The 87,790-nt window shown below is 67.9% G+C and carries 106 protein-coding genes and 1 tRNA gene (1 of these 107 running past the window's edge); 24 read left to right on the forward strand and 83 right to left on the reverse strand.

Annotated features, from left to right (window positions below):
- Positions 1-426, forward strand: partial view of a 3-dehydroquinate synthase gene (aroB, locus tag ACFWPK_RS03925; RefSeq protein ID WP_378913031.1) — the 3' end only. 693 nt of this gene lie to the left of the window's left edge; 426 of the gene's 1,119 nt are visible here — the last part of the coding sequence; its start codon lies off the left edge, out of view; the stop codon is at positions 424-426.
- A gap of 66 nt (positions 427-492) precedes the next feature.
- On the opposite strand, the gene ACFWPK_RS03930 is transcribed toward aroB, so the two are convergent.
- The 6 genes from ACFWPK_RS03930 to ACFWPK_RS03955 all read right to left on the reverse strand — a co-directional run bounded on the left by ACFWPK_RS03930 (position 493) and on the right by ACFWPK_RS03955 (position 8,015).
- Positions 493-936, reverse strand: coding sequence for a B-4DMT family transporter (locus ACFWPK_RS03930; RefSeq protein ID WP_378913032.1), 444 nt, complete (start codon positions 934-936; stop codon positions 493-495).
- A gap of 76 nt (positions 937-1,012) precedes the next feature.
- On the reverse strand, positions 1,013-1,825 hold the full coding sequence (locus ACFWPK_RS03935; RefSeq protein ID WP_378913033.1) for a shikimate dehydrogenase: 813 nt from the start codon (positions 1,823-1,825) through the stop codon (positions 1,013-1,015).
- Positions 1,818-3,353 (reverse strand): endolytic transglycosylase MltG, encoded by a 1,536-nt coding sequence (mltG, locus tag ACFWPK_RS03940; RefSeq protein ID WP_378913034.1) that lies wholly within the window; start codon positions 3,351-3,353, stop codon positions 1,818-1,820. The genes ACFWPK_RS03935 and mltG overlap by 8 nt, the downstream gene beginning before the upstream one ends.
- On the reverse strand, positions 3,350-3,901 hold the full coding sequence (ruvX, locus tag ACFWPK_RS03945) for a Holliday junction resolvase RuvX (protein WP_378913035.1): 552 nt from the start codon (positions 3,899-3,901) through the stop codon (positions 3,350-3,352). Before ruvX ends, mltG begins: the two co-directional genes overlap by 4 nt.
- On the reverse strand, positions 3,901-6,564 hold the full coding sequence (alaS, locus tag ACFWPK_RS03950) for an alanine--tRNA ligase (protein ID WP_378913036.1): 2,664 nt from the start codon (positions 6,562-6,564) through the stop codon (positions 3,901-3,903). Before alaS ends, ruvX begins: the two co-directional genes overlap by 1 nt.
- A gap of 74 nt (positions 6,565-6,638) precedes the next feature.
- The gene (locus tag ACFWPK_RS03955; RefSeq protein ID WP_378913037.1) at positions 6,639-8,015 is read right to left on the reverse strand and encodes a replication-associated recombination protein A; all 1,377 of its coding nucleotides are present in this window, start codon (positions 8,013-8,015) and stop codon (positions 6,639-6,641) included.
- A gap of 134 nt (positions 8,016-8,149) precedes the next feature.
- Between ACFWPK_RS03955 and ACFWPK_RS03960 the strand changes: the two genes are divergently transcribed.
- The 3 genes from ACFWPK_RS03960 (at position 8,150) to ACFWPK_RS03970 (ending at position 11,547) form a co-directional block, all read left to right on the forward strand.
- Positions 8,150-9,814: an alkaline phosphatase D family protein gene (locus ACFWPK_RS03960; RefSeq protein WP_378913038.1), complete on the forward strand. Its 1,665-nt coding sequence runs from the start codon at positions 8,150-8,152 to the stop codon at positions 9,812-9,814.
- A gap of 135 nt (positions 9,815-9,949) precedes the next feature.
- Positions 9,950-10,303, forward strand: coding sequence for a YciI family protein (locus tag ACFWPK_RS03965; RefSeq protein ID WP_378913039.1), 354 nt, complete (start codon positions 9,950-9,952; stop codon positions 10,301-10,303).
- Positions 10,300-11,547 (forward strand): RNA polymerase sigma factor, encoded by a 1,248-nt coding sequence (locus ACFWPK_RS03970; RefSeq protein ID WP_378913040.1) that lies wholly within the window; start codon positions 10,300-10,302, stop codon positions 11,545-11,547. Before ACFWPK_RS03965 ends, ACFWPK_RS03970 begins: the two co-directional genes overlap by 4 nt.
- Positions 11,548-11,573: 26 nt before the next feature.
- Here the strand turns inward: ACFWPK_RS03970 and ACFWPK_RS03975 are convergent, their stop codons facing one another.
- On the reverse strand, positions 11,574-12,395 hold the full coding sequence (locus ACFWPK_RS03975; RefSeq protein WP_378913041.1) for a siderophore-interacting protein: 822 nt from the start codon (positions 12,393-12,395) through the stop codon (positions 11,574-11,576).
- A 75-nt stretch (positions 12,396-12,470) separates the two neighbouring features.
- On the reverse strand, positions 12,471-13,640 hold the full coding sequence (locus ACFWPK_RS03980; protein ID WP_378913042.1) for a phosphotransferase family protein: 1,170 nt from the start codon (positions 13,638-13,640) through the stop codon (positions 12,471-12,473).
- A 193-nt stretch (positions 13,641-13,833) separates the two neighbouring features.
- On the opposite strand from ACFWPK_RS03980, the gene ACFWPK_RS03985 reads away from it, so the two are divergent.
- A complete protein-coding gene (locus tag ACFWPK_RS03985) occupies positions 13,834-14,853 on the forward strand; it encodes a hypothetical protein (RefSeq protein ID WP_378913043.1) in 1,020 nt (339 codons plus the stop codon).
- Between the two features lie 2 nt (positions 14,854-14,855).
- Here the strand turns inward: ACFWPK_RS03985 and ACFWPK_RS03990 are convergent, their stop codons facing one another.
- Both ACFWPK_RS03990 and aspS read right to left on the reverse strand, forming a co-directional pair.
- The gene (locus ACFWPK_RS03990; RefSeq protein WP_378913044.1) at positions 14,856-15,824 is read right to left on the reverse strand and encodes a DUF389 domain-containing protein; all 969 of its coding nucleotides are present in this window, start codon (positions 15,822-15,824) and stop codon (positions 14,856-14,858) included.
- Between the two features lie 76 nt (positions 15,825-15,900).
- Entirely contained in the window at positions 15,901-17,718 is a 1,818-nt protein-coding gene (aspS, locus tag ACFWPK_RS03995; RefSeq protein WP_378913046.1) for an aspartate--tRNA ligase, read from the reverse strand.
- Between the two features lie 209 nt (positions 17,719-17,927).
- Between aspS and ACFWPK_RS04000 the strand changes: the two genes are divergently transcribed.
- Positions 17,928-18,851 (forward strand): neutral zinc metallopeptidase, encoded by a 924-nt coding sequence (locus tag ACFWPK_RS04000; RefSeq protein ID WP_378913047.1) that lies wholly within the window; start codon positions 17,928-17,930, stop codon positions 18,849-18,851.
- A gap of 47 nt (positions 18,852-18,898) precedes the next feature.
- Positions 18,899-19,393 (forward strand): hypothetical protein, encoded by a 495-nt coding sequence (locus ACFWPK_RS04005; protein WP_378913048.1) that lies wholly within the window; start codon positions 18,899-18,901, stop codon positions 19,391-19,393.
- Positions 19,394-19,451: 58 nt separating this feature from the next.
- On the opposite strand, the gene ACFWPK_RS04010 is transcribed toward ACFWPK_RS04005, so the two are convergent.
- Entirely contained in the window at positions 19,452-21,077 is a 1,626-nt protein-coding gene (locus ACFWPK_RS04010; protein ID WP_378913049.1) for a hypothetical protein, read from the reverse strand.
- Positions 21,074-21,391 (reverse strand): type VII secretion target, encoded by a 318-nt coding sequence (locus tag ACFWPK_RS04015; protein ID WP_378913050.1) that lies wholly within the window; start codon positions 21,389-21,391, stop codon positions 21,074-21,076. Before ACFWPK_RS04015 ends, ACFWPK_RS04010 begins: the two co-directional genes overlap by 4 nt.
- Before the next feature lie 193 nt (positions 21,392-21,584).
- On the opposite strand from ACFWPK_RS04015, the gene ACFWPK_RS04020 reads away from it, so the two are divergent.
- Entirely contained in the window at positions 21,585-22,559 is a 975-nt protein-coding gene (locus ACFWPK_RS04020) for an NAD-dependent epimerase/dehydratase family protein (RefSeq protein ID WP_378913051.1), read from the forward strand.
- 12 nt (positions 22,560-22,571) lie between these two features.
- On the opposite strand, the gene ACFWPK_RS04025 is transcribed toward ACFWPK_RS04020, so the two are convergent.
- Positions 22,572-23,420, reverse strand: a complete 849-nt coding sequence (locus tag ACFWPK_RS04025; RefSeq protein ID WP_378913052.1) for an SGNH/GDSL hydrolase family protein — start codon at positions 23,418-23,420, stop codon at positions 22,572-22,574.
- Positions 23,421-23,583: 163 nt separating this feature from the next.
- Here ACFWPK_RS04025 and ACFWPK_RS04030 point away from each other — a divergent pair, with 163 nt between their 5' ends.
- Positions 23,584-24,597, forward strand: coding sequence for an Rv2578c family radical SAM protein (locus ACFWPK_RS04030; RefSeq protein ID WP_378913053.1), 1,014 nt, complete (start codon positions 23,584-23,586; stop codon positions 24,595-24,597).
- A 29-nt stretch (positions 24,598-24,626) separates the two neighbouring features.
- Here the strand turns inward: ACFWPK_RS04030 and ACFWPK_RS04035 are convergent, their stop codons facing one another.
- Both ACFWPK_RS04035 and hisS read right to left on the reverse strand, forming a co-directional pair.
- Positions 24,627-25,274: a hypothetical protein gene (locus ACFWPK_RS04035; RefSeq protein WP_378913054.1), complete on the reverse strand. Its 648-nt coding sequence runs from the start codon at positions 25,272-25,274 to the stop codon at positions 24,627-24,629.
- A gap of 85 nt (positions 25,275-25,359) precedes the next feature.
- On the reverse strand, positions 25,360-26,634 hold the full coding sequence (gene hisS / locus ACFWPK_RS04040; protein WP_378913056.1) for a histidine--tRNA ligase: 1,275 nt from the start codon (positions 26,632-26,634) through the stop codon (positions 25,360-25,362).
- A gap of 85 nt (positions 26,635-26,719) precedes the next feature.
- On the opposite strand from hisS, the gene ACFWPK_RS04045 reads away from it, so the two are divergent.
- Both ACFWPK_RS04045 and ACFWPK_RS04050 read left to right on the forward strand, forming a co-directional pair.
- Complete coding sequence (locus ACFWPK_RS04045) at positions 26,720-27,616, forward strand: peptidylprolyl isomerase (protein ID WP_378913057.1); 897 nt, start codon at positions 26,720-26,722, stop codon at positions 27,614-27,616.
- Positions 27,617-27,854: 238 nt separating this feature from the next.
- Entirely contained in the window at positions 27,855-28,442 is a 588-nt protein-coding gene (locus tag ACFWPK_RS04050) for a hypothetical protein (protein WP_378913058.1), read from the forward strand.
- Positions 28,443-28,482: 40 nt separating this feature from the next.
- Here ACFWPK_RS04050 and ACFWPK_RS04055 read toward each other — a convergent pair whose 3' ends face one another.
- From ACFWPK_RS04055 to ACFWPK_RS04140, 18 genes are all read right to left on the reverse strand, one after another.
- Positions 28,483-28,899 (reverse strand): DUF4913 domain-containing protein, encoded by a 417-nt coding sequence (locus ACFWPK_RS04055; RefSeq protein ID WP_378913059.1) that lies wholly within the window; start codon positions 28,897-28,899, stop codon positions 28,483-28,485.
- Positions 28,896-30,722: a type IV secretory system conjugative DNA transfer family protein gene (locus ACFWPK_RS04060; RefSeq protein ID WP_378913060.1), complete on the reverse strand. Its 1,827-nt coding sequence runs from the start codon at positions 30,720-30,722 to the stop codon at positions 28,896-28,898. Before ACFWPK_RS04060 ends, ACFWPK_RS04055 begins: the two co-directional genes overlap by 4 nt.
- 31 nt (positions 30,723-30,753) lie before the next feature.
- The gene (locus ACFWPK_RS04065; protein WP_378913062.1) at positions 30,754-31,320 is read right to left on the reverse strand and encodes a hypothetical protein; all 567 of its coding nucleotides are present in this window, start codon (positions 31,318-31,320) and stop codon (positions 30,754-30,756) included.
- The gene (locus ACFWPK_RS04070; protein WP_378913063.1) at positions 31,317-32,972 is read right to left on the reverse strand and encodes a peptidoglycan DD-metalloendopeptidase family protein; all 1,656 of its coding nucleotides are present in this window, start codon (positions 32,970-32,972) and stop codon (positions 31,317-31,319) included. The genes ACFWPK_RS04065 and ACFWPK_RS04070 overlap by 4 nt, the downstream gene beginning before the upstream one ends.
- Before the next feature lie 61 nt (positions 32,973-33,033).
- A complete protein-coding gene (locus ACFWPK_RS04075) occupies positions 33,034-33,339 on the reverse strand; it encodes a transposase (protein ID WP_378872795.1) in 306 nt (101 codons plus the stop codon).
- 7 nt (positions 33,340-33,346) lie between these two features.
- Positions 33,347-35,776 (reverse strand): hypothetical protein, encoded by a 2,430-nt coding sequence (locus ACFWPK_RS04080; protein WP_378913064.1) that lies wholly within the window; start codon positions 35,774-35,776, stop codon positions 33,347-33,349.
- A 7-nt stretch (positions 35,777-35,783) separates the two neighbouring features.
- Complete coding sequence (locus ACFWPK_RS04085) at positions 35,784-37,280, reverse strand: SCO6880 family protein (RefSeq protein ID WP_378913065.1); 1,497 nt, start codon at positions 37,278-37,280, stop codon at positions 35,784-35,786.
- Positions 37,277-38,728, reverse strand: coding sequence for a hypothetical protein (locus ACFWPK_RS04090; RefSeq protein ID WP_378913066.1), 1,452 nt, complete (start codon positions 38,726-38,728; stop codon positions 37,277-37,279). The genes ACFWPK_RS04085 and ACFWPK_RS04090 overlap by 4 nt, the downstream gene beginning before the upstream one ends.
- Before the next feature lie 56 nt (positions 38,729-38,784).
- Positions 38,785-39,600, reverse strand: coding sequence for a hypothetical protein (locus tag ACFWPK_RS04095; RefSeq protein ID WP_378913067.1), 816 nt, complete (start codon positions 39,598-39,600; stop codon positions 38,785-38,787).
- Positions 39,597-40,205 (reverse strand): hypothetical protein, encoded by a 609-nt coding sequence (locus ACFWPK_RS04100; RefSeq protein WP_378913068.1) that lies wholly within the window; start codon positions 40,203-40,205, stop codon positions 39,597-39,599. The genes ACFWPK_RS04095 and ACFWPK_RS04100 overlap by 4 nt, the downstream gene beginning before the upstream one ends.
- Positions 40,202-40,456, reverse strand: a complete 255-nt coding sequence (locus ACFWPK_RS04105; protein ID WP_056810720.1) for a hypothetical protein — start codon at positions 40,454-40,456, stop codon at positions 40,202-40,204. The genes ACFWPK_RS04100 and ACFWPK_RS04105 overlap by 4 nt, the downstream gene beginning before the upstream one ends.
- Positions 40,456-40,749, reverse strand: a complete 294-nt coding sequence (locus tag ACFWPK_RS04110) for a hypothetical protein (protein ID WP_378913069.1) — start codon at positions 40,747-40,749, stop codon at positions 40,456-40,458. Before ACFWPK_RS04110 ends, ACFWPK_RS04105 begins: the two co-directional genes overlap by 1 nt.
- A gap of 94 nt (positions 40,750-40,843) precedes the next feature.
- Entirely contained in the window at positions 40,844-41,485 is a 642-nt protein-coding gene (locus ACFWPK_RS04115; protein WP_378913070.1) for a hypothetical protein, read from the reverse strand.
- The gene (locus ACFWPK_RS04120; protein WP_378913071.1) at positions 41,482-42,333 is read right to left on the reverse strand and encodes a MinD/ParA family protein; all 852 of its coding nucleotides are present in this window, start codon (positions 42,331-42,333) and stop codon (positions 41,482-41,484) included. The genes ACFWPK_RS04115 and ACFWPK_RS04120 overlap by 4 nt, the downstream gene beginning before the upstream one ends.
- Before the next feature lie 9 nt (positions 42,334-42,342).
- The gene (locus tag ACFWPK_RS04125; RefSeq protein ID WP_378913072.1) at positions 42,343-43,419 is read right to left on the reverse strand and encodes a hypothetical protein; all 1,077 of its coding nucleotides are present in this window, start codon (positions 43,417-43,419) and stop codon (positions 42,343-42,345) included.
- A gap of 55 nt (positions 43,420-43,474) precedes the next feature.
- Complete coding sequence (locus ACFWPK_RS04130) at positions 43,475-45,085, reverse strand: cutinase family protein (protein WP_378913073.1); 1,611 nt, start codon at positions 45,083-45,085, stop codon at positions 43,475-43,477.
- A gap of 239 nt (positions 45,086-45,324) precedes the next feature.
- The gene (locus tag ACFWPK_RS04135; RefSeq protein ID WP_378913074.1) at positions 45,325-47,697 is read right to left on the reverse strand and encodes a RelA/SpoT family protein; all 2,373 of its coding nucleotides are present in this window, start codon (positions 47,695-47,697) and stop codon (positions 45,325-45,327) included.
- Between the two features lie 221 nt (positions 47,698-47,918).
- Positions 47,919-48,935: an alkaline phosphatase family protein gene (locus tag ACFWPK_RS04140; protein ID WP_378913075.1), complete on the reverse strand. Its 1,017-nt coding sequence runs from the start codon at positions 48,933-48,935 to the stop codon at positions 47,919-47,921.
- A 170-nt stretch (positions 48,936-49,105) separates the two neighbouring features.
- Here ACFWPK_RS04140 and ACFWPK_RS04145 point away from each other — a divergent pair, with 170 nt between their 5' ends.
- Positions 49,106-49,849 carry a metallophosphoesterase gene (locus ACFWPK_RS04145; RefSeq protein ID WP_378913076.1) on the forward strand — a complete coding sequence of 248 codons (744 nt, stop codon included), beginning with the start codon at positions 49,106-49,108 and terminating at the stop codon, positions 49,847-49,849.
- A gap of 19 nt (positions 49,850-49,868) precedes the next feature.
- On the opposite strand, the gene ACFWPK_RS04150 is transcribed toward ACFWPK_RS04145, so the two are convergent.
- From ACFWPK_RS04150 to ACFWPK_RS04160, 3 genes are all read right to left on the reverse strand, one after another.
- On the reverse strand, positions 49,869-50,498 hold the full coding sequence (locus tag ACFWPK_RS04150; RefSeq protein ID WP_378913077.1) for an NUDIX hydrolase: 630 nt from the start codon (positions 50,496-50,498) through the stop codon (positions 49,869-49,871).
- A 68-nt stretch (positions 50,499-50,566) separates the two neighbouring features.
- The gene (locus tag ACFWPK_RS04155) at positions 50,567-51,874 is read right to left on the reverse strand and encodes an adenylosuccinate synthetase (RefSeq protein WP_378913157.1); all 1,308 of its coding nucleotides are present in this window, start codon (positions 51,872-51,874) and stop codon (positions 50,567-50,569) included.
- On the reverse strand, positions 51,874-52,035 hold the full coding sequence (locus ACFWPK_RS04160) for a hypothetical protein (RefSeq protein WP_378913078.1): 162 nt from the start codon (positions 52,033-52,035) through the stop codon (positions 51,874-51,876). The genes ACFWPK_RS04155 and ACFWPK_RS04160 overlap by 1 nt, the downstream gene beginning before the upstream one ends.
- Before the next feature lie 145 nt (positions 52,036-52,180).
- On the opposite strand from ACFWPK_RS04160, the gene ACFWPK_RS04165 reads away from it, so the two are divergent.
- The 7 genes from ACFWPK_RS04165 to ACFWPK_RS04195 all read left to right on the forward strand — a co-directional run bounded on the left by ACFWPK_RS04165 (position 52,181) and on the right by ACFWPK_RS04195 (position 54,846).
- Positions 52,181-52,480, forward strand: coding sequence for a hypothetical protein (locus ACFWPK_RS04165; protein ID WP_378913079.1), 300 nt, complete (start codon positions 52,181-52,183; stop codon positions 52,478-52,480).
- On the forward strand, positions 52,477-52,902 hold the full coding sequence (locus tag ACFWPK_RS04170) for a hypothetical protein (RefSeq protein WP_378913080.1): 426 nt from the start codon (positions 52,477-52,479) through the stop codon (positions 52,900-52,902). Before ACFWPK_RS04165 ends, ACFWPK_RS04170 begins: the two co-directional genes overlap by 4 nt.
- Positions 52,899-53,186, forward strand: a complete 288-nt coding sequence (locus ACFWPK_RS04175) for a hypothetical protein (protein ID WP_378913081.1) — start codon at positions 52,899-52,901, stop codon at positions 53,184-53,186. Before ACFWPK_RS04170 ends, ACFWPK_RS04175 begins: the two co-directional genes overlap by 4 nt.
- Before the next feature lie 267 nt (positions 53,187-53,453).
- Positions 53,454-53,762 carry a hypothetical protein gene (locus ACFWPK_RS04180; protein WP_378913082.1) on the forward strand — a complete coding sequence of 103 codons (309 nt, stop codon included), beginning with the start codon at positions 53,454-53,456 and terminating at the stop codon, positions 53,760-53,762.
- An 80-nt stretch (positions 53,763-53,842) separates the two neighbouring features.
- Positions 53,843-54,163, forward strand: coding sequence for a hypothetical protein (locus ACFWPK_RS04185; protein ID WP_378913083.1), 321 nt, complete (start codon positions 53,843-53,845; stop codon positions 54,161-54,163).
- A gap of 88 nt (positions 54,164-54,251) precedes the next feature.
- Positions 54,252-54,557 carry a hypothetical protein gene (locus tag ACFWPK_RS04190; protein ID WP_378913084.1) on the forward strand — a complete coding sequence of 102 codons (306 nt, stop codon included), beginning with the start codon at positions 54,252-54,254 and terminating at the stop codon, positions 54,555-54,557.
- 16 nt (positions 54,558-54,573) lie between these two features.
- Complete coding sequence (locus ACFWPK_RS04195) at positions 54,574-54,846, forward strand: hypothetical protein (protein ID WP_378913085.1); 273 nt, start codon at positions 54,574-54,576, stop codon at positions 54,844-54,846.
- On the opposite strand, the gene ACFWPK_RS04200 is transcribed toward ACFWPK_RS04195, so the two are convergent.
- The 3 genes from ACFWPK_RS04200 to ACFWPK_RS04210 are packed head-to-tail and all read right to left on the reverse strand — an operon-like array spanning position 54,843 to position 56,510.
- Positions 54,843-55,679, reverse strand: coding sequence for a DUF5753 domain-containing protein (locus ACFWPK_RS04200; RefSeq protein WP_378913086.1), 837 nt, complete (start codon positions 55,677-55,679; stop codon positions 54,843-54,845). The genes ACFWPK_RS04195 and ACFWPK_RS04200 overlap by 4 nt on opposite strands.
- Positions 55,676-56,200 (reverse strand): DUF6879 family protein, encoded by a 525-nt coding sequence (locus ACFWPK_RS04205; protein WP_378913087.1) that lies wholly within the window; start codon positions 56,198-56,200, stop codon positions 55,676-55,678. The genes ACFWPK_RS04200 and ACFWPK_RS04205 overlap by 4 nt, the downstream gene beginning before the upstream one ends.
- Positions 56,181-56,510, reverse strand: a complete 330-nt coding sequence (locus ACFWPK_RS04210) for a hypothetical protein (RefSeq protein WP_378913088.1) — start codon at positions 56,508-56,510, stop codon at positions 56,181-56,183. Before ACFWPK_RS04210 ends, ACFWPK_RS04205 begins: the two co-directional genes overlap by 20 nt.
- Positions 56,511-56,694: 184 nt before the next feature.
- Here ACFWPK_RS04210 and ACFWPK_RS04215 point away from each other — a divergent pair, with 184 nt between their 5' ends.
- The 5 genes from ACFWPK_RS04215 to ACFWPK_RS04235 all read left to right on the forward strand — a co-directional run bounded on the left by ACFWPK_RS04215 (position 56,695) and on the right by ACFWPK_RS04235 (position 59,969).
- Positions 56,695-56,973, forward strand: coding sequence for a hypothetical protein (locus ACFWPK_RS04215; RefSeq protein WP_378913089.1), 279 nt, complete (start codon positions 56,695-56,697; stop codon positions 56,971-56,973).
- Positions 56,970-57,401, forward strand: coding sequence for a hypothetical protein (locus ACFWPK_RS04220; protein ID WP_378913090.1), 432 nt, complete (start codon positions 56,970-56,972; stop codon positions 57,399-57,401). Before ACFWPK_RS04215 ends, ACFWPK_RS04220 begins: the two co-directional genes overlap by 4 nt.
- Before the next feature lie 38 nt (positions 57,402-57,439).
- On the forward strand, positions 57,440-57,574 hold the full coding sequence (locus ACFWPK_RS04225) for a hypothetical protein (RefSeq protein ID WP_378913091.1): 135 nt from the start codon (positions 57,440-57,442) through the stop codon (positions 57,572-57,574).
- Between the two features lie 607 nt (positions 57,575-58,181).
- Positions 58,182-59,213 (forward strand): IS30 family transposase, encoded by a 1,032-nt coding sequence (locus ACFWPK_RS04230; protein ID WP_378913158.1) that lies wholly within the window; start codon positions 58,182-58,184, stop codon positions 59,211-59,213.
- A gap of 216 nt (positions 59,214-59,429) precedes the next feature.
- Positions 59,430-59,969: a hypothetical protein gene (locus ACFWPK_RS04235; protein ID WP_378913092.1), complete on the forward strand. Its 540-nt coding sequence runs from the start codon at positions 59,430-59,432 to the stop codon at positions 59,967-59,969.
- A 55-nt stretch (positions 59,970-60,024) separates the two neighbouring features.
- On the opposite strand, the gene ACFWPK_RS04240 is transcribed toward ACFWPK_RS04235, so the two are convergent.
- The 44 genes from ACFWPK_RS04240 to ACFWPK_RS04455 form a co-directional block, all read right to left on the reverse strand.
- Entirely contained in the window at positions 60,025-60,474 is a 450-nt protein-coding gene (locus ACFWPK_RS04240; RefSeq protein WP_378913093.1) for a hypothetical protein, read from the reverse strand.
- On the reverse strand, positions 60,474-61,835 hold the full coding sequence (locus tag ACFWPK_RS04245; RefSeq protein WP_378913094.1) for a hypothetical protein: 1,362 nt from the start codon (positions 61,833-61,835) through the stop codon (positions 60,474-60,476). The genes ACFWPK_RS04240 and ACFWPK_RS04245 overlap by 1 nt, the downstream gene beginning before the upstream one ends.
- Before the next feature lie 13 nt (positions 61,836-61,848).
- Positions 61,849-62,229: a hypothetical protein gene (locus tag ACFWPK_RS04250; RefSeq protein ID WP_378913095.1), complete on the reverse strand. Its 381-nt coding sequence runs from the start codon at positions 62,227-62,229 to the stop codon at positions 61,849-61,851.
- A gap of 3 nt (positions 62,230-62,232) precedes the next feature.
- On the reverse strand, positions 62,233-62,505 hold the full coding sequence (locus tag ACFWPK_RS04255; RefSeq protein WP_378913096.1) for a hypothetical protein: 273 nt from the start codon (positions 62,503-62,505) through the stop codon (positions 62,233-62,235).
- A complete protein-coding gene (locus ACFWPK_RS04260; protein WP_378913097.1) occupies positions 62,505-63,227 on the reverse strand; it encodes an N-acetylmuramoyl-L-alanine amidase in 723 nt (240 codons plus the stop codon). Before ACFWPK_RS04260 ends, ACFWPK_RS04255 begins: the two co-directional genes overlap by 1 nt.
- Positions 63,211-63,831 (reverse strand): hypothetical protein, encoded by a 621-nt coding sequence (locus ACFWPK_RS04265; RefSeq protein WP_378913098.1) that lies wholly within the window; start codon positions 63,829-63,831, stop codon positions 63,211-63,213. The genes ACFWPK_RS04260 and ACFWPK_RS04265 overlap by 17 nt, the downstream gene beginning before the upstream one ends.
- Positions 63,828-64,871 carry a hypothetical protein gene (locus ACFWPK_RS04270; protein WP_378913099.1) on the reverse strand — a complete coding sequence of 348 codons (1,044 nt, stop codon included), beginning with the start codon at positions 64,869-64,871 and terminating at the stop codon, positions 63,828-63,830. Before ACFWPK_RS04270 ends, ACFWPK_RS04265 begins: the two co-directional genes overlap by 4 nt.
- A complete protein-coding gene (locus tag ACFWPK_RS04275) occupies positions 64,868-65,944 on the reverse strand; it encodes a hypothetical protein (protein WP_378913100.1) in 1,077 nt (358 codons plus the stop codon). Before ACFWPK_RS04275 ends, ACFWPK_RS04270 begins: the two co-directional genes overlap by 4 nt.
- A complete protein-coding gene (locus ACFWPK_RS04280; protein ID WP_378913101.1) occupies positions 65,941-66,993 on the reverse strand; it encodes a hypothetical protein in 1,053 nt (350 codons plus the stop codon). The genes ACFWPK_RS04275 and ACFWPK_RS04280 overlap by 4 nt, the downstream gene beginning before the upstream one ends.
- Before the next feature lie 8 nt (positions 66,994-67,001).
- Positions 67,002-68,606: a phage tail protein gene (locus ACFWPK_RS04285; RefSeq protein WP_378913102.1), complete on the reverse strand. Its 1,605-nt coding sequence runs from the start codon at positions 68,604-68,606 to the stop codon at positions 67,002-67,004.
- A gap of 32 nt (positions 68,607-68,638) precedes the next feature.
- Positions 68,639-69,511 carry a phage tail protein gene (locus ACFWPK_RS04290; RefSeq protein ID WP_378913103.1) on the reverse strand — a complete coding sequence of 291 codons (873 nt, stop codon included), beginning with the start codon at positions 69,509-69,511 and terminating at the stop codon, positions 68,639-68,641.
- A complete protein-coding gene (locus tag ACFWPK_RS04295) occupies positions 69,508-72,552 on the reverse strand; it encodes a phage tail tape measure protein (RefSeq protein WP_378913104.1) in 3,045 nt (1,014 codons plus the stop codon). The genes ACFWPK_RS04290 and ACFWPK_RS04295 overlap by 4 nt, the downstream gene beginning before the upstream one ends.
- Positions 72,552-72,974: a DUF5361 domain-containing protein gene (locus ACFWPK_RS04300; RefSeq protein ID WP_378913105.1), complete on the reverse strand. Its 423-nt coding sequence runs from the start codon at positions 72,972-72,974 to the stop codon at positions 72,552-72,554. Before ACFWPK_RS04300 ends, ACFWPK_RS04295 begins: the two co-directional genes overlap by 1 nt.
- Positions 72,935-73,231 carry a hypothetical protein gene (locus tag ACFWPK_RS04305; RefSeq protein ID WP_378913106.1) on the reverse strand — a complete coding sequence of 99 codons (297 nt, stop codon included), beginning with the start codon at positions 73,229-73,231 and terminating at the stop codon, positions 72,935-72,937. Before ACFWPK_RS04305 ends, ACFWPK_RS04300 begins: the two co-directional genes overlap by 40 nt.
- A 114-nt stretch (positions 73,232-73,345) precedes the next feature.
- Positions 73,346-73,930, reverse strand: coding sequence for a hypothetical protein (locus ACFWPK_RS04310; protein WP_378913107.1), 585 nt, complete (start codon positions 73,928-73,930; stop codon positions 73,346-73,348).
- A gap of 61 nt (positions 73,931-73,991) precedes the next feature.
- Entirely contained in the window at positions 73,992-74,390 is a 399-nt protein-coding gene (locus tag ACFWPK_RS04315; protein WP_378913108.1) for a hypothetical protein, read from the reverse strand.
- The gene (locus ACFWPK_RS04320; RefSeq protein WP_378913109.1) at positions 74,390-74,662 is read right to left on the reverse strand and encodes a hypothetical protein; all 273 of its coding nucleotides are present in this window, start codon (positions 74,660-74,662) and stop codon (positions 74,390-74,392) included. The genes ACFWPK_RS04315 and ACFWPK_RS04320 overlap by 1 nt, the downstream gene beginning before the upstream one ends.
- Entirely contained in the window at positions 74,655-75,029 is a 375-nt protein-coding gene (locus tag ACFWPK_RS04325; RefSeq protein ID WP_378913110.1) for a hypothetical protein, read from the reverse strand. Before ACFWPK_RS04325 ends, ACFWPK_RS04320 begins: the two co-directional genes overlap by 8 nt.
- On the reverse strand, positions 75,026-75,565 hold the full coding sequence (locus ACFWPK_RS04330) for a hypothetical protein (RefSeq protein WP_378913111.1): 540 nt from the start codon (positions 75,563-75,565) through the stop codon (positions 75,026-75,028). Before ACFWPK_RS04330 ends, ACFWPK_RS04325 begins: the two co-directional genes overlap by 4 nt.
- 9 nt (positions 75,566-75,574) lie before the next feature.
- Positions 75,575-76,255 carry a hypothetical protein gene (locus ACFWPK_RS04335; RefSeq protein ID WP_378913112.1) on the reverse strand — a complete coding sequence of 227 codons (681 nt, stop codon included), beginning with the start codon at positions 76,253-76,255 and terminating at the stop codon, positions 75,575-75,577.
- A 3-nt stretch (positions 76,256-76,258) separates the two neighbouring features.
- On the reverse strand, positions 76,259-76,420 hold the full coding sequence (locus ACFWPK_RS04340) for a hypothetical protein (RefSeq protein ID WP_378913113.1): 162 nt from the start codon (positions 76,418-76,420) through the stop codon (positions 76,259-76,261).
- 3 nt (positions 76,421-76,423) lie between these two features.
- Complete coding sequence (locus tag ACFWPK_RS04345) at positions 76,424-76,720, reverse strand: hypothetical protein (RefSeq protein WP_378913114.1); 297 nt, start codon at positions 76,718-76,720, stop codon at positions 76,424-76,426.
- A gap of 61 nt (positions 76,721-76,781) precedes the next feature.
- Positions 76,782-78,176: a phage major capsid protein gene (locus ACFWPK_RS04350; protein ID WP_378913115.1), complete on the reverse strand. Its 1,395-nt coding sequence runs from the start codon at positions 78,174-78,176 to the stop codon at positions 76,782-76,784.
- A gap of 130 nt (positions 78,177-78,306) precedes the next feature.
- Positions 78,307-79,035: an HK97 family phage prohead protease gene (locus ACFWPK_RS04355; protein WP_378913116.1), complete on the reverse strand. Its 729-nt coding sequence runs from the start codon at positions 79,033-79,035 to the stop codon at positions 78,307-78,309.
- On the reverse strand, positions 79,022-80,263 hold the full coding sequence (locus ACFWPK_RS04360) for a phage portal protein (RefSeq protein ID WP_378913117.1): 1,242 nt from the start codon (positions 80,261-80,263) through the stop codon (positions 79,022-79,024). Before ACFWPK_RS04360 ends, ACFWPK_RS04355 begins: the two co-directional genes overlap by 14 nt.
- On the reverse strand, positions 80,260-80,427 hold the full coding sequence (locus tag ACFWPK_RS04365; protein ID WP_378913118.1) for a hypothetical protein: 168 nt from the start codon (positions 80,425-80,427) through the stop codon (positions 80,260-80,262). The genes ACFWPK_RS04360 and ACFWPK_RS04365 overlap by 4 nt, the downstream gene beginning before the upstream one ends.
- Positions 80,424-82,046, reverse strand: a complete 1,623-nt coding sequence (locus ACFWPK_RS04370) for a terminase large subunit domain-containing protein (protein WP_378913119.1) — start codon at positions 82,044-82,046, stop codon at positions 80,424-80,426. The genes ACFWPK_RS04365 and ACFWPK_RS04370 overlap by 4 nt, the downstream gene beginning before the upstream one ends.
- Complete coding sequence (locus tag ACFWPK_RS04375) at positions 81,994-82,392, reverse strand: hypothetical protein (protein ID WP_378913120.1); 399 nt, start codon at positions 82,390-82,392, stop codon at positions 81,994-81,996. Before ACFWPK_RS04375 ends, ACFWPK_RS04370 begins: the two co-directional genes overlap by 53 nt.
- Positions 82,393-82,406: 14 nt before the next feature.
- Positions 82,407-82,688 (reverse strand): HNH endonuclease, encoded by a 282-nt coding sequence (locus ACFWPK_RS04380; RefSeq protein WP_378913121.1) that lies wholly within the window; start codon positions 82,686-82,688, stop codon positions 82,407-82,409.
- A 3-nt stretch (positions 82,689-82,691) separates the two neighbouring features.
- The gene (locus ACFWPK_RS04385; RefSeq protein WP_378913123.1) at positions 82,692-82,826 is read right to left on the reverse strand and encodes a hypothetical protein; all 135 of its coding nucleotides are present in this window, start codon (positions 82,824-82,826) and stop codon (positions 82,692-82,694) included.
- Positions 82,807-82,950, reverse strand: coding sequence for a hypothetical protein (locus ACFWPK_RS04390; RefSeq protein ID WP_378913124.1), 144 nt, complete (start codon positions 82,948-82,950; stop codon positions 82,807-82,809). Before ACFWPK_RS04390 ends, ACFWPK_RS04385 begins: the two co-directional genes overlap by 20 nt.
- Entirely contained in the window at positions 82,937-83,146 is a 210-nt protein-coding gene (locus ACFWPK_RS04395; protein WP_378913125.1) for a hypothetical protein, read from the reverse strand. Before ACFWPK_RS04395 ends, ACFWPK_RS04390 begins: the two co-directional genes overlap by 14 nt.
- A 179-nt stretch (positions 83,147-83,325) precedes the next feature.
- On the reverse strand, positions 83,326-83,478 hold the full coding sequence (locus ACFWPK_RS04400; protein WP_378913126.1) for a hypothetical protein: 153 nt from the start codon (positions 83,476-83,478) through the stop codon (positions 83,326-83,328).
- Between the two features lie 391 nt (positions 83,479-83,869).
- A tRNA-Met gene (locus ACFWPK_RS04405) sits at positions 83,870-83,946 on the reverse strand.
- A 207-nt stretch (positions 83,947-84,153) separates the two neighbouring features.
- On the reverse strand, positions 84,154-84,501 hold the full coding sequence (locus ACFWPK_RS04410; RefSeq protein ID WP_378913127.1) for a type II toxin-antitoxin system HicB family antitoxin: 348 nt from the start codon (positions 84,499-84,501) through the stop codon (positions 84,154-84,156).
- Between the two features lies 1 nt (position 84,502).
- Positions 84,503-84,769, reverse strand: a complete 267-nt coding sequence (locus tag ACFWPK_RS04415) for a toxin HicA (RefSeq protein ID WP_378913128.1) — start codon at positions 84,767-84,769, stop codon at positions 84,503-84,505.
- 131 nt (positions 84,770-84,900) lie between these two features.
- Positions 84,901-85,245: a DUF6221 family protein gene (locus ACFWPK_RS04420; RefSeq protein WP_378913129.1), complete on the reverse strand. Its 345-nt coding sequence runs from the start codon at positions 85,243-85,245 to the stop codon at positions 84,901-84,903.
- Positions 85,242-85,514 (reverse strand): hypothetical protein, encoded by a 273-nt coding sequence (locus ACFWPK_RS04425; RefSeq protein WP_378913130.1) that lies wholly within the window; start codon positions 85,512-85,514, stop codon positions 85,242-85,244. Before ACFWPK_RS04425 ends, ACFWPK_RS04420 begins: the two co-directional genes overlap by 4 nt.
- Positions 85,515-85,551: 37 nt before the next feature.
- Positions 85,552-85,713, reverse strand: a complete 162-nt coding sequence (locus ACFWPK_RS04430) for a hypothetical protein (protein ID WP_378913131.1) — start codon at positions 85,711-85,713, stop codon at positions 85,552-85,554.
- Positions 85,710-85,967, reverse strand: coding sequence for a hypothetical protein (locus ACFWPK_RS04435; RefSeq protein WP_378913132.1), 258 nt, complete (start codon positions 85,965-85,967; stop codon positions 85,710-85,712). Before ACFWPK_RS04435 ends, ACFWPK_RS04430 begins: the two co-directional genes overlap by 4 nt.
- Complete coding sequence (locus tag ACFWPK_RS04440) at positions 85,964-86,626, reverse strand: hypothetical protein (RefSeq protein WP_378913133.1); 663 nt, start codon at positions 86,624-86,626, stop codon at positions 85,964-85,966. The genes ACFWPK_RS04435 and ACFWPK_RS04440 overlap by 4 nt, the downstream gene beginning before the upstream one ends.
- On the reverse strand, positions 86,623-86,835 hold the full coding sequence (locus tag ACFWPK_RS04445) for a hypothetical protein (protein ID WP_378913134.1): 213 nt from the start codon (positions 86,833-86,835) through the stop codon (positions 86,623-86,625). Before ACFWPK_RS04445 ends, ACFWPK_RS04440 begins: the two co-directional genes overlap by 4 nt.
- 11 nt (positions 86,836-86,846) lie before the next feature.
- The gene (locus tag ACFWPK_RS04450; RefSeq protein WP_378913136.1) at positions 86,847-87,041 is read right to left on the reverse strand and encodes a hypothetical protein; all 195 of its coding nucleotides are present in this window, start codon (positions 87,039-87,041) and stop codon (positions 86,847-86,849) included.
- Positions 87,038-87,790: hypothetical protein (locus ACFWPK_RS04455; RefSeq protein WP_378913137.1), on the reverse strand; the 753-nt coding region annotated here is incomplete at its 5' end. The genes ACFWPK_RS04450 and ACFWPK_RS04455, both read right to left, overlap by 4 nt.

Below are 87,790 nucleotides of genomic sequence, written 5' to 3' on the forward strand. Positions count from 1 at the left end.
GTCGCCGCCGACCTCAAGGAATCGAACCTGCGCGAGATCCTGAACTACGGCCACACCCTCGGCCATGCGGTGGAGCGCCGCGAGCGCTACCGCTGGCGTCACGGCGCCGCGGTGTCCGTCGGCCTGGTCTTCGCCGCCGAGCTCGGCCGCCTCGCCGGGCGGCTCGACGACGCCACGGCCGATCGGCACCGCACCATCCTGGAAAGCGTCGGCCTGCCCGTCACCTACGACGGCGATGCCCTCCCCCACCTGCTGGACGCCATGCAAACCGACAAGAAGACCCGTTCCGGTGTCCTGCGTTTCGTGATCCTGGACGGGCTGGCCAAGCCCGGCCGCCTCGAAGGCCCCGACCCGTCCCTGCTGGCCGCCGCCTACTCGGCCATCGCCCGCGACACCACCCCTGGCACGTCGCCGATCATGCTCTGACTCGCACACCGCCGGACGGTCACTCCTCAGCGCATGCCGGGGAGTGCCGGTCCTGGTACGGCCCGCTCAGCTCGCGGTGGCGAATCCTGGTTCCATTGCGGGGGCAGCGGATTCGCTCGAGCGCCGAGACCGGGTATGGCCGAAGGCCACACCGGCCATCGAGGGCAGGAAGACCAGCAGCAGGATGAACGACGCCGCCGAGGTCATTTCGTAGAGGATCCCGACATCGCCGAGTTCGATTCCGGGCACCTGATCGAGGACCCAGCACACTGCCGAGCTGGCCAAGCCCGCGCCGAAACCGGCGGCCAGCCAGCGGACCGTCAGGCCGTCGGCGCCCGTGCGGCCGTCCCGTACGCCCCAGGCGACGGCCACCGCGATGATCGCGAGCAGGCAGGCCGCACGCCAAAAAGTGCCGTAGGTGGGCCAGGAGGCCATGGCGAAGCCCAGCAAGACGCGGAGAGCGACAACCAGCGCGGCGAGGACGGTGGCTCGTAACACCCAAGCGGTCATGGGCAACACCTTAGCGGGAGAAAACTAGAACCGGTATCAATTCTGCGGATCGGGCGATCATCGACGCAACCGCCGATCACTGTCCCGCCAGCGCGGCCACCATCGCGGCGCGCGGCGCCGGCTGCCCGGTGAACAGCTCGACCTGCCCATATGCCTGGTTCAGCAGCATCTGCAGCCCGCTGACCACCGTGTGCCCGGCGGCCACGACCGCCGTTGCCAGCGGGGTCGGCCACGGGTTGTAGATGGCGTCGAGCACGACCGGTGCCACGGCTACCGCCGGGGCGATCGCCGCGGCCGCCTCGGCGGGCACGGTACTGACCACCGCACCGGCCGACGCACACGCCGCGCGCACCCGCTCCGCGTCGAGCGGCACGACGGTGGCGCGCAGACCGAGTCGATCGGCCAATTCCAGCGCGCTACGCGCCCGCCCGGCATCGCGGGCGATCACGGTGACCGTCTTCGCCCCGAGTTCCGACAGCGCCAGCAAGGCGGGCCTTGCCGTTCCACCGGCCCCGAGCACGACGGCCTCGTCGAGCGAACAGACCCCACCACCACGCAACGCACCGAGGACGCCGTCGACATCGGTGCAGTCCGCCCGCCACCCGCCGTCGGTGCGCACGAGGGTGTTGGCCGAGCCGACCAGCACCGCGCGTTCGGTGCGCTCGACGGCCACCGCCAGCGCCGCTTCCTTGCCCGGCATGGTCACCGACAGCCCGACCCATTCCGGCCCGAGCCCGTCGACCAGGCCGGGCAACTGCTCGGCCGAGCACTCGATGCGCTCATAGCTCCAGGGCAATCCGAGCGCCCGATAGGCCGCCAGGTGCAGTTGTGGCGAACGCGAGTGCTCGATCGGCTTGCCGAGTACCGCCGCCTTGCGCACCTCAGCCACCGTAGGGCCGCGAGCTATCGAGGATGCCGCTGCGCTGTGCCTGCGTGACCAGCCGCAGATGCTCCGAGTAGGAGTCGGTGAACTTCGTCGTGCCCTGCTTGTCGACGGTGACGAAGTACAGCCACGCCCCCGGCTCCGGGTTCTCCATGGCGCGCAGCGCGCCCACGGACGGAGCGGCGATCGGCGTCTTGGGCAGGCCTTCCATCGCATAGGTGTTCCAGGGAGTTTCCCTGGCCCGGTCGGCGTCGGTGGTCGCCACTTCGGTGGTGTCGAGCGCGTAGTTCACCGTGGAGTCGAACTGCAGCATCTGACCGACCCGCAGCCGGTTCACGATCACCCGTGCCACCTTGCCCATATCCTGCGGTTTCGCCTCACGTTCGACCAGCGAGGCGGCGACGAGCGTCTCGTACGGCGACAGCTTCGTGTCGGCACCCGACTGGAGCAGGCCGGTGCCTTCGTAGGCCTGCACGCTCGCGGTCACCATCTGCCGCAGGATCTGTTCCGGTGTGCCGCTCGGATCGAAATCCCAAGTCCCGGCGGCGATGAGGCCTTCCAGCTGCCGTGTCCGGTCGGGGCAGTCCTTGACTGCCTGCGTCGCCCATGCGGGCACGCCGAGTGCGGTCAGGTCCATACTCGCGCCCGCGGCGTCGAGCTGTTCGTAGGTCACGCATTTGCGCTCGGGGCCGACGCAGCTGGCCTCGGCGATCTTGCGGTAGATGCCGTCGTATCGACCACCGGTGGTCGCGTCGTGCTTGTCGTGCAGCAGCCGGCCCTCGGAGATGATCACATTGCCGACCCGGGACTTCCCGCCCACCAGCGCGGTGACAGCGTCGACGGCCGGACTCTTCGCACCGACCGCGTAGAAACCGGGCTGGACGCTGTTCATACCCGAATTGCGCACGGCTGCTTCGTAGAAGGCTTCGGAGCTGGCGACCACGCCCTTGCCGTGCATCTCATCGGCGATCTGCGTCGCGGTGTCGCCGGAGTGCACCTGAACCACCACGGGGGCACCGGGCGGGCCCGCGAAATCCTCGGCGGGGGTGAGGCTGCCCATCAGTTTGTACCCGGCGAAACCCGCGGCGGAGACGAACAGCACCACGAACACCGCGGCGACGGCCCACATATTGCGGCGGCGCCGTTTGCGCTCGGCCGCCTTGCGTGAGGCGATCCGCGATCGTTTGCCGCGTCCCGACGGGCGAGCGCGGCCGCGGTCGGACCCAGCCGCACGACCACGTTCGGACGCTGACGCGCGGCCGGACTGCGCCGCGCGCTGCCCGACCCGGCGCGGCGGGGGCGCCGGTTCGGGTTCGGGCTCCGGCTCAGGGGCGGGCTCGTCGTAGATCTCGTCCTCGTAGCGTGGGATGACGTCTGTGCCGTCTTCGTCGTCCCACCCGGCGGGCCCGGCCTGCCGCGGCTGGTCTTCGCGCACCTCGCGCGCGTCCAGGCCCCAATCATCGCGGCGGGGGTAGCGCCGATCAGCTTCCCGTGCCCGGTAGCGTTCCTCGGCCCTGGTCCATCGGTCGGTCATGCATCGTCTCCGACCCTCGCCGTATCTGCTGCGTCCTTCAACACCGAACTCCGCTCGTCCAACCATCCTTGCAGAATCGACACGGCTGCCGCCTGGTCGATCATCTGCCGCTGGCCACGTGCGCGAACTCCACTGTCGCGCAGCGCACGTGCAGCAGATACCGTAGTCAAACGTTCGTCGGAAAGGCGTATCGGAATCGGGTCGATCACCCGGCGCAACTGCTTGGCAAACTTGCGCGCGATGGCGGCCGCTGTGCCGTTTTCGCCGCGCAGGGTACGTGGCAGGCCGATGATAACCTCGACCGCTTCGTATTCCCGCACAATGTCGGCAATTCTTGCGATGTCGGCGGGTGGACCCCCCGCGCGCCCACCGGACTTGGCGCGCGCGACAGTCTCGACGGGGGTCGCGAGAATGCCGTCGGGGTCGCTCGAAGCGACCCCGATGCGCACGCTACCGACGTCGATGGCGATCCGGCGGCCCCGACCAGGGTCGGTGGCCGGGTCCGGACGATCGGCGGATTCCTCGCTGGACGAACCAGGGGTGGTCATCAGCCGGCGAGTTCAGCCACCCGGGCGCGGACCGCGGTCAAACCGGTCGGGATGCCCGACGGATCCGAGCCCGCGCCCTGCGCCATCTCCGGCTTGCCGCCACCACGCCCGGCGATACTCGGTCCGAAGGCCGCGACCAGATCGCCGGACTTGAAGCCGAGATCCTGGGCCGCCTTGTTCACGGTCACCACGAACGGCGCCTTGCCCTCGACATTGCCGAGCAGCACGACGACAGCGGCCTCGCTACCGAGACGGCCACGGATATCGGTGGCCAGAGTCCGCAGGTCGCCTGCCGACACGCCCTCGGGGGCCGCAGCGGCCACCAGACGCACCGCACCGACCCGCTCGGCCTGCTCGGCGAACGTGCCCGCCGAGGACAGCACCGCGGCGATCTTGGTGCGCTCTAGTTCCTTCTCGGCCACCTTGAGCCGCTCCACGAGCTGCTCCACCCGACCGGGCACCTCGTCCGACGGCACCTTCAGCGAGGACGCGACACCGGCCAGCAGCGCACGCTCCTTGGCCAGGTACTTGTAGGAGTCGAGGCCGACGAAGGCCTCGACGCGACGCACACCGGAACCGATCGAGGCCTCACCCAGCAGGGTGATCGGGCCGATCTGCGAGGAGTGCTCCACGTGGGTGCCGCCGCACAGTTCCATCGAGAACGGTCCGCCGATCTCCACGACGCGCACCTCGTCGCCGTAGTTCTCGCCGAACAGCGCCATCGCGCCCATTTCCTTGGCCTTGGGCAGATCGGTGACGAAGGTGTTCACCGGGAAGTCCGCGCCGACGGCGTCATTGGAGACGGCCTCGATATCGGCCTTCTGCTGCTCCGACAGCGCGCCCTGCCAGTTGAAGTCGAACCGCAGGTAGCCGGGCTTGTTCAGCGAACCCGCCTGCACGGCGTTGGGGCCCAAGATCTGCCGGAGCGCGGCGTGCACCATGTGCGTGCCGGAGTGTCCCTGGGTGGCGCCGCGACGCCACGCCGGATCCGCTTGCGCGAGAACGACATCGCCCTCGGTGATCTGACCCGACTCGACGGTGGCCTTGTGCACCCAGACCTTCTTGGCGATCTTCTGCACGTCGTTGACCTGCAGTTTCAGGCCCGAGGCGGTGATGGTGCCACGGTCGGCGATCTGACCGCCGGACTCGGCGTACATCGGGCTTCGATCGAGGATGACCTCGATGTTCTGGCCTGCCGTCGCCACCGGGACCCGCACGCCGTCGACGATCAGGGCCAGCACGCTCGCCTCGGAGGTCAGCTCGTCGAAACCGGTGAACTCGGTGGCACCGCGGTCGACCAGTTCCTTGTAGACGGTGAGGTCGGCGTGGGCGTGCTTGCGGGCCTGGGCGTCGTCCTTGGCGCGCTTGCGCTGCTCGGCCATGAGCGAGCGGAAACCGTCCTCGTCGACGGAAAGGCCTGCCTCGGCGGCCATTTCGAGGGTGAGGTCGATCGGGAAGCCGTAGGTGTCGTGCAGGGCGAACGCGTCGGAACCGGTGATCTGCTTGCCGCCCTTGGACTTCACCGCGGTGGCGGCGTTGTCGAACAGGGTCTCGCCGGTGTTGAGCGTCTTGAGGAACGCCATCTCCTCGCCGACCGACACCGTCTCGATGCGCGAGAAATCGGTGCCCAGTTCGGGGTAGGACGGCGACATCAGTTCGGTGACGACCTTGATCAGCTCGGCCATCACCGGCTTCTCGGCGCCGAGCAGCCGTGCCGAACGCACGATGCGGCGCAGCAGGCGGCGCAGCACGTAACCGCGGCCGTCGTTGCCGGGGTTCACGCCGTCGGCGATGAGCATCGCGGCGGTGCGGGCGTGGTCGGCGATGACGCGGAAGCGCACGTCGTCGGTGTGATCGACGCCGTAGGAGCGGCCGGTGAGTTCCTCGGCCTTGTCGATGATCGGGCGCATCAGGTCGGTCTCGTAGACGTTGTCCACGCCCTGGAGCAGGAACGCGACACGCTCGACACCCATGCCGGTGTCGATGTTCTGCTTGGGCAGCGGGCCCAGGATCTCGAAGTTGTCCTTGGAGATGCCCGCGCCACGCTCGTTCTGCATGAACACGAGATTCCAGATCTCGATGTAGCGGTCCTCGTCGGCCTCGGGGCCGCCCTCGACGCCGTATTCGGGGCCGCGGTCGTAATAGATCTCCGAACACGGGCCACACGGACCCGGGATGCCCATCGACCAGTAGTTGTCGGCCATGCCGCGGCGCTGGATGCGGTCGGCGGGCACGCCCATCTCGAGCCACATCCGCTCGGCCTCGTCGTCATCGAGGTAGACGGTGACCCACAGGCGCTCGGGATCGAAGCCGTAGCCGCCGTCTTCGACACTGTCGGTGAGCAACGTCCAGGCCAGGGTGATGGCCTCGCGCTTGAAGTAGTCGCCGAAGCTGAAATTGCCCGCCATCTGGAAGAACGTGTTGTGGCGAGTGGTGATGCCGACGTTCTCGATGTCGAGGGTGCGCACGCACTTCTGCACGCTGGTCGCGGTAGCCCACGGCGGGGTCTGCTGACCCAGGAAATACGGAACGAACTGGACCATGCCCGCATTGACGAACAACAGGTTGGGGTCGGCCAGGATCAGCGAAGCACTTCCGACCTCGGTGTGTCCGGCACGGACGAAATGGTCCAGGAACCGTCGTCGAATCTCGTGGGTCTGCACAAATACCCAGCCTACCGGGCCGGTGCACCAAGTTTTTCATCGACCGGGGTGGTTCGCGCCACGCCCCTGACCGGCTACTTTCCGCGGATGATGCGGCGCAGCTTCTCCAGGCGCGGGGCGATCGTGCGTTCGTTGCCGTGATCGGTGGGCAGGTAGTAGTCGGTGCCGACCAATTCGTCGGGCGGATATTGCTGGGTCACGACGCCCTCGCGGTACTTGTGCGGGAACTTGTAGCCCTGGGCATTGCCGAGCAGGGCGGCGCCCGCGTAGTGGCCGTCGCGCAGGTAAGGCGGAACCGCACCGGCCTTGCCGCGGGAGACATCGGCCATGGCCGTGCCGATGGCGGTGGTCACCGCGCCGGATTTGGGGGCGGTGGCGAGGTGGATGGTGGCCTGCGCCAAGGCGAGCTTGCATTCCGGTAGGCCGACCTGTTGAACGACCTGCGCGGCGGCGGTGGCGGTCTGCAGCGCCATCGGGTCGGCCATCCCGATGTCCTCACTGGCGTGGATCATCAGGCGGCGCGCGATGAAGCGGGGATCTTCGCCCGCGGCGAGCATGCGCGCCAGGTAGTGCACGGCCGCGTCGACATCGGAGCCGCGAATGGACTTGATGAAGGCACTGATCACGTCGTAGTGCTGGTCGCCCGCACGGTCGTAGCGGACGGCAGCCTTGTCGACGGTCGCCTCGACCGTTTCCAGTTCGACGGCGCCGTCGGTCGCGGACTCGGCCGAGGCCTCCAAGGCGGTGAGCGCGCGACGAGCGTCGCCATCGGCGATCCGGACGATGTGTTCGATCGCCTCGTCGCTGACGGTGCAGGCCTCGGCCAACCCGCGCGGGTCGCTGATCGCGCGGGCGAGGACGGCGCGGATGTCGTCGGGGGTGAGCGGTTGCAGTTGCAGGACGAGCGAGCGCGACAGCAGCGGGGAGACGACGGAGAACGAGGGGTTCTCGGTGGTCGCGCCGACCAGCAGCACAACCCGGTTCTCGACGGCGGCCAGCAGCGCGTCCTGCTGGGTCTTGGAGAATCGGTGGATCTCGTCGATGAACAGCACGGTCTGCTCGCCCGCGGTGAGTCGGCGCCGGGCGAGGTCGATGACCGCCCGCACCTCCTTGACTCCGGCCGACAGCGCCGACAGCGCTTCGAACCGCCGGCCGGTGGCCTGCGAGAGCAGCGAGGCCAGCGTGGTCTTTCCGGTACCGGGCGGGCCGTAGAGCAGCACCGATGCCGCGCCCGAGCCTTCGACGAGCCGGCGCAGCGGCGAGCCGGGGCCGAGCAGATGCGCCTGACCGATCACCTCGTCCAAGTTCGCGGGACGCATGCGCACGGCGAGCGGCGCGCCCGAGTCGCGACGGAACACCGCATCGGCGCCGGGTTCGGCGGACGCGTGTTCGCCGGGCACGTCGAAAAGGCTGTCGCTCACGTTGTGCAGGGTACCGAGGCGCTCGGACATGTTCTGCGAAGCGCACGAACCGCCCTCGCCCCTGCTCCTGATTTCGACCAGAACCTGCCGCGAAAATGGACAGTTGACCAACATTTCTCGCGAGGACTTGCGCGGGAGCGATTCGTGGACTGTGATCGCTGATCGTGGTCGAAAACAACAGCGCCGTAGCCTCCCAGCCGGTCGGGTTCGCCCGCCGCACCCTGTTCGCCGGTTCCACGGCGGTTGCGGCGGTCGCGGTGCTGGGCACCGCCGCACCCGCCCATGCCGCGGGCGCGGTCTTCCGGCACGGTGTGGCGTCCGGTGATCCGCTGCCCGGCGCGGTCATCTTGTGGACCAGGGTCACCGTCGCCGAGGACGCCACCCCCGGTTCGGGCATCGGCGACGCGACGGCGGTGCGCTGGGAAATCGCCACCGACGCCGGTTTCGGCGCGCTCGCCGCGTCCGGCACCGTCACGACCTCGGCCGATACCGACCACACCGTCAAGGTCGACGTGACCGGCCTCACCCCCGGTCAGGATTACTTCTACCGCTTCACCACGCGCGGCGAGACCTCCCCGGTCGGCCGTACCAGGACCGCGCCCGCACCGGACAGCGAGGTCGACCGCCTGCGGCTGGGCCTGGTCTCCTGCGCCAACTGGGAAGCGGGCTGGTTCGGCGCCTACCGGCACCTGGCCGCGCGCACCGATCTCGACGCGATCGTGCACCTCGGCGACTACATCTACGAGTACGCCCGCGGGAAGTACACCGGCCGCAACGGCGCGGTCCGCGGACACGACCCGGTGAACGAGATCCTCACCCTCACCGACTACCGCACCCGCCACGGCCAGTACAAGACCGATCCCGACCTGATGGCCCTGCACGCCGCGGTGCCGTTCATCTGCACCTGGGACGACCACGAATCGGCCGACAACTCCTGGCGCGAGGGCGCGGAGAACCACGACCCGGCCACCGAAGGTCCATGGGTCGACCGCAAGGCCGCCTCTGCCCGCGCCTACCTGGAGTGGATGCCGGTGCGCGCGACCCGTGCCGACGGTCAGGTGCAGATCTACCGCCGCTTGCGTTTCGGCACGCTCGCGGAACTGTCGATGCTGGATCTGCGCAGCTACCGCGACGAGGAGGCCGGGCCGGGCGCCGGCTGGCGCCACGCCGACGACCCGTCCCGCACGATCACCGGCCGCGCTCAGATGGATTGGCTCACCGCCGGACTCACCTCCTCCCCCACCCGCTGGAAGCTGATCGGCAACTCGGTGATGGTCGCGCCGCTGGTGTTCCCGCCGTTGGACGCGGCAACGACCCAGGCGATCACCGAGGCGCTCGGTATCCCGCAGGGCGGCATCACCGTCAACGGTGACCAGTGGGACGGCTACACCGCCGACCGCGACACCCTGTTCCGGACGATCACCGACAACGAGGTGAGCGACGTCGTGTTCCTCACCGGCGACATCCACACATCCTGGGCCGCGGACCTGCCGTTGAACGCCGCGAACTACCCGGGCGGGCCGACGGTCGGCGCGGAGTTCGTCATCCCGTCGGTCACCTCCGCCAGCGTCGGCGACCTGCTGAGGGTGCCCGCCCGCACCGCGTCGGTACCGGCGGAGGAGGCCATCAAGGCAGCCAACCACCACCTGCGCTACACCGAGCTCGACTCACACGGTTTCGGCGTGCTGGAGGTAACCGAGTCCCAGACACAGATGGACTGGTTCTACGTCGCCGACGTCACCGATCCCGCCACCGGCGTGCGGCACGGCGCGTCGTTCGCCGTCGCGGCGGGCGGACGGGTCGAACCGCGGCCGGCTCCGGTGCTCTGACCGGGGTTCGCCGCGGCGCCGCGGAAATCGGCGCAGAATTCTTCGGACAGGGTTGTCGATCGCGCCCGCGGTCGCTCGTCGGGTGAGTACGGCCACCCGACGAGCGGGCAGCCCCACACCCGAAGGAGCACCGTCATGAGTCAGTACCTGGTCCTGATCTACGGCGACGAATCCACCTACGCCGCGTACTCCCCCGCCGAGTTCGATGACATGCTCGCCGCACATCGTGCCTTCCAGCAGATCGCCGGTGACGCCAACCTCGGCGGGCAAGCGTTGCAGCCCACCGCGACCGCCACCACGATCCGCCACGATGCGGGCGGCGAGGTCGTCATCACCGACGGGCCGTTCGCCGAGGCGAAGGAAGCGCTCGGCGGCTACTACCTGCTCGAGGCGCCGGACCTGGACGCCGCGATCGCGATCGCCGCGCAGGTGCCTGCCCCCACCGGTGGCGTCGAAGTGCGCCCGATCCAGGTCTACCCGCAGTCGTGACCACGGCGGCGGCCGCGGCCGTCGAGCAGGCGCACCGTCGTGAATGGGCTTTCGTGCTCGCCGCGACGGTGCGGCTGGTCCGCGACTTCGACCTCGCCGAGGAATGCGTGCAGGACGCCTACGCGACGGCGCTGACCGCTTGGGCCAGCGACGGTGTCCCGGCCAAACCCGGCGCCTGGCTGACGACGGTCGCGCGGCGCCGCGGCCTCGACCTGCTGCGCCGCGAGGGCACCTTCCGTCGTGCGCTGCCCCGGCTCGTCGTCGACGAACCGGTCGCCGACCCCGCCGACCTGGCGCTGGCCGACCTGGCCGACCCGGCGATCCCCGACGACCGGCTGCGGCTGATCAGCACCTGCTGCCACCCCGCGCTCGCACCGCAGGCGCAGGTAGCGCTGACACTGCGGCTGGTCTGCGGTGTCACCACCGCCGAGGTGGCTCGCGCCTTCCTGGTGAGCGAGGCGACCATGGCCGCGCGCATCACCCGCGCCAAGAAGAAGATCGCGGTAGCGGCCATCCCGTATCGGGTGCCCTCGGTACGGGAGCCGCCGCAACGGCTCGATTCCATCTGCGCGGTGATCCACCTGCTGTTCACCACCGGCCACACCGCGCCCGTCGGCGATGTGCTGGTTCGGGCGGATCTCGTCGACCGGTCGCTGCAGCTGGCCAGGATGATGCACGCGCTCGTCCCCGACGACCCATCGGTGACCGGGCTGCTGGCGCTGATCCTGCTCACCGACGCCCGCCGAGCAGCGCGCGTCGACGACGAGGGCAATCTGTGCACGCTCGAACACCAGGACCGCGACCGCTGGGACAGCGCCGCCATCATCGAGGGCATCGCGCTGGTGAAACACGCTCTGCCACATACCGACCGGTACACCTTGCAGGCCGCGATCGCCGCGGTCCACGACGAGGCGCCCACCTGGGCCGACACCGACTGGCGGGAGATCATCGGCCTCTACCGGCTGTTGCTGCGCGATTCGCCGTCGCCGGTCGCCGGGCTCAATCACGCCATCGCGGTCGGCCTCGCCGGTGATCCGGCACAGGCGCTGGCGCTGCTCGATCCGCTCGGCGCGGAACCGGCGCTGGCGGCCTACGGCTATCTCGACGCCGCCCGCGCCGCCTTCCTCACCGATCTCGGACGCACCGACGAAGCGATCGCCGCCTACGAGTCGGCGCTACTGCTCACCGACAACGCGGTCGAACGTGCCCATCTGCGAGGCAAACTCGCCGCGCTGACCCGCTGATCACCTGGCGCACTCCGTGATCGGGATCAGGCGCCTTCGGCCGCCAGCTCCCGCTTCCATTCGCGGAAGCCCTCCTCGGTGCGGCCGCGCCGCCAGTAGCCCGAGATCGAGAGCCATTTCGGCGCGACGCCGCGTTCCTTGCGCAGGTACGGGCGCAGCTGACGCATCACGGACTCGGCCTCGCCGTGTACGAACGCTTGGACCTGTCCCGGCAGCCACTCGGCCGCACGCACCGCGGCCACCAGTGGCGAGTGCGCCCCGGCGAGTTCGTCGGTGATCCGGTCCGAGGACACACCGCGATGCACCCAGTGCAGGCGCAGGTCGGCAGGCGAGACGAGGGAGATCTCGTCCTCGGTGCCGCCCACCTCGACGAACACGAGGGCGGGCGCACCGGTCGGCAACGCTTCGAGCGCGGCCGCGATCGCGGGCAACGCCGATTCGTCCCCGGCGAGCAGGTACCACTCGGCCGCCGGATCGGGGGCGAACGCACCGCCGGGTCCGTTCAGCCAGAACCGCTCGCCCGGCTCCACCGAGCGCGCCCATGGACCTGCCACGCCCTCGTCACCGTGCACCACGAAGTCGATGCTGATCTCGCGCCGCTCGGCATCGAAGGACCGCACAGTGTAGGTGCGCAGCACGGGCTGGCTCTCCGGGCCGAGCGTCGCCCGCACCGTGTCGAGATCGAACGGCTCGGGGTATTCGACGCCGGGCACCGGGAAGACCAACTTCACGTAGGCGTCGGTGAACGCGTTCGGTGTGAATCCGTCCGAGACGGTGCCGATCACCCGCACCAGGTGCGGGGTCAACCACTGCTTACGGACGACTGTGACGGTGACAGGTATCGGCACGGCTGCTCCCAACTCCTCAGATCCTTGCCGACGGTACCCGCGTCGCGCCGGGAAGTGGGGAGCCCGCTCGCGCCGCTACTCCGACCAGCGCTCTTCGAGCATCGCCGAGACCTGTTCGGCGAAGTCGCCGACCGCGTCGTCACCGGTCATCCTGGCGTCCTCGGCCAGCGCAGACCAACGGTTGATCAGCGCTTCCGAGCGCGGCACCGACAGCCCGTGCTCGCGGGCGGTGGCGATGCGAGCGTGGTCGGCGGGCAGGAACCAGTAGGTGGACAGCCAGACCCAGATCAACCGGGCTTCGAGGATCCGTTCGGCCAGGACGGTGTCGTCGGCCAGCGACGGCCAGACGCCGACCACGGCCGAGCGCCAGGCCTCGACCATTTCCTTGGCACGGCTGCGCGAGAGTTCGAAATCGCACAGGCAGCCCGGGAACGAGACCAGCGCATAGGCGATGTCGAGGGTGGCGTCGCGGAAACCGCCCCACTCGTAGTCGAGGAACCGCGCGCCTTCCTCGTTCATGATCACGTTGTCGGGGCACAGGTCCGACGGGCTGAACGCGCGATAGCGGCCACCGGTGAACAGGCGGTTGCCGTGCACGATGCGCTCGGCGATCTCGCCCGGCACCTCGATGCCGAACTCGGCCTCGAGCAGACCGGGGACCTCGGCGATGGCTGCCTGGGCCTGCTGGGCGATCCCGTCGACGCGGTGCACCGAGTCGACCCGCCGCATCAGGGCGACGAAATCGGGTTCGCGACCGACCGTCGCTGCGTGCATCCGGCCCAGCGCCTGCGCGAACGCCATCAGCGAGTTCCGGGTACCGGGCTCCACGCGTGCCTGCAGCACCGAGGTGAGCAGCGCGTTGTCGCCGAGATCGGACAACACAAGGAGCCGGTCCGGGACGCTGTGCGCGATCAGGAAGGCACCGGGTCGCTGCTCGCGGCTCAGCGCGGTGGTGAACTGGTAGGACACCGCCTCGCGTAGGAAGGCGGCGTCGATGCTGGCGACGCCGGGCGCCAAACCACCGGTGCGGCGGTCAGGACTGGAACCGCGCACCTGCTTCACGATCAGCGTGCGCGGCAAGGAAAATGCGTTTTCCGCAACACGCACGCGTAGGACTGTCGTCCTACCACTGCCGCTGAGCTCGATCGGATCACTCAGCTTTACCGGAGCACCCATTCGCTTTGTGAGCAACTGTTGTGCTGCGGACACGACGTCGGCGGCGCGTTCGGCCAATAGTGCGGTCATCGCCTCTCAAGCTACTCGTACCCGGTCACTTCTAGCGAGCGGTTGGACAACCTTTCCGCGTCGTTCGGCGTGTTGGCGCCGAGGTTGCGCGTATGTGCCTGTTCGCTTGACACATCAGTCGGTCTTCGGGTTTTCTCATCGTGAACTGCTGTGCGCCACACCGCAAACCGGTTGAGTCGAAAGGTCTATCACAGTGACCGACACTCCGTACGCCGCATCGAGCGATTCACCGGGCGGGTCGCCTGTTCCTGGCGGTGGCGGACAGTTCGCCCGGCCCGCGGGCAGACATGAGGGAACCGGGCAACCACCGGCTCCCGGTTCGGGTCCGAGCAGGCACGGAATGGCCGGTGGCGCAGGCTATCCGCAATTCGAAGGCCCCGGCGCCGCCCAGTACGGGCAGGAGCCGGTCGAGCCGCCGCCGCCGATTGCCGGCCAGGGCGGGCACACACCGCAGTACGGGCCCGCGGGCACGGGTCCCGGTTACGCGGTCCCCCAGGCTAAACCGGAGAATCCGGCATACGCTGCCGCCCCCGCGTCCGGCGTGTCGCAGGGTGGTGGTGGGCAGACGCCCGGTTACTACCATTCGGGAGCACAGGCCCTCGATATCGGCCGTTCGCTGAGCTACGGCTGGGAGCGATTCCGGGCCAATCCGGGTCCGTGGCTCGGCGTCACAGCGGTCGGGGTTCTGATCTATCTCGGCTTCGTCGCCGTCGTCCAGATCGTCCAACCGACATCACCGTTCAGCGTCCTGTTCCTGTTCTTGCTGGTGATCGTCGCGCTGTGGCTGCTGCAGGCGGCGATGGTGCGCGGCGCGCTCTACGAAACCGACGGGTACCCACCTGCTTTCGGGTCGTTCTTCCGGTTCGTCAACGCGGGCAATGTCCTGCTGACCTCGCTGCTGGCGTTCACCATCACCCTGCTGCTGTCGTCGCTGTGCCTGGCGCCGGGGGTGATCGCCGGGTTCCTGTGCATGTTCTCGCTGCACTTCGTGATCGATCAGGACTACGGCCCGGTGGAAGCGATCAAGGCGAGCGCGCAGCTGGTGCTGGCGAATCTGTGGGCGTCGCTGCTGCTGGCGCTGACCGTCATGCTGGTCACCGTCGTCGGCGCGGCACTGTGCGGGCTCGGCCTGTTCGTCGCGGGGCCGGTGTGCGTGATCGCGGTGACCTATTCCTACCGGATGCTGACGGCGGGGCCGGTGGCCCGCGTCTGAGGTCAGCGTTCCAGGGCGCTCCGCATGCCGATGGCCCGCTTGAACCGGCCGATCGGACCCCTCTCGTCGCCCGCCTTCGGCCGCAGCTCGAGCACCAGCACCCCGGCGATCACGATGCCGACCAGGTTCACCGCCAGCTGGCCCGCCGACTCGAACGCCCGGTGCCACTGTCCGACCGTGGCCGCCACCACCGCGTACCCGGCGGCGGGCACGGTCGTCACCGAGATGAAGACCCCGATCAGGGCCGCCGACTTCGCGGTGACCAGCGACAACATGCCCGCCGCACCGGCGAGCAAGGCCACGACCAGGGAGAACGGACCGACCTCGTAGATGAAGTCGACGCTGTGCGCGTCGACCACACCCGCAGTGGTGATCCAGCCGAGCTTCTCCCACACGATCGTCGCGCCGAGCGTGACCACCATCGCGATCGGGAACGCCACCGCCAATGCGATCACCGAGCGCCGCGCCAACCGCCAATTGCGCCGCACCAGCGCCACCGAGAGCGCTGCCAGGGGACCGAACTCCGGGCCGACCACCATCGCGCCGACGATGGTGACCGGCGAGTTGGTCGCCACACCGATCGCGGCGAGCAGGCAGGCGATGGTCAGGAACGCGACGAAGGTGGCGTTGAGCGAGGATTCCTCGTGGGTTTCCTTGAGCAGTTGCTCCCAGATCACCGCGTCGCTCGGATCACCGGGCGCCGCCCGGACGGCGCGGTCGGCGGCATCGGAGAGAACCGCGGTGACCGGGCCGAGGGTGATCCCGCCGTGCTCGACGATGCCGAGCGACTTCACGTCGGCGAGCACCGTGTTGCCCGCCTCCCGAGCCACATCGGCTTGGACGAGATCGCCCACGGGGTCGAGCGCGACACCGCGCGCCACCGTCAGGTGGGTGACGCCGGCGTCGGCTTCGAGGATCCGCACCAGCTCGTCGGTCTGCTCGGGCGGGCTGATCACGCGAAGATGTAGCACCGGTGTCCTCCTGATCGGTATCGCCGGTGGCGATACGGGAACTGACCAGAAGGTACCGGGCTACCCTCGATGACCGCTATTTCTCGGCCGGAACAACTTTCGGCGCGGCGGTGGCGTCGCCGCCCTTGGCCTTGACCTCGGGCTTGGCGTCGATGCCGGCTTCCTTGCGCTGCTGCGCGGTGATCTGCGCGGGCGCGTCGGTGAGCGGGTCGACACCGCCACCGGTCTTCGGGAACGCGATCACCTCGCGGATCGAGTCCTCGCCGGCCAGCAGCGCGGTGATGCGGTCCCAGCCGAAGGCGATGCCGCCGTGCGGCGGGGCGCCGTAGGCGAACGCGTCGAGCAGGAAGCCGAACTTGTCCTGGGCTTCGGCGTGGTCGATGCCCATCACCGCGAACACCCGTTCCTGCACATCGCGACGGTGGATACGGATGGAACCGCCACCGATCTCGTTGCCGTTGCAGACGATGTCGTAGGCGTAGGCCAGCGCGGAACCGGGGTCGGTGTCGAAGGTGTCCAGCGACTCCGGCTTGGGCGAGGTGAACGCGTGGTGCACCGCGGTCCAGGCCGAGTAGCCGAGGGCGACGTCACCGCTGGCGGTCGCCTCGGCGGTCGGCTCGAACATCGGGGCGTCGACGATCCAGACGAAGGCCCAGGCGTTCGGGTCGATGAGGTCGCACTTGCGGGCGATCTCGCCGCGCGCGGCACCCAGCAGGGCACGCTGCGCTTTGGTGGGGCCGGCCGCGAAGAACACGCAGTCACCCGGCACCGCGCCGACATGCTTGGCCAGGCCTTCGCGCTCGGCGTCGGACAGGTTCTTGGCAACCGGGCCACCGAGGGTGCCGTCTTCGTTGATCAGGATGTACGCAAGGCCCTTGGCGCCACGCTGCTTCGCCCAGTCCTGCCACGCGTCGAGCTGGCGCCGAGGCTGGCTCGCGCCACCCGGCATCACGACCGCGCCCACGTACTCCGCCTGGAACACCCGGAACGGGGTGTCCTTGAAGTACTCGGCGCATTCGGTGATCTCGATCCCGAAACGCAGGTCGGGCTTGTCGGAGCCGTAGCGCCGCATCGCCTCCGCGTACGTCATGTGCGGGATCGGGGTGACGATGTCGTGGCCGACCAGCTTCCACAGCGAGGTCAGGATGTCCTCGGCCAGCAGGATCACATCGTCCTGGCGCACGAAGCTCATCTCGATGTCGAGCTGAGTGAACTCCGGCTGACGGTCGGCGCGGAAGTCCTCGTCGCGGTAACAGCGCGCGATCTGGTAGTAGCGCTCGATGCCGCCGACCATGAGCAGCTGCTTGAACAGCTGCGGGCTCTGCGGCAGCGCGTAGAAGCTGCCCGGCTGCAGGCGCGCGGGAACCAGGAAGTCGCGAGCACCTTCGGGGGTGGAGCGGGTGAGCGTGGGGGTCTCGACCTCGACGAAGTCGTGGCCTGCCAGCACATTGCGGGCGGCGGCGTTGACCTTGGACCGCAGCCGGATGGCGTGGCCGGGGCCTTCGCGGCGCAGGTCGAGGTAGCGATACTTGAGGCGGGCCTCGTCGCCGGGGGTCTCGTCGAGCTGGAACGGCAGCGGCGCGCTCTCGTTGAGCACGAGCAGTTCCTTGGCGTCGACCTCGATCTGCCCGGTCGGCAGCTCCGGGTTCTCGTTGCCGTCGGGACGCAGTTCCACCACACCGGTGACCTGCACACAGAATTCCGCGCGCAGCTTGTGGGCCTGTTCGGCCGCCTCGCCCTCGCGGAAAACCACCTGCGAGACGCCGGAAGCGTCGCGCAGATCGATGAAGGTCACACCACCGTGGTCACGACGCCTCGCCACCCAGCCGGTGAGGGTGACGGTCTGACCGGCGTGCTCGCTTCGCAGCGAACCAGCCAAGTGGGTGCGCAGCACGGTATTCCTTTCGACAGACTTTCGCGGACTCGTCGCACCGGCGCGGATGTCCGGGTGCACTGCCATCGTAGTGAGACACGGTGCCCGAGTGAAAACCGATATCTACCCCACCGTGTCAAGCTTGTGACACCTGTTCGCCGTCGCTGGTCCCGCCGACGGTGAATCATGCTGTGAGGCAGCCCGACATCCGAGCGAAGGCGAGTACCGCGATGACCTTCAACGAAGGTATGCAGATCGACCCCGGCCGGGCTTCCTCGGGTGGCGGACCCGGCACGGGCGGCAAACTCGCCCTCGGCGGCGGCGCGGGCGGCCTGATCCTGTTGGTGATCACCTTGCTCATGGGTGGCGATCCGGGGTCGGTGCTCGGCAACTTCACCGGCGCGCAGGGCGAGCAGGCGCAGCCGGGGACCGCGGGCACGCCGACCCACTGCAAGACCGGCGCCGACGCGAACAAGTACGTCGACTGCCGGGTGGTGGCCACCGCGCAGAGCCTGGACGCGGTGTGGTCGGTGCAGCTGCCCGAACAGACCGGCAAGCGATACGTGCAGCCCGAACTGGTGCTGTTCACCGGTGCCGTGAGCACCGCGTGCGGTAATGCCACCAGTGATGTCGGCCCGTTCTACTGCCCCGCCGACCAGACCGCCTACTTCGACACCGCCTTCTTCCAGGAACTGACCGACCGCTTCGGCGCGAGTGCGGGACCGCTGGCGCAGGAGTACGTGGTCGCGCACGAGGTCGGCCACCACATCCAGAACCAGCTCGGCGATATCGGTAAGGCCCAGCGCGATCCGCAGGGCGCGACCTCCGGCGCGGTGCGCACCGAACTGCAGGCCGACTGCTACGCGGGCATCTGGGCCAACTTCGCCGACAAGCAGCCCTCACCGGGCGGCGGGCAGCCCTTCCTGAAGCCGCTGTCCGACAAGGACATTCGCGACGCGCTCTCGGCCGCCAATGCCGTCGGCGACGACCGCATCCAGCGCTCGGCGGGGCGCGGCGTCAATCCCGAGTCGTGGACTCACGGGTCCTCGGAACAGCGGCAGAAATGGTTCCTCGTCGGCTACCGGACCGGGTCGGTGCAGTCGTGCGACACCTATTCCGCGCGTGACCTCGACAACCCGCCCGGGCTACGCTGACCCCCGAACGCGATACCCACGCACTGTCTTTCGATCGAGGGGAACCCATGCGCCCGACCCTGACCGGACTGCTCGTCTGCGCTCTCGCCCTGCCCGGCGCGGGCGCACTCGCCCATGCCGATCCGGCGCCACTACCGCTGGTGAGCCTGACCACGATCCCCGACGGCTGGTCACAGCGCACCGACCTGCGCCCGGTCTTGCAGGTCTTTCCCGACGGCGAAGCCGTGCACATGCCCGATGCGGTGGTCAAGGACCGCAAACCCGAGACCGCGCCCAAGAAGGTGACCGGAACGGTTGCCGCCGACGTGATCTCGGCCGCGCGCGAGGAGATCAACGCACTGAAGGACACCGATTTCGGGATCCCGGCAGGCGATAACCGGGGTACCCAGATCATCGACCTGATGCCCGAGGATCCGGCCGACGAGATCCACCTGGTCATCTACTCCCCCGAGGCGGCCGACGGCCTCAACCCGGAGCAGAAGGCCGCCCGTAAGCGCTTCACCGACCTCTACAAGAAGCTGGTCGACGCCTTCAAGAGCTGATCGTTCGACGCCGAACCGAAAGGGCCTCGCCGGTTCGTACCGGCGAGGCCCTTTCCGGTCAGAACCGGTCGGCGGTCGCGTCCTCGTCGCGTTCGTCCTCGTGGACGGCGCCGATGACATCGGGCGTGGATTCGCCCAGCGGGCCGGTGAGATCGTCGTTGCCGGTGCGGCTCTGGTAGGGCTGCACGGTACGACCGTGTTCTTCCTCGTTGTTGCCACGGCCCGCGCCCGCTCCCGCGCCGCCGCCCATCATGCCGGAGGTACCGCCGGTGCTCGCGGCCGTGGTGGTACCCGAGCCCATCAGACCGGTGGTCATCGCACGGCCCGATGCGGGAACCCCCGCACCGGGTACGGCCGCCGTGGTCTTCGGCGTGCCCGTGCTCGGTGTGCCGCCGGTACTGCCACCCGCGCCACCGCGCGCGGTGCCGAGCGCGCCGAGCGAAGCGCCCGACCCGCCGCCACTGCCACCGGAGCCACCGGTGCCGAGACTCGACGGTGTCGTCGAGCCGGGAGTGGTGGTGGTGCCCGCGGTGGTGCTCGCCGCGGTGGTGGAGGAATCGCCGCCGGTGAGGGCTTCCTCGGCCTGGGTGAGCAGCGGTTCGCCGATGTTCTCCGAGGCCGCGGCCAGGACTTCATCGGGCGAGGGCAGGCCGCTCTGGCTGGCGAGCTGCCCGACGACACCGCTGAGTTCGCCGGTGTACCCCATCAACTGCCCACGGGTGACGTTGACGACCGACACCGCTTCACCGAGATGCGTGGTGGCCAAGCCGATCAGGGTGGCCTGGGTCGGCGGCAGCATGATCGTCGGCGCGAGCGCGGTGGCCTGGGCCGCGAAGGTCGTGGCGATCGTGGTGAGCTGAGCATTACCGGTCTGGACGACGGCAGCCGCCTGCTGGGTGAGCGCGGAGATGTCGATGCCGCGCTGGCTGGTGTCCTGACCCTGGGTCTGAGCCTGCTGGCTGGCGGTGGTCGCCGCGTCGGCGGCCTCACCTTCCCACAACTGCTGGACGGTCTTCACCCCGCCTTGGGCCAGGCTCATCGCCTGTTCGATGACCGCGGAGGAGCTGCTCAGGATCGCGGTGGGGTCCAGCGAGCTGAAGACACCGGTGCCGAAGCTGCTGAGCAGGTCGAGGAACGGCTGGAACAGGGTGTCGATGCCGGGCAGCGCGGGCAGCGACAGTCCGCTCATCAGCGCGGCGACCGGATCTTCGGTCAGCGTCGTCGCGGCGGCGGACGTGCTCGCGCCGGAGGTGCTCGCGGCACCGGTGCCCGACGTGCCGGTGAGCGCGGCCTTGGCCTGGTCGTACGCCGTCAGCGCGGCAGCCGACGCAGGGGCCGCGACCTGAGCGACCGTGCCCTGCAAGCCGCTGAGCGCGGAGGAGGCATCGTCGGAGACGCCGGACAGGATGTCCTGGGGTTGGATGCCGGTGCCGAGGCCACCGAGCCCGCCGAGCCCGGCCGGCGACATGCTGCCGTTCTGGGCTTCGTCGGTGATCTTCTGCGCGAGCGTGAAGACCGCTTCCTCGGTCTCGGCAGCGTCCTCGGGTACCTGCACCAGCGGCACGTCCAGGATCGCCTGCGAGTCGAGAGGTGCCGCACCCATCACCGACGCGGTCGCGGCATCGGCAGCGGCCATGGCGGCGTCGGGAGCGATGACGCCCGCGTCCGAACTCAGCGGCTTCACAGGCCGGCAGCCTGACGCGCGAGCTGGGCGGCGTTGTCGATATCGGTCGTCTCGAAGGTCACCGTCGACTTGAAGGCCGCGTCGGAGAGTGAGCTGAACTTGGCCGACAGGTCGTTGATATCCTTGGCCTGCAACGCTTGTGCGGCCGCGAACATCGCGAGGTAGTCGGCGCCGATGAGGCCGAACACCGGCGTCGCCGCCGACACGCTGGCAACCAAGTCGATATTGCCCGCCGCGGCGACCTGTCCCGCCACCCCGCCATTGGTCGCCGCGAATGCCGCGACTCCTTCGGTTTGCACCGAGAGATCGGTCATGCGAAATCCCCCCAACTCGTCGTGAAAAGTCTGCACTACAGAAGCGAGCGACGGACGCGAAACTCCCGACGCGACCACCCAACTGCGATTGGCGCCAAATATAGCCGAACTCCCCGGCAGTTTTCGAGTCGTGCCACCTTCGATCCGCGTGATCCACTATCAAAACTAGAACATGTTCTATATCCTCGGGCTCATGAAGGTCGCAGTGACCGGCGCAGCCGGCTACCTCGGTACCAACTTGATCCCTCTGCTCGTCGAGCGCGGCCACGAGGTCGTCGCGATCGACCGCGCGGCCCCGACCACCGCCGATCCGGCCGTGACCTGGGTCGACGGCGATGTGCTCGACCCGGCGTCGATGCGTGCGGCGCTGGCGGGCACCGAGGTGGTGTACCACCTCGTCGCGCTGATCACCCTCGCCGAACGCAACGATCTGGCGTGGCGGGTGAACACCGAAGGCGTGCGCGTCACCGCCGAGGCGGCGCTGGAATCGGGTGTGCGCCGGTTCGTGCACACCAGTTCCATCCACGCCTTCGATCAGTATCGCGCGGGCGGACACATCGACGAAACCTCCAGCCGCTCCGACGATCCCGGCCTGCCGGTGTACGACCGGTCGAAGTGGTCCGGCGAACTGGCCTTGCGCCCGGTGATCGAGCGCGGGCTCGACGCGGTGATCGTGAATCCGACCGGCGTCTACGGCCCGGTCGATCACCCCGAGCGACTGTCCCGGCTCAACTCCATCGCCGCCCAGGCGATGCGCGGCCAGATTCCGGTGATGATCGGCGGCGGCTTCGACCTGGTCGACGTGCGCGACGTCGCCCTGGGCCTGATCCTCGCGGGCGAGAAGGGCCGCACCGGCGAGAACTACCTGCTCGGCGGCGAGATGACCACCATGATCGACTTCTGCCGGATGGCGGCGGCGCGCACCGGCGCCAAGGGTCCACGCTTCGCCGTCCCCGCGAAGGCACTCGGCGCGCTGCTGCCGGTACTCGAGCCGATCAGCAGGCGCCTCGGCTCCGACGTCCTGTCCAAGGCCGCACTCGGCGCGCTCATCTCGGCGCCGATCGTCGATCACGGCAAGGCCGAACGCGAACTCGGCTACCGCCCGCGCCCGACCGCGGAAACCGTCGCCGATCTGGTCGACTTCCTGCGCGCTCCGCGCACCGCCTGACCCCGTGCACCCCTACGCCGCCGCTTCGCCGATGATGTTCGCCGTCGCCTGCTGCCCCGCGGCGTTGGGGTGCACCGGTGTCGCGTTGAGCTGACCCGGCACCGGCGGCTCGACCCACCGGGTCGCGAGATCACGGCAGGCGTCGTGCCCGATGCCCGGGGTGTAGATGTCGACATAGCTCGCACCGTTGGCTTCGGCCTGTCGCCGCAACGCGGCGTTGAGTTCCTGTTCGACACCCCGCGCGTAGGCGATATCGCCGGTGCTGAGCGGGATCTGGGGATAGCAGCGGCCCGATTCCGGCAGCACCGCCGGATATCCGACGACGTACACGCGCGCGTTCGGGGCGAGCGTCCCGATGCGCGCGATGGCGGCACCCATCGCGGGCTCGTTGTCCGCGATGTCGTCGCTGAACCGCGAGCCCCAGGCGTCGCGACACGGTGTGCCGACGTCGGCGGCATTACCGAGATTGAGCGCGACACATGACATGACCATCGTCTGGAACAGATTGTCGTCGTTGCCGCCGATCTGATAGGTGACGACCCGGGTCCGCGGCGACAGCGCGTCGAATTGCGGTGGCTGGTCGGGATATTGGGCGGTGGTCATGTGCACGGTGGCTGCCGAGGCACAGCTGACATCGGTGAGCTCCCACCCCGTCGCCGCGGCCAGCCGATGCGGATAGTTCGACACCGATCGGGTGCACAGGGGCGGGCTGCCCGGCACCGGGTCGAGCAGCCCCGGCGCGGCGGTATAGGAATCCCCGAGCGCGACATAGGACATCGCGGGCGCCGCCGCGGAGGCACCCGGAAACAGCAGGCCGACGACGAATTGGGCGACGACCGCGACGAGCAACGGCCTTTTCATCGAACACTTCTCACCTAGACACCATCGATCAGCGGGCCGAACGGTCCGTCATCAGCCATTTTACCCGCGCCGCGCTCGAATGTGGCCGTCCGAGACCCGCCCACTCGACGGGGGCGCCGAGTCGCGCTTGACAACATAGTCGAACACATGTTCGACTCGTTGGGTGCGGTGGCAAGCCCAGACCCTAGACGCCGATGACGGCGCGTTACCAGGCCTCACCAGGGCCGGGCTGGTCCGCACGGTCCGCACCCCCGAGTTCGACGGCATCACCTTCCACGAGGTGCGGTGCAAGAGCGCGCTGAACAAGATGCCCGAGAGCTCCGCGCTGCCCTTCCGCTGGACGATCAACCCGATGCGCGGCTGCTCACACGCCTGCCGCTACTGCTTCGCGCGTGGCAGCCACGAATATCTCGGCCTCGACGCGGGCGAGGATTTCGATTCCGAGATCGTGGTGAAAACCAATATCGCCGCGGTCCTGCGCCGCGAACTCACGCGGCGTTCCTGGCAGCGCGAGGCGGTGGCGCTGGGTACCAATACCGACCCGTATCAACGGGCCGAGGGCCGATACCGCTTGATGCCAGGCATCATCACCGCCCTCGCCGATTCGGGCACCCCTTTCTCCATCCTCACCAAGGGCCCCCTGCTGCGCCGCGATCTCCCGCTGCTCACCGAGGCGGCCCGGCGAGTCGAGGTGAGCGTGGCGGTATCGATCGCCATCCTCGATCCCGACCTGCACCACAGCCTCGAACCGGGCACGCCCGAACCCCGCGCCCGGCTCGACCTGGTCCGCGCACTGGCCGACGCCGGCTTCACCGTCCACGTCATGGCCGCGCCGATCATCCCCTGCCTCACCGACAGCCGGGCCCACCTCGAGGCTCTGTTCGCGGCGATCGCCGACGCGGGCGCGGCCAGCGCGGTGGCCTTCCCGATGCACCTGCGCGGCCCCACCCGGGACTGGTTCCTCACCTGGCTCGGCACCGAGCACCCCGCCCTCATCCGCCGCTACCGCCAGCTCTACGCCCGCGGCGGCACCGTCACTCCCCTCTACCGCGACTGGCTACGCGACCGGGTGAACCCCCTTCTCGCCCACCACGGCCTGCGCCGAACCCAAGGCCCCACAACCCCAGTCGGTCCCCCACCCACTCCGCAGGACACGCAACTCGCGCTGTTCGGCTGACCACCCGGATTCGACCACGACTGCCAGGATCAGCCGAGTGCGGCGACCTCGGAATCGGTGAGGACTACCGGCGAGACACTGTCCTTGCTACGCACCGCCCGCACCGCGCGATACAGCGGGCGTTCGTCGAGACCCGCGTCGCGTGCCTCGGCGCGCAACTGCCCCACCAGCACTTCCGAGATCGCGATGGCGGCGACGAGTTCGCTGGCGGCGAGCGCGTCGGCGAGTTTGCGCAGGCCCAGTAGATGTAGTTCGCGGCCGCTGCCCACGTCGGTGTACATCGCCAGTGGCACCAATTGGGTGTCGCCGCCCGCGGTTACTCGCAGGACGATGCGGCTGAGCCGAGCCGGGTACACCAGCAGGTGCACGCCGGTGGCGTCGGCGAGGTCGAGAGTGTGTTCGCCGAACAGGCGGTGTGCGCGGATCACGGTGCCGCTCAACCACATTCGCCGTCGCTGGAACGCGAAGACGTAGCCGATGGTCGGGACCGCGACGGCCAGCCCGATCAGAACCGCGTACGGCCAGCTCAGCCATATCGCCGACAGCAACCCCGCCCCGACACCGACGCCGAACGCGGCCAGCGCGAGCCTGCGCAACATCGGCGCGAACACCTCGGGCGCCACCAGGTCGATACCGACCGGTTCCGTCGCCGCCGACTGCCCGGACTGCCCGTCCACGATTGCCTCTCCACCCCCACCGGCCCGCCCGGCGTGAGGCGCGGTCAGATTACCGCGCCTCACCGGCCTGAGCAGCCGAGCGGATTCAGCGAGCGAGTTCCTCGCGCAGGACCGCGACGACGCCGTCGAGCGGGACGGACCGCTGCTCGCCCGTGGTCATCTCCTTGACGCCGATCGTGTTCTCGGCGAGGTCACGATCACCGAGCACGAGGGTGTATTTCGCCCCCGATCGGTCGGCGCCCTTCATCGCGCCCTTCATCCCACGTCCGCCGTAGGCCAGGTCGACGCTGATGTCGGCCGCGCGCAGCTCGCCGGCCAGCGTGACCAGCTTCGCCTTGGCGGCGTCACCGAGCGCGACGCCGTAGACCTGGCAGCGCGCCGGATCGGCCGCCGACTTGCCCTCGGCCGCGAGCGCCAGCACGGTCCGGTCGACACCGATGCCGAAACCGATGCCCGAGAGGGGCTGTCCGCCGAGTTCGGCCATCAATCCGTCGTAGCGCCCACCACCACCGATGCCCGACTGCGCGCCGAGCTGGTCGTGCACGAATTCGAACGTGGTCTTGGTGTAGTAGTCGAGGCCGCGGACCATGCGCGGGTTCACCACATACGGCACCCCGAGCGCGTCGAGGTGGGCGAGCACCTGCTCGAAGTGGGCCTTCGCCGACTCCGAGAGGTGGTCGATCATCAGCGGCGCGTTCGCGGTCAGCTCGCGGACTTCGGGACGCTTGTCGTCGAGCACGCGCAGCGGGTTGATCAGCGCGCGACGCTGGGTTTCCTCGTCGAGGGGCAGCGCGAGCAGGAACTCTTGCAGCAGTTCGCGGTACTGCGGACGGCATGTCTCGTCGCCGAGCGAGGTGATCTCGAGACGGAAGCCGTCCAGGCCCAGCGAGCGGAATCCCGCGTCGGCGATCGCGATGACCTCGGCGTCCAGCGCCGGATCGTCGATGCCGATGGCTTCGATGCCCACCTGCTGCAGCTGACGGTAGCGACCGGCCTGCGGACGCTCGTACCGGAAGAACGGACCGGCGTAGCAGAGCTTCACCGGCAGCTGACCGCTCTTGTCCAGACCGTGCTGGATCACCGCGCGCATCACGCCCGCGGTGCCTTCGGGGCGCAGGGTGAAGCTCTCACCGTTGCGGTCGGCGAAGGTCCACATCTCCTTGCTGACCACGTCGGTCGACTCGCCCACACCCCGTGCGAACAGGGCGGTCTGTTCGAATACCGGCAGCTCGACATGCCCGTACCCCGCGAGTCGGGCGGCGTGGATCAAGCCGTCGCGCACGGCGACGAACTCGGCCGAACCGGGCGGCAGGTAGTCGGGGACCCCCTTCGGGGCGGTGAAGCTGCTGGTCTTGGTCACGATGGTCCAGTTTTCCCCACGGGCGCCCCCCGCGTCCAACCGGTTACCCTCTAGACGAACCTGACGACACGGGAGGAACGCGGTAGTGCCGAGTAACGAACAGCGACGGGCGGCGGCCAAGCGCAAGCTGGAGCGCCAGCTGGCACGACGGGCCGAGCAGGAGAAGAAGCGCAAGCGCTTGACGATCGCGGGCTCGGTACTGGGTGTGATAGTCGTCGCGGCCGCCGCGACGGGCGTGTATTTCCTCACCAGGGGTGACGACAGCGAGACGGCGAACGCCGAGTCGTCCTCGGCGGTGCCGACGACCCAGTTCGTCAACACTCCGCTCGACATCCCCGGCCCGCCGCCCCCCGCGGCCAAGCCGGCGACCGTCGACTGCAGCTACCCGGTGGGCCAGGAGCCCCCCGCGAAGCCCGTCACCGCGCCCGCCACGACCTCGGTCGCCACCGACGGTCCCGCGGTCAAGGTCTCGATCGACTCCACGCAGGGCCCGATCGGATTGTCGCTCAACAGCGCGCAGGCACCGTGCACGGTCAACTCGCTGGTGAGCCTGGCCCAGCAGGGCTACTTCGACAAGACCAGCTGCCACCGCATCGTGGCCACGCCGGGCTTCGGCATCCTGCAGTGCGGTGACCCGACGGCCACCGGTAAGGGCGGACCCGGCTACAGCTTCGACAACGAGTACCCGACCGACCTGTTCGCCGCCGACGACCCGTCGCTGCAGCAGCCGGTGAACTACAAGCGCGGCCTGGTCGCCATGGCCAACGCGGGCACCTCACCGGAGGGCAAGGGCACCAACGGAAGTCAGTTCTTCCTGGTCTTCGGCGACACCCAGCTGCCGCCGAACTACACCATCTTCGGCACGATCGACGAAGCCGGACTCGCCACCCTGGACAAGGTCGCGGGCGGCGGCGTCAAGGGTGGCGCCGAAGACGGTGGGCCTGCCATCCCGATCTCGTTCAACACTGTCAAGGTGGGCTGACACCGCTTTCCGGGCGACACAACGGACCGGACACGCTCGCGTGTCCGGTCCGTTTCCGGTTTTCGGGCTCCGACGTGCGAAGAAGATCATCAGAGGCTAGGCAACCCTACGATTCATTCGGCTCGCGCCGCGCCCACCCGCATTTTCTCCGCTGCCACCGGCCCCGCCGGACATCGCACCGTGTCGTTCGCGCGGTAGGCTCAGATGTCCACTTCCACAGCAGCATCGGGGAGCAGTCATGGCGGAACTCGACGACATCGGCAGCGAAACGGCGTCCATGATGCGCACCATGCTGCAGATGGCCATCTTGGTGGCGGTCAAGTCGCGTGAACACGGCCAGAAAGACGCCGAGTCACGCGCGAAGGCGATCGAGGCCAAGATGAAGGAAGCGCGGGAGCTGCAGATCCGCGAGGCCCGCGATCTCAAGGCCAAGGATCCGCGCAATATCGAACTCGTGCAGATGATGTCGGTGGGTTCGCGCACGGTGGAATCACGCGGTGTGGAATCACGCAGTGTGGAATCGCGCGGCATCAGCCTCAACAAGGAGTCGGGTTCCCCCTTCGCGGCGAGCGCCGCCGGGCCCGCGAGCACCGCCGGACAGGCCGTGAGCTACGACTCCACCGAGCGGCGCGCGGCGATCGCGGCACATCTGCAACGGGCAGGTGTCGCCCCCGAATTGAGCCAGGTGCGCATGCTGGTCGAGATGGGCCACGGGATTTCGCCCGAGGAAGCGATCCGGCTGCGCGACGCGGGAACGCGGAACATGCCGGCGCGGGCACGTGGGCTCGAACGCGGCATCGAACGCGGGATCGAACGCGGACGCTGATCTCGGCGGCGCCAGGGTGCGGCCCCGCCGAGATCGTGGCTCAGGCGCCGGGGGCAGCGCCCTTGTCCCACAGCCCGTTATCCGGCTCGGTCCACTGAGCCATGTCCGGCTTCTCCACCGGCAACGAGGTGAGCATCTCCTTGTGCCCGTTGCGGACGCTGCAGTACTTGAACGGCCCGCGCGGGTCGAACAGCTTGATCATGTGCGGATCGGCGTGTTCGAGGAACCACACGCTGATACCGGGGCCACCTTTCATCCGGTAGTGCTCCCACGCCTGCCATAGCGCATCCAGGCGCACGGCGGCCTCGGGATGGCGCCACCACTCCGGGCACCACACCGTATCGCTGATGTCGGTGACCTGACGACGGTAGAGCTGGCTCAGGTATTCGCGGACGAACTCGCTCACCCCGGCGTAGACACGCTCCTGCCGGTCGGCATCCGAAAAATCGTTGCTCACAGCGGCTTGACCTCCTCGACTTCACCGATCTCTTCCGGCGGAATGGATTTCGCTAGCGATGGCGATCCGAACAGATCGTCCATCCGGGTCTTACGAGTCGGGTCGTTCTGTTCGATCGACTTCTTGACCGCTTCGGAGTACTCCGATTCCCACCACGGCACCGTCCGCACCAGCACGGCCGGCTGACCGGAGGTGAACACGACCGCGCGGCCGCGCGGTAGCGTCGCCAGGCCCTGCGGGGTGAAGGTCACCGAGGAGCTGAGCGAGCGCGAGTAGCTCTTGCTGTTGCCCGACTGCGACATCGACGACGAGATCGAGTCGTACTCGCCGATCGCCTCGGATCGATCGCGCAGGAAGGCCATGTCGTCGACCCCGCTGCCGAGCACCTTGATATTGGCCGCGGACCACAGCGCGCTCATTCCGGCCTCGCCCCAACAGCGCGCACCCTGCGCCCAGGACTGCAGCACGGTCATCACCACGATGCCGCGCGACCCGAAGTGGCTGTACTGCTTGGGCAGATCCTTCCAGCGCACCACGTTGGCCGCCTCGTCGAGCACCGCGAGCAGCGGGATCGGCAACCGCCCACCGGACGAACGGGAAGCCTTGCGCATGGCCACATCGATGACGGCCTCGGTGAGCGCGCTGACCAGCGGTGCCGCCGATCCGCGCCCCTCGAGCGACAGGCAGTACAGCGTGCCGTTGCGCTCGATGAACTCCAATTCGTCGAACTGAGGACGAACACCGTCGGCCGGCGTGATCCACGGATGCACATTCGACAGCTGCAAGCAGCGGATCATCTTCTTGGCGGTACCGAAAATGCCGCTCCTGGTGCGTTCGTCAGCGTTGTACTGCATGGCAAGGCCGGACGCGGTGAAGTGGTGTTCGGCGCCACGAAGGTGCTGGATCGCCTCGGTGTTCTGCGGATTCGTCACCCATTCCCATACCTGGGTGATCGGTTTGCCCGCGATCGCGGCGGCGAGGAAGAACGCGGCGAGCAGGTCCTCTGCCTCGGGATCGAAGAAGTTGTCACCGTCGTCGGCGCTGCCGCCGGTCTCGGCGTCGGCGAAGTGACCGGCCAATCGCGCCGCCCGCATTTCGCAGCCTTCGGTGCGGAAGTTGACCCAGGCCAGCGGATCCCAGAACCAGGTCGGTCGTTCACCGGCGACGCCCTGCGGGTCGAACACGAACGTGCGGCTGCCCTTGTCCTCGCGCACGTCGCGCGTCGCGTCGACGACGTCACGTTTGTTCGATGTCGCCAGCACGGGGCCGATCGCGGACAGGATCGCCGGAATCACCCGCGAGGTCGACTTGCCCTGTCGAGGCCCCCAGATATCGAGGTGGAGGTCTTCGTAGGAGCCGTAGAGCGGGGTGCCGTCGGCGACAGCGATGCCGATCGGTACCCCTGGCGCGTCGCCGGTCCCCAGCCGCACGCCGAGATCCTTCGCCTTCTCCCGGACGCCTGCCTCGGTGATCGACCCGATCGCACTGCCACTACCCATGTAGTCGGCCTTGTCGTCGATTGCCAACCGCCCCGCGACCGCCCGCTTCTTCAACCGCTTGCGGATCCCCACATACGCGATGGCCGACGCGATCACCAACAGCACGATCACCGTCGACGCGCGCGGCCAGTGCAGCTTGCCCCGCGCCAGATCGGCGACCACCGCGATCGGATTGACCGGAATGTTCTGCGGCACAACCGCCAGCGCGTTGCCCAGGTGCAGGGCGGCGGCGAGGGTGAACAGCGCCGCGAAGCCGAACACGATCATGATCAGCGTCGTGTCGGGTCCGACCGCGGCCGGATCCGTCACCTTCTTCTTCGCCACGGGTGCCTCCTTGTGTGGACGTGGTTGGTGGTCAGCGGAACGCGTCGAGGCGCCAGCCTTGCGGCGTCTGCACCACGGTCGCGATGACCGTGCTCGGCGGTAGGGCTTCGGTGCGTCCGTTCGGGTAGACGACCGTTTGTTCGATGCCGATCTTGTACTGCGCCACCGTGGGATCGGCGCTCGCGGGCGCGGGCTCCCCCGAGGCGAAGGTGAACGCCTCCACGTGCGCTTTCGCCTTCGCCCAGTCGGCCCACTGCAGCGACGGTTTCGGGGTCTCTGTGGCGCCGATCGAGCTGTCCAGCATACGTATCATGCTGGGCCCCAGCCATTCTCGCGCGCGCTGCAGCGAGGATCCCGGCTGCTCGGTCGCGGGGTTCCAGGTGTAGACCTCGCGCAGGGCCACGACCGCGACCCCGTCGGGCGTGGTCGGGTCGACCGCGGCTTCGAGCAGGCGGGTGGTGGGGGTGGTCTCGGGACGCGTCGGCTCGGCGTCGCCACCACAGGCGGGCACCGCGAGCAGGACCACCACGAGCATCACCGCCCCGGTTGTGCGGATTCGTGTTCTCTCCCACCAGGTTATCGCTGGTCGCGCGCTCACAACACCCTCCTCGCCCGTGCGTCGCCGGGTACCGCCACCTCGGCGACACCGCCGCCACCGCGGTTGCTCGTCGGCGGTACCGCCTGGATCAGCTGACCGTTGCCCGCGTAGATCCCGACCTGTGTCGGCCCCTGCCGTCCGAAACCGCTGAACACCAGATCACCGGCCGCTGCCTTCGCGATCGGTACCTCCCGCCCGGCCTCCCATTGCTGTTCGGCGGTGCGCGGCAACGAGACCGCGCCCGAGGACGCGGCGAACACCGCCGCGGCCGTCAGTCCGGGCCCGTCGAAACCGCCACCGCTCGGCCCCTGCACGCCGCCACCACCCCACACGTACGGTGTGCCGAGCCAGTCGTGGGCGGCCTCGACGATCTGTTCGCCGTCACTGCCCTGCCCGGGGGTGAATCGGCCTTGCGCGCCGGGCGCCCGGTACTGCGGTTCCATCGACAAGATGTTGGTGACGTAGGGCCTGGTCTCGGAATAGTGCGCCGCATACTGATTGGGCATGCCACCGGACGCCAGCACCGCGCCCTCACCGGCGTTGTATCCGGCCAGGGTGAGTGCGGTCAGATCGCCGGAGACGCGCCCCGCGGCCAGCCACCCGGCGATCTTGTGGGCGATCGAGCACATGTAGCGGGCTTGTCCGATGATCGCGTCACCGTCGTCCCACACGCTGGCGGAACCGTTGCCGTCGGCATCGATGACGTAGGGCTGACCGTCGTCGGGATTGATACTCGCCGCCGTGCCCGGCAGGAACTGGGCCAAGCCCTGGGCACCCGCGGGCGAGGTGAGCCCGCGCCGGAATCCCGACTCCTGCTTGGCTTGGGCGGCCAGCAGTGACGACGAGATCTCCGGGCACACGGTCCCCGCGCGGCGATACCAGATCTCGAGTTCGGCGGGCACCTTCCCGTCGGCCAGTGCCCCACCGGCGCTACCGAATCCGCGCACGCAGTTCGGATCGCTCGAAAACGCCCGCGCGCCACCCACATCCGGAGTCGGTGCGCCGTCGAGCCACGGCATCGGGTCGATCTGACGGCCACCGGTGAACCGGCCACCGGGCACGATCTCGAAATGCAGGTGCGGGCCGCTGGATTCACCCGCCGAACCGACCATCCCGATCGGCTGACCCGCGGTCACCGTCTGACCGCTGCGCACCTTGACGCCCGCGTCCCACATGTGGCCGTAGACCGCGGAGTAGGCGCGGCCGTTGGTGTCGACCGAATCCACGACGATCCAGTTGCCGAAACCCGAAGCGGGACCGGCGGCGACGACGCGGCCATCCGACACCGAGTAGATCGTGGTCCCGTCGGTCGCGGCCATGTCGATGCCCTTGTGGTCGCCGCCGCGCGAACCGAACACGTCGGAGACGGTGAAGGTGCCGATCTCCAGCGGCAGCGTGCGCCGCAGCGGACCGACGCCGGCCGCCAGCACCGGCGTGGCGGTGACCGCCGGATTCGAGGTCGGTGCGGCGGCACTGGTCGCGCCCGCGCGATGGTCACCGCCGAGCTGGGGCAGGGTGGGCACCGACGATCCGTCCAGCACATCGCCGGTCTCGCAGGTCTCATCCGAGGACGGCAGCACGATCACCAGCACCAGCGCCACCAACCCGATGACCGAGCCGAACGCCGTCATCATGATCGTGCGGACGTTCACCGGCCGCCTCCCCGCGTTCCGCGCCGGGCGCCGACTTCAGCAACGCCGGTCGCGGTGGCGTTCATGTGCGGCGCCGGGACTCGTTGAGCGTGTCGGCGAGCGTGCGGTTCATCTCCGCGGCGGCGGCCAGCTGTTGTTGCAGCAGCGCCACTTTGCGGCGTAGCGCGGTGGCATCCATCCGGTCCAGGCTCGGATCCTGGGTCGCGCGAACCCAGTTGCGCACCGAATTGGCGTGCACACCGATCTGTTCGGCGACCATCCGGCACGCCTCGGATTCGCTGCGCAACTTGTCGGTCAGCGCGACCACCTGCGCGACGGCGGCATTGCGGACCTCCGGCGAGACCCGGCGATAGGACCGGTGCGGCATCATTATCCTACTCACTCCCGTTCGAGTAGTCCGGCAGCGTTGATGACGCCTGCCCTCGAGGGCCTGCGTGGTTACGCTCCGCTGCCGCCTCCGGCCCGCCGTGGGCAGGCGTACCACGTGGGTTGTCGCCGAACTCGCTGAAGCGCTGGTTCGTGTCGTGGATTCCGCTTTCTCGCTCCGACACCGTGAATTCCATGTGGAACGGGATACCGGGCCTGCGATCCTCGCCGACCTTCAGCAAGAACTTTCCGGTACCGGGCGGTGAGGGCCGCTGCTGGCCGGGCTTGAGCGCCTCACCGGTGAGTGCCTGCGGCGCCGACCAACTGGTCACCATCTCCTGCTCGGCCGAGGTGAACGGTACCGTGGAGTCGAGCCTGCTGATCTCCTCGGCGGGCAACGCGCCGAAGATCTTCGCGCGCGCGCGTTCCAAGAAGCCGATCGCCTTGGCGATCGCGGCGTCCGAGCCGAGCGCCTGCAGGTCCTTGATGGTGTGGCTGATCATGATCAGCGCGGTGGCGAGGCCACGCTGCAGGCGGGTCAGTTCGTCGACGCGGTCGACCATGAAGTCGCCGAGACCGAGCACCTGCCACAGCTCGTCCATCACCACCTGGAAGTAGCGCTGCGGCCCGAGGTCGGCGTCGGCCAGCACGTGCGCGGCCTCGACGGAGGCGAACCCGTCGGCCCAGCAGGCCAGCATGACCGCGGCCTTGAGCTTCTTGTCGCCGCTGGGGATGTGCGAGACGTCGATGCACACCGCGACGGCGCTGGTGTCGATGGGAACGCTGGTCTGGCCGTTGAAGATCGCGCCGAACGGGCCCTGGGTGAGCGCGCGCAGCGATCGGCGCAGGTTCTTGATCGCGTTCTGGTACTCATCGGCGTTGTCGGCGCCCGCGTCGAGCATCATCTCGGCGCCGCCACCGACGATCACCTCGAGCAGGTTCTCCATGATCGGCGGTTTGTCGGGGGTGAAGCCGCCGGGCTGGTAGAGGATGCGCAGCGCGGTGGCGATCAGCGTTTCCTCGAAGTCGGCGACGCGGGCGCCGCGGACCAGTTCCACCAGGCCCGCGATCAGCGTCACCTGCCTGGCCCGCAGGTCCTGCAGCACCTGACGTTGTAGTGCGGGTTTGTCTTCCAGGCGCGGCACGACCGAGCCGAGCACGCCCGCGGCGAGGGGGTTCAGCTTGCCGTGCCCGTAGCCGAGGTCGATCACCTGACCGCCGACGAGCTCGACCATCTTGCGGTAGTCGGGTTTCACGTCGGCCAGGATCAGCGGGGTGATGCCCTGGGCGATGCCGCCGAGCACGATCCGGCGCACCAGCGAGGACTTGCCGAACCCGTTGAGACCGAGCACGAAAAGGCTGGGCGCGGTGATGAAACTGCCACGCATGAACCAGTTCATCGGATCGAAGCAGACCGGGGCGCCGGTATGCAGATGCGAGCCGAGCGGGGTGCCGATCAGCGGGGCACCGGCACCGACCGACCACGGCCACAGGCCCGCGACCTGGGCGGTGGTTGCCCGATACTCCACCGGGCGGCCGACGACGTTCATCTTGCCGCCGCCCGCGCCCGAGTAACCGCGGTCGGTCAATTCGGCGGTGGTGCGGTCGAATCCGTCTTTGACGACGGCCTCGGTCCGCGCCTGCGCGTTGTTGCGACGCAGGTCGTCGGTGTGGATACGGAAGGTCGCCCAGGCCGCGCGCAGACCCGACTGCTCGCGGGCGATCATCTCGTAGCGGGCGCGGGTGGCGTCGTCGAGCAGCGAAGGGCCCGACTGCGAGCGGCGGTCCGGCTTGGTCGATTTCGCGGACCGACCCGAACCCATCGCCCGGTCGGCGGCCTCATCGGGCCGGATCGGGCGAACCGCCTTCGCGGGCCTCGGCTTGCGCTTGGTCAGCTTGGGTTCGGCCTGCTTCGGCCGCCGACGCGGATCGCTTTGGGGGCGTTGGTGTTCCAGACGTGGGCCGTGGTCCTCGTCGCGCAGCCCCCGTTCGGCCCGCGCCCTGGCGGCCCGCTCGGCATCGGGATGCGGACGCCGGGTGCGCCGCTCCCCCGCACCTTCGCGGCCTGCTGCTCGCGATCCGTCACCGCGACCGCGCGTCTCGTCACCACGGGAGCGAAGACGACCGTCCTCGTCCTCCCGCGGTCGGCGCGGTTCCTCGCCGCGCGGTCGCGTCGGGCGGCCTCGGTCGGCACGCGGTTCCTCACGCGACCTGCGCTCGCCCTGCGGACGTTCTTCGGTCGTGCGTGATCCCCGCGCCGAGCGCTCGCGCTCGTCGCGTTCGATGCGCTCGTCGAGGCCGAGCACGTCCTCGCTCACGCGCGGCGCGCTCCCCGCGGGCCGTGGCTCGCGTTCGCCGCGAATGCGCGGCGGCCGGTGGACCGGGCGCAACGCGACGTCGTCGCGATCGCGCACCGGGGGTTCGTAGTCGCGTCCCATGATCGCCTCACCCCGCCAATGCCTTCGGAATGGTTGCGTGTTCGGGCAGGATCACGCCGCAACCGAGAGAGGCCGCGAACGCGGCGGACTGGTAGCGGTAGCAGCGCCGGATCTTGAGCCGGGCCTGCGTGGAGAGGTCACGGGTGATGGCCTCGATCCGGGGCAGGTCACCGCGCAGCGGTTCGGTGATGGTGACCAGCGCGCCGAAGCGGGTGACGCCGTGTCCGCGTGCCTGCTCCTCGCGAGCCTGCTGGGTGGCGCCGACTCGCAGCGTCGCCGCCGCCGAGACCACACCGCGTTCGCTCTGCTGCGCGACGAGCGCGTTCTTGAAGTCGTCGTCCACGATCTCCGCGGCATCGGCGGCCGAATGCGGCCGGTAGACGATCGCGATGCGTTTGCGTGGCACTTCGGGATTGGGCGCGAGCAGTCGCTGCAGCACCCGCTCGTCCACCGCGCCCTCGGGCGCCGCGTCCATCTCCCAGGTCACCGAGCGGCCGCCGTCGTGGATCAGGTGATCCCACTTCTCGTCGTAGGACACCGGACCCGCGTCGTCCCAGCCGAGGCCGTGCCCACCGGGATCGGCCGCGGCCACCTCGAGATCGGCCTGTGAAGCCGGGTCGTAGCTGCGGCGGATGAAGGAGATGACCTCCTCCGCCGCCATCGGCTGCGCCCGCACGCCCGCCTCGGCCAGCGCCGCGCAGATACCGGGCAGCCTGCGCCCGATCTCCACCGCTTCCTCGGCCGGGTTCTTGCGCCGCTCTGCGGTGGTCGCCTTGAACGTGATCGCCACCCGCGGCAGCAATTGCACACGCTCCTGCGGCAATTCGGTGGCCAGCTCGTACATCACCTGCTGGGCCAGATCGGGAGCTTCGGGGCGGGTGATCGTGGAAACCTCGTTGAGCAACCGGTTTCCGGTCTCGGGCACCGTGTCGATCACCGGCACCACCGCGACGATATCGCTGGTCTGGCCGACCGAGGCGAGGAAGGTGCCCCAGGCCGCGACCCAGCGATCGATCACCGGCTGGTCCACCGCCTCGTGCCCCTGCGGCCAGGCCCGCAACACCACCGTGTACTGCGCGAACGCGGGCAGATGGATCATCCCGAAGTGATAGCCACCGGCGTCGATGCCCTCGTAGAGCTTCGACGGAGCGAGCAGCCCTGGCAATTTCGTGACACCGCCGGGGATCCGGGAGAACCGGCCGCCTCGGTACACGTGCTCGCCGTTGTTGCGCGAGCGCCTCCAGTTGAACATCATCAGTCCCGTCTCATAGCCCGAGCGGCCCCCCGTCCGCCACACCAAGGGCACCATCACCAGCGCGCCGAGCCCGCCGACGATGAAACCCCATTTGAATCCACCGACCATCGCGCAGACCAGTGCCGTGATCACCACGACGAAACCGATCACGGTCTCTTCCCAGCGCAGGCCGAAAAGGCCGGCACTGCGGGGTTTCTGCCACAGCCCGTACGAGCGGCGCTGATAGGTGTCGGTCGCCGAGGTGGTCATCGCGGAATCGTGCTCCTGCCGAGGTCGGGTGAACGATTCGCCCAGCGGTCACCGGCGACGTCGCCCATCGATTGGTCCGCGCGGCCGGTGGTGTTGGCCGCGGTCCGCGCGGCGGCGACATTGCGCGCACCCGCGGGCACCGCGCCGGAACTGGTCGTCGCGGGTGCGGGAGCACCCCCGCGCGGTGGTGGCATCGGTCGCGGCGCACCGCCGCCCCCGCCACCACCGCCGCCCCCGCCGGGCCCACCCGGCCGCGGACCCGCACCGCCACTGCCGAAGTAGCCCGCCGAGCCGGGCGCCGCCACCGGCCGGGAGGCGACGGCCTTGGTACCGATCGCACCGAGTCCCATCGCGGCGACCGCCGTACCACCGGCCACCATCAGACCCGAACCGCCGGTGCCGACCGTGGCGACCGCGGGCGCCACCAGGCGCATCAGCGCGGGCAGCACGAACGCCACGCTGCACAGCAGCACCAGCGCCACCAGCATCCGCTGCGCGTCCTCACCGCTGGGCAACCCGCCGGACTCGGTGGTCTCGTCGACGTGGCCCGCGGTGGTGAACGCGATCATGTACACGATCGCGGCCACCGGTTTGAACAGCATGAACGCGATGATCCAGCCGACCAGCTTCTGATACGACTGCTTGCCGGTTCCGGTCGCCGAGGCTGCCGCGGCCAGCGGCAGCACGCCCGCGGCGACCACCAGCAAGCCCTGCCGAACGATGGCGAGCACGATCTGGGCGAGCGCGCCGAGCAGGCCGACGATGGCGATGATCAGCACCAGACCTGGCGAAAAGGCCTGCAACTTACTGGTTTTCACCATCAACTCGGCCATGTTCTTGGCATTGCCGCCGGTGGCGTCTTCGATGATCCACTCGGAGAACTTGTCCGAGGCTCGCGTGCCCGCGACGATCACCGCGCCGAGCATCCACGAACTGAACACCACTCTGGCGAACAGACGGAACGATTCGGCGGCCTCGCTCACGGCCGCCCCGCGTCTGGCCTCGGCCAATCGCCCGCCGGTAATGATCACCGAGGCGATCAACAGCAATATCTGGATCTGATAGGTGTAGTCGTTGATCTTGGTGAACAGTGCCCCCGAGTCGCTCACCGCCTCGTTGGGCACCTTCATCCAGAAGGTCAACGCCAGGATCAGTGCCTCGCCGAGGCCCTTCATCAGCGAGTCGACCACCTTGCCGAAGGTGGAATCCCACGCCTTGTCCTTGACGGCGGTGGCCGCTTCGCCGGGATGGGAGGCGGCATTGCCCGCCTTACACACCGCCGATGCCGCGTCGCCGAGCGAGACTCCGGGGATCGCGACGCTGTCGAGGGTGTCGTGCAATTCGTTGCACGCCTCGTCGAAGCCGTAGGTCTGGCCGTAGGCCACCGTCGGCGTCGCGATCATCACGGTGAAGATCACCGCGAAAATGGTGACGATCCGCCTCAGCATAGTTGGCACCCCTCGATGGTCCGCGCGGAATCGATCCGGGCTGTGCTGTACCTCGATCACCATGTCGTCCACCCCGCCAGCGATTCCACGTATTCGGTCTGGGTATTTGCTGTCGTCGACGGTTTGAGCCGCCAGTCACCGGCGTCCCACACCACGATCATCCGCATGGCGGCGTATAACTGCTTGCCGTCGATCACCGGGCCGCGCGAGGCCAGCCGCACGATCGCCAGATCCTCGGCGAAGTCGTCGATCTTGAACGCGTCGGAGGCCACGAAGTACCTGGTCACCTTCTCCGGCTGCTGTTTCGGCAGCCGTTGGCCCGAGAGCGCGGAGTCGTAGGCGGCCAATTGCGCTGTACTGACCCGCAATTGCGTCACATACAGGTCGCGATCGGCCGGGCGGGCGTTGAGCCGGTAGGTGATCTGCGCGGCAGCCAGGGCGGCGCCCTGCGGTGTTCGCGCGTACCCGACGGCGAGTCCGTCTTCGATCCGCGACGGCCCGTCGGAGGTGGAGAACGGCACCGACGCGCCGTAGACACGCTGCCAGCCATGCGGTTTCTTGGTGCCTTCCGGCGCGCCGGTCAGCCAATCCGGGTCCGCGGCGGTACGTTGCGTACCCGGTTGCTGGGCCAGCGGCTGGCCCGCCGGGTTGTTCGGAACGTCCACCCGCCTGCCGAGCAGGTCGACCTCGGGCTCGGCGAATCCCGTTCCGCCCGCGGCCTGGGCGGGCGGTGGCGCGAAGTCGGCCTCGCCGTCTCCGTCGCGAGTGAAGTACACGACGGCACCGACGACCATGATCAGGGCGAGCAAGGCACCGGAGGCGATCATGCCGAAGGACGCGCGGTCGCGCGTGCCCGGCTCCTTCTCGCTCACTGCGGTGCCTCCAATGTCACGATGTCTTGCGGTAATTCGTCGATCGGGTCGACCGGTCGGTCGACCGAGCGCGGATCGGGTAACTGCAGTCGCCAGTCTCCGCCGTACCAGCTGACCGTGGTGTGGTTCACCGCCCGTGACCGGTCGGAGTATTCGGTGTAGACGTCGACTGTCGTTCGCTCGTCACGATATTCGGTAATTTTGTAACCCAACAATTTCGGCGCGTACTCCGCCGTGGCGGGTCCGGTGATCGACAGCTGTACTCGGTTGATCGCCCACTCGTCACGCGCCGGTCCAGGGACGAGTTCGGCGTTCACCACCTGGGCCCACTGACTGTCCGGTGCCACCGACAACCGGATGGTGTGGGTCAGTGCCGCCAGCCCGGCCCCGCGCGGGGAATGCTCGAAACCCGTCGCGGCGCCCTGGCTCACCGTTTTCGGGCCCTGGTCGGTGTGCGGCATGGGGATGCCCTGGTAGTCCTGCCAGCCGATCCCCGTGGGGGCGGCTGTCAGGTCGGGGCCGGTATCGCCACCGCCACCGCAGCCGACGGCTGCCGCGAGCAATGCGATACCGACCGCGACCGGTCGTGTCACTGTGGAATTCATGCCGGCAGGAAGGCCAGCGCGATCGCGGACGCGGTACTGGCGACCGAGGCACCGATCAGGCTCATCAGGACGCCGTGTGAGGCATCGTTCACCGCCAGGTCGCTGCGGAACGCAATCCACAGTCGACCCGCCGACAGGATCATCCAGGCCAGGCACGACAGCAGGACGAACCAGAGCAGCCAGTTGAGCAACTGCATCATCGGCGCCAACACGTCGGCCGGTATCTGTTTGTAGGCGAGCACGGTGATCACTAACCGATGACCGCACTCATGATCGTGCCGGCGCTGGTCGCGACGACGCCACCGATCATGGCGCCCGCCACCATCTTCGGCGACTCGAGACCGCCACCGGTCCAGCGCTCCCACGCGAACTTGCCGCCCGCGTAGGTGATGCCGCAGATGCCCGACAGCAGTACGAACCAGGTGAGGTAGCGCACCAGCTGCAGGATCTTCTCCGAGCCGGGGGGAGCTTCCGGAGTCGGATTACCGACCTGGGCCAGCACGGTGCCGTACGTGTCCTGCACGGCGAGGAGGATCATGCTCATCGGGTGCCTTTCTCCCACAGTAAAGGTGTTGTGCCACAAACACTTCGACGACGACACACGTTTGTACACCACCGACCGGCAACCCGCCCGGCGTTCATGATCGACCCTCGCCCGGCGCGGCCGCGCCGAGACTCGTCCGGATCGCGGCGACCACATCGGTACCGAGGTCACCGATTTCGACCGGCACGTCGTCGAGCGGATCGGGGCGGCGTTTCTTGACCGCCACCTCGTCGCCCGGCGACCACACCGGAAGCGCGTCGGACTCCACCAGAGTCCATTCCTCGAACCACGGCACCTGCCAGACGTGCCCGGCCAGCGAGCCGACCACCTCCCGGTAGCGCCGGATCTCCGGTGCCATCCGGCCGGGGCGCGCGGCGACGGTGATCATGCCGAGTACCAGTGCCGGGCCCGCGAGCCCGGCGTGGTGCTGGCGCAGCAGATCGTGCGCGCGGGTGAGTCCGGAGATGGTTTCCCTGGCGACCAGGACGACGTAGGGAGACTCACGGTCGAAAACACCGGGCCAGCGCCCGCGCGCGTCGGCGGCGGGTGCGAGCACATGCGACAGCGTGGTCGCGCCCGCGCCACCGTGCACCCCGAGCAACCACAGCAGCGGCGCCCGGCCGACCCCGGGCACCGGACGCTCCCAGATCTTGGCGCGCAGCGATTCTGGCGGCGCGACTACACCGGCGGGGGCGTCCGGTTCACGACGACGACGAAGATTCATGGCTGCCGTCATGATGCCACCCCGGCGAGCAAGCTCGCATACGCCGAACGCGTCGCCTCGGCGAGCTCGGCGTGGCGAACGAGTTCCCCGCGCGCGAGATGCGGATCGTAGGGGATCTCGACAACCTCGCGCACCCAGCCGGACAGGTGCTCGCGCAAATGCTCCGCTACGCGCGAGTCGTCGTGCGAATACTGGTGCGAGACAACGATGGTGGTGTCGGCGACCACACCGGCGCCGTCGTCGCCGTAGTGGTCGTCGAGCCATTCCAGGGTCACCCGCAACCGGTTGGCGGCGTCGACGCGGGCCGGAATGGCGAGCACAAGTGCGATATCGGCGTCGTCGAGCAGGGGTCGCAGTTGCCGTCCGGCAATCGGGTTGCCGCCGTCGTATACCGCCGTGTACCCACCGGTGTCCAGTGCTCGCGCGACAGTGAGAAATGTCGCGCGGCGGCGCAGCGGGGTCGCATCGCGCCAGAGCAGTCCGAAACCGGAGGTGGAGCGCGAAAGGCACTCCTCGAGCGGTGCCGGTTCGTCGTCGCCGCGGCCGTATACCCACGACTGCAGGTTCACCGGGTGCAGGTGTTTGTCGGCGCCGCGCAAGGCGATATCGCTGCCCGCCGCGGTCGCGTCGACCGCCACTGTCGCGCCCGCGGTGACCAGCTCCGCGGCCAGGCCGAGCGCCGTCGTTGTCGTGCCCGCACCACCGCAGCCGCCGACCACCAGGATCGGCCTGCGGGTGCCGTCGCGGCGCTCACCGTTGCGGCGCCGCAGCCGCACCACCGGAGCCGGATCACGCGCCAGGTCATCGGACGGGTCCCCTTCGGGGGCCTCGTCGAGCCATCGGCTCCAGTCGTCTGTCATCGCCTCTCCTTACCCTGCCGCGATGCCCGTGATGAGCGTGCGATCGCCGACCAGCGCTGTCCGCACCGATTGCTTGGTGTAGGTGGCCGGTGCGCCCGCCGGCCGGAACTCGGTGACCTCCACCGTGAACCGGTCGGCCGCGACTGTGGTGATCCGCACGCAGTGGGTGGTCCCCACCGGGATGGTGTCGATACCGCGCTGGATCACGGCGGCCGGCGAGACATCGGCGTCGGGAGTGACCACCGCTCTGGCCTGCTCCCCCGATCGGGTCACGTAGTAGGCGTACTGGAAGGCGAGGACGGCGTCGGGGCCCGAGCCGGTGCCGCCCGATTCGGCGCTGCGCAGCACGATCTCGGTGCGTTCGGTCGGGCACGAGCCCGCGGTGTCGGCGGTGAGGTTGCCCGCGGTGAAGTGCAGTGGCGGGGCGGCGTCGCGGGCGGTGTCGCTGTCGCCGCGGCCGAAGAGCAGGAAGAACACACCGGTCGCGGCGAGGACGAGCACGAGGACCGAGACCGCGAGGACCACCCAGGTGCGCTGCCGTTTCCGGTTCGCGCGCAGGGCGCCGGAGGGTTCGAGCACCCTGGCGTTGTCGTAGTCGTCGGCGGCGGCCTCGGGCCAGGGGAATTGGACGAGTTCGGCGTCGTAGTCGTCGTCGGGTCCGGGTGCGTGGTCGGCGACCCAGTCCGACCAGCCGCCGGTGAAGTCGCTGCGACGTCCGGCCAGTTGTGCGGGGGGTGGTGGTACCGGCTCGGGTTCGGGCAGGTAGGGCCGCTTCTCGTACTCGGCCGCGGCGACGTCGACGGATTCAGCTGTCGTGTCATCGAACTCGGCGGCCCGGTGGTCGCCGGTGGTGTTCGGCTGATCGTCGAGGGCGAGACTGAACGGTTCCGGCCGACGCTCCTCCACCGTGGTCTGCTCCGGTGCCGGCTCGGCGGCCGGGACGGACTCCGCACCCGTCGAATATCGGTCGATGCTGTCGTCGTCGCCTGCCACCGGTTCGGTGGTGTCCGGGCGCGCGGGGGTGCCCGCATCGGTCTCGGGCTCCAGCGCCGAGTACCAGCGCGAAAATTCGTTGTACGACTTCAACATTCCCCCCTTTCCACGGCGCCGGGCACAGTTCGCATCGAAGACCTCTCGGTGATCAGTTCACAGAGAACGGACGGGTGATGGGTGCGGTGGTTACGGGTGTCGCGGCAGGCGGAGTCGTCGCGCCGCCGGATGAGGCGCCATCGGCTCCTGTCCCGAATGGAAATTGTCCCCCACCGGAGGGTTTGGGTGTCGTAGACGCGCCGGTCGGGCTCTGGAATATTCCCAAACCACGCGAGTCGGACCCGCCGACCGGTACCGCCCCCTTCCCGGAAACGCCTGCCGCGTCGCGGGCGAGAGCGGCGAACCACGCGCCGACATACTGCGTCGGTGTCGCGCCGTTCGCGCCGACACCCATGCGCGAGTACGCGTCGTGGCGCTGCAACGTGTTCCAGTAGCGCACCCAGGTGGTGACATCGAGGAGTTCGGAGTTGTCGGTGACGTTCTGCTTGACCGCGGTGAACGCCTCGTTGACCAGTCGCACCCCGGTGGTCGGCGGCACGAGTTGTGGGACCGCGCCGACCAGTTTCGTCCCGAGCAGCGTCAGCCCGGCCAGTGGATTCGACAGTGTGGCCGTGGCCAATTCGCTGATGCTCGCCGGGCTGATCACCGACTTCACCACGGTGGCGACGGCGTTGAGACCGATCATGCCCACCTTCAGCAGTGCTCGATACGCGGCGTTCACATCGAGCTTGCTGCTCGGGTCCGAGGCGTCGGACAGCCGCTGCGAGATCGACTTCTTCGGCGAGATCGACACATCACCCACCGTGGCGCCGGAGAGGTCCTCCTCGACCACCGCGGTGGCGGTTTTGATGGAGGTGAACGCCAGCGCCTGCGCGATCGAGGTCAACGAGCCGATCGGGTCGCCGCCGGACAGTTTCGACTGGCTCATGAGGTTGGTGACGGCCCGCACGATCGGCGCGCCCTGCGGCGCGTCACACGCGAGATCGCCGGTGGCACAAAAGCTTGCGACGCGACCGGTGAGCTTGCCGAAGTTGTCGGCCTGGTCGCTCTGCGGGGCGAGTCCACCACCGGACGCGATGCCCTGCCGCACCGCACCGATGGCGCTCAGCGCCTCGCCGGAGGTTCCCGGTGCGGGCAGCGGCGACGACCGGTCGGGCGCGCCGGGGAACAGTGGCGCGTTCGCGGCGCGGGTCGGGTCGGCGAACAGGGCGACCGCGGCGACCTTGTCCGCGGACAATGCCCCGGTGCCCGCACCGACCTCCTGGGCGAACAGCGAGGCGACGTGAGCGCCTTGGGAATACCCGACTACCGCGATCCGGGTGTCCGGGCAACGCTGCGTCACCTGGGTCGCCATCGAGCGCAGTCGCTGCAAGCCCCCGGCGACCGATTCCGTGTACGGCACCGCCCCACCCTGTACCGCACCGCCGAAACCCGCCTCGTAGGGCACGTATGCCCGATCGACGAGTCCCGCGTCGGCCGCACCGGCCAGCATCGGGCGGAACACCGTCGACAGCATCCCGGTGTCGGTGCTCGGCGCCGCGTCGGGCGATGACTCGCCCGTGCCCTGGATTCCCAAGGCGTACAGCGCCGGACACGCGGCGATAGATACCTGTGTAGACGGCGTGGTGGGTGTACCGTCTTCCGCGCCGGCCACCCCCGCCGTAACCGACAGCGAAGCGACGGTGAACGCGATCAGCGTCACCGTGAGTCGTGTCGTGCACCGAGCCATATCGATCCGCATCACAGTCCGTTTCGGCTGACCAGTGGAGCGTTGAAACGCACTAAACCGTAACAGATTCCGGGTAACCCAAACGCTGCCCTAAACGGCCCTTTCACTGCCCCCGGCAAACCCGCTGCGGACAGCAACCTTTCGGCGACCCACCGCACAGACAGCGGCCCGGGCACCCTCGCGAGGCGAGAGTGCCCGGGCCGTGGTCGAGGTCAGGCGGCGGAGGTCACCCGGTACACGTCGTAGACACCTTCGACGTTGCGCACCACATTGAGCAGATGGCCCAGGTGCTTGGGGTCGCCCATCTCGAAGGTGAACTTGCTGATCGCGACCCGGTCGCCGTGGGTGGCCACCGAGGCGGACAGGATGTTGACCTTCTCGTCGGCCAGCACCTTGGTCACATCCGAGAGCAATCGGGTGCGGTCGAGTGCCTCGATCTGGATGGCGACCAGGAACACCGACGAGGGCGACGGCGCCCATTCGACCGCGATGATCCGCTCCGCCTGCTCCTGCAACGAATCGGCGTTGGTGCAGTCGGTCCGGTGCACGCTCACCGCGCCACCGCGGGTGACGAAGCCCATGATCTCGTCGCCGGGCACCGGTGTGCAGCACTTGGCCAGCTTCGCGACTGTTCCCGGCGCACCGGGAATGAGCACACCGGCATCACCGGTGACGCGCTGCCGGGCCGGCGTGGTCGACGGTGTCGACCGCTCGGCCAGCTCGTTCTCGACATCGCCGATGCCACCGAGCTGGGCCATGAGCCGCTGCACCACGTGGTGTGCCGACACCTGGTGCTCGCCGACGGCGGTGTAGAGCGTGGAGATGTCGCTGTAGTGCAGCTCGTGCGCGACCGCGGTCATCGCCTCGACGCTCATCAACCGCTGCAGCGGCAGCCCGACGCGGCGTACCTCCTTGGAGATCTGCTCCTTGCCGCTCTCGAGCGCTTCCTCGCGACGTTCCTTGGCAAACCACTGGCGAATCTTGGCTTTCGCGCGCGGGGAGACCACGAACTTCTGCCAGTCCCGGCTGGGTCCGGCGTTCTGCGCCTTGGAGGTGAACACCTCGACGACTTCGCCGTTCTCCAGCTGCCGTTCCAGCGCCACGAGCCGCCCGTTCACCCGCGCGCCGATGCACTTGTGCCCGACCTCGGTGTGCACGGCGTAGGCGAAGTCGACCGGGGTCGACTTCTGCGGCAGCGTGATCACGTCACCCTTGGGCGTGAACACGAAGATCTCCGGCGACTTCAGGTCGAAGCGCAGCGATTCCAGGAATTCCGCGGGGTCGGCGGCCTCTCGCTGCCAGTCGAGCAGCTGACGCATCCACGCCATGTCGTCGACTTCGGCGGCGTCACCGGAGTGCTTGCCCTTGGTCTCCTTGTACCGCCAGTGCGCGGCGATGCCGAACTCGGCGGTGCGGTGCATGTCCTGGGTACGGATCTGCACTTCCAGCGGCTTGCCGTCGGGGCCGACCACGGTGGTGTGCAGCGACTGGTAGACGCCGTAGCGCGGCTGCGCGATGTAGTCCTTGAACCGGCCTGCCATCGGCTGCCACAGCGAGTGCACGACACCGACCGCGGCGTAGCAGTCGCGGACTTCCTCGCACAGAATGCGCATGCCGACCAGGTCATGGATGTCGTCGAAGTCTTTGCCCTTGACGATCATCTTCTGATAGATCGACCAGTAGTGCTTGGGCCTGCCTTCGACGATCGCGTTGATCCGCGACGCGGCCAGGGTGTTGGTGATCTCGGCGCGCACCTTCGCCAGGTACGTGTCGCGCGAGGGTGCGCGGTCGGCGACCAGGCGCACGATCTCGTCATATTTCTTGGGGTGCAGGATCGCGAAGGCGAGGTCCTCTAGCTCCCATTTGACGGTGGCCATACCGAGGCGATGCGCCAGTGGCGCGATCACCTCCAGGGTTTCCTTGGCCTTCTTGGCCTGCTTCTCCGGCGGCAGGAAGCGCATGGTGCGCATGTTGTGCAACCGGTCGGCGACCTTGATCACCAGCACGCGCGGATCGCGCGCCATGGCGATGATCATCTTGCGGATGGTCTCGGCTTCGGCGGCCGCGCCCAGGTTGACCTTGTCGAGTTTGGTGACGCCGTCGACGAGGTGGGCCACTTCCTGGCCGAACTCTTCCTTGAGCTGCTCGAGCGAGTAGCCGGTGTCCTCGACGGTGTCGTGCAGCAGGGCCGCGACCAGCGTGGTCGTGTCCATGCCGAGTTCGGCGAGGATGTTGGCGACCGCGAGGGGGTGCGTGATGTACGGATCGCCGGACTTACGGAACTGCTTGGCGTGGCGTTCGTCGGCGACGTCGAAGGCGCGCTGGAGCAAGCCGAGATTGGCCTTCGGGTACAGCTCGCGGTGAACGGTGGCCAGCGGTTCGAGGACCGGCTTGACCGCCGCGATCCCCCGTTGACCGGTCATCCGCCGCGCCAGCCGCGCACGGACCCGCCGTGAGGCCGAGCTCGGCACCGAGGCTGTCGGGGACTGCTTGACGGGTTCGGGGGTCTTCACCGGGGCACCTTCGCTTGGCGTGGCTCCGGTGGATTCCTGCCCAACCTTCGCCTCGCCGAGTTGTCGAGTCATGCCACCACCTCTCACGCTGCATTCGGACCTGTCGGCCGAGTGCTGCAACCGCCCGGGGCCTCAACTTTAGTCCCCGTACCGACCTGGTGTTCGAGTCACCAGGGTCACAGGCCTGCGGCTAATCCGCCTCTCCGCGGTTTCTGCCGATCGTTCACGGGCAGCGTAGTGAGTTTCCGGGCCTGCGGATAGGTGTTCGGGAGTGCGTTGGGGGGAGGAACCTGTCAGCGCTCGTCGTCTGGGGTGGGGCGGGTGCGGAGCGTGCGGCCGTCGAGACGGCCGGGCGGGGCGGCGAGGAGGTCGAGGACGGTGGGGGTGAGGTCTACCAGGGTGTGGGCGCTGGTGATGGTGCCCGGGGTGAAGTCGGGCCCGCGGGCGATGACGAAGTTGGCGGTTTCGGCGGGGGTCTGGCCGCCGTGGCCGCCGGTCGGGAGGTGGCCGTGATCGGTGGTGACCAGGACGGTCCACTGTTCCCGCGGATGGGCGTGCGCGCGCCGGTCGACCGCCGCGACGATCCCGCCGACCAGCGCGTCCACCCGGCGGATCGCGGCCAGGTAGGCGCGCGAGGCCCCGCCGTGCTGGTGGCCGGCCAGGTCGATCTGGTCGAGGTGGGTGAAGACCAGATCGGGACCGGAACGCTCGATCGAGGACACCACTTCGGTCGCGGTAGCGGCATCGGTGGCCGACTCGTCGGGATCGCCTGCGACCGGCGCGGTGGTGAGGGCGAGGTCGGCGCGCCGGTCACCGGTGGCGGCGATCGTCGCGATCTGGTGCCAGGTGCCGATGGACACGGTGTGCCGGGCGGGGTCTGCCCGTTCGATCCGGGTGAACACACTCGGGTGCGCCAGGAACGGACTCGCGTCGAATTCGTTGTCGGTGATCCCGTGCTCGGTGTCCCACACCCCGGTCAGCACGCTCGCCCAGGACGGCCCGGAAATCGTGATGTGCCCCGCGATGTTCCCCTGCGAGAGCAGCCCCTGCGCGGCGAGGTGCCGCAACCGCGGTGCGTGCGCCGCGTCGGCCTTGTCGAACATCAGCCCGTCGATCCCGATGACGACGACCTTGTTCACCACCTCGCCGACCCCGCGTCGAGGCGCCCCGAACGCGGCCGCCGCATCGACCGTCGCCCCCACATCGTCGAACGCCGCCACCGACCCCGCCGCCGACCCGACCAGCGGAATCGTCACCAACGCGGTGACCAGCGCAGCGAGCACTTTCGCCGGAGCCGACATCTCGCGCATGCCCTCACGATGAGGGATTCGTGCCGTTGCGGCGAGACCGCCGCGACGGTGTTCATCGACGTTTCATCGGCTTCGCACATATCGGATGCCTCGCTGAACAACCCGCGAACCACAGCTCCGGTCCGCGAATCACCGTTGACATCGGCAGCGGGGTGTGGCCATCTTGGCAGGTGGGGAACACAGCACCGGTCCGCATCGCCGCCACCGCCGACCTGCACATGCGCCCGGCTGTCGCGGGCAAGTTCCGATCCGGCTTCCTCCGCCTCGGCACGCACGCCGAAATGCTGCTGCTGGCAGGTGATCTCACCGACGGCGGCACCGCGGCCGAGGCCGAACTCCTCTGCGCCGAACTCGCGGACCTGCCGGTTCCCGTCATCGCGGTCCTCGGCAATCACGACCACGACGCCGGGCACGCCGATCTCATCACCGACATGCTCACCGATATCGGAGTCGAAGTCCTCGACGGTAATTCGACGATCCGCACCGTCCGCGGCCACCACATCGGCATCGCCGGGGTCATGGGCGGTTCCGGCGGATTCCCCACGCACCCCGGCGACCCCGACTCCGGGACCGACGAACACCGCGCCCTCATGCGCCGTGGCCCCGTCGACGCCCACCGCCTGCACCGCGCCCTCACCGCCCTCGACACCCCCACCCGCATCGCCCTCACCCACTTCTCCCCCACCACCGAGACCCTCACCGGCGAACCACCCGCGATCTACCCCGGTCTCGGCTGCCGAGCCCTTGGCGATGCCATCGACGCCGCCCCCGCGACTCTCGCCCTGCACGGGCACGCCCACGCGGGCACCGAGTACGGCCGAACCCCCGGAAACGTTGTCGTCCACAATGTTTCGTACCCGGTCCTGCGCCGCACCTATGCCCTCTACGACCTCGAGACCACCGCTGCGCACTGAGCCCGCACCGGCGAACGGCTCAGCCCTGGTCGGCGTCGAACGCCCACACCACCGCGGGCCGCCCGGTGGCCTTCACCCGGCGACGTTCGCCGGTCCGGCCGAGTCCGGGGATCGCGGCGAGCGTGCGGTTGAGGTTGGCCGGGTCGGGACGAGTGCCGTGCAGCGACGTACTGAGATCGACCGCGCGAGTTGCGGGAAACTCTGTGCCCGCCAAGGCGCGGGTGAGCGTCGCGTCCTTCCAGAGGAGTCCGGCCAGCAGGGCACGGCTGGTGTCGACGATGCGGTTGTGGTCGAACGCCAGCGGCGGGACCTCGTCGAAACCCACCCACTCGGCGGGCCCATCGTGTTCGGCGACCACCGCCCACATCGCGATGGCCAGCGTCGGGCCGCGCGGGTCGCGATGCGGCTCGTCGAACGTGACGAGCTGGCCGACGGCGCCGATCGCCGCGGCAGGCACCCCGAGTTTGGTGTGTACGGCGCGTCGGGCGGCATCGACGAGGCGTTCGCCGCGGCCGAGCAGCACGCCGGGTAGCGCGAGTTCACCGGTGAACGGCTCGAACTCGCGGGGGGCGATGCCGAGGCGAACGCCGCTGTCGGCGTCCCAGCACCGCAATGTCACCACATCGATCGACACAACGGATTGCTCCACGTCACCCCATCCTGCCTCGAGCGGCCCTGCTCCGGGCGCCTTGCGTTGTCACCGGCCGATACCGCGGTTCACGGTACGGATGCCCCGATTCTTCCCTGCCCACCGACATCACAGGGCCGCCCCCTCCGGTCGGCGCGCGGAGCCGCGACAGCGCGGTCGCGCCGGTCCGGACCGTGGCCGGTCAGGACCACGGGTACCCGCAACCGCTCGGCCAGCCACGCTGCCGGGTCGTCGTCGATCGGCGCGAGAATCGGTGTCGCGTCCAGCAGTTGGCGGGTGAGCCGCTGCTGGTGATCGAGATCACGCCACCGGCCGGGGACGAGTTCGGTCAGCCTGCCCGCGGGTGTGTCGTATGCCTGTGCCGCGCAGAGAGTTCCGGGCGCGTCGAGGTGGTTGACGACCAAACCGTCGATCCCGCCGCACACGTCGACGGCGTAGCGCAGCAGGATCGGATCGAGGTGTCCCTGCCGGAACGCACCCTGGTAGTGCCCCGTACCGTTGTGCGGTTCGGGAATTCCGAGTGGCGCTTCGGTCGGCAGCGGACCGGCGCCGTGCCGGGTCATATAGGTGCGGGTGACGCCGAGAACCGCGGCGGTTCCGCCGATTTCGCGAATCATGGCGCGCGCGTTGCGCGGCTCGACCGTCGACCAGGTGGTGTGCGGGTGCAGGCCACGCCACTCGTCGAGCAGCACCCCCTGCGCACCCTCGAACACCAATCGCCCAGCGCGCGCGGACCGGGCGAGTTCCGCCGGACCGGTGATGCGGACGGCTCGCGCGAAATCGCGGTACATCGCCACCAGGGCGTCGATCGATTCGTACCCGTGCGCGCTGGGCCCGACGAGGCTGTCGTAGTGGGCGGCAAGCCGATCCAGTTTGGCGCGCAGCACGGTCGGCGCCCGGCAGTCGGCAACGGTCGGCGCGTCGTGTTCCAGTGCGTACCAAGCTGTTTCGCCGATGCCACGACCGCAGGAACCGTGCCGCGAGGAACCCCTCGCGTCCTCGCGCGCACGATTCGCGGCGATGTGGATCGGTGTGGTCAGCAGGGCGCGTCCGTCGACAGCGAGCAGGCCGAGCGGGTCGCGAACGCCGAGCGCTGCCAGCTGTTCGGATTCGGCGGCGAGCGCGATCGGCTCGACCAGCATGTGCCGCGACAACAGGGTCGACACCCCGGCGAAGGTCCCCGATCCGAACTGCGCGAAGGTGTGGTGGCGACCGTCGGCCACGACGTTGTGCGCGGCCTGCGCACCGCCGTTGAACCGCACGACGGACGCCACCCCGAGGTCCGCCTCGGGTGAGCACAACCAGTCGACCGTCGCACCCTTGCCCGCGTCACCGAATCCCAGATCGACGACGACGAGGTGATCCGCACCGAACATCATCGCCCCGGCGGCAGCGCGCGCATGGTCCGTCCCGGCTTCGAGCCCAGCGCCCGTCCGACCGCGTCGGCCTCGTCAGCCGACCCGACATCACGCAGATCGGCCAGCCCGGTATCGAGATCGACCCGGTCCTCGCCCAATCCGATGGTCAGCGCGATCAATTCGCAGACCGCGCCGGGATCGTCGAGTTTCAGGAAGTTCTGCCCGAGCAGCTCCCGCCAGTGCTCGGCGATCTCCGGATCCCGGTAGTACGAGGACTGATTCGGCCTACAGAACCACTAACCACATCCCCGAGAGGCCGTCTCCATGACCACCACTACGCACTCCCTCGCCCCCACCAGTCTGGCCGCGTCGGTCGTAGTCCTACGGGACCCCGACATCGCGATCAAGCAGCGCGATTGGAGCGACGGGTCCTCCTCGCTCGAGCTGCGCCACCACTCCGTCACGATCGACACCTACGAGGGCCGCCCCGTCTACTGGATCGCGGGCCTCTCGCCCCAGCATGCTGTCACCGGACCGGACGGCGCACGCAAGGAACTGCCCTCCGTCCACTACGCCGCGGCCGCCGAGCTCGTCGCCGTCGTCGAGAAGTGGGCCGACCGGTGACCGCCCCGAGTGCGACGGAGCTCACCGACGACTGGCGCTCAATGCGCGACAGGAACGACGGCAGAGTCCCGAACATCGCATCCTTTCTCCCGTTCGACGCCGACCACCTCGCGACCATCATCGGCGACATCCTCGACCGGGACGACCTGTCCATGCGCCGGGACCTTGAGCGCCTCCAGCAACACCTCCGGGTACGTGGCGTCACTGGAATCACAGTCCTGGAGCGGCTCCACGCCGACTACCCCAAGATGTCGTGGGGCTCGTCCGGTGATTCGATCTTCGGCTGGTGCGACGACTACTCCACGCGAGACGAAACGTTCGCGCATGTCTGCCAGGGGCTCGGCCTGGCGGTCGACGAGGATTCTCTACACCCTAAGGCCGCGGGCACCGTCGAAGGCATCGATGTGTGGGTGCGTCGATGACCGCCCCCACCGAGGTCGCAACCCTCACCCCGCAGGCGCTCGCCGCCGCGACGATCGCCCTGTGCCGACCCGGCACCATCCGCCGGCGCAGCACCAATGAGGCGACCGGCACGGTCAGCCTGTGGCTAGCGTGCGGCCGGTTCGTCCGGATCAACCGGCGCAGCTGGGCCGCCGGAGGTGGGCTGTGGTGGATGCTCGGTGCAGCGGAGGGCGACCTCCCGGCCGATCGCTTCGAGAGTGTGCAGACGATGGTCGATGTCTGCGAGTCCGCGGCAGGGGCCTAGCCGCTGCCAGCGTGCGCGCACGAGTGCCAGGCCGCGGTCGACGTCGGCCTGGCATTGCCGCGTTCCGGGGTCGGTAGGGGGATAGTTTGTTTCGATAAGGAACCGCTCTCGCTCGGGTGTCATACCTGGTGAGACGCGGTGGGATGGCTTGGGGTTCCCGGCATTTCGGACTGATCTGAAACTGATTCGATTGAGGGGTTGCGCGATGTGTTCCCTAGGGTATATAGTTGTGTCATCAGCAAGGAACACCAACCGAAGGAGCCCGAAATGATCGCCACCACCAACACCCTCCCTGAGAACATCACCGCCACCGAGTGCACCGAGGTCACCATCGCTCAGCTCACCGAGACCCCCGCCGGTGGCACCCGCTGGATCATCGGCACCATCGCCGACCACGCGGACGAGGGCATGATCGACGACACCCTGGAGATCGCCCAGCGCGGCCGGTTCGGATTCATCGAGGACGACGCGGACTGGGAGGAGCGGGTGGTGGAGGTCCTGGCCAAGCGCGGGTGGGTCGCGGTCTACGGCGACGACATCGCACTCGACACCAACATCCTGCTCGCTCGGGCCTGAGCGGGAGGCCGGGGGCGGGGCTTAGCCGCCCCCGGCCGCCGCTCACCCTACCGACCGACGACACCCACCGAAGAGGAAACATGCCCGACCAGATTGCCGTCTCGCCCTGGGCCGACCTCGCCGTGCAAGCCCGCGCCCTGGCTGACCTCGCCGACCAGCTGGCCGGCCGCGACCCTGCCGACCTCGCACCCGACGAGGGTGGCGACCCCTTGGCCTCTCTCGACAAGCGCGCCCTGGACCTGGTCGGCGCCGCAGCTGCCTGCCGCCGTGCCACCTGGCAGAGCCTCCGCGACGGCGGTATGACGTTCGCCGCGATCGGCAGGCTGTTCCCTCGGGACGGCAAGCCGCGGACGATCTCGACCATCCGCAATGCCCTGGTCGCACAGGACCGCGCACGCTGACACGTTCGTTTGACGAACGAAATTTCCCCCTCCGAACCAGCCGCCGACAGGGGGCTATCTCGGCGCCGCTCCCCCTAGACTCCACACCATGGACGACGGCGACCCGATCTCGCCTGACGAGGCAGCGCTCATGGCGGCCGTGATCGACGCGATCGAGCCCGACACCGCCATCACGGCCGAGCACCTCCATAGGCATCTGGTCGCTGAGATATCGGACCCGCCGAGCCTGGTCGACGTGCGATCGGCATTGGCGATCCTGCGGATGCCGCACGTCGGCTACCGACCGGGTGAGTCGTCGGCCGCCGTGCTGGACCGGCTGCGCGACATGCTCCACCACGCCGAGCATCCACCGACGGTTGACCTCGATCACTACCTGGGCAACCTGCCATACTGAGCGGTATGCTTCGAACATGCGTTCGATCGCGTGGAGCCTTGGGTCGACCACCGGTCTCGACCCTGACCAGCTCTTCGCCGTGCGCGGCGGATGGGCTCGCCCCTCCCCGGTCGCATGTCCGAACGGCCACCCCCTCGGCCCTGGGCAGGTACTCGTCGGGACGCTCGCCTGCCTGGACGCTGGAGGGTTGCACCGCCTCTGGACCTGCCGCCGGTGCGGCACCGTCGTCTACTGGCCGCCTGTCACCGACGGGTGCGACCACCGGGTGTTCGACGAGCGGCGCAGTTAACGGCGCGCTCGGATCGCCTCACCAATCAGTTCCCGGGCGCCGTCGCCGAACACAGCCTGGTCATTCAGGATGGCGAACATCCGCTCGTACTGTGCGATCTCACGCGGCTGTGTCACCGACAGCTCTGCGGTCACCGTCTCCACCTGCACCAGCCGCTGGTCGAAGATCGAGAACCCAGTCCACGATGGACCCGCGTACAGCGCGTCAGCCGGGACGATGCCCAGCACCACGCGCGGTAACGACATCACGGTCAGTAGCCGATCCAGCTGCCCCAACATCACGTGCTCATCGGTCACCGTCGTATGCAGCACCTGCTCCGCGATGATGAAGCTGAACCGGCGGTCGCCCCGATACAGAACCCGCTGTCGTTCGATCCGCGCGGCCACGCCGTCAGCGAGATCATCCGGGATGCTGTAGAACTCGATGACCTTCGACAGAATCCCCTCGGCATAGTCGGCGGTCTGCAGCAGTCCGGGCACGATTGTCGGCTCATACCAGCGGATCGATCGGGTATCACCCTCAAGCCTGACCGACATCTTCTGTCGACGGCGAGTTCCGGCCCCGAGGACTCGCTTCCACTCCATGTACGCAGCCTCGATATTGCGCAGCGTCGCAACGAGATCAGCGAGTTGGTCGTGGCTGCCGGTGTGCTCACACCATGCCCGCAGGTCTGCTTCGGAGGGAGTCTGCTTGCCGTACTCGGTGCGAGACACTTTCGACTCGTGCCAATCGGCGAGCTGCGCCAGCCGTCGTGCAGTGAGGCCGGCGTCGCGGCGAAGCTCCCGGAGCCGTAGTCCGAGAGCTTCGCGCGCTTCATTGACGGCGTTGGTCACCGAGCACCGAGGTAGTCGACGTGGGGTACCGCCGCCTCCCACACGAGATCCCTTACCTGCAGGCAGTACTCCACGATCCGCCTGTCGGTGGTCAGCGCACCGCCACGCCACCGCCCGTCGGGCTCGAATACCGTGAACGCCACCGACTCGCTGTCGAACAGCCACCAGTCGTCGGCCGTCAGCTTCTCAGCATCGACAAGGTGACGGGACAAGTAGCGGATCTCCTCTCCCGCCGCGGCGTTCTGGTGCGAGACCTCCAGCAGCCAGCGGGTGTAGTCGGTGTGCGGGACGGTCACCACGCGAGCACGGCGAACATTCACGCCGCGCGCGGTGGTTTCAGCGACCAGGTCCAGCCAGCCCCGCAGCCATTCATAGTCGTCAGCCGAACCCCCTGCGAGGAACTCTCGGAACGGCTCACTCTCATTGGGGGTGGTGTAGGTGTCTTTCACCTCCAGGTGGAATGCCTCTTGCCGAGCCGACCGGAGCAGGTCGTCGAACTCGTCACCTTCCAGTAGGAGCACCGTAGAACTTCCTCTCGCACATCGGGACCTCGATCGCCGTCTCCCCCGGCGCGAGGTCCATTTGATTCAGGGTGGCAGGGTCGGTCACCGGCCGACCGGCCAGGGTGAAAGTTCCCCGCCCGGTATCGGTCATCGCGGCACCGACGAACGTGTCAGGCTTCGCGAACCCCAGAAGCAGGTGCGGAATCTCAACGACGTTGGGATCGCCCGTCTCCCATCCCTGCACGACGTAGGCGTTGGTATCGGTGGCCAGCAGCGTGGGGCATCCGCCGCCGCCGCTTCCACCATTTCCGAGGAACTCTAACTGCATGGCGCACCGTCCTGTCGAGTGATGTGCGCGAACTTGCGCGGCACCTCTCCATGGTCCCTGATCAGGTCCGTATGTGGTTGCGGTTGCGAACAATTGGTGCAAGTTCGCGCAAGTTTGTGGTGCCGCGCCGAGGTCGGTTCGTAGCTTGAATCCACACACGATCCGACCCACCACGAGGTGTCCGATGGCAACGCACGATCCGATCAACACAAGCGAAGCCCGTGTGCTCGCGGTCCTCGCACCAGGCGGGATGCTCACCGCCGACCAGATCGCCCGCAACGCCAACTTGGCTCGGCGTCGCGCAGCCCAAGCAGCAGGCCGCATGTCCATGCTCGGATTGATCGGATGCCGGCCGACCAATCACGGCGATGTGTGGGAGATGACCCCACGCGGCCGCGGCTGGGCGGCCACGTCGATCGGCAGGGCGACGCTGGACGTCCCCGGTTTCAAGGTCGCGCGGTGAAACCTCCCGCCATCGGCTACCTCCGGTCCGACGTCTCCGGTGCGCGGAAGGTCTGGGACCAAGTCCAGATCCGCGCTGTCAGCGCGCGTCTCGGCTATCGGCTGATCAAGACGATCGAGTTCTCCCAGCACACCGATGACCCGCTCGCCCAACTGCTCTCGACCATCGCGCGCGACGAGGTCGACGCCGTGGTCACCCCGTCTGCTGAGCACCTCGGCGGCGAGATCCCCGAGTCACTGATCTCAGCAGCCGACGTCGTCATCGTCTCGCCTGAGGAGGCGCACTCTCGCCGCCTCGCGAATCTGTTCGACCCGCCCAGCTCGACAAGCGAAGGAGATCTGCGTGGAGACAGCGATTCTCGTGCTCGTGATCGTGCTGCTGGTGCTCGTAGCTTGGCTGGTCGTCGATTCGATCCGCCGCTGACCTGATCCATCCGAGCTCGACCTGAGATTCGAGAGGAGGTGACATGAACGAGTTCGCAACCCCCGGCCCCGACGGCAACAGCGATGATGCCTGCATCCACGACCAGCCGAAGAAGCTGCGGATCGATGGTGCCGACAGCTGGACCAAGCCTACCCAGCTGGATGCGCGGAACAGCTGAGCACGGATAGACGAATAGCGCCCCGCCGGAACGAATCTTGGGTTCTAACGGTCGTCGCAACGCTCTCGATTGAGAGGTTGCGACGACCGTGTCGTTTGTTGGGGATATGGCCGAATTCGGTGACCGGTTGGCAGAGATGGTCGATGCCGGAACCTCGGTGACCGAAGCAGCGGTCGAACTGGGCCTGTCGCGGTCACGCGGATACAAGATCCTGCGCGACAGGGGCCAGCCGATGGGCGCGGGCCGACCGACGAACCGGCCCGCCGATCCGGCGCTGATCAAAGCAGTGTTCATCACGACAGGATCGGTGAATCAGGCCGCCAAGAAGGCGAACGTGGCGTTCTCGGTGGCCCGGCGGATCCTGCTGGCCGAGGGCTTGTTCACGCCCTCGCCGTCGCGCGGGAAGGACGAGGCCAGGCGCAAATACCTCGAACTGATCGAGCGGGGATGGTCCAACATCGCGGCCTGCGACGAAGTCGGCGTCAACGAACGAACCGGCAAGGACTGGAAAGCCGGGATCAAGCGGCGGGGAGCGAAACGGATCCGCCCGGACGGCTCCGTGGTGGACTACACGCTCCGCACTCGATACAAAATTGCGGTGAGCAAGATCGACATCGACGGCAGGCGGGCGCGGCATATCGGCCCGGACTCGGCGGGTGAGCGCTATCTGTCGTTGCAGAACCGCCTCGACATCGCCGACGGATTGTTGGTCGGACAGTCGCTGACCTCGATCGCCGAGCGGATCGGCAAGCACAAGTCGACCGTCTCGCGGGAGGTCCGCGCGCACCGAGTCAACGGCAGCTACCTGCCCTATCGGGCCAACCGGGACGCCGCGTTGACCCGGCAGCGACCCAAACCGGCGAAGCTGGTGAGCGATCAGGCGCTGCGGGCGCAGGTCGTGGCAGGGTTGAGTTGCCGGCTCTCTCCGGAGCAGATCGCGCACCGGCTACGCAGAGACTTCCCCGACGACGAAGGCATGCGGGTGAGCCACGAAACGATCTATCAAGCCCTGTATTTGCAGGCCAGAGGCGGTCTCAAACGGGAAGTCTCCCAGTCCTTGCGCACCGGCCGCGCCTATCGCGCGCCGCGGCGCCGACCCGACCGGCGGACACCGCGGTTCGGCGAGAACATGATCATGATCAGTGACCGGCCCGCCGAGGCCGCCGACCGCGCCGTTCCCGGGCACTGGGAAGGCGACCTGATCATGGGCACGGGAAACAAGTCCGCGATCGGCACCCTGGTTGAGCGCTCGACCCGCTACACGATGCTGGTTCACCTGCCCAAGGGGCATCACTCCGAAGCGGTCCGCGACGGTCTCATTGCCACGATCTCGACCCTGCCCGAACACCTGCGCGGGTCGCTGACCTGGGATCAAGGCACGGAAATGGCGCGCCACACCCAGTTCAGCATGGCCACCGGCATGCCCGTCTACTTCTGTGATCCGGCCAGTCCCTGGCAGCGCGGTTCCAACGAGAACACCAATGGCCTGCTGCGCCAGTACTTCCCGAAGGGCACCGACTTGACCGTCTACACGCCTGCGGACCTGGAGCTGGTCGCCCAGCAGCTCAACGACCGCCCACGAAAAACGCTCGACTGGGATACCCCAGCCGAGCGTCTTCGTGATCTACTGGCCGCCTAAACAGTCAGCGTTGCGTCGACCCCTTGAATTCACCATCCGGCGGGGCGCTTCTCGTCGCGTAACGCGTCCCATTACCCAGCCGATCATCCGGCGAAACCCAACCTATTCCAAGGGGAAGCATTGACCCAGCCACCGAACTACCCGATGCCACCGCAGCAGCGGCCACCGAAGCCGAAGACGCGAGCAGCATGGCTGATCGGTGGCGGTGTGGTCGCAGTGTTCGCCGTCCTCGTCGTGATCGGCACCGTGACAAAGGACAACACGAGCGAGGCCGCGCCAACCACTGCGAACGTTTCGCCGGAGTGGCCGACGCGACCAGACCCCACGTCGACGAATCCACCAACCGCCATCGCACCGCCCACGACCAATGCACCTGCACCGCAGGCGACGACCGTGGCAGCCTTCCCTGCTGGGCTCAACCCACGATGCAGTGAAGCGCCGGCGGATCTGGTCGCCGCGGCAACAGCAGGACTCAAGGACCGCACACATACGCTGGCCAACACCGTGGTCCTGCGGGGCGCCGACGGATATGAGTACCTCGGTGCGTCCGTCATCGCCCCCGGCGGCAAACTGATTCAGCGTTCGGACGTTTGGGTGCGAGGCCGCGGCAAGGTGTACGCAGCGTCCGGCGGTGCCCGCAACACATCGACTTTCGATCGCGCGTCATCCGGCCTGAATGTCGATCTCGCGGGCGATGACTTCGTGACCGTGGATCGGTGCACCTACGACTGGTCGAAGATCGCCGGACACAAGTAGACGACGAAATGCGCCCCACCGGAACGAATCCGGTGGGGCGCAATTGTGTTGCGGGTCAAGCCGTGACGCGAACCCAGCTGTTCGCAGTACCCGACTTCACAACGACGCTGCCGCCGCTGCACCGCGCTTCGAGGGTGATCGAATCGCCAGCGGTGACGTCGACGGTGGCCGAGCAGGTCGCCGTACCCGTGCCGCCGAAGGCGCCGAGGGAAACTGGCGAGCTGGTCGCGATGACCGTGGCGCCTTGCTTGATTTGCACGGTGCCAGTAACGGCACCCGCAGCCGCGTTGGACATCAGGATGTTCGCCGCGACGAGAACGCCGCCGCGGGTCGACTGCACCAACAGGCCGTTGCTGACGACCGAGCTACCCGGGTACGGGGTGGTGTCTGCGGTCCACGACGTCACCAGCGCGAAACTCGTCGTCAGACCAGGCGAGTCGCCGTTCTTGAACATCCCGGAAGGCAGGAACAGATTGGCGGTCGGGGCGATCACGATGCACGGCATCAGGCCAGCCCCCGAATGTCCGCGATCAGTCCCTTGCCCGGCGTGGTGCCGACGCCGGTGACCTGCACGGTCAGGATGTCCCCCGCGCTGTAGGCGTAGGTGCCTGTTGCCGTGCCGCCGGCCACCTGGGATCCCGCAGCGATCGTGGCCGAACTGCCTGTCATCGTCGTACCGTTCTTGCGGAGCTCGACGACCAGGTTGCCCGAGGCGTCCGGAGTCGCACCGCGATATGTCACCGAATTGAAGGTGACGTCGCGCTGCAGCTTGATGCCGAACGGAAAATCACCGGTGCCGGGCGAGGTGCTGCGAACGGTGTCCTTGCCGAAAGCTGGAAGGGACACGTCGTAGGGCGTGGTGCCGACGGCCGGTGTGCGGGCGTCGGACAACCGCGAGTCGTTGCCGACGCATGCCGTCGTTCCAGACGCGCCGAACGCCGAGGCGCTGAACGCTGGCGACGACGCCGTGCCTGCGAGCACGCCGCCCAGCTGCACGATGCCCTTCGCCGAGGTAGTCGCGTCCGGAGCGGCCGGGCCCGGCGAGCCCGTGTCACCGCGCGGGATCGTCAGGTCGAGGACCTGAGTGGGCGGGGTGCCGGTAATCAGCGCGCCCGCCGAGCTGCCGGGGGTGCCAGTGACGACCGACCCGATCGTGAGCGAGTTCGCCGGACCGGTCAACCCAGTAGCGCCCGTGGCGCCCTGCGGTCCACGGATGACGACGCCCTGACCGTCGGCCATCCAACCGTCTCCGGTGCGCCAGATGTACAGCAGCCCATCGGCGGCGACAACGTACTGGGCGCCGTCGCCTTCGGGTGGGGTGGTGGGCAAGGCCGCGTAGGTCGCCACTCGACGGTCCACCTGGATGCCCTCGCCCTGCGGGCCCCGGACTACCGCGTTGCCGGACGACGCGGGGACCGGCGACACCACGGTGAGGTCGACCAGCCCAGTCGATCCAGTGTCGGGGTCCTCCTCGTCTGGGCCGGGCAGATACTCCGGCACGTCGAAGCTGAACGGTTCGACAGTGACCGCATCGCCGTCGTACTCCAGGTCGAACGACACCCGCCAGGTCCACTCGGACGGGTTGGTGTCCGCGCTCGGCGCGACGAGGAACACGCCGCGGTCACCGCGCCACGTCAAATAGCCGAACTCGTCGAGGCTGGCGGTGTAGTGCTGCGGCAGTTGGACATACGTTGCCGGTGCCGGAACGCCATCAGCCACCAGGATCTTCGGCGCTTCGGCGGTGAACGTGATCGTGCCGGTCAGCGGGTGGAATTCAGGCGTGCGGTCGATATCAGGGCCGTCGATGATGTTGGCGAGGAACCGCCCGACGACCTTGCCGTACTTGAGCGGTGGCAACTCAGCCATCAGATACTCCCCTTCATAAGTGCACTCCTTCGAGCGACGGCGGGGCCGATACCTCGGCACCCAGCTCGCGCAGCTTCACCGCGACCTGCTCGTCCCACACCGCGTGCGCGGCAGCAGCGGCCCGACGGCGCGCGGCCGACGCCTCGCCCTCCGCCTTGTACGCGGCGAACTCTCGTTCGATCCCCGCGACCCGACGGTCAGCGTCGGCCGTGGCGCGTTCGGCGATACCGGTCGCGATCTTCTCCAACTTGCCGAGGTTGTCGAGCTTGGTGCCCTTGCGCCCGAAAATCCCGCCGACGACCGCGGTGATTCCACCGCCCGCGCCGAGAGCAGTGAGGATCGCCGCCCACTCCTGGACCTGCACGTCATCGCCTCCCAAAGTCAGCGTCGCCACGGATCACTCCCTTGTCGGGGTGCCAGCAGCAGCGAGCCACGGTAGCCATCGGTCGATCGCGGCATCCACCGCGGGAATGGACATCAGGCGTGTCACGGTCGCCGACACGGTCAGTGCGACGCCGACGCCCGCAGCAGTCTCGGGCAGGCCGGACGCCTCGACGATCACTGGAGCGGCGACGAGCAGGCCGAGCACTACCTGAACCGCGGTGCGCAGCGCGGCCCTCCACGGGTACTGCACCTGGGTGGGCGCCTCGGGGAGGCTGTGCTCCCCCATCACTTCGCCTTGGGATCGAAGCCGTCGATACCCAGCTTCTGACCGATGGCGGCCAGGGCGTTCACGACGGTCCGGCCGCCGAGCTGCGGCCAGCCGACGAAATTCTTGCCGTCCTTAGTACCGGGACCGCCGAGCTGATCGAGGGCCAGACCTGCAGCCTGATTCGCGTCCATGATGGGTGCCTTTCGGTCGAGTTGTGCCTGTACGTCGCGACGGAACTTCGCCATGTCCATCTGGCCGGGATCCCATTTGCCCTGCTTGGCACCGGCCCATTCCTTGTGCCCGATCACCCGATCGGCGCCGTAGCCGAGGCGCCGCACGATCGCGGCGCAACACCGCACGTACGCCTGGTACTGCGCGGGCGCCCATCCCTCGGTGCCGTTGTTCGCGGCCTCGATGCCGATCGTGTGCCAGTTCGCGTTGTCCTCGGGAAGGCCCGGATACTCGCCCATCCCGGCGTGCCATGCGACGCCAACGGCGACCACAGTGGCGGTACCGTCCTTGCCGAGGTGGATCTGCGACAGCGGGCCAGGCAGGTGCGCGAACCCTTCGGCGATCTCGCGTGGCGGGGTATTCGAGCCACCGGTGTGGTGGCAGATCACACCCCACACCGACCGGAAGTCGCCGTGCCCGCGCTCACGCCAATCGGGGTACTCGACGACTTGCACGCCCTCGGCGCGCAGCACATCGGCCAGCCATACAGGGTCACCTGTCCAGGGCATCTTTTGCCTCCTCGATTTTCGTGCGGATGGTCTCGACAATTCCGGCGAGTGCCTCAGATTTCGTCGCGGCTTGGAAGGCCACACCGCGCGGGTGCTCGGCCTTCCATGTGCCGTCCGGCAGCTGCTCGGTCTTGACGTCGTCGACGTCCCAGTAGGCCTCGATGTCCGGGATCGGCCACTCGCCGTCTTCGCCGCGGCCGTAGTGCAGACCCGTGTCGTACGGTCCGGGCAACCCGCCCGGTGTCGACGACCAGCGCACCACCTCAAGCGCAGGGTCTCGCCGCCATCCACGCTGGATGAGGTAGTCGGCGATGCGCGGGGCCTGCGCGACCTGGATCACCGCGGGCTCGGCCAGCTTTCGGCCGGCGGGATTCTTCCACTCGGGCAGGTGCACGACCGCGAGCTCCTCAGCGAGCTCGCGGACCTCGGGTGCGACTTCGGGCACGTCCATGGTCGGCAGGGTGCCGTTGACCACGTGGCCGAGGAACTGGCGCATCTTCTCCGTGACCTGCACACCTTCTTTGTTGGTGGCGAAATACTCGATCTGGTCCTGGTCGCGACCGGTTGGTGTGGTGACTTGCTCGACGATCAAGGGGTCGGTCACGGTTGGCCCTCCAGGGGTTGGGCGCCGATGATCAGCTGCGCGCCGGTGGTGATGATGCTGTAGTTCCGTGCCCCGGTCTTTCGGACCACCACATAGATCTGTGCGGTCTGATTCGCGGCGACCGTGGCATGGGTCGAGGCCGGGCTGATCGGCTGTTCCCAACGCGGGTATAGCTGGCCCTGGTGTTGATTCGCCGATCCGCCGCCGCCGCCGTAGCCGATCAGCGGCCCGTCCGCCGCTCCCAGCCTGATCTCGACGTCCACCCGCGTCTGATTGATCTCGGACACGTGCGACTGATTGCCCAGCGAGCCACCCAAGACGATCGGCCGCCACGGGATCGTCTGCGCCGGGATCGTCATCGTGGCCACGGTTTTCGGCGACGCGGACATGTTGCTACCGCCGGTGAACTGCGAACCTGCGATGGCCCATGGCCCGCCGAGGCGCGGGGCGGGGATCGGCTGCCATTCGCTGGCCGTCGTGTTCCAGGCCAGGACCGCGCCTTGCCGTGCGGTGGTGAGGTCGCCGACGTCCTCGGCATCCGAGATCGCGCCGGGCTCACCGGGATCGCCGACCGGCCCGACTGCACCGCGCGGGAACTGCACGTGCAGAACCTGGTTCGGGGCGGTGCCGGTGATCGATGCTGTCGCCGTGCTGCCGACCGTGCCGATCGTGGCGACACCGGTCAGGATGTTGGGTGGGCCTTGATGGCCGGTAGCCCCGAACGCGACGGTGAAGCGCACGAACTCCATGCCCGTCCACAGGTAGACCGCCTGCTCGGCGACCACCCGCCATGCACGCCGGGCCTGTGCCTCGCCGAGGTTGAGCGCTTGGAGTGCGGCGAAGGTCGCGACATCGCCCATCCACTGCCACGGCCATGCCGGGTTTCCTTGCGGGCCTGCCGGTCCGGGCGCGCCCTCGCGGATCTCCAGCAGTGCCTCGCGGTCCACCAGCTCGAGCGGGTTCACCGTGTACGGCAGGCCGACGGGGTCGGAGACGCCGCGCAGCACCAGGGAAATGTCTGTGTCGTAGATGACGGTCATGGCGCCCCCGTAACCGGCGCAGCCCACACGGAGATGTGCGCGCCGCCCTGGTAGTAGGTGTAATTTCCGCCGCCGAGGTTGCGGCGCAGCACGATCGCGATCACCGCTGGCACTCCGGCCGCGATCACACCGACCGAGGACGCTGGGGTCATCGACGGGGTTTCGAACATCGGACCCAATTTCGCGAGCCAGTCCATGCCGAAGCTGAAACCGGGCCCGTAGGCGACGATCTGCCCGGCCGCGTTGGTGATGCGCGCCTCGATGTCGACACGGTTGCTGGCATCGGTGGCGGCCGTGCGGACGAAGCAGCCACCGGTCACCATGGGCCGCCACGCGACATCCTGTGCGGGGATGGTGATGTTGCAGATCGTGTTCGGGGTCGTCCCCGTGCCGGATTGGGTGGTCGCGAAACCTGCCGCGCCGTTCCACGCGGCTCCCTCGTGCACGGTCCAGGGGCCGCGCCAGCCCGGATACGGGGTCGGTTTCCACTTGCTGACGTCGGGATCCCACAGCGGCACCGCCCGATTGACCGGCGGTGACGTGTCGTCGTAGTCAGGGGCACTGCGTAGCGGACCGGGCGCACCGAGCGGGCCTTTCCGTCCAGCCACGCCGCGCGGGATCACGACGTCGAGGGTTTGGGCGGGTGAGGTTCCCGTGATCGTGATCTCCAGATCGGCACCGACCGCGCCCGTCGTCACCGACCCCAGAGTGAGGGTGTTCGGTTCGCCGGTCGGGCCGTGTCCACCGAAGGCCTCGGCGAAGGTGTCGAAGCTCTGCCCGTTCCAGTACATCAACGTATTGGTCGACTCCACGCGCCATGCCTTGCCTGCATGCGCGGGGCCGAGACGCTCAGCGAGCGCGGTCAGGGCGACCGGGTCGGAGACGTCACCCTCCCATCGGAACCTGTTGGCTTCCGGACCCTGCGGACCTTGTGGACCCGCTGATCCCGTGGGCAATTCCAGCGTGCCGTCGGCCGGGGTGCCGACGAACGATTGCACGACGCCGTCCTGGCCGATGCCCTCGTTGATTCCTCGGATTCGGGTGGCCGCGAAGTATTCGCCGATGGTGGTCACGATGCAGCCTCCGGGACAGGTTGAGCCCACACGGTGAGCGCGGCGTTGGCGCGGTCGTGGCCGATCTTGCGGCCGCTGTCACCGACCCGTTCCACGCACACATGCAGGGTCGCCGTCTGCCCTGCCGCGACACAGGCGTACGTGCTCGACGGGGCGAGTGGTTTGGTGGCCTCGTCACCGAACGCGGGCGCGAACAAGATGGGCAGGTAAGCACCCGAGACGCGGTGTCCCGCACCAGATCCGACCATGACGCCATTACCTGAGTTCAGCCGCACACGGATCTCGGCGCGGGCGTCATCGCCTTGCTCCATGAAGATGCGCAGGTTCCCGTAGACCATGGGCCGCCACTGGTACGGCAGCGGGGGAATCGTGAAGATGCCCGCGGCGTACGAGGCAATCGCCTCCTCGCGGTTCGCGGCGAACTCTGCGTCCAACCACCCCCACGGCCCGTGGCCCTGTGGGGGTTGGGTCGCCTGCCAGCGTCGACCCGACGCGGTCAGCGCGAACATGCTGCGCCTGACAGGGCCGATCGTGTCGTCGTAGTCGGTGGCCGCGGTGATCGCGCCCGCCGCGCCGACCGCACCGGCCGGTCCTTGTACTCCCGCTGCTGCGGTGGCCTGCAGGGTCTGGGCCGAGGTGGTGCCAGAGAAGTTCAGCGCGGCCACGGTGATGCCCGGATCGTGCGTGGTCGCCACAGTGACGGTATTGCCGGGCGCCACCGGACCCTGGACACCCACAGCATTCGCCGAGTGAATCCAAGTGGTGCCGTCCCAGAAGTCCATGCCGTTGGTGTCGAGTCGATGCCACCACTTGCCGCGGTCCGCGGCGCCGAGCCCGACTGGTCGCGCACCGATGTTGGCGATCGCGCCCTGCTTGGCGAACGTCGTGCCCGGTGCTCCTCGCGGTCCGTCCGGGCCGGTCGGGCCAGCGGGCAGCAGCAGCGCCGCTGCTTGCTCTGTCGGGGTGACCGTCGCGGTGAGGATCGGCAGTCCGTCGAGGTCTGCCTCTTCGGTGGCGACCAGACGCGCGGAGATCTGAATGTCGGGCAACGGTCCTCCTAGAAAATAATCAAATCGAGGTCAGCGCCGACGTCGGTGGCGATGGACTGCACCGCGGTGGCGAGCTGGCCGAGGCGCGTCCAGGCCTTGGTGACGGTGTCCTCCTCGTCGCCGCCGTCGCCGATCGTCAGCTCCCATCGGGCGGCGTTGTCGCGGTCATCGTTGAAAGTCATCTCGGTGACGAAGTCCGTGAAGATCTGTTCGCCCAGCTGGAAACCGATTTGGTCGCCCAGCTCGAAGTCCTTGCCCAGTAGGTATGGCGCACCGTCGCCGACGGTGACCCGGTTGGACGTGTAGCCGCGCGTCTGGTGCAGGCCCGCGCGACCGGCCATCACGCCATCCAAGGTGAATGCCTTCGTCGAATTAGCGACGACGTGTTCCTTGAATGCGAACGGCCCTGCCTCGCGGGTGCGCTCGCTATTCGAGTACGACATCCAAGCCAGGAAAACATCATCGAGCTGCCCTTGATAGAGCGAGTCGAGACCGGGAATACCGATCAGCAGACCGACCCACGACAGCAGATTCTTCATGGCGATTTCGATGCCCGCGTTGACCCAGCCCGGCGACTTTCCGCCGACGATCACCGAGGTAGCGAGCGGCTTGTGTACCGCGATCTCCGATGCGCCAATGCCGGAGTATTCGCCATCGAGATACCACACCCACGGCAAATTCCGTGTGGTGCCGAACGGTCCCGAATTCGCGTAGACCGCTTCATATTCCGACTGCGCGTTGAAATTTGGGTATCGCTTCGGGGTGGTGTCGTCGATGAAGTCTTCGAACCACGAGACCAGCCCGTCGATCAGTGTTCCTGTCGGGCCGGTAACGCCGGACTTGTCCGTCGTCCACAGCACCACGGTGGGCTTGTCCAGATGGAACCACTCCGGGGCGGGCTGCTCGTCTTCGCCCGGAATGTAGAACTTGGCTTCGAGGATCACGCCACTGTCTTCGAGCCAGCCCTCGAAGAACTTGTCCGCCATGTCGAAACGCGCTGTGCCAGCGGCCCATTTCGATGTGTCGGTGAGGATCCATACCGGCACCATCGCGATAGGCCACAGAGAATCACCGGCACGGACCCATTCGGGAGCGTCCGACCATTGCCCCGGATAGGCCGAGGATTGTTGCCGAATGAGGTTACAGGACATATAGATGCCGATGAGAGTTTCGGTCGGACCGAAAAGGACCATGTGTCGGGGCCATTGCGCCAGGATCGGCGCGAATGGCGAGGCCCACAATGCGGTTGTGGCGATGTGCTGCCAGCAATGAATGGCCTCGACGTCAACGTATTCGGTGCCGTCGTCCTCGCGCACCAGAGCGACCCTGGTGATATACCCGTCCCACCGGAATGCCTTGGTATTCACGGTGATCGGAACAGTCCGATTCTCCGGGCCGACCCCGTCCTCATCCGCTCGAAAAAGGTGATCGAAGTACAGAGTGTCGCGGGCGACCTTCATCTTCAATCCGCCCGCTTTGTTGCGCGCGTAGCTGAATTGCAGTTCGAGGTAACGGTTTTCCTCGCCGACCTCCTGCAAGTACTTGTCCCAATACCGAACCATGACGGTCTGGTCGGCGCGGTACTCCTGGTCCTGGCGCTCGGCCAGGTCCATCCGCCGGACCTCGACGGCTTTGTCCCACGTCATCAGAACGGCCTCGACGAGCGCGGGGTGACAGTCACGGTGATCTCCGATTCTGTTGTGCCACCATCGGATACGACCACGGTGATCGGCAGCGACGACCACGGGTCGACCGAGCGGAACCAGCGGCGGCCTGCGAGCTGCCCCCAGACGTTGCGCCCGGACGGCTCCGCGCCGGAGTAGACGCGGGCCGTTCGGTGGCGGGGGTGCGAGTCGATCCGGAGGGTCTCCCCCGCCTCGATCGTCGGTGTCTCCACAATGCGGGTCGGGTCATCGGTGAGCGGGTCGCCGATGACCCAGCGACCGGGGCCATTCATCGTGTACCGCGGCCATGCCGGTTGGTCGGCGGCATTGCGCGCCATCAGCACGCCCTCACCGAAGGCATCACTGTTCCGCCACGTCGAGGTCTCCTCAAGGTGGTGTTCCAGCGGATCCATGGCTGTCGCCGACATCTGATAGGTGATCGCCGCGTTCACCGCAGGGTCGATATCGTCGATCGGTTCTGGTGGCCCGTCGAGCTGGAACGGCTGGAAGCGCCAGCCCTGATGCCGGGTGAACGTACCGACTTTGAACGGCCGGTCGGTGGACCAGCCGCGGAACCAAGCGTCATGGATGGCGTGGAATCCGCGCACCGTGGGCCCCTGGAGGAAGACGTTGAAGTCCCACTCCTTCTTCGAGCGCACGCTGCGCAGGAAGGTGGCGCCGTCCTGGCGGGCGCCCTCGCTCACGAGCAGCCCAGTCGGGGCGAACGTGTGCCCCGACTGGGCGATGATGCGCACACCTTCGCGACCGGCGCCGGTACCGTGCAGGTGCCAGCACCGGCCGTGGATGTCCCAGCCGACAATCTTCGTCGCCTCGCGCAACAGCAGCGGATTCATCGACCGAACCCTCCTGACGATCGAGTGGCCATCGTCCGGCGCCGGACCACCCGCTCGACGGCGGCCGCGGCGCTGTTCGGGTCCATGCCGTTATTGGTGACGTTGAGCGTGGTGCCGCCGCTCATGGCGCCCATTCCGAGGACGCCTGCCCCGGTCTCCAGCATTTCCTTCCAGTTGTCCTGGAAGAACGACTGGAATCCTTCGCTGGTCTCGGTCCACTGCGCCGAGGCCTGCGTGGACAGGTTGGCCAGCGCCTGCTCTGGGGAGCTGGCCATGTACCAGGGCGCGGAGCCGTTGAACAGCTCACCTGTCAGGGGCATGCCCTGGAGCGGATGATCGGCCTGTTCCGTCGTGGTGGGTGTGGTGCTAGGGGTGTCCGTGGTCGGCGTGGCCGTGGTGGTGTCGGTTCCGATTGCGGCAGTGTCGGTCCCGGTGCCAGCAGTGATGGCGTTGCTGCCACTGCCTGGCATGTTCACGACGAACACTTCGGTCGCCCCGGAGCTGTTCGTGCTGCCGCCGGCACCGAGTGAACCGCCGGAACCTCCAGAGCCCCCGCCGGACCCGCCGAGACCGGTGCCACCCCCGCCATCAGCGGGGTTGCCTCCGAGCGGCCAATGCCACTGCTGCGCAAAGTCGTTGGCTCCGAGAGCGCCCGCGCCGACCTCGACGCCATCGCCGCTGCTCGCCTCGACGTTGACGCCGTCGACAGTGCTCGCCATATGTCCGGCAGTGCCGCTGCCGCCGTTCGTGCCGATCGACAGATCGTTCTCGCCGCCGATGCCGCGCTGCCAGCCCATCGACCCGAAATCGCTGTCGGTGGTGAAGTAGCGAGCGTTCGGCATCTTGCCGGTGGCCTTGGCCCACAGCCCGCCCGCGATCGCGGAGCAATCCCAGCCCGGATTGCCGGTGCCGCCGAACTGGTACGCCTTACCTGCTTCGCCGCGTGCCCAGCTGAGAATGCCGCCGTTGGCCATCGACTCCATGTCGAAGCCGAAGCGGCGGCCGACCTCGCGCCAGATCCCGATCGACCTGGCCCGCTTCGACTTCGCTAGCGGGATGAAGGCTTCCTCTTGGGTTTCGCCCTCGGCCCACTGAACCAGGCCGCTACCGCGGCCCTTCTGGATCAGCGCATCATCGGGCAGCTTCCCGTCGGCGAAGGACAGGATTCCGCCGTCGGCCTGCTTGGTCGCCCACGGAGACGCCTTCGACACGGTCAGGTCACCGTTTTGGATCCGGGTGGACAGGGCAACCTCGGCCTCGATGGTGATCTTCTTGCCACCGTTCTGGACGATGAATCCGTCCAGTGTCTTCTGTGCGTCCGCGGTGCCTGCCGACACCTCGAATCGGCCATCAGGCAGCTTGGTGATGCTGAGCCCCAGCGATTCCAGAGCAGTGGTTTGCTCGGGGGTGTTGGAGCTGATGATGATGTTTTTGCCGTTGGGGACGGCTTCGACCTCAGCACCCAGGGCGCGGGTTACCAGCTGTGCGTTCTTCGCTTCGTCGGCGGTCTGGACGAACGCATCACGCATGTTCGCCAGGGCGGGACGGCCCTTGTTGTCGATGATGTTGGCGAACCCGTCGAGCCCGTCAGCGGCGCCGTTCAGCTTGTCCTGCGCCGACTTGAGCGAGTTGCCGAAGTCGACCAGGCCTTGCTTGCCGGTGAGCTCGCCGATCGCGACAGCCGCCGTGCCAATCGGATTGAGAATGCCTTCGAGAGTGTTGCCGAACGACCGGAGCACCACCGACAGGTTCGACGCTGTCGTCGAGGCCCACAACAGCATCACATCGCCGAGGGTGAACGCGGCCTCGCCGATCTTGATGAAGAACCCAGTGATCTCCGGCTGATGGGTCTGCACCCATGTCGCGACCTTTTCGAGGGTCGGGCCGAAGGCCTGTGCGAGGCTGTTCTGTACGCCCTCCATGGACACTTCGATCGAGCGGCGTGCGCTCTCGATCGTCCCGGCGGTGTTGCCGCCCATCGTGTCTGCGGCGTTCTGCGCGGCACCTTGGAATTCGCCGAGGCTGGCTACAGCGGTGTCGAGATTGAAGCTGTTCAGCGCGCCGCCGAGGTCCTCGGCCTGCGTGCCGAACAGCGCCAGCGCGAGCTTGTTCTTCTCGACGGGATCTTCGATCTCGCGGATCTTGGCTAGGAGCTCGCCGGTCGCCTCGCGGGCGGTGGCCCCGCCTGCTGCGAACTTCGCGATCATATCTTCCGACGAGAAGCCCAGCTCGTCGAATGCTTCGCTGGTCGACTCGCTGCCGTCGACGACACGGATCGAGAATTCTTTCCAGGCGTCAGCTGCGATATCGGCGTCGCGCGCGCCACCCTTCACGGCCTGGTTGATCAGGCCCACAGCCTCTGGGCCGGTCAAACCCAGCTTTCGGAATTGGGTGCCGTACTCGTTGATCGTGTCGAGGAAATCTTCGGACCCGTTGAGCCCGTTACGTTCCGCCGCGGCGAACAAGTCGAATGCCTCTACCGCGCTCCCGGCGATGCCGGTCTTGATCGCCTGCCCGGCCGCCTTCGAGACCGCTGTCGTCTCTTCGCCCATCAGTTCGGCGATCGTCGTGATCTGGCTGATCACGGCCTCGGTCTGTTGGGTGGTGTCGTCGGTGCTGAGCAGTCCCGATTGGATGGCATTGCGGGCCGTCTCCATGTTGTCCGCGATGGACGCACCGAAGTTCGACGTGTACGCCCGCGCGGCAGCTGAGCCGATGGACTTCATGGACGCTTCGTCGATCCCGAGGCGGGCCTGGATCAGGTCGGCTTGCTTTTCCCGCTCCATGCCCGCCGTCAGCGACTTGACGAACACCGCGCCCGCAGCCAGGCCCGCGACGCCAAGGACAGCAGCGATCGGCCCGGCCTTGCCACCGAGCGAGCCGATGGCGTCGGTGATCCCGCCGCCCATCGACCTGCCGCCAACCTCGCCCGCCGACTGGCCGGCACCCTGCATCGCTTGCGCGAGCCGCGGCGCGATCTGCGAGGTCTCGGGGACGATCGCGAGATACGCGGTACCGATTTCGGTGCCTTCACCAGCCATTACGCTGCCTCCTCCCAGCCAAGGAACTTGGCCATGTCCGCAATGGGGATCGGCTGGGTGCCGATCTTCTCCACGCCCGAATCGACGCCGGGGCGAGGGATCGGTTTGGGTGGTCGCCCGGATCGGGCTGAGGTCGACTTCGCCCACCGCAGCCAGCGCAACGAGTCAGCGATGTCGGCCATCAGCAGCTCGGGCAGCTGCCACGCCCAGTCCGCAGGCTTGAGCGCCCGCGACAGAGCGGAGCTCGGTAGCCGATGTGTGACGATGGCGCACAGATCACCCCAGGTGAGGTCGTCTGTGCCGAGTTGCCGCAGCCGCAGGCCACGGTCGATGAGGTCGGATTCGATTGCCCCGCCGTGCTGTTGGATCAGAGCGTCGAGGCCTAGGATTCCCCCAGCGAGATCCCCGAATGCTCGGCCCATGCGTCGAGAAGGGCGTCCATCTGGTCAGGGAACGTGGAGTCGATCGCGGCGATCATTTCCTCAGTCGCGTACTTCTCGATCACGAACCACATGGCGTTGCGATCGTTGAGTCCCCGCAGAGCGCGAACGGTGCTGGTTTGCAGGTAGGTCAGCGACGGCAACCGGACCTCCACGACGTCGTCACCTTCGCCGAGGTTGTGGACGAAGTCCGCGGTGACCCGTTCGGGCTTCTTCTTGGTTTTCGGTGCAGTAGGCATGGCGCGCAAGCCCTTTCATGTATTGGAGGTTGGTGCGCAGGCTCGGACCCCGGAGGGCCCGGCGGCGGCCGGTGGGCCTGCGCGTGGGGGACCGGCCGCCGCCGGGGATCAGGACTACGGCGCGAAGACGCCGTCGTCGTAGTAGCGGAAGCTCTTGGCGCCAGCGGAGTCCGGGAAGGCCTCGACGACGATCTGGAAGCCGATCAGCTCACCCGCGTTGTAGGCGTTCTCGGAAACCTCGGAGATCTTGCCGTTCGGGATGACGATGCGGAGCTTCTTGCTCTCGTGCTTCATGTCGAAGATCCACGAGCGCATCGGCAGCACCGAGCCGGTCTCGGTGACCTTGATCAGGGTGCCGCTGGATGCCGTCGGCGCGGTCACGACCACGTTGGCGACACCGAACACCTCCTTGAGCACGTCGGCATCCCACGCGCCGTAGAGGGTCAGGCCGAAGCGCACAGAGTGCTCAGTCTGCAGCTGGGCGATGATGGAGGCGTTCCAGTCCTTCACCGGGGTCACGGTGCGTTCGCCCTGGGACTCCAGGCCGTCCTCGGACACGTAGCCGAGGGCTTTGAACAAGGCGTCCGGAACGGCCGCCGCGGTTGCGGGCAGGGTTGTGCCGAGAGGGGCAGCGAGGACGCCGCCGGTGGACAGCAGCGGGGTGCCCGCGCCGATGTACTGGGTAGACGGCAGAGCCATCACGGTCTCCTTCAAGGGGTTTGCGCAGGCCCTTGGGAGATGGCGTTATGAAGTTGGACGATCAGAGCGGGGTGCCGCGTACGCGAACCTCGGCGGTGACCAGGTAGCGGGGCAAGTCGGCCTCCAGGTCGGGCAGGAATGCCATGCCGAGATCGCGCACCCGGTCACACCAGGCGGTCGACAGCACGCCACCGGCCGCTGTAGCGAGAACTGCTCGCACCATGCGTGCCAGTGCGGCCGCATCGGGTGCTGTGGCGGCGTAGCACTCCAGCACGATGCGCGGTTCGTCGGTGATGACGTTCACCTGGATGCCGCCGACGCGCGCAACGCGCACGCCTTCGACTGGTCTCGGGTTCGGCACCTTTGTCGCGACAACGGCTTCCGAGCCGAGGCCTGCGAGTTTGGATGCCAGCCAGGCCACTAGTTCGGCCTCGATGTCAGGAAACGCGAACGCTTCCATCAGCGGGCCGAGTCGATCGAACGCTGCAGCGTGTGATTCGCGGCGTTGTCGCGGATCCCTTTGCCGTTGTAGGTGTAGACCGTTGCACGCCACCGGCCTTGGGGTCGCTTCGCGCCCTGGGTCGTGCCTCGCTTGTACCCAGCGTCTTCGCCACCTGCAGCCGCCAGCACCTGGTCGGCGCGCTTCTCTACCTCGGCGACGACACCCGCGCCTCGCCGGATCTCGTACATCGCAGAGAAATTGATGTCCAGGCGTGTGACCCTGCTACCCATCGACCCTCCTCAAGGTGAGCACGTATCCCCAGCCACGACCGAGCGGCCCATTGAACGGCGATGCGGTGAAATCGCGGGGGTCGCCGACGACTTCATAAAGGCCGGCCACCGCGGGGTCGGCGATCCGGATCTTGTCGCGGGCTCGAGCGGGGAATCCCTTGGGCACCATCAGCTCGAGGTCGACCACGACCCGATCGTGCCCAGCCAGCGGGGGCTCGGCGGTCGAGGCACCGGACCAGCCAGCGACCTTCCGGTCGATGCCTGGTGCTGTCAGTAGCGGGGTGTAGGTGACGATCGGATTGCCGTGCGCGTCCTTCGCGCCCGCGACGAAGGTGTAGTGCTGCACGGTGAACGGTGTGGGGATCACGCAATGCCCTCCAGTCGGTAGCGGGTGAGCACTGCACGCTCCTCGAAGTTCAAAGACAGTCCGCCGACCGAACCATCAGGGTTCGTCGCCATCTGCACGTTGTAGACACCCGCGCCCTGGGCGCGGACCGTACCGGCTGGTGTCTCCATGCGGGTCGCGATACCGAGCGCCACCGACATCACCTCGGGGGGAACCTCGGCGTACCCGTGGGTCATGGTGACCATCACGCTGCGCGGCCGCCATCCCCAGCGGCCGCACAGCCTTGTCAGGTGGCCCAGCTCGGACCAGTCGTAGTCCTCGGCGGGCACGAGCTCGCCGAGTTCGGTCACAGTGGCCACGGCGGTCAGGTGGGTGGTCGGCAGCATCAGGATCGGGTGATGCGTCGGGTCCACCGTGACCGTTGCGGTGATCGAAGGCGCGATGTGCCAACCGCAGTGTTTGCGGATCAGCGAGGTCGCGACTTCGAGTGCCTGGTCCACATCGCCGTCTTTGTACTTCGTCAGGTCCGTGCTGGTGGCGAGCAGTGGCATCGTCACGGTGCCTCCTCACAAGATGAAGGTCATCGAGCATTTGCAACCGGCGGTTTCGTCGGCGCCGCCCTTTTTGTCGCCGGGCCAGCGCAGACCATTCGGGAACTTGTCTTCCATCGGCACCAGCAGGCCCCGCATCCTCGTGTGAGAGGACCGAGGGTTGGTGCTGTTGACGTTCCAGCGTTTCGAGATCGCCCCGTTGGACTCCGCGGCATGGTGCCCGCCGAAGTTGCCCGCCGAGGTGACGACGCCACCGGAGAACCGGTCCAGGCGCGAGGACAGCGCCAGGTCGAACACGGCGCCGACGACGAGGGCGGCAACGACTTCGCCGTCCTGCTCTTCGGCTTCGGCGAGCTCAGCTTCGAGATCCTCGGCCGTTTTCTGGTTCCACGCCTCGGCCGAGGCGGTCGCGTCGGCCAGTAGCCACGGGTCCATCTCGTCGGGGTCGAAGTTGGACCGCTTGTCACCGAGATCTTTCGCGACCCGCCACCCGATCTCGCGTGCCGTGGTCTGGTTCTCGGGGAACAGCGCGTCGCGGAGCTTGCCGTTCCATGCGCTGGCGACCAGCGTGCTGGCGCCGGTATTCACGCGGTGCAGGACTTCGGCACGCTGCAGCTCCAGCACCGCGCCGACCGCGGCCGCGGTATCGCGACGGCGGCCGGCGCGGAGTGCTTCGTGCGTGGAATCCGCGCGCACAGGTCAGTCCTGCGCGATGATGCCCGCCGACCGCAGCGCGGCGAGCATCGCATTGATCGCGGTGCGCGACTGCGCGTCGATCGTGCTGCCGCCGGTGGGATCAGCAATCGCCGGTCCGTGCGTCGGCGCCGAGGTGTCCTCGTCGTAGTACCTGGGTTCAGGCATGGTCTACTCCTTCGCGCCGGTGTCGGCGGTGTTCTCGTGCGCCGGGGTAGCGGCCGCGGTTTCTTTAGCGCCCGCGGCGGCCACGGCTTTCGCCTTCTCGGCGGCTACCTTCTTCTCGGCGGCCGTCTGCGGCTTCTCCACAGGAGCCTTCGCCGGTCGCGGATCGCGCTTGAACTGCTTGGCGAGCACGTCGGCGACCTCGTCGGCCTCGTCGGCGCGGTTCGCACGGACCAGGCCCTGGTAGGCGTCGAGGTAGGCGCGTTCGTAGTCGGCGGCGATGTCCCTGATGTCGTTGCTCATCTGCTGTCCTTTCGGCCAGACACCGTGGGGCAGCACGCGGCTGCCCCACGGTGAAGTGTCATCAGAAGGTCGGGGCGACCAGGCCGACGCCGCCGATTTCCACGACCGACTTCGGGTAGCGGCCCGCGGTGAACGCCATGTAGCCGAACACCTGCAGGCGGGTGGTCAGCGTGCCGGATCCGACCTCCGGCAGGACGCGAGTGCGGATACCCGACTCGTAGAGCAGGATGTCCGAGGCCCGCATGATGAGGACGATGTCCTCGTTGGTGCCCGCGCCGAGAGTGGTGGGGATCGACGGATCGGTCACGACGGGGAGGCCATGCATCGAGCCGACGACCTGCTCGGAGCCGACAACGCCGAGAGTCGCCATCGCGTTCTGCGGGTTGCCCGCGGCGGGCAGCACCAGAGGGCGGCCGTTGGTGTCGACCGCCGCCAGCATGAACGCCCACCGGCGCGGGTGCATAACGATTACCTCGGGTGCTCGGAATCGCAGCGTGTGGACGCGCTGAATGCCATCGGCGACCTTCTTGTACAGGTCGACCGCACCGGTGCCGGTCTGTGCGATGGTCTCGATGCCGACAGTGCTGCGGATACCGAGGACCTGACCGGCCGTGCCGCTGCCGCCGATGCACTGGCCATTGAGCTTGTTGGCGTAGTCGCCGATGAGGTCGCGGAAGATGACCTCATCGAAGTTGACCGGGGACTGGTCGAGCAGCTGTACTGCGACGTCCTGCTGACCGGCGATGGTGCGCACCGGCGCGTTGACCGAGGTGTCGGTCAGGTCGGTCTCGGCCACAGCGCCGTTGTCGGCGGTCTGGACGCCGGTGGAAGTTCCGGTCGCCACCTTCGGGATGTTGATCGAATCGGTGCCGCCGGGAAGGGGCTGGTTGTTGACCAGGTTCGCGGTGGCGCGGCCCGCACGGGCGAGCTCCACGAATTGGGTCATCAGCCAAGCCGGAGGCACGAAGTGGCCGCCGGTGCCGTCTGTCCGGTTGAGATCGCGGTACTCGGGGTTGTTTGCGACGTCCTGGCTGTGGCGGCGCAGGCGCCCTTCCGCCTCGCCGTCGGCGTCGATGCGCAGCGAGTGCCGGATCATGTCCTGCAGGTAGCTGCGCCCATTGCCCTTCTCGTACACCGCAGCCTCGTTGACCGAGGACACGCGGGCCTGGGCACGGCGGACAGCAGCGGCGCCAGCAGTGATCTGGCCATCGCGCTCGATCTCTTCCGACAGCTCGGTGATCCGCTCGTCGAGGCTCTTGAGCTCGGCGTCCTTGAGCTTGATGTCAGCGGTGAACTTGCGGAACTCCGCGTCCTCGACGTCGGAGAGGTCCTGGCGGGCCTCTTCCTCCGCGACGTCCAGGATTGCCTTGCGCTTGGACAGCAGGGTCTCGCGCTCCTCGGCGGCCGCCGAACGGCGGGCGATGAGGCGGCTGAGGCGTTCGTCCATGTCGGACATGGGTTTCTCCTTCTGAGAAATGAATGGGGGACGGCCAGTGCCAGGCCTCACAGGTGGCGGGCCCAGTGCCAGGGCGCGCCGAAGGCCCGGTCGTCCAGTGCCAGGACGCCGGGTAGCTATTGGGGGTGGATCAGTCGGGCAGCTCGGTGCCGTTGCCGAGAGCGCGAAGCGCGGCCAGGCGGCCGCCACTGTTGCTGGGCCGGTCATCGACCGAGCGGAGCAGCCCGCCGAGCAGCTGGTGGGCGCGCGCGAGTTCGTCGCGGCCGACGCTGCGGGCCTCGGCCATCGCTTCGTCGGCGGACAGTCCACGCAGGCCATCGAGGACGCTGCGCAGCTGGGCCGAGGTGGCGGGGTTGGCGCCGAAGTTGACCACCGACACGTCGCCCTTGTGCAGGCTGACTTCGGTGATCGTGCGCTCGGTCTCGTCCTCGTTCCAGGACTGGGCCTTCACGCGGAACGCGAACGACATTTCGTCCATGTCGCCGCGGGCCATCTTCGCCTCGAGACGCTGCACGTCCGGATCGGTGCGGTCCAGGTCGGCGCCGACCAGCAGGCCCTTCTTGTCGGTCGACAACTGGAGCGTGCCGGACTTGGTACGCGCCAACGGCATGCCCTCATGATTGATCAGGAGGTGCAGGTCGGGCTTCTCCGACAGGGTCACGTCGAAGGCCTTACGGGCGATTGTCTCCGACCAGCCCATCGGCGCACCGCCGTAGACGTCGTACGGGGCGTCGAACACTGACGCGTACCCGGACAGACGTAGCGAGTCGCCAGTCTTCCGGATCTCGAAGTCGCCGGCGGGCAGCGACCGGTGTTCGGGGACGTCGATCAGCTTGGCCCTACGGCTAGACATCGTCATCGCTGGGCTCCTCCTTCGGCTGGTCCGGCTGGTCCGGATCGTGGGTCGGGTCCTGGGGGCCGGGGTCCTCGCTACCGAGCGGGGCCATGTTGAGCGGCTGGATGTAGGTGTCGCCCTCGGGGCCGATAGGCGGCATGTCTTCCAGGGCGCGGATCTCGTTGACCGACAGCCAGCCACCGAGACGGCCGGTGTTGTAGGCCTCGTAGCGGGCCGGAGTGTCACCGCGCAGCAACGCGGACACGTTGAACTTCACGAACTGGCCGCGGGGCAGCAGCGCGGACAGCGCGGACTCGATGCACGTCAGCCACGGCCGCAGCGTGTAGGTGACGAACCCGATGGACTGCTGTTCAATGCCGGAGCCCCACGAGGTGGACTTTTCGGTGTCGCCGATCATGTGCGGTGGGACACCGAACAACATTGCGATTTCGCCGCGCTGGAATGCGCGCGTTTCCAGGAACTGGGATTCCTCGGGCGTGACCTCAATGGCTTTCCATTTCACCCCGCCGGAAAGAACGGCGGGGTGCCGCTTTCCACCGTGCGACGAGATCCACGACTTCTGCAGGCGGCGTGCCTGCTCGGCGTCGAGGTTCTGGTCCGTCTCCAGTACCGAGCTCGGTGTGGCGCTCTGGCCGAACCAGCGGGCGCCGAACTTCTCGGCAGCCAAACCCAGGCCGATGCCTACCTGCGCCTGCTGGATCGGCGACAGCCCGACGACCGAGCCAGGCAGGCTGAACCTGCGGATGTGCACGATGTCGTAGCGCGGCACGATCGTGCCGTCGATCGCGTAGGTGGCCAGGCCGGTCTTCTCGTCGAGGCCGACACGCACACAGTCCGGGTGAACCGGTTCCATCTCAATGGGATATTCAAAGGCATCCCTTTTATTAATAAGATGAAAACTATTCCCACGCAAAGCTAAAGAAGAAACACTTTGAAATATAAATTCAAAGTTCTCCAATTGTGCGGATGGCTTCTTGATCAAAGAAGGCGGCGGTGAAATCTCTTCCCGTACCGTTCCCTTCTTCCGGTAGGCATCGAACGGCAGCGACGCAACCGAGTCGGCGAGCAGTCGAACGCAGGCGTAGACCGCGGCCAGGCGCAGCGCGGTCTGGTCGTTGACGTGCTCGCCCGCCTCCGTCCAGTAGCCCTCGCTGTTCTTCGGGATGGCGTCAGACCGGGTGAACGCACGCACCTCGTCGGGCGCGTCGAACAGTCGAGACAGGATGCTCATCGCGCACCACCGCGCGAACTACGCTGCGGCGGATCCAATGCCACGCCTACAGCGACGAGGGCCAGGCCCGCGAAGATCACTCCCAGCCATCCGGCCAGCATCCCCAGGCCCGCGGCGACAACCGCCAGGCCGAGGATCTCGGCCACGGCCGAAACGTACTTCACCACCACTGCTCCTCGTCGTCGTTGACCATGTCGGTACTGGGGCTGGGCTCGTCGTCCCAGGCGTGCACCTGCGGCTCCGGTTCCTCTGGCATGGACTTCGGCTGTGCCAGCCACGCCGCGCCGGACCACGCGACCAGGCCGGAGATCTCGGTGAGCGACTTCTTTCGGTCCCACACCCACGCGCCGTCGGACAGGCGCCGCATGATCGCGGTAGCGGCCGCGAGGTCGAGCAGGGGCTGAGCGGTGCGGCGGATCATCTTGTCGCGCACCAGGTCGTAGATCAGGGCGGTCGAGGCGGACATCTCGCGCCCGCCTGCCTCGAAGAGCGGAAGGCCAGCGACTTGCATGGACTCCAGCAGCGACGACACCGGGGCGCCGCTGGCCTGCAGGCCGATCGCGACGATCCTATGCTCGGCGACGCGCGGCAGTAGCCAGTCGACGACCCAGTCCGTTCCGGAGCGGGACGCCACAACCTCGGCGTGCAACAGGCCGTCCTCACGGCGACCGGCGAACGCGATGGACGCGCGCTGCCGATTCCAAGCCACATCGACCCATGCATAGATCGGCGAGCCCTTCACGATGCGAGATCCGTTGTCCAGCGTGGCCTCGTAAGCGCCGGGCGGGAATGGCCCTTCCAGGCTGCCGTCTGTCCACTGGCACAGACACTCTGTCCGGAACACCCACTCGGGGTCTGTCTTCGCGGCGCTGGCCAGCGTGCGCTCGGTGATCGTGTGACCGAGTGACGGATTCGCCTGCGCCCAGGCATCGCGATCCCAGATCCCGGCGCCGGGCGGGGCCGACCACTCGAACAGGCCGAGACTGTCGTCCTCCTGGCCCTCGGCGTCCTCGATCTCGGCCGGGATGTCGGCCAGCTGGGACTCGGGGTCCTCGGCGGCAATGATGCCGTCCGGATCGCCGAGTGTCAGGTGCGCCATCCGGCGCAAGTGCCGCAGCACCACGCTGGTCGCGTCGCCCGCGTTCGACAGCGCGACGATCAACGCGAAGGCGCGGGCGATCGTGGTCTTCGTGATCGCGCCCCACGCGTCCCAGGTCTGATGCTCGCGGAGCTCATCGAGCAGCACCAGGTCCCCGGAGAGGCCACGACCGGCGCGCCGGTTGGCCGCCTTCACCTTGTACTTCTCGCCGGTGGCCAGCTCGACGAACTTCTTGCCGTTCGTCTGGCTGGTTTTCTCCTTGAGCTCGAGCAGCTCCGGCGTCTCGTCGATGACGTCGACCGCGGCCTGCCAGATCTCTTCTGCGACATCGAGATCCTGCGCCGTGCCGATCACCAGGTCCCGCGCCAGCACGTACATGAAGAACAGGCTGAGCACGATCGACAGCGTCGACTTCCCGTTCTGGCGGGCTACGAGGATGACCACGGTGCGGAATCGGAGCTGCCCGTCGGCCAGCAGCTCCAGCATGTGGATCAGTAGCCACTTCTGCCATGGGAACAGCGTCCAGCCGAGGGTCCCCTCGGCGAACTCGATGGCAGCGAAGCCCAGTGAGGTCTCCGGCGTCAGCGGGCGCAGCGGCGGGGTGAACAGCCGCGGCTCCTCGCGGCCGAGCCTAGGCCTTGCCGCCGTGGACCGCGCGGAGCTGGCCGAGCTTGCTCGGGGCACTGGGCGGCTCCTTCGGCGCTATCTGCCGGCGCCCGGCAGGGGTCAGGCCGAGCGACTCGCAGTAACGCAGGTAGGTCGGCATGCTGACGTTGTCGAACTTGCCGCTCTCCGTGACGAATCCGGTCTTGAGCAGCTTGTCCAGCGTCTTGGCCAGCTGGCGCAACACCGCGACCGCTCCCATGTCCATCGGCGTCAGGTGGCTGGCTGCCGCGATGGCGTCGTTCGTCTCGGCCGAGATGCTGCGGGCCCGTGTCGCTCGCGCGCGACCCCCGGTCGCTTCTCGGGGAGGGAGATCACCTGCCAAGGCCGGAGGTGGCGTGGTCGAGGCCGCAGACTTTCGACCCACCCCTCCCCTTGCGGTCACCATTCCTGGCTCCTGACGCCAAGCCCAGGGGCTTCCGTCTCGTCTTTGTTCCCGCGCGCCTTGTTGCAACTTGCGTGCGCTGGTGCGCAATTGGAGGGGTCTAACGCGAGGTGCGGGTGGGTGCTTCGCGGCTTGAGGTGTTCGACGGTGAACGCTTCGGCATGCGATGCGGGGAGGTCGTAGTCGATCTTCTGACGGCAGATCGCGCAGGGTTGGACGCGTCGAGCTTTGAGGCTGTCAGCGATGCGGTGTGCGGCGGGGCTGGCCTTGCTGGGCATCTGCTAGCCGATGTGGATGGGCAAGTAGACCGGAGGCTTGGCCGCGACGGGCTCGGGCTCGGGCTCGATCGTGGGCTCGGCGGTGTCGGGCTCGTCCGTCTCGGGTTCGGGCGTGCGCTCAGTGGGTCGTCTCACCATGACCGTTCTCCGTTCGGGTGTTGGTGTTGTGGCTGGCCCGGATGAGGGTGCAGTCGATGAGGGGCGCGATGACGCGGTGCACGATGGCGACCAGTAGCCGGTCGAGCGAGTCAGGCAGGTTCATCGGATAGCTTGCGCAGGGCTTCGGCTATTGCCTTGCCTGCGTCGCCGATCGGGCTGGGGTCGTATGCGCGTACCGGGCCTAGGCCTGTGTGGACGATCTGGACCGGCAGGTCGACGGTGGCAAGGTGATGGACCTGATCTCCACCATGGGCGCGCATGAGGATGTCGACCTTGATGGTGTCGGGTGTGTGCGCCATGCGCCGCCCTCCAGGTGTTCGGACATCGGGGCCTTCCGCAGTGCCCCGATGCCACAGACCCACTGCGGTGGGCGTTTTGGTGGGCTAGAGCAGCCAGCGGCCCATCGGCACGGTCATCGGCAGCTCCAGGGTTCGGAGCTGGAGGTGCCCGCACCCGAAGAACAGTGCGAGGAGTTCGTTCACGGGAACGCCACCCAATGCGTGTAGGCGAGCTGGATGTCGTCGGCCAGCGGCTCAAGGAGCTTGTCGATGGCGGCTCGATCGAGGCCGATTCCCAGCATCAGGCACAGCTGCTCCATGGCGTTGACCACGACGTCGACGATGGTGCTCACAGCAGGACGCTGATGATTGCGCCGACGACGTCGACAGCGGCCAGGGCGAGGCGCTCGAGGTCGATCTCGCTGGCGGCGGCGGAGAGGGTGTCGAGGATGACGGTGAGCATGGCGATCTCCTTGGGTGTACCGATTGGTTCATATGCGACCAGCAACGATGCGAGCCGCTTCCTGGGTTTGTGAGCCGCACCAGACCCGCAGCGCACTGGCGGCGTCGTTGATCGCGTCGGGTTGGTGCGACGTTGTGCAGCGCGCAGCGTGTGACCGATACGGACACACATGAACCCCCCGTGCGTTACCGAGTCCGGGGTTGCGGCACCGAGCGTGTGAGCGCGGGAAGTGGTGCGTTGGGCTGCTTGCCAGCCATGACCTGGGCCGGTTTGACGCGCTGTGGTTGCTGAGACCGGATTCGAACCGGCGACCTCTGGGATATGAGCCCAGCGAGCTACCGAGCTGCTCTACTCAGCTACAACTCGACCCCGGCAGCCGCAGACTGTCGGGGTCGAGGATCTGGCGCAGGGGCGTGCGCCGATGCGGGGGTTCAAGGTGCGACGCTCGAACTGACCTGCAAACGCGAACGAGGAGCAGGCCGTTGGCCTACTCCTCGCGCACTTTAGAGACTACAGCAGACGTAAGCCTGCTACTGGCACGACGCGCTGATCTTGGATCGTTGCGTCAGCGCGACGACAGTCTCTGATTAAGCAGCTGATTTAGGGACACCTTCGCCTCCTTGGCTTCGCGTACCAAGCGCGCGTGGAGCTCCGAGGTTGTCCGAACGAGGAATTTTCCGCTGAAGCTCTGCTCGGCAAGCGGCGGAGGGATGTACTCGCAGTTCACAGCCAAGTCCTTGATCGTCTCGGCCACGAGGACGAGCATGCCCTCAAGGGCTTCCGCCTGGGTTGGGGCAAGCCATGAGAGCGAGGGGAACTCCGCGCAGAGCGCGACGAACTCCTCGTCTTCGGGAGACCACAGGACTCGGTAGGCGTAGTGGGCGGGTTCCGGCAGGTTGCTGAGATCGTACATTTTAGGCACCCTCCTCCGGCTCCATCTTCTGCAGCTTGTCGATAGCGGCAAGAACTTGTTTGAGCTGGTAGAGCTTGATTCCGCCATTGCTGGCTTGTTGGATATTGACTCGCGGATCGCCAGCCCACGGCATGCTGAACACCGCGTGACTGGTTCCATCGTGGCGAGGTAGGCCGAAGTGCTCAACGCACACCAGATGCAGCTCGCTGTAGCGAACGTTACTTGGCGACTCTCGCATCTTCGCGAGGAGCTTCTCGACTTTTGCCACATGTAAATGATATCGCCCGTGATACTACCTGGCACAGGGTGATTTGGGTCACAATGTGATTGCTATGGTTGACGGTCGATTTATGTAACCCCATCGGATACGCGACCTCCGCCACCAAGATGCGGCGGCGGTCACGCGCCCCACTCCGGCCGAAAGTCCGGATGGTCGGCCCAGATTCCTGCCAGAGCGCGATGGATCAGCGTGTCGACCCTGACCTCCGAGGTCGATCCATCACCCTGTTCGTAGTGGTATCCGTCATCGAATTCGCCCGCGGCGACAGCATGCTGGAGCGTCGCTCGCAACGCCGCCACCTGCCGCAGCACGCGGGCAGGGTCGTGGCGCTGGAAGTACTCCATGAGGTCTGTGCCAGCCTCCCGGCCGAGATCGTCCTCGACGAGGTACCACGTGGGCTCCTGCCGCTTCGCCAGTGCCTCATCCTCGTCGAGCCGAGCCTCGATGAACTCCTCGATGGTCACGCGTCGAGCCTCCTCATCAGATCGGTCAGGGTCATCTCCTCGTAGATCAAGTGCTGCTCCCCCGCCGTGTTCTTCCAGCTGATCGTCAGCATGATCCTTGGGTCATCACCGGCCGTCACATCGGAGCCGCCGAAGCTCTTGTCGAGCTCCTCCTCGATGCTGACGATCTCGGCGGGCGTGCCCCAATCGAGGTGCGGGCGCATCTCGTTGAGGTACTTCGGAATCCAGGCGAGCACGTCACGGTGGAAGCCTTCACGCCAGTCGCTCATGCTCCTGATCCTCTCCCACGTCGCGGGGCGATGTTGCTCATGTTCCCGAGTGGTCGACGCGGAACACCCGATTCCCATCCGCGTCCTGCTCGATCGTCAGTGTCGATCCATCGTCGTACTCGAAATCGGCCATGACGGCTCCTTCGGCGCGGATCTGCATATCGTGGCCCTCGGGTGTTGTGCAGGTGTAGTCGCTCATGATCCCGATCCTTCCTCGTCGTACAGCTCGGCGCGAAGCGCGTCGAGGACCTGCTCGCACACGATCGCCCGGAAGTGCACAAAGTGATCCTCTGGCGGGTACTCCTCGGCCTTCAGTTGCCAGCGCTCGGCGATCTCCAGGATGTCGCCGACGATCTCAGCGCGAGCACCTTCGAGGGTGTCGCCGTCGATCACGGCCTCGTCGGCCGCGTGGTCGGCGTCGATGCGCGCCTGGATGTCCTCGTAGACGCTCATGCCGTTGAACCTCTCCCACGTCGCGGGTGCACCGCGTGTGCCTCCAGAATGTCGCCGAGTGCGTAGAACCGCGTCCCAGTGTCTCGATCGCGGGTGCCTTTCAGGACTCCCGCCTTGTCGAGCAGTTCTACCCGCCGGCGGTTGAGCCCTTCCGCGCGCTCGCCGAGCAGGTGGGTGACCTTGTCGACCTGATAGGCGGTCATAACCTGCCGATTGGCGCCAGCGATCTCGTCATCGGTCAGCGTGCCGTCGCCGGGGCGGTCGAGGCGCCGCTGTAGGGCGGTGATGGCGCGGGTGATGTCGCGGTAGGCGTCGGAGGCACCCTCGGTCATTGCCAGCGCGATGACGTTCTTGTCGAGCCACTTCGCCGCTGCGGGGATGGAGTTCACCGGGTGGGGTTCGATGCCGCGCTGCTCGCAGACGACCCGCATCCAGCCTGTGAGGAGGTTGTGGAGGCCGTCGGCCATTGCCTGGGCGGCTACGTCGATGGGCGGCTTGGACTGCGGAGCAGGGCGGCAGGTGGAGGCGTCGAGGCCCTGTCGATCCCCGCGGACGATGGCGAGGGCTAGAGGTGCCATCAGGTCGGGGATCTCGCGCAGGGCTGCGACGAGCTCGTTGCAGTCGGCGCGGGACAGGAACATGTCGGTGTCGGCGCTCACTGCATCCCCTCGAAACTCCGGTCGTAGTCCTCGGCCATGTACCAGAGCGGGCAGCCAGGAACGGGCGGATGGACCCGGATGCCGTCGGTCATCGTGAACACGAATCCGTTGCGGCTGTGGTTCCAGTAGGCACCGAGAGCGCGCGGGCCCGTGCTCGGGTCGATTCGGTCTGCGAGGTCGCGGAGCTTCCTGGCGATCTTCGACTTCACGGTGGTCCTCCTCAGCGTGTGGTGATCAGGGCGACGATCCAGCCGAGCAGGCCGGGCATGGCGGGGACGTAGGGTTCGTCGGGCTCTGTGGGCGGCAGGAGCGGTGCGGGCGGTGGTGACGTAGGCCGTGGCGGGTTGTCGCGCAGGCGTGCAGCGCGTCGGCGCCCGGCTTCCTCCAGGTGGACGTACACCGGTTCGCGGGTCACTCGGTCACCTCGGTACGCAGCTCGACGACCATGGCCTGGTAACCGGGGTCGGTCAGCCAGTCGTGGTAGCGGGCTTCCGCTTCGACGAAAGAACCGTCGAGGTTGACCGTGTCCGCGAACCACCCGTTACCGCCGTTGACCATCACGGCGTGGCCGATGAGCTTGCCGGGCGCTTCCGGCGGCCCGTACGCCCACGCCACCACCCAACCGGGGAAGGGCTTGTCGGCCACGGCCTGGTGATTGGAGGGGGACAGTAGGCGTCCGTTGTGGGCGACTGGGGGCAGGTACCCCAACGGTTCCGGGGCTTCTACTGTTTCGGGCTGCTCGGCGGCGTACCCGATCGGCTCCCGCTGGGCGGCCTCGGCGCGTTTGTTCGCCATGCCCAAAGCGGTGTAGGCGTCCGCGTTTTCGTCCTCCAGCTCGGTGACACGGGCGCGCCGCTGGTTGAGTTCCTTGATCAGGTCGTCGCGGTGAAGCTGGCCCTTCTCGGCGCGCTCCTTCCACAGGTCCCGCTCGGTCTCCAGCTCGGTGGCACGGGCGCGGGCATCATCACGTTCGACCGCGAGCCGCCGCACCAGCTCGCCTGAATTTGCCTCGTCGATGTACCGCTTGTCTTCGGCAAGGGTGGTCTCGGCGTTGGCCTTCCACGCTTCTAGCTCGGCGACACGGTCACGCAACACCCGAACTCGTTGCTGTTCCTCGGCGAGCGTGAATTCCAGGCCGCGCTGGGTGTCCATCGCCTCGTCCTC

This window comes from Nocardia sp. NPDC058519, from assembly GCF_042719755.1.
GTDB lineage: Bacteria > Actinomycetota > Actinomycetes > Mycobacteriales > Mycobacteriaceae > Nocardia.

Bases quoted from the DNA above. Each gene is read 5' to 3' on its own strand.
- ACFWPK_RS03930 (WP_378913032.1), bottom strand. From the start codon at position 936: ATGACCGCTTGGGTGTTACGAGCCACCGTCCTCGCCGCGCTGGTTGTC.
- mltG (WP_378913034.1), bottom strand. From the start codon at position 3,353: ATGACCGACCGATGGACCAGGGCCGAGGAACGCTACCGGGCACGGGAA.
- ruvX (WP_378913035.1), bottom strand. From the start codon at position 3,901: ATGACCACCCCTGGTTCGTCCAGCGAGGAATCCGCCGATCGTCCGGAC.
- ACFWPK_RS03955 (WP_378913037.1), bottom strand. From the start codon at position 8,015: ATGTCCGAGCGCCTCGGTACCCTGCACAACGTGAGCGACAGCCTTTTC.
- ACFWPK_RS03965 (WP_378913039.1), top strand. From the start codon at position 9,950: ATGAGTCAGTACCTGGTCCTGATCTACGGCGACGAATCCACCTACGCC.
- ACFWPK_RS03980 (WP_378913042.1), bottom strand. From the start codon at position 13,640: ATGACCGCACTATTGGCCGAACGCGCCGCCGACGTCGTGTCCGCAGCA.
- ACFWPK_RS04000 (WP_378913047.1), top strand. From the start codon at position 17,928: ATGACCTTCAACGAAGGTATGCAGATCGACCCCGGCCGGGCTTCCTCG.
- ACFWPK_RS04005 (WP_378913048.1), top strand. From the start codon at position 18,899: ATGCGCCCGACCCTGACCGGACTGCTCGTCTGCGCTCTCGCCCTGCCC.
- ACFWPK_RS04015 (WP_378913050.1), bottom strand. From the start codon at position 21,391: ATGACCGATCTCTCGGTGCAAACCGAAGGAGTCGCGGCATTCGCGGCG.
- ACFWPK_RS04020 (WP_378913051.1), top strand. From the start codon at position 21,585: ATGAAGGTCGCAGTGACCGGCGCAGCCGGCTACCTCGGTACCAACTTG.
- ACFWPK_RS04025 (WP_378913052.1), bottom strand. From the start codon at position 23,420: ATGAAAAGGCCGTTGCTCGTCGCGGTCGTCGCCCAATTCGTCGTCGGC.
- ACFWPK_RS04050 (WP_378913058.1), top strand. From the start codon at position 27,855: ATGGCGGAACTCGACGACATCGGCAGCGAAACGGCGTCCATGATGCGC.
- ACFWPK_RS04075 (WP_378872795.1), bottom strand. From the start codon at position 33,339: ATGCCGCACCGGTCCTATCGCCGGGTCTCGCCGGAGGTCCGCAATGCC.
- ACFWPK_RS04080 (WP_378913064.1), bottom strand. From the start codon at position 35,776: ATGGGACGCGACTACGAACCCCCGGTGCGCGATCGCGACGACGTCGCG.
- ACFWPK_RS04085 (WP_378913065.1), bottom strand. From the start codon at position 37,280: ATGACCACCTCGGCGACCGACACCTATCAGCGCCGCTCGTACGGGCTG.
- ACFWPK_RS04090 (WP_378913066.1), bottom strand. From the start codon at position 38,728: ATGCTGAGGCGGATCGTCACCATTTTCGCGGTGATCTTCACCGTGATG.
- ACFWPK_RS04100 (WP_378913068.1), bottom strand. From the start codon at position 40,205: ATGAATTCCACAGTGACACGACCGGTCGCGGTCGGTATCGCATTGCTC.
- ACFWPK_RS04110 (WP_378913069.1), bottom strand. From the start codon at position 40,749: ATGAGCATGATCCTCCTCGCCGTGCAGGACACGTACGGCACCGTGCTG.
- ACFWPK_RS04115 (WP_378913070.1), bottom strand. From the start codon at position 41,485: ATGACGGCAGCCATGAATCTTCGTCGTCGTCGTGAACCGGACGCCCCC.
- ACFWPK_RS04120 (WP_378913071.1), bottom strand. From the start codon at position 42,333: ATGACAGACGACTGGAGCCGATGGCTCGACGAGGCCCCCGAAGGGGAC.
- ACFWPK_RS04135 (WP_378913074.1), bottom strand. From the start codon at position 47,697: ATGACTCGACAACTCGGCGAGGCGAAGGTTGGGCAGGAATCCACCGGA.
- ACFWPK_RS04140 (WP_378913075.1), bottom strand. From the start codon at position 48,935: ATGCGCGAGATGTCGGCTCCGGCGAAAGTGCTCGCTGCGCTGGTCACC.
- ACFWPK_RS04155 (WP_378913157.1), bottom strand. From the start codon at position 51,874: ATGTTCGGTGCGGATCACCTCGTCGTCGTCGATCTGGGATTCGGTGAC.
- ACFWPK_RS04165 (WP_378913079.1), top strand. From the start codon at position 52,181: ATGACCACCACTACGCACTCCCTCGCCCCCACCAGTCTGGCCGCGTCG.
- ACFWPK_RS04175 (WP_378913081.1), top strand. From the start codon at position 52,899: ATGACCGCCCCCACCGAGGTCGCAACCCTCACCCCGCAGGCGCTCGCC.
- ACFWPK_RS04180 (WP_378913082.1), top strand. From the start codon at position 53,454: ATGATCGCCACCACCAACACCCTCCCTGAGAACATCACCGCCACCGAG.
- ACFWPK_RS04185 (WP_378913083.1), top strand. From the start codon at position 53,843: ATGCCCGACCAGATTGCCGTCTCGCCCTGGGCCGACCTCGCCGTGCAA.
- ACFWPK_RS04190 (WP_378913084.1), top strand. From the start codon at position 54,252: ATGGACGACGGCGACCCGATCTCGCCTGACGAGGCAGCGCTCATGGCG.
- ACFWPK_RS04195 (WP_378913085.1), top strand. From the start codon at position 54,574: ATGCGTTCGATCGCGTGGAGCCTTGGGTCGACCACCGGTCTCGACCCT.
- ACFWPK_RS04210 (WP_378913088.1), bottom strand. From the start codon at position 56,510: ATGCAGTTAGAGTTCCTCGGAAATGGTGGAAGCGGCGGCGGCGGATGC.
- ACFWPK_RS04215 (WP_378913089.1), top strand. From the start codon at position 56,695: ATGGCAACGCACGATCCGATCAACACAAGCGAAGCCCGTGTGCTCGCG.
- ACFWPK_RS04225 (WP_378913091.1), top strand. From the start codon at position 57,440: ATGAACGAGTTCGCAACCCCCGGCCCCGACGGCAACAGCGATGATGCC.
- ACFWPK_RS04240 (WP_378913093.1), bottom strand. From the start codon at position 60,474: ATGCCGTGCATCGTGATCGCCCCGACCGCCAATCTGTTCCTGCCTTCC.
- ACFWPK_RS04245 (WP_378913094.1), bottom strand. From the start codon at position 61,835: ATGGCTGAGTTGCCACCGCTCAAGTACGGCAAGGTCGTCGGGCGGTTC.
- ACFWPK_RS04255 (WP_378913096.1), bottom strand. From the start codon at position 62,505: ATGGGGGAGCACAGCCTCCCCGAGGCGCCCACCCAGGTGCAGTACCCG.
- ACFWPK_RS04260 (WP_378913097.1), bottom strand. From the start codon at position 63,227: ATGCCCTGGACAGGTGACCCTGTATGGCTGGCCGATGTGCTGCGCGCC.
- ACFWPK_RS04270 (WP_378913099.1), bottom strand. From the start codon at position 64,871: ATGACCGTCATCTACGACACAGACATTTCCCTGGTGCTGCGCGGCGTC.
- ACFWPK_RS04285 (WP_378913102.1), bottom strand. From the start codon at position 68,606: ATGGACCTGGCCGAGCGCCAGGACCAGGAGTACCGCGCCGACCAGACC.
- ACFWPK_RS04290 (WP_378913103.1), bottom strand. From the start codon at position 69,511: ATGAATCCGCTGCTGTTGCGCGAGGCGACGAAGATTGTCGGCTGGGAC.
- ACFWPK_RS04295 (WP_378913104.1), bottom strand. From the start codon at position 72,552: ATGGCTGGTGAAGGCACCGAAATCGGTACCGCGTATCTCGCGATCGTC.
- ACFWPK_RS04300 (WP_378913105.1), bottom strand. From the start codon at position 72,974: ATGGGCCGAGCATTCGGGGATCTCGCTGGGGGAATCCTAGGCCTCGAC.
- ACFWPK_RS04305 (WP_378913106.1), bottom strand. From the start codon at position 73,231: ATGCCTACTGCACCGAAAACCAAGAAGAAGCCCGAACGGGTCACCGCG.
- ACFWPK_RS04310 (WP_378913107.1), bottom strand. From the start codon at position 73,930: ATGGCTCTGCCGTCTACCCAGTACATCGGCGCGGGCACCCCGCTGCTG.
- ACFWPK_RS04315 (WP_378913108.1), bottom strand. From the start codon at position 74,390: ATGGAAGCGTTCGCGTTTCCTGACATCGAGGCCGAACTAGTGGCCTGG.
- ACFWPK_RS04320 (WP_378913109.1), bottom strand. From the start codon at position 74,662: ATGGGTAGCAGGGTCACACGCCTGGACATCAATTTCTCTGCGATGTAC.
- ACFWPK_RS04340 (WP_378913113.1), bottom strand. From the start codon at position 76,420: ATGCCTGAACCCAGGTACTACGACGAGGACACCTCGGCGCCGACGCAC.
- ACFWPK_RS04345 (WP_378913114.1), bottom strand. From the start codon at position 76,720: ATGAGCAACGACATCAGGGACATCGCCGCCGACTACGAACGCGCCTAC.
- ACFWPK_RS04350 (WP_378913115.1), bottom strand. From the start codon at position 78,176: ATGTCCGACATGGACGAACGCCTCAGCCGCCTCATCGCCCGCCGTTCG.
- ACFWPK_RS04355 (WP_378913116.1), bottom strand. From the start codon at position 79,035: ATGACGATGTCTAGCCGTAGGGCCAAGCTGATCGACGTCCCCGAACAC.
- ACFWPK_RS04360 (WP_378913117.1), bottom strand. From the start codon at position 80,263: ATGAGCATCCTGTCTCGACTGTTCGACGCGCCCGACGAGGTGCGTGCG.
- ACFWPK_RS04380 (WP_378913121.1), bottom strand. From the start codon at position 82,688: ATGCCCAGCAAGGCCAGCCCCGCCGCACACCGCATCGCTGACAGCCTC.
- ACFWPK_RS04385 (WP_378913123.1), bottom strand. From the start codon at position 82,826: ATGGTGAGACGACCCACTGAGCGCACGCCCGAACCCGAGACGGACGAG.
- ACFWPK_RS04390 (WP_378913124.1), bottom strand. From the start codon at position 82,950: ATGAACCTGCCTGACTCGCTCGACCGGCTACTGGTCGCCATCGTGCAC.
- ACFWPK_RS04395 (WP_378913125.1), bottom strand. From the start codon at position 83,146: ATGGCGCACACACCCGACACCATCAAGGTCGACATCCTCATGCGCGCC.
- ACFWPK_RS04410 (WP_378913127.1), bottom strand. From the start codon at position 84,501: ATGTACGATCTCAGCAACCTGCCGGAACCCGCCCACTACGCCTACCGA.
- ACFWPK_RS04425 (WP_378913130.1), bottom strand. From the start codon at position 85,514: ATGAGCGACTGGCGTGAAGGCTTCCACCGTGACGTGCTCGCCTGGATT.
- ACFWPK_RS04430 (WP_378913131.1), bottom strand. From the start codon at position 85,713: ATGAGCGACTACACCTGCACAACACCCGAGGGCCACGATATGCAGATC.
- ACFWPK_RS04435 (WP_378913132.1), bottom strand. From the start codon at position 85,967: ATGAGCGTCTACGAGGACATCCAGGCGCGCATCGACGCCGACCACGCG.